Here is a 112951-nt window from a genome sequence, read left to right as displayed (position 1 = left end):
GGCCCAGTTCGTCCAGGCTGGCCTGCTTGTGCGCCACGCGGAGTTCGCCGGCGTACTTCAGGTGCTCCGGCACGTCGTCGCCAAGGATCTCCAGTGCCCGGTCGACCCGGGCGCCCGCGGCGACCGCGGCCTGGGCTGAGCGACGCAGGTTGGCGTCGTCAAAGTTGGCCAGCCGGTTGGCGGTGGCGCGGACTTCCTTGCGCATCCGGCGTTCCTCCCAGACCATGAGGGCGTCGTGGGCGCCCATGCGGGTGAGGAGGGCTGCGATGGTATCGCCGTCGCGGATGACCACACGGTCCACACCCCGGACCTCGCGGGCCTTCGCCTGGATGTCCAGGCGCCGGGCGGCGCCCACCAGTGCCAGCGCCGACTCCGGGCCCGGGCAGGTAACCTCCAGCGAGGAGGAGCGGCCGGGTTCGGTGAGTGAGCCATGGGCCAGGAAGGCACCCCGCCACACTGCTTCGGCGTCGGCTGCGGAACCGTTGACCACGGCGGACGGCAGCCCCCGCACGGGGCGGCCACGGCCGTCCAGGAGGCCCGTCTGCCGGGCCAGCGCCTCACCGTCGCGCACCACCCGGACCACGTAGCGGCTGGCGCGGCGCAGTCCCCCGGCGGAGACCACAATGATTTCGCTCTGGTGTCCGTAGACTTCGGCTATGGCCGCGCGGAGGCGGCGGGCCGTTGAGGCCAGGTCCACCTCGGCTTCGATGACGATCCGGCCGGAGATGATGTGGAGCCCGCCGGCGAAGCGCAGCATGGCTGAGACTTCCGCTTTCCGGACTGATGACTTCTTGATGTCCAGACGGGAAAGTTCTTCCTTGACTGATGCTGTCAGTGCCATGGCACCTTCCTAACTGTTCCCGAAAATGTCGTGGTACGCCGTGGCCAGACGCAGGGGGTCATGGACGGGTCGGCGGCCCGACGCCCCTACTTTACCCAAGACCACCTCGGCTCCGATCATCGCGGCGGCCTTCTGGAACTCAGGCAGGTCGGGAACCGATGCGGGGTCGGCGAGGACCACGTCTATGCTGAAGTCCGGCGCGTACCGCCGCAGGACATGGAGGTGGTCGGCAGCGCTCATGCCGCTGGTTTCCTTGGTGTCCGTGGCCAGGTTCATGGTCAGGAGGCGTTTGGCCGGGGTGTGGCACAGCGCCTGCTGCATCTCGGGGAGCAGCAGGTGCGGCAGCACGGAGGTGTACCAGGAGCCCGGTCCCAGGATCACCCAGTCCGCCAGTTCGATGGCGGAGAGGGCTTCCACGCAGGCGGGTGCGGCTTCGGGCAGGAGGCGCACCGACTCCAGGGAACCGGCCACGGCACACCGTGCCTGGCCGTGGATGGTCTCCAGCTGCGAGGTGCCGTCCGGGGCGGTGACCCGTACGTCGCCTTCGATGGTTAAGGGTTCGGTGGACATGGGCAGGACCTGGCCGCGGGCTCCGAGCAGCGCGCCCGCCCACCGGAGCCCGGCGACGGCGTCCCCGAGCAGCTCCCAAAGTGTGACGATCAGCAGGTTTCCCGTGGCGTGGTCGTCCAGGGAGCCGCCCGGGCCCTTTCCGGGGCGGAAGCGGTGCTGCATAACATCGCGCCAGGTCCGGCCCCAGTCCGTGTCATCGCACAGGGCGGACAGGGCCATCCGGAGGTCTCCCGGCGGGAGGACGCCGTACTCGTCGCGCAGACGCCCGGAAGACCCGCCGTCGTCCGCTACCGTGACGATGGCCGTCAGCTCCGTGGTGAGCAGGCGCAGGGCCGAAAGGGAAGCCGACAGGCCGTGGCCGCCGCCGAGTGCAACAACGTTCCGCCCTTTGACCGGCTGGTTCGGGGCCGTTCCGGCCGGTGGAACCAGCGGCAGGGCACCGGTGAAGAGCGACATTACTCCCGGCCCAGGTCCCGGTGCGTGGTGGTCACGGTGACGCGGGGAAACTGGGCCAGTTTCTTGGAAAGCTCGACGGCGACCGCCACCGAGCGGTGTTTGCCGCCGGTGCAGCCCACGGCAATGGTGGCGTAGTGCTTGTTCTCGCGGCGGTAGCCGTCCAGGACGGGTTCCAGCGCCATGACGTAGCGGTCCACGAAGTTCTTGACGCCTTCGGCTTCAAGGACGTAATCGCTGACGTCCTTGTCCAGGCCGGTGTGCGGGCGGAGCTGGGGCACCCAGTGCGGGTTGGGGATGAAGCGCACGTCCGCCACGTAGTTGGCGTCGACCGGCAGCCCGTACTTGAAGCCGAAGCTCATGATGTTCAACCGCAGGGCCACCGGGCCGGTCTCGCTGAAAAGCTCCGTGATGGCGGTGGCCAGGCCGTGGACGTTGTAACCCGAGGTGTCCAGCACGACGTCGGAGCTGTCGCGCAGTTCCTGCAGCAGCTCCCGTTCGGCGGCGATGCCGTCAAGGATGCGGCCGCCGCCCTGCAGGGGGTGCGGCCGGCGTCCCTGTTCAAACCTGCGGACCAGCACGTTGTCGCTGGCATCGAGGAAGAGGACGCGGAAGGTCACACCGCTGGCAGCCAGCGCGCCCAGCGCCGCGCGGATGTCCGCGAAGAGTCCCTTGCTGCGCACATCGATGACCACGGCCAGCCTGGGGATGGACTGCGGCGCGTGCGAGACGAGCTCGGCCAGGGTGCCCAGCATCTGCGGCGGCAGGTTTTCCACGACGTACCAGCCATGGTCCTCCAGCGCGTCAGCAGCTGTACTCCGCCCGGCTCCGGACATCCCAGTGACCACCAGCAGTTCCGCTTCGAGCGGCTTGACGGGCTGCATCCCGTCCTCCCCTGCTCCGGATTCCGCCGTTGTGTCTGCCATTAAGTCCGCCCCGTTTCTTCAGTTGCCTGGTGGGGCGGCCCGCGTTGGCCCGCACCCCTCCCCAACCCTAGCTAAGAATCGCTGAAGTCCGCTAAGTTTCAGCGGACGTGGCTGGATTTTGGTCAATCCGGTGAACTTTCTGCGTACTCCGGCGTGGTCCGGAACCCGTCAGGTTTCGATGACCTCGCCGGTGGTCATGTTGATCGCCGGCACCGGGGCCGCTTCGGGTCCGCTGCCCGAGAAGTGGTTCACGATGGCGCTGGCCAGGGCCGGGCCGATGCCCTTCGCTTCGGACAGTTCTGCCGCCGACGCTGCCTTGACCCCTTTGACCGATCCGAAGTGCGCCAGGAGGGCTTTCCGTTTGGAAGCTCCCAGCCCCGGTACCCCGTCCAGGGCGGAGGCGGTCATGGCCTTTCCACGCTTCTGCCGGTGGAACGAGATGGCGAACCGGTGCGCCTCGTCGCGGATCCGCTGCAGCAGGTACAGGCCCTGGGACGTGCGGGGCAGGATCACGGGGAAGTCGCTGTCCGGCAGCCAGACTTCCTCCAGCCGTTTGGCCAGGCCCACCACGTACACATCGTCGATGCCGAGGTCCGCGAGGGCACGGGCCGCTGCGTTGACCTGGGGCTTGCCGCCGTCCACCACCACCAGGTTGGGCGGGTAGGCGAACTTGGCCCGGGGTGCCGGCGTGGTGGTGTCGAGCAGGGCGGTGTCCTGCCGGACTGCTGTGTCAGCCGCTTCTGCCTGGCCGGGCCCTGCCTGGACCAGGTCCGCCTCCGCGGCGCCCGGGCCGCCTGCGTTGAGGACGGATTCGTCCACCTGCGCCGACTTGTCCTTCAGGTAATGCCGGAACCGCCGGGTGAGGACGTCGTGCATGGCCGCAGTGTCATCGGACGCCGCGTCGCCGGTGATGGAAAACTTCCGGTAATCGGACTTCTTGGGCAGCCCGTCCTCCACCACCACCATGGAGGCCACGACGTTCGTGCCCTGCACGTGCGAAACGTCAAAGCATTCGATGCGCAGCAGCGGCACGGGCAGGTCCAGGGCCTCCTGGAGTTCCTGCAGCGCCTGGGACCTGACGGTGAGGTCGCCCGCGCGGCGGGTCTTATGGAGCTTGAGGGCATGTTCGGCGTTTTCGCGGACCGTGGACATAAGCGCGGCTTTGTCCCCGCGCTGCGGCACCCGGATGTCCACCTTGGCACCACGCAATCCGCTGAGCCAGACCGTGAGTTCCGCCTCGTTGCTGGGTGCGACAGGCACCAGCACCTCGCGGGGCAGCCTGCCGTGGCTTTGCTCCTCATCCCCGTACACCTGCTGCAGGAGGTGCTCCACCAGGTCAGGAGTGGTGGAATCCTCCACCTTCTCCACCACCCAGCCGCGCTGGCCGCGGATCCGGCCGCCGCGGACATGGAATACCTGGACGGCGGCTTCCAACTCGTCCTCATGGAGGGCGAAGACGTCAGCATCGGTGTCTTCCGCAAGAACCACCGCGTTGCGTTCAAAGACTTTGCGAAGCGCGGTGATGTCATCGCGCAGGCGCGCCGCCCGCTCGTAGTTCAGCTCGGACACGGCTTCGGCCATCTGCTTCTCCAGCTTGCTGATGAAGCGTTTGGCTTCACCGCCCATAAAAGCGCAGAAATCCTCCGCGAGGGCCCGGTGGTCGTCCGGCGGGATCCGGCCCACGCAGGGCGCTGCGCACTTATCGATGTAGCCCAGCAGGCAGGGCCGGCCGCTGGCCTCGGCGCGCTTGAAGACGCCCGCACTGCAGCTGCGGACCGGGAAGACGCGGAGGAGGGTGTCCATGGTTTCCCGGATGGCACCGGCAGTGTAGGGGCCGAAGTAGCGGGTGCCCTTTTTCTTGTCTCCGCGCATCACCTGCACCCGCGGATATTTTTCGCCCATGGTGACAGCGAGGTAGGGGTAGGTTTTGTCGTCCCGGAAGACAACGTTGAAGCGGGGCTTGAATTCCTTGATCCAGGTGTATTCCAGCTGCAGCGATTCCAGCTCGCTGCCCACCACGGTCCATTCCACGCTGCTGGCTGCGTGGACCATGGCGTAGGTCTTGGGCAGCAGGCCTGCGGGGTTGGCGAAGTACGAGTTCAACCGGGAGCGGAGGCTTTTCGCCTTGCCCACATAGATGACGCGGCCGTTCGGGTCGCGGAACCGGTACACCCCCGGGTTGGTGGGAATTTCGCCCGTTTGGGGCCGGTAACTTGCTGGATTTGCCACCTATCCATTCTACTGAGGCACGCGGGGTGCCATAGCCGGCAAGGCAGCTACTCGATGACCTTGCTCTGGTTGTAGCTGGCGGAGCGTTCCTGGCCGCTGAGCTCGGCGATCGCGTCCATGATACGGTCCGTGACCTGCCTGCGGGCAGGGAGTGAGTGGTCCGGCCCGGTCTTGTCGAAGTACAGCGGCTCCCCCACCTTCATGGTGAAGTGTTGCGGCCTGACTCCCTTTTCACCGGCGCGCTGCAGGTTTTCGGTCCCGATCAGACCCACGGGGATCACCGGGGCACCGGTGGTCAGGGCCAGCCAGCCCACTCCGGTGCGGCCGCGGTAGAGGATGCCGTCGCGTGAACGGGTCCCTTCCGGGTAGATGCCGATTCCGCGGCCGGATTCGAGGATGTCCATGAGGGTCTTGAGCGCCTGGACGCTGGCGGCCTGTTCGCCGCGTTCCACCGGGATGGAACCCACCGATTCGAAGAAGGCTTTCATGACCTTGCCCTTGACGCCGCCGGTGGTGAAGTACTCCGCCTTGGCGAAGAAGGCGACCGGGCGGGGCATCAGCGCCTGGACAATGACGCTGTCAAAGAAGGACAGGTGGTTGGGTGCCACGATGAAGGGCCCGTCGGCGGGGACGTTTTCGATCCCGACGACGGAGGGCCGGCAGGTGCCGGCAATAAGGCTGCGCGTGGTCCAGCGGACGGCTTCAAACATTTCCATCGTTGGTCACCTCGCTCATTGCAGCCAAGTGGATGGTTTCAAGGCGGTCTATGGTGCCCGCAAGTTCGGCCGCGGTTGCCACCACGGCCACAGCTCCGGCAGTCTCCAGTTCGCCGTCGGGTGCGAACCCCCAGGCAACTCCGATGCAGTCCAGGCCGTTGGCGATGGCACCAGCGACGTCCTGCGCGCGGTCCCCCACCATCAGCGCGTGGTGCGTGCCCAGGTCCTTCAGGGCGGCAGCGATGATTTCCGTCTTTCCGACCGGGACCCCGGCCACGGCAGACTCGTCATCTGCCGAGCCGTGGATTCCCTGGAACAGCCCGTCGATCCCGTGATGTGCCAGGACGGTGTGGGCGAGCCCCTGGGGTTTCTGCGTCGCCACGGCAATCGGCCGGCCTGCAGCCGCGTAAGATTCCAGGACTTCGCGGATGCCCGGGTAGAGGCGGCTCTGGCCGATTCCGGTGGCCACGTAGTACTCCCGGTAGCGGCGGATAACCTCATCCAGCAGCCCGGCCGGAACCCCGGCCACGTTCAGCAGGGAATCGCTCAGCTTCGGGCCGATCATCGCTTCGAGCAGTTCCTGGCCGGGAACTGGAAGCCCCAGCCCCTGAAGGGCTGCGGCAATTCCATCTGTTATCCCACCGGCCGGATCGACAAGAGTGCCGTCCAGGTCAAAGATCACGGGCACTGTTGTTTGAGTCACCGGGTTAGTTTCTCACGACAGCACTCGTGCCTGAAACTCGCATTCCCGCCACGGAATATTCCTGCGTCGGCCGGGCGATCTACGGCAGGATTTCGGCCAGGAACGCAGCAGTGTGGCTGGTAGTGGACTTGGCGATCTGCTCAGGCGTGCCGGCAGCGACGATCTGGCCGCCTCCCGAGCCGCCGTCAGGACCCAGGTCCACGATCCAGTCGGCACTCTTGATGACGTCCAGGTTGTGTTCGATGGTGATCACCGTGTTGCCCTTGTCCACCAGTCCCTGCAGCACCATCAGCAGCTTGCGGATGTCCTCGAAGTGCAGGCCCGTGGTGGGCTCATCCAGGACGTAAACGCTGCGGCCGTTTGACCGCTTCTGCAGTTCCGCTGCCAGCTTCACGCGCTGGGCCTCGCCCCCGGACAGTGTGGTGGCAGGCTGCCCGAGCCGGACGTACCCCAGACCCACGTCCACGAGCGTGTTGAGGTGACGGGCGATCGGAGAAAACGCCGCAAAAAACTCGGCGCCCTCCTCGATGGGCATGTTCAGCACGTCCGCGATGGTTTTGCCCTTGTAGTGGACTTCCAGCGTTTCGCGGTTGTAGCGCGCACCATGGCACACTTCGCAGGGCACGTAGACATCCGGCAGGAAGTTCATCTCGATCTTCAGGGTGCCGTCACCGGAGCATGCTTCGCACCGCCCGCCCTTGACGTTGAAGGAGAAGCGCCCGGGAAGGTAACCGCGGACCTTCGCTTCGGTAGTTTCGGCGAAGAGCTTGCGGATGTTGTCGAAAACGCCGGTGTACGTGGCCGGGTTGGAGCGCGGTGTCCGGCCGATGGGGCTTTGGTCGACGTGCACCACCTTGTCCAGGTGTTCGAGGCCCTGGACCGTTTTGTGCCGGCCGGCTACCTGCTTGGCGCCGTTGAGCTTGTTGGCCAGCACCTTGTAGAGGATTTCGTTGACCAGGGTGGACTTGCCGGACCCGCTGACGCCGGTCACGGCGGTGAAGAGGCCCAGCGGGAAGGCGGCGTCGACGTTGACCAGGTTGTTTTCCCGGGCGCCGATCACCTTCAGTTCACGCTTTTTGTCGTACTTCCGGCGCTTCTTGGGGACCTCAATCTTCTTGCGCCCGGACAGGTAGTCGCCGGTCAGCGAAGCGGTGTTTTCCAGCAGCTCCTTGTAGGAGCCGGAGTGGACCACCTGGCCGCCGTGCTCGCCGGCGCCCGGTCCAATGTCCACCACCCAGTCGGCCACATGGATGGTGTCTTCGTCGTGCTCCACCACAATGAGCGTGTTGCCCATGTCGCGGAGCCTGGTGAGGGTATCGATGAGGCGCCGGTTATCGCGCTGGTGCAGTCCGATGGACGGTTCGTCGAGCACGTACAGGACCCCCACCAGGCCGGAACCGATCTGGGTGGCCAGCCGGATGCGCTGGGCTTCGCCGCCGGACAGCGTGGCGGACGGCCGTTCGAGGTTCAGGTATTCCAATCCGACGTCCAGCAGGAAGGTCAGGCGTGCCTGGATCTCCTTCAGCACCTGGTGTGCGATCTGCGCTTCACGGCCGGTCAGCACCAGGTTGTTCAGGAAGTCGGCGCAGTCCCGCATGGGAAGGGCGGCGACGTCGGCAATGGACTTCCCGTTGATGAGAACCGACAGGGACGCAGGATTGAGGCGCGCGCCGTTGCAGGCAGGGCAGGGAATCTGCCGCATGTACTCTTCATACCGGTCGCGGGCCCACTCGGAATCGGTCTCGCCGTGTTTCCGGTGGACGTACTGGATGGCACCTTCAAAGCCGGTGCTGTATTTCCGTTCCCGGCCGAACCGGTTGCGGTACTGCACCACCACTTTGTGGTCCTTGCCGTGCAGCACTGTTTGGCGGACGTCACTGCCGAGCTTTTCCCATGGAGTGTCCATGGAGAAACCGAGTTCCTTGGCGAGGCCCTCGAGGAGCCTGTTCCAGTATTCGGTGGTGGCAGTGCCCAGGGACCAGGGAGCGATGGCGCCCTCGGACAGCGAAAGTTCGGGGTTGGGGACGATGAGTTCCTCGTCCACTTCCAGCTTGGTGCCGATGCCGCTGCATGCCGCGCAGGCGCCGAACGGGTTGTTGAAGGAAAAGGACCTCGGCTCGATTTCGTCAATCGCCAGCGGGTGCTCGTTGGGGCAGGCCAGGTTTTCGGAGAAGGCCCGGAGCCGGTGGGGATCGTCAGCTTCGAGGTCCACGAACTCGGCGAGCACCCTGCCCTCGGCCAGGCCCAGCGCGGTTTCGATGGAGTCGGTGAGGCGCTGGCTGATGCCTTCCTTGACCACCAGGCGGTCCACTACTACTTCGATGGTGTGCTTGAACTGCTTTCCCAGCTTGGGCGGGTCATTGAGCTGGACCAGGTTTCCGTCCACGCGGGCGCGGGAGTAGCCCTTGGCGGTGAGCTCCTTGAAAAGGTCAACAAACTCCCCCTTCCGGCCGCGCACCACGGGAGCCAGGACCTGGAAGCGGGTGCCTTCGTCAAGCTCGAGCAGCTGGTCCACGATCTGCTGTGGTGTCTGCTTGGCCACTGGCTCGCCGCAGACAGGGCAGTGCGGCCGGCCCACGCGTGCCCAGAGCAGGCGCATGTAGTCGTAGATCTCGGTGATGGTTCCCACGGTGGAGCGGGGGTTTTTGCTGGTGGACTTCTGGTCGATGGAGACGGCCGGCGAGAGCCCCTCGATGAAGTCGACGTCGGGCTTGTCCACCTGGCCCAGGAACTGGCGGGCATACGCGGAGAGCGACTCGACGTAGCGGCGCTGGCCCTCGGCGAAGATGGTGTCGAAGGCGAGGGAGGATTTGCCGGAGCCGGACAACCCGGTGAAGACGATCATGGCGTCGCGCGGCAGGTCCAGGTCCACGTTGCGCAGGTTGTGCTCCCGCGCCCCCTTGACGACCAGGCGGGAGAGGTCCGGGCGCCTGGGCGCGGCGGACCGGGCCAGGGAAACTTCAACGGATTGGATGGCAGATTCTTCAGCTACGGCTTTAGGCACCCACTAATGCTAATCGAAAACTTCTTCGAACACCCACGCGGGGCGCTCAGCCGCCGTCGTAGGCCGCAGCCAGCAGCTGCACGGCCTCCGCGAACGATGCGCCCTGGGCCTTGGCGGCGGCCGCATAGTCTGCTGCCGCGGCGGACAGGCCGCCCAGGCGCTCGTCACGGGCGCAGACCACGGTGCCGTTCCTCCCCCGGGTGGCCACGACGCCGGCCGCCTCGAGTTCCTTGTACGCCCTGGCGACGGTGTGCGGTGCGACGTCCAGCCGTTCGGCCAGAGCCCTGACGGCGGGCAACCGGGTTCCCGGCGGCAGCTTTCCGCCGTCGGCCAGGTGGATTACCTGCAGCCGCAGCTGCTCGAACAGCGGCACGGAACTGGCTGCATTGGGCTTCCATGTCCCCGGGAAGTCGGCCGGCGCGTTCAAATGCCGGCCTCGAGCGCGCCGCTGCGACCCGCCTGCATGGTGAACTGTGCGTTGTAGAGGCGGGTGTAATAGCTGTTCGCAGCGAGGAGGTCCCGGTGGGTGCCCTGCTCGACGATGCGTCCGTGATCCATGACCAGAATTAGATCAGCGTCGCGGACTGTGGACAAACGGTGCGCAATAACGAAGCTGGTCCGGCCCCGGCGCAACCGGTGCATGGCCTGGCGGATCAGCAGTTCAGTCCTTGAGTCCACTGAACTTGTTGCCTCATCGAGGACCTGTACGGGACGGGCCGCCAGCTGTGCCCGGGCGATGGTGATCAGCTGCCGCTGCCCCTGGCTGAGGCCGTCACCGCCGTTCTCGAGGACGGTGTCGTACCCTTGCGGCAGCGACCTGACAAAGCGGTCCACGTGGCTGGCCTCGGCTGCGGCAAGGATGTCCGCCTCGGTGGCGCCGGGCCTGCCGTAGGCGATGTTTTCGCGGATGGTGCCCGCGAAGAGCCACGCGTCCTGGAGCACTACGCCGAAGCGGGCCCGCAGACTGTCGCGGGGAACCTCGGCAATATCCGTTCCGTCGACGGTGATCAAGCCGGCATCCGGTTCGCAGAAGCGCAGGAGGAGGTTGATCACCGTGCTCTTGCCTGCCCCGGTATGCCCGACAACCGCCACCGTCCGGCCCGGTTCCACGGTGAATGACAGGTTGCGCACCGCCGGCGCTGCTCCCGCATATCCGAACGTCACATTGTCGAAGACGATGCGGCCTTCCCGGCCTTGGGCATCTGGAGCAGCAGGCGCACCTAAAGCCGGGGACGGCGCGTCGGCGGGTTCCTCCTGCGTATCAAGCAGGGCGAAGACCCGGGCCGCCGAGGCCGCGCAGGATTGCATCAGGTTGAGCATGCCCCCGATCTGGCCAACGGGCGTGGTGAAGAGCCTGCTGAACTGGATGAAAGCCTGGATCCCGCCGATGGTCATGGACCCGGCGATGACCTGGAGGGCGCCCACCACCGCCACGGCGATGTAGCTGAGGTTGGACATCAGGACCATCAGGGGCTGCACCACCCCCGCCGAATACTGCGCCCTGGTGGCGGCCCTGGCCAGCCGCTCATTGCTCCGGGCCACAACGTCCGCTGCCTGTGCCTGCCGCCCGAAGGCTTTGATCACCTCGTGGCCGGTGATGAATTCCTCCATGTGGGCGTTCAGCTGTCCCGTTTCCATCCATTGCTTCTCGAACTGGGCCTGGGATTTCCGGGCCACCTGCACGGTGATCAGGGTGGACAGTGGCACCGTCGCAATCGCAATGGCGGCCAGCACGGGTGAGATCCACAGCATCATGGCCAGCGAGCCGCACAGCATCAGGACAGACATGATGAGTTGGGTGAGGAGCTGGTTCAGGGCCTGGGTGATGTTGTCGATGTCGTTGGTCGCCCGGCTCAGGACGTCGCCCCTGGACTGCCCGCCGAAGTAGGTGACCGGCAGCCGGTGCAGTTTGCCCTCCACCGCCTCCCGGAGTCCGTACATCAGGCCCTGCACCGCGCGGGCGGAGAGCGCACCCTGGATCCAGTTGAAGAGGGAGGCGCCAACGTACATGAGCGCTACCGCCCCCAGGATCAGACCCAGCATTTCCTGGTCGAGGTTCCCGCTGAGGACGCCGTCCACCACGACGTCGGTGGCGTCACCCAGGTACTTCGGGGCAGCCACGTTGAGCCCCGCGAAAGCGCAGGTGGCGGCAATGGCACCGAGCATCTGCAGCCGAAACGGACGGAGGAGCCCAAGGAGCCGCCGGGCCGTAGGCCAGAAGCGCACCCCCGCACCGGCGTCGGTTCCGGCGGTCACCGGCGGCCGTCCAGGGCGAGCTGCGACTCGGCTATTTCCCGGTAGGTGGCGGACACTTCCAGCAGCTCCTGGTGCGTTCCCTGCGCTACCAGCCGCCCGCCGTCGAGCACCAGGATCAGGCCCGCGCCTTCAACCGCGGAAATCCTTTCCGCCACCATAACCACCGTGGCCGCTGCCAGCTCTGCCTCGAGGGCCTGCCGCAGCCGGGTATCGGTGTCGTAGTCGAGGGCGGAAAAGCTGTCGTCAAAGAGGTACAGCGGAGCCCGGCGCAGCAATGCCCGGGCAATGCACAGCCGCTGGCGCTGGCCGCCCGACAGATTGGTGCCGCCCTGACCCAGCGGCGTGGCCAGCCCCAGCGGCAGGTCACGCATAAAGCGCATGGTCTGGGCAGTTTCCAGGACTTCCCAGAGTTCGGCGTCCGTGGCGTCAGGTTTCGCCATCCGCAGGTTGTCGCCGATAGTGCCAGTGAAAAGGTGGGACCGCTGCGGGACTATCGCCATGGATTCCCGCAGGCTGTCCAGCGACACCCTCTGGATGTCCACCCCGCCCAGGCTGATGCGGCCCGCCGTGGAATCAAGGAAGCGCGGAATGAGGTTGAGGAGGGTCGATTTTCCGCTGCCGGTTGAACCCACGATTGCGGTCATGGTGCCCGGGCTGGCGGTGAAGCTGATGTCGCTCAGGACTGGCGCCTCGGCTCCCGGGTAGGAGAAGCCTACGTGGCTGAACTCCAGCGTGGCCGGCAGGGGCTGCGGCGGCCGCGGGCCGTCGCCCGCGGCGGCGTGCTGCAGAAGAACCGGCTGCAGCGGAGCGGCCGTCACGGGAAGCGGCTGCAGGCGCTGCAGGGAAAGGGCCTCCGGGTTCTCCGGCTGGCGTACCGACGGCTCGGTATCCAGGACGGCGCTGATCCGTTCGGCGCTCACTGATGCGCGGGGCGCCGTCATGAGGACGTACATGGACATCATGATGGCAAGCAGGATTTGCAGGATGTAGGCGATGAAGGCCGTCAGGGCGCCGATGTTCATCTGGCCGGCCTGGATCCGGTGCCCTCCGAACCACACCACGGCCACCGAGGAGATGTTGACCACGAGCATGACCAGCGGGAGCATGCCGGCAACAAGCAGCGCCGATGAGAGGTTGTTGGCGGTGAGGCTCCTGTTGACCCGGGCAAACCGGCGGACCTCGTGGTTTTGGCGGACAAAGGAACGGATCACGCTGGCACCCATGATCTGTTCCCTGAAGATGCCGCCCGCCCGGTCCAGCAGTTCCTGGCCTTCGCGGTAGAGCGGAATCAGCCGCCGGACAATGAGGTACATGACCAGCAGGAGCAGGGGCACAATAAAGATCACCACCGACGACAACGCCACGTCCTGCTGTACGGCCAGGACCACCCCGCCCACGCCCATGGCCGGGCCGGCCACCAGCATGGTGAACACCAGCACAGCAAAGGCCTGGATCTGCTGCGTATCGTTGGTGGCCCGGGTAGTGAGGCTTTGGGTTCCGAAGACGGCAACATCCTGGGAGGACAGCGACTGGATCCTGGCGAAAATCTCCTCGCGGAGTTGCCGGCCCATCTCCATGGCCACCACAGCAGCAAGATATCCCGCTGCTATGGCGGCTGCCGCCTGCAGGACGGCGATCACCGCCATCACCACGCCCAGGCGGGAAATTACTGCCGTGTTCCCGGGCACGATGCCGTGGTCGACGATGGCCGCATTGACGGTGGGCAACAGCAGGTTGGCCGCGGCCTGCACCAGTTGCAGCAGGACGATGCCGGCAATCCGGGTTTTGTGCCCCTCCAGCAGCCGCCTCATCAAAGCGATCAGCACCGTACCTCCTGCGGTTGGGGACGCCGGCCTGGGCGGCTGGCGGCCGTCCCCCAATCGGCCAACCCGGCAATTGTAAGGCAGATCACTTTCTTCTGCTGTCATGCGGCGTGACCGGCGTGTGGAGAACAACAACCGAATGAACTTTGCCGGGTTATCCCTTGCGTCCCACGGCGAAGACCCTGCGGAAAGGGAATACCGTGCCGTGCGGAGTAGGCGGATACGCGTCCCGCAGCGCTGCGGCATATTCGCCCTCGAACTCTGCGCCGTCTTCCGGTGACAGGACCGCAAGGACCGGACGAAGAGCGGTGCCCCGCACCCACTCGAGGACCGGATCCGGGCCGGGCAGCACCTGCTGGTAGGTGGTCTCCCAGGCATCGGCGGTGAACCCGGCGTCGAGCAGGATCCGCAGGTACTCCGCGGGCCCGCCCACGGACTCGCCGCCCCGCAGCACTCCGCGCAGCTTCGGCTCCCAGGGGGACGAACCGGCCAGTTCGCGCATGAGCGCATGGGACGGGGCGTTGAAGTTTCCGGGGACCTGCATGCCAAACCAGGAGCCGGGGCGAAGCTCCACGAGCCACTTCCGCATCAGGTCCTGGTGGCCGGGCACCCACTGCAGGGCCGCGTTGCTCACCACCACCTCCGTGTCCGCGGACGGTGACCACTCGGCAATATCCATCCGTTCAAAGCGCAGGCCCGGTGTTCGGGCCGCGGCAGCCGCGGCTTTGGCGAGCATCTCGGCCGAAGAATCCAGGCCCACAACGTCGGCCCCTGGCCAGCGCCCGGCCAGGGTGGCGGTGAGGTTCCCCGGACCGCACCCCAGGTCTACTACCTGCACCGGCCGGTCGGCGTGGACCCTGCCGGTGAGGTCGAAGAATGGGCGGTCCCGGTAATCGCCGAACTGCACGTACTTTGCCGGATCCCAATTCATACGCTTCTCCACTTTCTGGTGCCGCAGGTACCGGGAAGCCTAACCCGCGCCCGGGCGGTTTTCCCGGCGCTTCCGGGCACTAAGCTGGAAAACAATGAAACTTGTTGACCAGCTGCCCGAAGCCTCCGTCCGGGGCCTGCCCGCGTCCGCCGCAGATCCTGATGCCCTGTACTCCCGGTTCCTCGACTGGACGGCGAGCCGGGGCCTGGACCTGTACCCCGCGCAGGACGAGGCGATCATGGAGCTGGCCACCGGCGCCAACGTGATCCTTGCCACCCCCACGGGCTCCGGGAAGTCCCTGGTAGCCATCGCCGCGCACTTCCAGGCCATGGCCCAGGGCCGGCGCAGCTACTACACCGCCCCCATCAAGGCGCTCGTCTCGGAAAAGTTCTTTGCGCTGTGCGAGATCTTCGGGGCCGAAAACGTGGGGATGATTACGGGCGATTCGGGGGTCAACCAGGACGCACCGATCATCTGCTGCACGGCCGAAATCCTGGCCAACACCGCGCTCCGGGAAGGGGCAGCCGCCGATCTGGGATCAGTGGTCATGGACGAGTTCCACTTCTACTCGGACCCCCAGCGCGGCTGGGCCTGGCAGGTACCCCTGCTGGAGCTCCCCCAGGCGCAGTTCCTCCTGATGTCCGCCACGCTCGGTGACGTCAGCAGGTTCGAGAAGGGCCTGACGGACCTGACCGGGCGTCCCACCACAACCGTGAGCTCTGCTGAACGGCCCATCCCGCTGCATTACTACTACCACGAGACTCCTGTCCACGAGACGCTCGAGGAGCTGCTGTCCACCCGGCAGGTGCCGGTCTACGTGGTGCACTTCAGCCAGATCGAAGCCATCGACCGCGCCCAGACACTGATGAGCATCAACGTGTGCACCCGCGAGGAGAAAGACAAAATCGCGGAGCTGATCGCCAACTTCCGCTTCGCCGCCGGCTTCGGCAAGACCCTCAACCGGCTTGTCCGTCACGGCATCGGGGTGCACCACGCCGGCATGCTCCCGAAGTACCGCCGCCTGGTGGAACAGCTGGCCCAGGCAGGGCTGCTCAAAGTCATCTGCGGCACGGACACGCTGGGGGTGGGCATCAACGTGCCCATCCGCACCGTGGTCCTGACCGCCCTGAGCAAGTACGACGGCGTCCGCACCCGGCTGCTGAACCCGCGTGAGTTCCACCAGATCGCCGGCCGCGCCGGGCGGGCCGGCTACGACACCGCGGGCACGGTGGTGGTGCAGGCTCCCGAGCATGTCATCGAGAACGTCAAGGCGATGGCCAAGGCCACCGCCAAGTTCGGCGACGACCAGCGGAAGCTGCGGCAGGTGGTGAAAAAGAAGCCGCCGGAAGGCTTTGTCTCCTGGGGCGAGCCCACCTTCAAGCGGCTGGTCGAGTCGGTGCCGGACCCGTTGACTTCCAGCTTCACGGTGACCCACGCCATGCTTATGAACCTGATGGAACGGCCCGGTGACCCGTTCGCCGCCGCCCGCCGGCTGCTGACGGAAAACCACGAGTCCCGGTCCTCCCAGCTGCAGCTGATGAAGAAGGCGCTGGGAATCTACCGTGAACTGCTGGCCGCCGAAGTGGTTGAGCGGATTCCCGCCGGGCAGCAGGGGCCGGACGGCCGCACCGTCCGCCTCACTGTCCATCTGCAACCCAACTTCGCCCTCAACCAGCCGCTGTCCCCCTTCGCGCTCGCGGCGCTGGAGCTCCTCGACCCGGAGTCGCCGTCGTACGCCCTGGACGTAGTGTCCGTGATCGAAGCGACACTCGAAAAGCCGCGCCAGATCCTGTCCGCGCAACAGAAGAAGGCGCGCGGCGAGGCCATCGCGGCCATGAAGGCCGACGGCATCGAATACGACCAGCGGATGGCCATGCTCGATGAGGTGACGTATCCGCAGCCGCTGGCTGAGATCCTGGGCGAAGCGTTCGAGGTGTACCGCAAGGCTGCCCCGTGGGTAGGCGACTTTGAACTGGCTCCCAAGTCGGTGGTGCGGGACATGTACGAACGCGCCATGAACTTTGGCGAGTTCGTCCAGTTCTACGGACTGGCCCGCTCGGAAGGCATCGTGCTGCGCTACCTCGCCGATGCCTTTAAGGCGCTGCGGCAGACGGTGCCGCAGGACATGCTCCGCGATGACCTCGAAGATCTCAATGCCTGGCTGGGCGAACTGGTCCGGCAGGTTGACTCGAGCCTGCTGGATGAGTGGGAGGAACTGACCTCGGGTGCGGCTCCCACTCCCCACGACGCGCCGCCGCCTCCCCCGCCGTCGCTCACGTCCAATATCCGCGCTTTCCGGGTGATGGTGCGCAACGAAATGTTCCGCCGGGTGGAGCTGTTCGCGGACGAGGACGCGGAAGCCCTGGGTGAACTGGACGGCGCCGCCGGCTGGGACGCCGGGCGCTGGGAGGACGCGCTGGACGAATACTTCGATGAACACAACGACATCGGCACCGGCCCGGATGCCCGTGGCCCCGGGCTGCTCATCATCACTGAGGAACCCGGGGTGTGGAAGGTCCGGCAGATCTTTGACGACCCCGCCCGGAACCACGACTGGGGCATTTCCGCGGAAGTGGACCTGGACGCGTCGAACGACACCGGAACAGCTGTCATCCGGGTAACGGACGTCAACCGGCTCTGACCGCTGGCCGCGGCACGCCGTGCTGCCCGCTTGCACCGGCTGACTGCACCGGCACAGGCGGCGGCGGTAAGCTCGAACAATGAGTGTAATCCGCCCTGCAACCCCGCACGACGTCCCCGCGATCCTCCGCATGATCCACGAACTGGCGCACTACGAGAAGGAACCGGACGCAGTCCGGAACACTCCGGAAATGCTGCAAGAGGTTCTCTTCGGCGACAACCCCAGGGTCTTCGCCGCGATGGCGGAAAATGACAACGGGGAGGTCCGCGGCTTCGCCCTGTGGTTCCTGAACTACTCCACCTGGGAGGGCGTGCACGGGATTTACCTGGAGGACCTTTACGTCAGCCCGGAAGCCCGCGGTGAGGGGCACGGCAAGGCCCTGCTGCAGCACCTGGCCGGCATCGCCGTCGACAATGGCTACGCGAGGGTGGAGTGGAGCGTCCTGGACTGGAACGAGCCGTCCATCAATTTCTACCGGCGGCTGGGCGCCCGGCCCATGGATGGCTGGTCCACGTTCCGGCTCACCGGCGAGGCGCTGGAGCAGTTCGGCAGTGCAGTCCCCGCCGCCGCCAATGGCTGACGCACATGACTGAGACACGCGTGGCCGCCGGCCGGCTCACCTCCGGAACTGCCGCCGTACGTCACGAGGTCAGGGCCCGGCACGAGTTCCGCGGCCTGCGGACCGTCGAGCACTACTTCACCGTGCCCCTGGACCATTTCGACGCTTCCGGCAGCCCCGAAACAATATCCGTCTTCGCACGGGAGTACGTCTCGGCGGCCCACAGCGCCGAGGAAGCAGCAAGGCTCCCGTGGCTGCTGTTCCTGCAGGGCGGCCCTGGCGGCCGCGGCAACAGGTTCGCTTCCCTGGGCGGCTGGAGCAAGGCCGCCGGCAAAGACTTCCGGATTCTCATGCTGGACCAGCGCGGCACCGGGTTGTCCACTCCCCTGGACCGGAACACGCTGCCCCTGCGCGGGTCGGCGTCCGAGCAGGCAGCCTACCTGGAGCATTTCCGGGCGGACTCAATCGTGGCCGACGCCGAGCTGATCCGCGCCGCCCTGGGATCACCGCCCTGGAGCATCTACGGGCAGAGCTACGGCGGCTTTTGCGCGCTCACTTACCTCTCCTTCGCCCCGGAGGGGCTGCGTGAGGCCTTGATCACCGGCGGGCTGGCGCCGCTCGCCAGCCCTGCGGACGACGTGTACCGGGCAACGTTCAAGCGGGTAGCGGCACGCAACGCCGAGTACTTCACCTGGTACCCCGAGGACCGGGCCACGGTTGGCAGGATTGCGCACCACTTGCGCACCACGCAGGAGTTCCTGCCCGACGGCGGCCCCCTCACCGTGGAGCGTTTCCAGATGGTGGGTGCCTTCCTGGGCGGCAATACAAGGGTGGACAGCCTCCACTACCTGCTTGAGGATGCGTTCACGGAGGCTGCCGGCGGCCCCCGGCTGACGGACTCGTTCCTGGAACAGGTGCAGGGCATCGTCTCGCGCCGCTCCAACCCGCTTTATGCCCTGATGCACGAGTCCATTTACGGTCAGGGCGAGGCCACGGACTGGTCGGCGTGGCGGGTACTGCGCGAGTTCCCGGAGTTCCGGCCGGACGCGGATCCGCTGCTGCTGACCGGTGAAATGGTATATCCGTGGTACTTCGACCAGGACCCGGCGCTGCGGCCGCTGCGCGACGTCGCCGGGCTTCTGGCAGCCAAGCCGGACTGGAAGCCGCTGTACGATGCTGGCCGGCTTGCCGCCAATACGGTCCCTGTCGCGGCCGCCGTCTACTCGGACGACATCTATGTGGAACGGGACCTTTCCCTCGAAACGGCCGCAGCGGTCCGCGGGCTGCAGGTCTGGGAAACACCGGACTTCCATCATGACGGGATTGCCGACGACGGTGAGGGGATCTTCAACCGCCTGCTGGGCATGGCGCGCGGGGTCCGGAACTGATCCGGGGCCGGGCCGGTGCGTGCCTTCAGGGCGACAGGGACTGCCGCCGCCGCGCCACCCGCGTCACGATGGCGGCGGCCAGGACCGCAGCTCCAATCACCGCACCCGCCAGGTTCAGCCCCAGGTAGCCGGCCTGGCTGAGGACGAGGCCTGATGCGGCACCGCCCACCGCACCGGCAATGCCCATCAGCATGTCCGACACACCCTGCACCACCACGCGGGACTCCTGGGCAACGCTTTCAGCCAGGAGCGTGGAGCCCGAGATGGTGGACGCGGACCAGCCGACACCGAGCAGCACCAGACCAATCGCCACCGCGGTGGTGGAGGCTTGGCCGAAGCCGGCAACGGCGACGGCGGTGATCATCGTCGCGAAGCCGATCATGATGGTCTCAGTCCTGCCGGCCTTGTCCGTCAGCCAGCCCATCACCGGTGACAGCGCGAACATCCCGGCGATGTGCAGGGAAATGGTGAAGCCGATGATCACCAGGACGTCCCCGGTGGCCGCATGGCCGGCGTGGCCCGGCCCGGCAACGAGCTCCTGCAGGTGAAGGGGCGTCATGGACATCACGCCCACCATCACCCCGTGCGCTCCCACCAGGGCGGCCACCGCCAGCAGGGCTGCCCGCGATGCGCGGATGGCCCGCATCCCCCGGAGCAGCGATCCGGGCGCCCGGGCCTGCAGGGCTGCCGGCTGGTTAACGGGGCGGCCTGCGGGCCGGCTGACATCCTGATTTCGTGCCGTCGCGGCGGCGAGTTCCCGGGCCAGCAGCAGCGGGTCCGGGCGAAGGCCAAAGAACAAAAGGACGACGGCGAGGAGCAGTCCAACAGCAGAGATAACAAAGGGACCCGCTACAGGAGGCAGGCCGAGGGCCTGGCCCACCACGGCCCCGGGCTGGATCAGGTTTGGTCCGGTGACGGCTCCGACTGTTACGGCCCACACGACGGCTGACAGTGCCCGGCCGCGGTGTTCGGCGTCCGCGAGGTCGACGGCGGCAAAGCGCGCCTGGAGGCTCGCGGCGGTGCCTATCCCGATGCCGGCTGCGCCCAGGATGAGCAGGACGAAGAGGCCCGTGACCACGGACAGGACCATCAGCAGGGCGCCGGCCATGGCGGCCGACAGTCCCGCGACCTGGCCCATGCGGCGGCCCCGCCGGTCAGCCAGGGCGGCCAGCGGCAGGGCAGCCAGTGCCGCGCCCAGGGTCATCACCGTGGCCACCGCGCCCGCCCAGGCGCTGGAGCCGGAGAGCTCGACGGCGAGGATGGAGCCGATAGACACGGTGGCGCCGGTCCCGATTCCGCCAAACACCTGGGCTGCACTCAACAGCACCACGGTGCGCCGCTGCACCCGGCGCACTCCGCTTTCGGTCATCAAAGTGCCGGCCATGATCCGAGCATAGACCCCGCCGCTTCCGTCCTGCAGTGCTTTTTAAACAAGTGATCCCGGCCGCGGGGGCGGCCGGGATCACTCGTCCCAGAGGAAGCGGGAAAAACTAGTCGACGTCGCTGTGGCTCTTCCGCACGTCGTCCTCGAGCCGGGGATCGAGATGGGCCTCCTTGGCCTTGGAGCTGAGGAGGCTGGCCACCACTGCGATCAGGATGGTGCCCACGATGACCGCAAGGGACACGAAGGTGGGGATCTCGGGAGCCCATTCGATGTGCTGGCCGCCGTTGATGAACGGCAGTTCGTTGACGTGCATGGCGTGCAGGACCAGTTTGACGCCGATGAACGCCAGGATGAAGGACAGTGCGTGCTTCAGGTAGATCAGGCGGTTCATCAGGCCACCCAGCAGGAAGTACAGCTGGCGCAGGCCCATCAGGGCGAAGAGGTTGGCCGTGAACACGATGAACGGGCTCTGGGTGAGTCCAAAGATGGCGGGGATGGAGTCGACGGCGAACAGCAGGTCGGTCATGCCGATGGTGATGAACACGATGACCATCGGGGTGAAGACCTTCTTGCCGTTCACCACGGTGCGGAGCTTGCCGCCGTCGTACTTCTCGGACATCGGGATGATCTTGCGGATCTTCGCGATGAGCGGGTTTTCCCGGTCCTCCTCGTCTTCGCCCTCATCCTGGGCCTGCTTCCAGGCAGTCCAGAGCAGGAAGGCGCCGAAGATGTAGAACACCCAGCTGAACTGTTCGATGACGATGGCGCCGATTAGGATGAAGATGCCGCGCAGGATCAGGGCGATGATGATGCCCACCATCAGCACTTCCTGCTGGTATTTCCGGGGCACGGAGAACCTGGCCATGATGATGATGAAGACAAACAGGTTGTCGATGCTGAGGCTGTATTCGGTCACCCAGCCGGCGACGAACTGGCCGCCGTATTCGGGTCCGGTGAACGCGAACATGGCGCCGGCGAAGACCAGGGCGAGGCTGACGTAGAACGCCACCCACAGGCCGGCTTCCTTCATGGAAGGTTCGTGGGGGCGGCGGACCACCAGGAGAAGGTCAATCAGGAGGATGAGGCCGAGGACGACAAAGGAGCCGACCTCAAACCAGACGGGCAAATCGAGCACAGGGTAGCCTTTCGCAGGGTACAGAGATGCGTTGTAAGTCTCTCCGGCCTGCCTGTGCACTTGGTGCTGATGCGGCGGCCCGCTACGCCCGGCGGGGCAACCTTGCCCTGCGTGTTGACGATCGTAGCGCTTGGGATACTCCCCTACGTGACGTTAACTGTACCCCAGGCGGCTGCCGGCCGCTCCCGCGTGCGTGTTTGCGTCAGGCGTGTCCGGCGGCCTGCATCTGGCGCAGTTCCTTCTTCAGCTCGCTGACCTCGTCCCTGATCCGCGCGGCAACCTCGAACTGGAGCTCGGCTGCCGCCCCGTGCATCTGCTCGGTCAGCTGCTCGATGAGGCCCACCAGGTCCTCGGCGGGAGCGGCGGCGAGGCCGTCCGAACGCACCTGTGCAGCACCCTTGGCCGCGGACTTCCGCTTGGCGCCCTTGGCGAGGCGGTTGTTGCTGAGCAGTTCCTGGGTATCGGCGTCTTCCTTGGCCAACTGATCAGTGATGTCGGCGATCTTTTTCCGAAGCGGCTGGGGGTCGATGCCCCTTTCGGTGTTGTAGGCGACCTGGATGGCGCGCCGACGGTTCGTTTCGTCGATGGCCTTCGCCATGGAATCGGTGATCCTGTCCGCGTACATGTGGACCTGGCCGGACACGTTGCGGGCCGCACGGCCGATGGTCTGGATCAGTGACGTCGAGGACCGCAGGAAGCCTTCCTTGTCAGCGTCCAGGATGCTGACGAGCGAGACTTCCGGCAGGTCAAGCCCTTCACGGAGCAGGTTGATGCCCACCAGGACGTCAAAGCTGCCCATACGCAGTTCACGCAGCAGCTCCACGCGCCGCAGGGTATCGACGTCGGAGTGCAGGTATTCCACCTTGATTCCATGTCCAAGGAGGTAGTCCGTGAGGTCCTCGGCCATGCGCTTGGTCAGCGTGGTGACCAGGACACGCTCGTCCTTCTCCACCCGGGTCCTGATCTCGCCGAGGAGGTCGTCAATCTGGCCCTTGGTGGGTTTAACGATGACCTCTGGATCAATCAGGCCCGTGGGGCGGATGATCTGCTGTACGTAGCCGTCGGCCTTGCCCAGCTCGTACTTGCCGGGGGTGGCGGAAAGGTAGACGGTCTGCCCGATGCGTTCCAGGAACTCGTCCCACTTCAGGGGCCGGTTATCCATGGCGGACGGAAGCCGGAAGCCGTGGTCCACCAGCGTGCGCTTGCGGGACATGTCCCCTTCATACATGGCCCCGATCTGCGGGATGGTCACGTGGGATTCGTCCACCACCAGCAGGAAATCGTCCGGGAAGTAGTCGATGAGGCAGTGCGGGGCGGTTCCGCCGGCGCGGCCGTCGATGTGCCGTGAGTAGTTCTCGATGCCATTGCAGAAGCCCATCTGCTGCATCATTTCGAGATCATAAGTGGTGCGCATCCGCAGGCGCTGCGCCTCCACGAGCTTGTTCTGCCCCTCCAGGACCGCCAGCCGGTTGGCCAGTTCGTCCTCGATGGACTTGATGGCGCGGGTCATCCGCTCAGGTCCGGCCACATAGTGCGAGGCCGGGAAGACGTACATCTCGGTCTCTTCCCGGATGACGTCGCCCGTGACGGGGTGGAGGGTGTAGATGTTCTCCACTTCGTCGCCGAAGAACTCGATCCGCAGGGCCAGTTCCTCGTACATGGGGATGATCTCGACGGTATCCCCGCGTGCCCGGAAGGTCCCGCGGTGGAAGTCCATGTCATTGCGGGAGTACTGCATGGAGACGAACTTGCGCAGCAGCGCGTCCCGGTTCATTTCCTGGCCCCTGCGCAGGGTGACCATTCCGGCGATGTACTCTTCCGGCGTGCCCAAGCCGTAGATGCAGGACACTGTGGCCACCACAATGACGTCCCGCCGGGTAAGCAGGGCGTTGGTGGCGGAGTGGCGCAGCCGTTCCACTTCCTCGTTGATGGAGGAGTCCTTCTCGATGAAGGTGTCCGTCTGCGGCACGTAGGCTTCGGGCTGGTAGTAGTCGTAGTAGGAGACGAAGTACTCCACTGCGTTGTTGGGCAGCAGCTCCCGGAACTCGTTGGCCAGCTGCGCGGCGAGGGTTTTGTTCTGCACCATCACCAGGGTGGGCCGCTGGACCTGCTCGATGAGCCAGGCCGTGGTGGCGCTCTTGCCGGTACCGGTGGCACCCAGCAGCACTACGTCTTTTTCACCGTTTTTGATGCGCTCCGTCAGCTCCGCAATGGCGGCGGGCTGGTCGCCCGCCGGCTTGAACTCGCTGATCACCTCGAAGGGTGCTACAACACGATTGATCTCCTGCGCAAGGCTCATGGATCTAATCTACAACCGGGCACCGACACTGTATGGGCCAGTCCGTTACGGGCGAACAAGCAAGGCAGTTCCGGGGCAAGGATTCGACGGCGGCGGGCCGGGACGGTGCCCCGCAGGTCAGGAGCCGGACGACGGCGGCTGCCAGCCGGAGGCTTCAGCCCAGCGTTCCAGGTCTTCTTCAGCGGCGGTGAACCAGTCTTCCTTCGCCTCCGCGTAACCTGCCGTGGACCGGTCACCGGAGTGGGCGGCCGCCAGCCGTCGCTTCACCGCCAGATATTCCGCGGCGGCTGCCGGGTCGGCGCGGAGCCAGTCCCGGAAGCAAAGGGCGAAACGCCAGCCGGCGGAGCCTTCGGCCCGGATGTGGAGGTTCACGTCCCGCCCGGGGTCGGCGTTGACGTGGAAGCGTTTTTGCCATTCTCCGCGGCTTGGATGGGTGGGTTTGGGGGTGTCAGCGGTGATGCCGGGAACCACGGGGAACCCGGCGGCGGCCAGCGCGGGAGCCAGGGCATCGGCGGCATGAATATCGGGTACGGTCAGCTGCAGGTCTATGACGTCCTTGGCCTCGAGGCCGGGAACCGACGTGGAACCGATATGGTCCAGCCGCGCCGCGTCCCGCTGCCCCGCGGGCAGGGCCCTGGCAATCCGGCTCATCAGCCGCTGGGCCTGCTGGGCCCACAGCGGATCGGCGGGGACCAGGACGGGGCCTCCGTGGCGTTCGGCGCGCGCTCCTGCCGCCAGGTTGCCGGCGAAGGACACTAGCCTCTGGTCCCAGAGCCGGTCCACCTGGTCCACCAGGTCCTGCAGGCTGCCGGAGTTATGCAGGACGACGTCGGCAGCGGCCAGCCGGTCCTCGCGGCTCGCCTGGGCCGCCATCCGTGAACGGGCAGCCTCCTCCGTCATCCCCCGGTGGTCCAGCATCCGCTGCAGCCTGATGTCCTCCGGCGCATCCACCACCACCACGAGGTGGAAGTCGCTGCCCTGCCCGGTCTCCACGAGGAGCGGAATATCCTGCACCACCACTGCGTCGTCATGCGCTGCCGCGACGATGGCCGCAGCGCGTGACCGGACCAGCGGATGGACGATCCCGTTCAGGACCTCGAGGCGTTCCGGATTTCCGAACACCAGGGCGCCCAGTTTCGGCCGGTCCAGGCGGCCATCCTGGTCAAGTATCCCGCCGCCGAACTCGGCGACGATCCGCTCAAGGCCTTCGGTGCCCGGCTCCACCACATCCCGGGCCAGTGCATCAGCATCCACCAGCACTGCGCCGCGTTCCTTGAGCCGCGCCGCAGCGACTGACTTCCCTGATGCGATTCCGCCCGTCAACCCGATTTTCAGCACTCCACCACCCTAATCCCCGCCGCTCCCCTGCCCTCGCTCCGTCCGCGCCAGGAACCTCGCGGCGTGGGTCCAACTAGACTTGGGCGGGTGGAAGAGAACGAGAGCCGGGCTGCCAGCTACACCACGCTGGCTCCCGGCCGGGATTTCCGCCACGAAATCGAGATCAAGCGATCCCGGTTCATCACTGTCCTGCGCCGGGCCGGCACGGAAGAAGCAGCCCGGGACCTGGTGGCAGGCCTGCGCCGCGAGTTCCACGATGCCCGGCACCACTGCTCAGCCTTCATCATCGGCCCGGACCGGGACATCCAACGCTCCAGTGACGACGGCGAACCGTCGGGAACAGCGGGGATTCCCATGCTTGAGGCGCTGGCCAAAAGGGAAACGGCACCCGGGGCGGCCGACCTCAGCGATGTCAGCGCCGTCGTCGTGCGCTACTTTGGCGGGGTCCTGCTGGGGGCGGGCGGCCTGGTCCGCGCGTACTCGGAGTCCGTGTCCTCAGCGCTGGCGCTGGTGCCCATGGTGCGCCGTAGCCGGTTACGCATCTGCGCAGCTGAAGTGCCACACACTGCTGCCGGCCGGCTGGAGAACGACCTCCGCGCCGCCGGGTTCGTCATGGCCGAAACGAGCTACACTGCCCGCCACACCGTCCTGCGCGTGGCTGTACCGGATGACACTGGGGCCATCGCCGGCGCCGCGGAACGCCTGCAGCTCCTGACTGCAGGCACCGCCATACTGACCCCCAAGGGAACGGAATGGGTGGATGTCCCGCTCCCCTGATGTGTCCCTGGTGGACGTGGATGAAACGGTCCTGGAGCAACTCCTGGAACTGGCCAAACGCGATGCCTCCCCGGACGAGGTGGCTCCCCCGCTGGGCGGGCCGGGCTGGAACCTGGAACGGACGGCATGGTTCATCAGCTACCACCGGGCCGCCTCAGCGGGCCTGGACGGGGAAGCCAGCGAGAAGACCTGGGCCATCTTCGCCGGGGGCAGCCCCGCGGGCTCCATCCGGCTTAAACGGGTCGATCCCGGGAACGGCCGGAAAACCGCGGAAACCGGGATCTGGCTCGGCAGGAGCTTCCGCTCCCGCGGCATCGGGAGCGCTGCCCTCCGCCTTGTCCTGGCCGAGGCGCGCCAGGCCGGACTCACCGAAGTGGCAGCCCGCACCCTGGCCGGAAACATCGGGGCCCAGCGCATCCTGGCTGCGGCGGGGGCAACACTGACTCCGGACGACGACGGAACGGTACGGGCCGTCGTCGTCCTCTAGGGGAAGGTGTGGGTTCCATATGCCGGCGAAGATGCTGGTTAAGACAACGGACCCCCCGCCCGAAGGCAGGGGGTCCGTTGTGTCAGCCCGGAAAGGGCCGGTGGCAATTAGTTGCCGGTCAGCTTCTCGCGGAGAGCAGCGAGTGCCTCGTCCGAAGCCAGGGTGCCGGCACCGGTATCGGCGGCAGCAGGCTCGGAGGAGTAGCTGGTGGTGCCGGAATCGCTGTCACCGGACGTTGCAGCTGCAGCGTCGTCGGCAGCGTGCTGGGCAACCTGCTTCTTGTGTGCTTCCCAGCGGGTCTGGGCGTCAGCGTACTGCTGCTCCCAGGCGGCGCGCTGGTTCTCGTAGCCCTCAAGCCACTCGTTGGACTCGGGATCGAAGCCCTCGGGGTACTTGTAGTTGCCCTCTTCGTCGTACTCTGCGGCCATGCCGTACAGAGCCGGATCGAATTCGGTGCTGTCGGCGTCGACGCCCTCGTTGGCCTGCTTGAGGGACAGCGAGATGCGGCGGCGCTCGAGGTCGATGTCGATGACCTTGACGAACAGTTCGTCGCCAACGGAGACAACCTGCTCTGCCAGCTCCACGTGGCGGACAGCCAGCTCGGAGATGTGGACCAGGCCTTCGATGCCGTCTTCGACGCGGACGAACGCACCGAACGGAACGAGCTTGGTGACCTTACCCGGAACAACCTGGCCTAGGGCGTGGGTGCGGGCGAAGGTCTGCCACGGGTCTTCCTGCGTAGCCTTGAGCGACAGGGAAACACGCTCGCGGTCCAGGTCCACCTCGAGAACCTCGACGGTGACTTCCTGGCCAACTTCGACAACCTCGGACGGGTGGTCGATGTGCTTCCAGGACAGCTCGGAAACGTGAACCAGGCCGTCTACGCCGCCCAGGTCCACGAAGGCACCGAAGTTGACGATGGAGGAAACGACGCCGGGACGGACCTGGCCCTTTTCCAGCTTGTTGAGGAACGTGGAGCGGACCTCGGACTGGGTCTGCTCGAGCCATGCACGGCGGGACAGGACCACGTTGTTGCGGTTCTTGTCCAGCTCGATGATCTTGGCTTCGATCTGCTGGCCGATGTACGGAGCCAAGTCGCGCACACGGCGCATCTCGACGAGGGATGCGGGCAGGAAGCCGCGCAGGCCGATGTCGAGGATAAGACCACCCTTGACGACCTCGATGACGGTACCGGTGACAACACCGTCTTCTTCCTTGACCTTCTCGATGTCGCCCCAGGCACGCTCGTACTGAGCGCGCTTCTTGGAGAGGATCAGGCGGCCTTCTTTATCTTCCTTGGTGAGCACCAGGGCTTCGACCTGATCGCCAACGGAGACAACGTCTCCGGGATCAACGTCGTGCTTGATGGAAAGCTCGCGGGAGGGGATGACACCTTCGGTCTTGTAACCGATGTCGAGCAGAACTTCGTCGCGGTCGACCTTGACGACGGTACCTTCGACGAGATCTCCGTCGTTGAAGTACTTGATGGTCGCGTCGACTGCTGCGAGGAAGTCCTCAGCGGTACCGATGTCGTTAATGGCGACTACGGGGGTACCGGGCTTCTCGGTGGAGGTGATGGTCATGTAGTAGGGGCTCCGTTGTGGATAGTTAGTCGGTCAGGTGACCACCACTTCCGGGTACTGACCTGGAGGCGGAGCGCGGCGGATTGCCGGGTCATCCTGATTGCGTGGCGTTCAAATGCGAACCATAGCGATGCACACGTAACACACGCCCGTTTATTCTAGTCGCTGCCCGTTACACGGGTCAAAGCGGCCGCTTCTGCTTCCAGGGGGCGGGGTCAGAAGTGGGTGAGGCAGTGCGTGGACCGCTCAACGGCGAACATCTGCCGGGCCTTCAGGGCTGAGCCCGGCGTGCTCTCCCCGATCCGGCCTGCCGCCGTCAGCGTGACCGGACAGACTGCGCCCAGATAGATGGAGGACAGGGCGGAGATGTCCAGGGACAGGTCCGCCAGGTTGCCTTCGGGGAGGCGTTCGACGGCGGCCTGGCCGCCCGCGACGTTGAGGACGAAGGTTCCTGCCGTGAGGCCGAGGGGGTCGCTGACTTCAAGGACCAGCCGGCCGTCCGCCGGATAGTGCCTGGCTTCCAGGGCCTTGCCGGCGTCGAGGATGCGGAGCCACAGCATGTCCCGGCTGTCCGAGGAAGCGATGCAGCGGGGATCGGTCAGCGCCCAGGCCAGCGGATCATCCAGCGGCGCCTCAGCCCAGGAGACGCGCTCCACGAGGTCAATGGCGGCGAGGAACTGCCACAGTTCCAGGTATGCGCTGTTTCCGGCCGCCACCAGGTCAACCACTTCCACGGTGTAGGGCTCGGTGTCCCACCCCAGGAATTTGTAGGAGACGTAGCCATCCACCGTTCCATCTTCTGAGTAGTGGAGGGCCACCTTGATGGCAGGGTCCTCCTTGCCGTCCCTGCCGAGGGACCCCGACGCCAACTGCCGGTACCAGTCCTGCCGTCCGATGGACCCCGGGGTGAGCCTGTGCACGCGGTCGAAGACCTCCGGGGCTACCTGCAGCAGCACCTTCGGGTCCGCGATCTCCACGCTGCCCACGGGCTGGTGCCGCAGGCTGAACCGCGCCGTGGTGTCCACCGTGACCTTGCGCTCGAAGCTGGCCACGCCATATCCGAACCGGCCGTAAATCGATCCTTCCGACGCGGTCAGGGCCGCCACCGCGATGCCGTCCTCCCGGGCGAGCCGCAGGTCCTCGCTCATCAGGCGGCGCAGGAGGCCGCGCCGCCGGTGCGGGGTACGGACCGTCACGGACGTGACAAGCTGGCTTTCCAGGATCCTGCCGAAGCCGATGTTGAGACTCTTCCGAAAGGTGGCAAAGGTGGCCACCGGAACCTCGGCCGGCAGCGACGACGGTGCCACCTCTCCGGTCTGGTACGCACCGGTCAGCACGCGGCCGTCGGCTTCGTAGGTGGCCAGGGCCTTTGCCACATGCTCGGGCGTCCGGGTGGACTCGTGGAAACCGAAGGACACGGCCCGGGACCAGGTGGCCGCCTCCGCATAGCCGTCCTTGCCTTCGGATACCGCAGGGAAACGCCGGATCTCATAGTTACCGCTCAGTTCAGCCACCCGACCGAGCCTAACCAAAGACTCCCCCGCTCCGCCAGCATCGACACAGGTCACCGGGTGTCAGCGCCGCCTCACGGGTTGGCGGAGGATGGTCCTGAGCTTTTCCGGGGGCGTCCTGCGGGCGTCATTGAGATAGATCCCGTGGTGCGGGACGGTGATCACGTCGAAACCGCAGGTGCGGGGCGCGTACAGTTCCTTGAACTGTTGACGGACGTAGTACTTGTCCATCCCGCCCCGCTCCTCCCGGCTGCCAGGATTTCCTAGTGTCCGGCGTCGTACCAGCTGGGACCAACACCGATCTGGACTTCCAGCGGAACGCTGAGGTCCGCGGCGGCGGCCATCTGGTCGGTGACCAGCTTCTCCACCGCTTCCCGCTCCCCTGCGGCCACCTCCAGGACCAGTTCGTCGTGGACCTGCAGCAGCATCCGTGACTTCAGGCCTTGCGACTGGAGCTCCCCGTGCACACCGAGCATGGCCCGCTTGATGATGTCCGCGGCCGAGCCCTGGATGGGGCTGTTCAGTGCGATCCGTTCGGCGTTTTCCCGGAGCTGCCGGTCCGTGCTGGTCAGGTCGGGCAGGTACCGGCGGCGTCCCTCGATGGTCGCCGTGTAGCCGTCCACGCGGGCCTGGTCCACCACGCCCCGCAGGTAGTCGCGGACCGCGCCGAACCGGTCGAAATAGTCCTTCATCAGCGTGCGGGCCTCGTCCACGGAAATCTCCAGCTGCTTGGACAGCCCGAACGAGGTCAGCCCGTAGGCCAGGCCGTAGGACATGGCCTTCACCTTGGAGCGCATGGCGCTGGTGACTTCCCCGGTGGGCACGTGGAAGATGTTCGAGCCCACGAACCGGTGCAGGTCCTCGCCGTCCTTGTACGCCTGGATCAGGCCGGCATCCCCGGAGAGGTGCGCCATGATGCGCATTTCGATCTGGGAGTAGTCCGCGGAAAGCAGGCACTCGTAGCCGTCGCTGACCACAAAGATCCCGCGGACGCGGCGGCCCTCCTCGCTGCGGATGGGGATGTTCTGCAGGTTGGGGTTGTTCGATGAGATCCGCCCCGTGGCCGCCACGTTCTGGGCGTAGGTGGTGTGGATCCGGCCGTCCTCGGCAACGGACTTCTTCAACGACTCCAGCATCTGCCGCAGCTTGGCCGCCTCGCGGTGGGCCATGAGCTGGACCAGGAACTCGTGCCCGGTTTTCTCCAGCAGATTCTTCAGGGAGGCGGCATCGGTGGTGTAGCCGGACTTGATCTTTTTGGTCTTGGGCAGCTGGAGTTCCTCGAACAGCACGGTCTGCAGCTGCTTGGGCGAGCCGAGGTTCACCTCGTGTCCGATCGCTGCGAACGCCTGCTCCTGGGCGTTGTCGATGACCCTGGCCAGGTCTGCGATCTGCTCGTCCATCCGGGCCATGTCGATCCCGATGCCCGCCAGCTCCATGTCGGCCAGGACACGGCTGACCGGGAGTTCCAGGGTGGAGAGCAGTTCCTCGGCGCGGCGCTCCTTCAGTTCCGCTTCAAAGTAGCGGCTCAGTTCAAGGACGACGGCGGCGGCCTGCACCAGCGCGCCCGCGGCGGCTTCGTCGTCGCCGTCGAAGGACAGTTCCAGCTGGCCGGCCTTGGCGGTGGCGGCCGGGATGCCGACGTTGAGGTGGTGCTGGGCGAGTTCGGCGAGCTCGTAGGTGCGCCGGTCCGGCTCGATGAGGTAGCCGGAGATGGAGGTGTCGTCCACCACCCCGTCGAGCTCGAGTCCCCGGGAGGTCAGGGCTTTCAATGCGGCCTTGAAGCCGTGCATCACTTTCGGCGCTTCGGGGTCGCGCAGCCAGGCCGCCAGGACGTTTTCGGCGTCGGCGTCCTGGCCGGCGAGGTCAATGTAGGCCGCGGCGCCCTCACGGACGATGGCCAGTCCGGCGGCGTCCTCGCCGATCCTGCCGGGAACCAGGTCCACGGCGAGGGCGGACCGCTGGCCGGCGCCCGCCGCCAGGAAGGCTTCCAGTTCCGCAGCGCCCGACGGCGTGATGAAGTCAGGCGTTTCAATGCTGGCGCGCTCGGGGGCGGGCGTGTCGTCGTCGCCATAGAGCGCGAAGAGCCGCCCGCGGATGGCTTTGAATTCGAGCTGGTCGAACAGGTCCTCAAGTGCTGCCTGGTCGGGGCGCGGCTCGTACAGGTCATCCAGGGTGACGGGAAGTTCCAGATCGGTGTGCAACCTGTTCAGGCGGCGGTTCCGCTTGACCGCTTCCACGTTCTCGCGCAGTGCATCGCCCACCTTGCCGCCGATGGAATCCAGGTTCTCCAGTACGCCTTCAAGGCCGCCGTAGAGGTTGATCCACTTGGCAGCCGTCTTGGGGCCCACGCCGGGCACGCCCGGAAGATTGTCTGCTGTCTCCCCCACCAGCGCTGCGAGGTCCGAGTACCGGGCCGGGCTGACGAAGTACTTTGCCTCGATGGCGGCGGCGTCCATCCTGGGGATGTCGCTGACGCCCTTTTTCGGGTAGAGCACAAACACGTTGTCAGTGATCAGCTGGAACGCGTCCCGGTCGCCGGTGACCAGCAGGACTTCGAAGCCTGCCTTGTCGCCCATGGCCGCCAGGGTCGCCAGGATGTCGTCCGCCTCGTAGCCGGGCATCTTGATGGTTTTGATGCCCCAGGCCTCCATGACCTGGCCGATGAGGTCAATCTGGTTGTTCATCTCCCGGGGCGTTTCGTTGCGGCCGCCCTTGTAGTCGCTGTAGTCGGCCTTGCGGTGGGTGGTCTCATCCGAGACGTCGAAGGCAACGGCAATGTGCGTGGGCTGCTGTTCCTTGATCAGGTTGATCAGCATGGACGTGAACCCGTGGATGGCGTTGGTGTGCTGCCCGTTGGCGGTGGAGAACTTGTCCGCGGGAAGGGCAAAAAAGGCGCGGAACGCCATGGAATGCCCATCAAGCACCAGCAGCCGCGGCTGGCCGGTGATGGGAACCACAGGGGCGGCAGTTGCTGATACCGATCCGCCGGCCTCTGCCGGGCCCTTGTCCTGATCTGCGATGTCCTGGAGGGCGGTTGAGCCCTGCGGGGCGTTGTGGTCCGGGAGGACGCTGGACGGGAAAGGGGCCGGTTTGGTTGTTTCACTCACAGGTGCCAGCCTAGTTGCCATGATGGACAATTTCACGCCCGGCCCCTACGCCGGGGAGCTCACTGCCGCCGGAGTCCCGGAGCACCTCCACCGCTGGCTTGGCCAATTCGGGATTGGCGCGCTGGTGGTGAAAATGGGCATTCATTTCCTGGAGATGAGCCCGGAGCGGACGGTGGCAACAATGCCTGTGGAGGGCAACACCCAGGTGGCCGGAATCCTCCACGGCGGCGCCCATGTGGTGCTCGCGGAGACGCTGGGTTCGTTCGCTGCCGGAATGCACGCAGGCCCGGGCCGCCACGCAGTGGGCATCGAGGTCAGCGCCACCCATCACCGGTCCATCTCGGCAGGCACGGTGACCGGAACCTGCACGGCCATCCACCTGGGCCGGACACTGGCAACCCACGAAATCGTGATGACGGATGAGCAGGGCCGCCGGCTCTCCACCGCCCGCATCACCAACATGCTCCGGGACAACGCCGCTCCTGCCCAGGTCTAAGGGGCGGGCCGGGTTTCGTCTGGCTCAGCCAGCGGTTACCCGGCGGCGCTGCCGTTCAGCACGTACCGCAGCTCGACGATGCCCCTCCCCATGGCGCGTGAGGCAGTCAACTCAAGTGGCGGCGTCGGGCCCGCCAGTGGCAACAGGCGCTTGCCGTTGCCCAGGACCACCGGGATGACGGAGAGGATGAGTTCATCCAGCAGACCGGCGTCGGCGAACTGGGCGGCGAGGTCGCCGCCGCCCACAACCCAGACGTTCCTGCCTGCGGCATCGGCTTGAAAGTCCGCGATGAATTCGCTCACGTTCCCGCGCACGAACGTGATATCCGCCCCCGGAGGCGCAGTCTGCTCGTGCCGGGTGAAGACATAACAAGGCGTCCCGGGATAGGGCCACTTGTCCGCCTCGTGCTCCATGAGCCAGGCGTAGGTGGCACCGCCCATCACGATGCAGCCAACGTCCGCCATAAACGCCTCGTAGCTTTCCATGCCGCCGTCGAAACCGTCGAACTGCAGGAGCCAGGCAAGGTCATCGGTGGGGGTGGCGATAAAACCGTCGAGGGACGCGGCGACAAAGTACTGGATCCGTGACATTGCTCCAGACTAGCCACTGGCCCGAGTCTGGCCAATGGGCATCCGCAGGCCCCTTCCCGGCTGGTACCGGGTTTCCCTTGGTCAGGCGGAGAAGTACGGAATGATCAGGTAAAGGCCGAAGAGCACGGCCAGCCCGCAGAGACCAAAGCAGGCGTAGGCGAGGGCCTTTTTAAGACCCGGTGACGTCTGCTGCGCGTCGCCGGCAATGGCGGTAAGCCGGACGCCAAGCGAGTAAAGCACCACCACGGTTACCGCCGCTGCCAGGGTGGCACCGGCCACGGTCAGCAGTTCCAACCACTTCATCGCTGGGCATCCTTCGTTGTGATGGCGTCGGCTTCCGCTTCGGCCGGGCTTTCCGTCTTGGCCGGGGTTTCCGGTGTGGCTTCGGGGTTGGCTTTCGCCTTTGCCTCGGAGGCGGCCTTGGCTTTTGCCTTGGCTTCCGCGCGGGCACGGGCCATCGCCTTCTTCTTGGCGAAGCGGACGGCCTGGCCGGCTTCCTCGACCTCGACGGCGTTGTGGTGGCCCACGGCGGATTTGCGTGAGTAGAAGAACATAAACAGGACGGCAGCGGTACCGGCGATAGCCGCGATCAGCACGCCCACCACCCCGGTCTTGACCAGCAGCGCGGTCAGTGCGCCCACGATCCCGGCGGCCGGAAGGGTGAAGAGCCAGCCGAGGGCTATCTTGCCTACCATGCTCCACCGCACCGTGGTTCCGCGGCGGCCCATGCCCGAACCGATGACCGAGCCGGACGCAACCTGCGTGGTGGAGAGGGCGAAGCCGAGGTGGGAGGACGCCAGGATGGCGGAGGCGGTGCTGGTTTCCGCGGCAAAGCCCTGCGCGGGCTTTACCTCGGTAAGGCCTGACCCCATGGTCCGGATGATGCGCCAGCCGCCGGCGTACGTGCCGATGGCAATGGCAAGGGCGCAGGCTGCGATGACCCAGAACTGGGGACCGGAGCCTGGCGTCTGCGTGCCGGCGGCAATCAGCACCAGGGTGATGATGCCCATGGTCTTCTGCGCGTCGTTGGTGCCGTGCGCCAGGGCCACCAGGCTGGAAGTGAAGATCTGGCCGGTCCGGAAGCCGCCGCGCTTCTGCGTCAGCTTGGTCCCGGTTTCGGGATCGTGGCGCGAGGTCAGCGCGTAGGCCAGGCGGGTACAGACGTAGGCAACGACTCCCGCGATCAGCGGCGCGAAGATCGCCGGCAGGATGACCTTCTGCAGCAGGGTCTCAAGGTTGATGGAGTTGAACCCGATGCCTGCTATGGCCGCGCCGATCAGGCCGCCGAACAGTGCATGCGAGGAACTTGACGGCAGGCCCTTCAGCCAGGTGATCATGTTCCACAGGATGGCCCCCATGAGGCCGGCAAAGATGATGTCCGGCGTGATCTGTACGCCGTCGGAGCCTTCACGGATGATGCCGCCAGAGACCGTTTTCGCCACTTCAGTGGACAGGAAGGCGCCCACGAGGTTCAGGATCGCTGCGAGCGTCACGGCGGTCTTCGGCTTGATGGCACCGGTTGCGATGGGCGTGGCCATGGCATTCGCAGTGTCATGGAAACCGTTCGTGAAGTCGAAAAATAGTGCCAGTGCGATGACCAGCGCCACCATTAAGGTGATATCCACCTGTTGCCCAATCTGCAGAGTCGACGTTCAGCAGTTTCTTCCCCCCGGCTGCCTTGCAAAGCATAATTCACCAGCTGTTCGCTTGGAATGACTTGCGGCGCTAATCAGCCGGCGTGAAACCTTATCGATCGTACGCGCCCCGGGCAGGAGGTCAAAACACCGGCTGTCCGAGGAAGGAACTGACTGCTGCCAGCTCCGACGGTGAGATTCCCTGCCGGGGATCCGGTGAAACTGTCAGCACCCGGCGGCCCATGATCCTGGCCCACGCCTGGGCATCGGCTTCGTACGCGAGCTGGTCGTCCACCCACACGACGGCGTCGGGCGCGGTCCGTTCCACATCGTCCTGGATGGCGTCGAGCTTCCACCAGCCGGGGCCGCTTCCGGCTCCTTCGGACCTCAGGTACGGCCACCGCGCGCCGTCCAGTCCGATCGCCGGGCAGAGGTACTGCGGCGCCAGCTCCTCCCAGCTGGTAAGCCAGACGCAACGCAGTTCCGCCGCTGCGAGGCTGTTGAGTCCAGCCACCAGTTCCGGCGCGAAGGCGACGGGCAGCAAGCCGGCATCTGCACGCCGCCACGGGGTCCCCCAGCCGTTGTGCCCGGCCGGGCCAAAGGGACAGACGACGCCGTCGACGTCGAGGTAGAGCGTGCGGAGGGGCACGGGATGTTCCGGATATCAGCCGTGCGGGGAATCCGAGGGGCGCACGCCCTGGCCGAGCATGGGCGCGATCCTGTCCTCCAGCGCTGCCACGGTGACGTCCGGCAGAACGATCAGGCCGTCCAGTTCACGGCGTGCCCGCTTGTATGCAGCCTGCCGTTCCGCCGGCGTCGCCGCATGGTTCTCCGCGATCTTCAGCAGCTGCCGCGCGGTGGCCAGCCGCTCGCGTTCCGGGCCGGTGAACTTGCTGTCCCGAAGGCGCCTGGCCTCGCGCTCCGCCACATCCAGTGCCACGGCGAAGCCGTCCACTGCTTTCCGGTAGGCCTCAACGCGGTAAGGAGCAGTCATGTCCGCAGCCGATTCGGGCCGCAGCCCGTCGGCTTCGCGCTTTGCACGCAGGAATGCCACGGTGAGGGGCTCTCGCACATCAGTCATAAGGGGAAAATCGATCAGCTTGCCCACATCGAGCTCGTACTCCAGCCAGCGCTTGTTAGTGGTGTCGTGGGCGGCCATCAGGGACTTCACGTCAGCGGTCGAGGCCTTTTCCGCCGCCTGCGCCTGATTTCGGAGCTTATACAACTCCATTTTCCGCTGGTGCCGCCGGTCCCCCGCCTTGCGCCACGTGTTTGCCCAGTGGCCAGCCAGGGCGCTCATCGGGAAAACAAGCCACCATTTGTCTGAGAGGAAATCGAAGAGGGACTCCACGCGTACATCGTCGCACTGCGTGGCGTCCCTCCTCAAGGAAGCCTGGCCGGGCCGTCCCCGGCAGCCAGGCTAGGCGGCTCCGGCTCCCTGCGGATTGTTGACGTTGACGAGCCACGCCACTCCATACTGGTCGGTGCACATCCCGAAGATGTCGCCCCAGGGAGCCTGTTCCATGGGCACCGTCACGCTGCCGCCGCCGCTGAGTTTGTCCCAGTAGCCGCGCAGTTCCGCTTCATCCTCGCCGCTGAGGGAAATGGAGATGGACGAACCCTCGCTGAACGGCATGCTGTTGGGGGTGTCCGCGCCCATCAGCACCAGGCCCTGCGTGGTGGTCAGCATGCCATGCATGATCTTTTCGGCTTCAGCCGGGTCCTCACTGGCCTGGAATTCCCCAAAAGTGCTGAGCGTCAGCTCGCCGCCGAAAACCGACTGGTAGAAGTTCATGGCCTCGCGGGCGTTGTCACGGAAGCTGAGGTAGGGGTTGAGGGTAGTGGGCATGCCTGGATCTCCTTGAGTTTGAACTGAAAGGAATGGAACCAGACAACATCCTGCCCCAAAGGGCAGCCCCCTGGGTAGGGGTCATCATCGTGCCCGTCTTCACGGTACGAAGCGGTACCCGATGCCCGGTTCGGTCAGCAGGTGGCGGGGGTTGCCGGGGTCAGCTTCAAGCTTCCTGCGGAGCTGCGCCATGTACACCCGCAGATAATTGGCTTCCTTCTGGTACGCGGGCCCCCAGGCATGCGCCAGCAGCTGCTGCTGCGTGATGAGGCTTTTTGGATTCCGCACCAGGATTTCAAGGATGTTCCATTCGGTGGGCGTGAGCCGCACGGCGTTTCCGTCGCGCAGCACCTGCCGGTGCACGAGGTCCACGGTAAAGCCGGAGGATGCCACCACCGGCGCCGATTCCGGACCGGGGATCCGCCGCAGCAGCGCCCGCAGCCGGGCCAGGAGCTCGTCCAGCCCGAAAGGCTTGGTGATGTAGTCGTCTGCGCCCGCGTCCAGTGCTCCCACTTTGTCCGATGAGCCGTGGCGCGCCGACAGGACCAGTACGGGGACAGAGCTCCACCGGCGGAGATTGCCAAGGACGTCCGCGCCGTCCATGTCCGGCAGCCCGAGGTCCAGGACCACCACGTCCGGCACGTTGCGGCCGGCGGCGAGCAGGGCGGCTGCGCCGTCCTGGGCCACGGCCACGTCATAGCCGTGCGCCGCGAGCGTGATGCGCAGCGCCTTCAGCAGGTGGGGGTCATCATCAACCACGAGGATTTTCGCGCCCGGGCGCGGCGGCGCCTCTTCTGCGGCCGGCTCCCGCCGTCCTGCCGTCTGCGGTCCGGTCACGTCAACACCGTGCCCGTCCCTGGAATGGTGTCCACCGCCGGGCCCATGCTGCCGGCTTCACCCGGGCTGCCGGTGGAGAGCGGCAGCCGGATGATCATCGTCAGGCCTCCCCCGGGAGTCCCTTCCGCTGTAAGGGTCCCCCGCATCGCCTGCACGAATCCCTGGGCGACGGCCAGCCCCAGGCCCAAGCCGCTGGCGTGGGGAAGGTCATCCGCCCGCTGGAATGGCCGAAACATGTCCAGCACGTTCCGCTCGGGGACTCCGGGGCCGTGGTCCACGATGCGCAGTTCGCCACAGGGGTGTCCTTCAGGGGTCACGCCACCGAGCCCGTCCGCCGTCGTGGTTACCGCCACTCCCGAACCCGGCGCGTGTTTTATCGCGTTCTCGAGGATGTTCGCAATGACCCGTTCCAACAGCCCACGGTCCGCCTCCACTGGCGGCAGGTTGGCCGGCAGCGCTACTGCCACGGCCCCCTCCGGAAGCCCGCGCAGTGCGGCATCAATGGCCTCGCTCCACCGGACCGGTCCCAGCAGCGGCTCCACCGACCGGGCAGTAATCCGGGACATGTCCAGCAGGTTCCCCACCAGCGCATCGAGCCGGTCCGTACACGCATCGATGGTCTCCAGCAGCTCCCGCTGCTCGGCCTGCGTGTAGGCGACACCGGCTTGCAGGAGCCCGCCGGCCGCCAGCTTGATCCCGGCCAGGGGCGTGCGCAGGTCATGGGACACCGCCTGCAGGATAGCGGTGCGCATGGTGTTTCCTTCGGCAAGCCGCAGGATCTCGTGCCGGCTGGCCTCCAGCTGCCGGCGCTCCAGCTGGGCCTTCACGTGCACCGCGAAGGCGCCGAGCAGCCGCCGCCCTGACGGTGGAACCTCCCGGCCGAACAGGACCAGCCACGTCACCGGGTCCACCTGGACCGTAGTGTTGCCCGGAACGCCGCGCAGGTCCTGCGTTCCGTCCTGCCAGCCGGAAATATCACCGGCTCCGGCCAGCAGGAGCGGCTTGCGCTCCGGTCCCTGACCCTCCGGATCCCTGTGCCCGGCTGCGGGAAGGTTGGTAACGACGGCGGCGCCGGCGGCACCGAAGGCGTCGAGGGCTTCCGCGAGCAGGCCATGGAGGGTGTCCTCGGACCGGGATGCGCCCAGGGCAAGGTCACCGAGGGTGGCAGCTTCAGCCTGTGCCCGGGATGCCTCCTTGGACCGCCGCGCAGATCCGTCCACCACGCCCGCCACCGCAACCGAGACGCCGACAAAAACCGCCAGCGACAAGAGGTCCTGGGGGTCATGGATGGCGAGGTCGCCCAGGGGCGGAGTGGAAAAGTAGTTCACCAGCAGGCTGCTCCACAACGCACCGGCAACGGCCGGCCATAATCCGCCCACCAGGGCTACGGCGACCGCGCCCGTGAGCTGGATCAGTACCGCGGTGGCAACACTGTGCTCGAACATGGCCAGGAGCAGCTGCAACAACGGCGGAAGGACTGCTGCGAGGGCAAACCCGAACCCGGTCCGCACGCCGCCCAGTTCCGTCCGCCTTCCGCGGCTGCCGGAGTTCCGGGCCAGGGGCACTACCTGGACGTCAATGTCGGCCGCGTCCCGCACCACCTTGGTGTCCACGCCCAGGCTGAACGGTGCTGTCATCCGGTGGCGGCGGGACTGCCCCACAATGATGTGGGACGCTTCTGCCGAGCGGGCGAACTCCACCAGCGCGCCGGCAGCTTCGGGCGCCGAGACGGTGTGGTAGCTTCCGCCCAGGTCCGCAACCAGCCTGCGCTGGGCTTCGAGCGCCTGGGGAGACTCGGCCCGTGTCCCGGCCGGGGTGCGGACGTGGACGGCGAGCAGCTCGCCGCCGTCGCCCCGGTGGAGGAGCCTCGCGGCGCGGCGCACCAGGAGTTCCCCGTCGTCGTCGCCCTGAAGGCCTACGACGATCCGTTCCATAGCCATGAGCCACATTCTGCCACCCCGCCGGCGCCCGGATGCGGCATCCTCTGCCACGTAAGACCCCCGGCACGGGGCGCAAGTGGTGCGGCGGCACGGCGAGGGAACGTAGGCTCGGGTGCATGGCCAGATACTTTGACGTTCATCCCCAGGATCCGCAGCCCCGCGCCATTGCCCAGGCGGTGCGTATGGTGCTCGACGGCGGCCTGATCGCCTACCCGACCGACTCCTGTTACGCGCTGGGGGCCCAGCTGGGCAACAAGGACGCCCTGGACCGGATCAGGAGCATCCGCAGGCTGGACGACAAGCACCATTTCACGCTGGTGTGCAAGGACTTCGCGCAGCTGGGGCAGTTCGTGAACATCGGCAATGATGTGTTCCGCAGCATCAAGTCCGTGACGCCGGGGAGCTACACCTTTATCCTGCCGGCCACGAAGGAGGTCCCGCGGCGGCTCCTGCACCCCAAGAAGAAGACCGTGGGTGTCAGGATTCCGGACAACAGGGTGGTCCAGGCGCTGCTGGCAGAACTCGGTGAGCCCCTGCTTTCAAGCACGCTGCTGCTCCCGGACGAGGAAGACCCCCTAACCCAGGGCTGGGAGATCAAGGAGCGGCTGGACCACCAGGTGGACGCCGTGATCGACGCCGGCGACTGCGGGTCGGAGCCCACCACGGTAGTGGACTTCTCGAGTGGTGTTGCCGAGGTAGTCCGGCGCGGAACCGGGGATCCGTCCCGCTTCGAATAGCCTGCTAATCCTGCTTCCGGGCGCGGCTGGGCTGCACCCGGGGCGGCTCGCCCGGCATCTTGGGGTAGTCGGGCGGGAACGGCATCTCCTGAAGCCCCGCCGTGACGTCGCGGTCCCACCATTCCAGCAGTGTGTCGATGGTGCCTGCTGTGCTGTGCATGTCCGCCCAGGGGTCACCCACGGTTTTGAGCCGCTCCGGGACCGTCAGGATGGTGAAGTCTTTGGGGTCCGCGGTTTCCAGCTCGTCCCAGGAGATGGGGCACGAGACCGAGGCGTGCGCCAGCGCCCGGGGGCTGTAGGCGCCGGCAATGGTGCGGTCCCGGTTGGCCTGGTTGAAGTCCAGGAAGATCCGTTTTCCCCGTTCTTCCTTCCACCAGGCGGTGGTGACCTTCTCCGGCATCCGGCGCTCCACCTCCCGCGCGGCGGCAATTACTGCGTGCCGCACGTCGAGGAATTCCCGCGTGGGCTCGATGGGCGCGTAGACGTGCAGCCCGCGGTTGCCGGAGGTCTTGATGAAGCAGGTGAGTCCTGCCTCGGCCAGCACCTCTTTCATCACCAGGGCGGCGGGGACGGCATCGCCGAAGTCGGTGCCCGGCTGCGGATCCAAGTCGATCCGCAGCTGGTCGGGGTTGTCAGTATTCGCGGTCCGGGAGGGCCAGGGGTGGAAAACCACCGTGTTCATCTGGACAGCCCACACTGCTGCGGCGGGCTCGTCCAGGATCAGCATGGGATGCGACCGGGCACTCGGAAAAACCACTTTCTGCGTCCGGATGAAGTCCGGCGTCCCCTTGGGCGGGTTCTTGGAGAAAAACATCTCGCCGTCGATGTTGTCCGAGTACCGTTGCAATGCCACCGGCCGGTCTCCGTTGGCTGCGATGAATGCCTCGCCGACGTCGCACATATAGCGTGCCAGGTCCAGTTTGGTGAGACCCAGGTCCGGCCAAAGGACCCGGCTGGGACTGGAAATGCGCATCTCGCGCTCCCCGTGGGGGCCCGGAACGGTAACGGTGGTCTGTTCGCTCGCCATGGGGACAACGTACACCCCGGCTGTAACAAGCGGGCAGATTTCGGCCTCCCGGTCCGGCATGATGGAGGAATGCCAGCCCCGGAAATGCCACTGACCGTTGAGGTGGGCGACGTCACCGTGACCGCCGCCTTTGCCCGCCCCGACAATCCATCCGCCACCATCGTGGTGGCCCATGGTGCCGGCGCCGGGATGGAGCACCCGTTCCTTACGGGGTTGACGGCGGCCCTGAACGGGCTTGGCCTTGCGACGTTGCGCTTCAACTTTCCCTACCGGGAAGCGGGCAGGAAGTTCCCGGACCGTCCGCCCGTGGCCATCGCTGCCTGGCGTGCTGCCATGGCCGCGGCGGCGGAGCAGGCAGCGAAGCATCAGGACACGGGCCCCCTCTGGGCGGCGGGCAAATCCTTTGGCGGGCGGATGGCGTCCATGGCCGTAGCGGACGGCATGGATGCGGCCGGGCTCATATACCTCGGTTATCCCCTGCATCCGCCGGGCAAACCGGAGAAGCTGCGGGACGAACACCTGTACGGGCTGGCCACGCCCATGCTGTTCCTGCAGGGCAGCCGCGACACCTTCGCTACTCCGGAGATCCTGGCGGACGTGGTGTCCCGCATCGGCCCCCATGCCGTCCTTCAGTGGGTGGACGGAGGCGACCACTCGTTCGCTGTAGCGGGCAGGAAACGTCCCGCAACCGAGGTGGGCGCTTCACTGGCCCGGCCCATGGACGCATTCATCCGGGACAATTCCCCGTCAATGCGGTCCTGATCCAGTCAGCACCGAACCGTCCTCAGGCCCGACCAAAAGGGCCTCATGCTGCAGCCTCCTCGTGCCACCAGCCTTCCCATGCTGCGGAGGTCAGGCGGCCCTCGGGAAACTCGCTGGTTCCGCTGGCGCCGTTCTGGGACCGGCCGTCCTCATTGCGGCGGCCGTCGAGCAAAAGGTTAAGGCTGTTCAAGAGAAACATCTTTACGTCCTTCCATGTCTGATGTGGACCACGCTGTCCAGGTAGGAACGAGCCTAACCGGGGCATGTTTCAGCCCATCGACGCGACGTTTCGAGTGTGTATCTTAGTTCTCACGGAGCCGGAACCAGCCGGCAAGACTGTCCCGGAACGCAGCTACTGGCGCGGTTTGACCCGTGCGGTGGCGGTGGCTGACCAGGGATCCTCCGGCCAGGGGTGCTTGGGATAGCGTCCCCGCATTTCCGCCCGGACCTGGGCATAGGGGCCGGACCAGAACGATGCGAGATCGTCGGTGACGGCCAGGGGGCGCCGGGCCGGTGACAACAGATGGAACAGCACCGGCACGCGTCCGCCAAGGAGCCGGGGCGTCTCTGCCCAGCCGAAACACTCCTGCAGTTTGACGGCCACCACCGGGCGGGCCGTGTCATCCGCAACATCCGGGTACACGACCCTGATCCGCGACCCGCTGGGTACCTCGAGCCATTCCGGTGCAAGGTCATCCAGTTTCGCCGCGGCCGGCCAGGGCAGCAGCCGGCGGAGCGGGTGGGCCAGGTCGATGGAACGTGCGGACGCTCCGCCCGCGAGGGCTTCCAGTTCCGGCCCCAGCCACTCCTCGAGCCGCAGCAGCAGGGACTGGTCCGAGACGTCCGGCCATGGCGCGCCGAGTCCCCGGTGCAGGAAGGCGAGCCGGCGGCGCAGCCCCTGGGCCGCCGTCGACCATTCCAGGACGCCGAGGCCTTCCTTCTTGAGCGCCTCAGCGACGGCGGCCCTGCCTTCAGCGGGCGATGGCCGGACCGGGGTGGATGCCAGGACGATCGCCCCGAGGCGCCGCACCCTGCGCGCGGAAACGCGCCCGCCGGCAAACTGTGCCGACACGGTCTCCCTCAGGAGATGCGCTGCGGCGGCTTCGGCGAGACCGGACGTCAGCGGCGCCGCGGAGCGGATTACGGCGCCGGTGCCTGCGGAGTCCCTGCCGTCGGCCCGCGATACTTCAGCGACGGCCAGCCATTCGTGGCCGGAGAGGGAACTTCCGGCCGGCAGCCCGGCACGGGTTCCGGAAGACAGCAGGTAGCGGTTCGGCGGGCCGGCATCCACCAGGCGCGCCACCCTGTCCGGGAAGGCGAGTGCGACGACGGCGCCCACCACTGCGCTACCGGTCACGGGCGCAGGCAGCGCGGGAGAAGCGGCGAGCGGGCCACGCTGCGCCAGGGCAGCTAGGCGGCGGGTGTCCTCCGCCCAGCGCCGGGCGGTTGCTCCCGGCTCGTTGCGCAGCTGGGACAGGAGGCGGCTGAGGTCGGCGCCGGGGGCCCGGTGGTCACCCGATACCAGGGCCACTGCCTCCGCTGCGGCCAGCGGACCGGCGGCGGCTGCCCCGTCGAGCAGTGCGCGGCCCAGGCGCGGGTCGGCTGGAATGGTGGCCAGCAGCCGACCCATTCCGGTGGCGTGGCCGTCGTCCGCCACGGCGCCAAGCTCGCGCAGCACTTCCATCGCGTCGTCCATGGCCTGCTGCGGCGGCTGGTCCGGAAGGGCGAGGCCGGCACCTCGGGGAGCACCCCAGGCCGAGAGCAGCAGCGCGGCTCCGGTGAGGTCCGCCACCTTGATTTCCGGCGTGACGTGGGCCGGGGCCGCGCCGTAGGCCTGCTGGTCATAGCACCGCACCACGCGGCCCGGACCCTGGCGGGCGGCACGGCCGGCGCGTTGGTCCGCCGAAGCGCGGGAGCAGGAAACCGTGATTAGGCCGCTCATTCCCCTGCCGGAATCACGGCGCGGTTCCCGGGTCAGGCCGGAATCGATGACCAGCCGGACACCCGGAACAGTAAGAGAGGACTCGGCCAGGTCGGTGGAGACAATCACCCTGGCCCTGCCGCCGGGCAGTCGCCCGGAAACCGCCCGGTCCTGTTCTGCAGCCGGCACCTGGCCGTGGAGTTCCAGGACGTCAACACGCGTGCCCAGCCGCCTCCGAAGGTCGGCGGCCACCAGGGAAACCTCCCGGGCGCCGGGGAGGAAAACGAGGGCGTCAGCCGAGCTGTCCGTGCTGAGCGCGCGAACGTGCTCCTCCTCGGCCGTCCACGCCACGTGGTCCAGGAATACGGGCGTCACGCCCCTGCTGTCCAGCCGTGGTCCTGGCGCGGGACGCCAGTCGGTTTGAAGGGGATGGAGCACCGAAGGGCAGTCCACCACGGCAGCCGGCCCGCCGCCGTCGTCCTCCCCGGCGGCGGTGGTGGCGAGCAGTGCCGCGAAGCGGGGTGCGTCCAGGGTCGCGGACATGGCGACGACGGTGAGGTCACCACGCAACTCCCTGACCTCGGCGAGCATGCCCACCAGCAGGTCCGTTTCCAGCCCGCGTTCGTGGACTTCGTCCAGCACCACTGCTGCCACACCCTCGAGGCCGGGATCGGACAGCAGGCGGCGCAACAGGATGCCGGGGGTGACGAATTCGACGACGGTTTCCGGGCCCGCCTGCCGCTCGCCGCGCACGGAGTAGCCGACGCGGCCACCCAAAGGGCTGCCATCCAGCACAGACAGGCGCCTGGCGGCGGCCCGGGCAGCAACACGGCGCGGCTGCGTGACCACGATCCGCCCGCCGCCGTGCGACAGGAGGTTGGCGAGCAGCGGGGGGACGAGGGTGGTCTTGCCGGTGCCCGGCGGCGCCTGCACTACAGCCGTCCGCCCGGCCACGCGGCCAAGGGCGCGGGTGAGGGCAGGCAGCGAGTCCGCGAACGCCAATCCGGCACCAACGGCCCCAAGGTCGAACGGTGTGGCGGCGAACGCCTGGTGCTGCCTGCCGGGAGAAGTCATCCGTCCATTCTGCCCGGAACTGCAGCTAGGGCTTCGCCTTGCCCTTGCCCTTTGCTTCCTTGGCAGCATCCGGCAGTACCGGCTGCTGCTGGACGGGAGCCGGGGCCGGGACCGGAATAATCGCCGGCTGCTGGGCTTCAACCTGGGGTGACTGTTGAGGCTGCACGGCCTCTTCTGATGGGGACGTGTCCGATGCGGTGGCCGCAGGGGCTTCGGCGGCGGTAGCAGCTGCTGCTGCCGCCAGTTGACCGGTGACGTCTGCCCGCACCGCCTCCACCGCGGCGTCGATCCCCCGGTACCGGGACAGTGAGATCAGGCCCTTGCCAGCGGCGTCGTTCAGGTCCTTCTCCAGTGCTTCCAGCGCGGCCAGTGCGCCGTCCATCCTGTTTTCCGCTGCGGCCTGGCTGATATTCAGCACCCTGATCTGCAGGCCCCGAAGGGTCGCCGCGTCGGAATCTGCGGGCCGCAGCAGCGGGGAAGCCGCATACAGCGCCCCAGCAACGCAGGCGGCACTTACCAGGGCTGCGGCCGCGCGCCAAAGCCGGAACCGCGTACGGGCCGGCACGCCGACCTCAGTGGCACCGGCCGGCGCCGGAGCCTCAGGCGGCATGCCGGCCACGGAGTGACCCGAGCGCCGCCGACGGCGCCGGCAGAACTGTCACCGGCGCAGTGGACGCCTGAGCCGCTTTTGCCGGAGCCCTTGTTGCCCGTGGAGCTGTTGCCTGTGCAGTTGCTGCCGGGGCCATGACGGCCGGACGGGCAGGCAGTTCCCGTTCGAGAACCGTCAGCCCGGGAGCCTCAGGGGCAGGGCGAACTGCCCGCCGTTCCAACAACCGCTTAACCGCGGTCCGCAGCAGAATCGCAATCGAGTGCCCGAGGCCCAGCCCCAGGAGCACGTGGCCGGCAAGATACTGGCCCCCGTGGCCGGCAGCACCAAAGGGAGCGCTGAGAGCGGCGGCGGCGCCGGCGGCGGCGATCACCAGTGCCGAGGCGGCGGCTAGAACTGTGCCCATGGCCTACTCCTGTCCTCAATTAATCAGCAGGCTTACTAGTATTGGTCAGCAAGCTTACTACCTGATCGCAGTGAAGCAAGAATGCAGCATCAAGGGGATTCCGACCGCCTGGCGGCATGTTTCCGCAGCCCTGGACACACGTGGCCAGCAGGCCTGGCTGCCGCCCGGAAGATGAAGGACCTTGACGCCAAAGTGGCCGGCGCAGGGCGGGGACGGTGGACCGTCACGACCGGGCAGGCAAACTCGTGGCCTTTATCTCACGCTGATTTCACTAAACACTGAATAGTCCACTTGGAAGGCAGGACGGGACAAAACGCAAAAAAACAGGTTGCTTCCCCGCCGTAGCGGGCGGCAACCTGTTTTTTGCAATGAAAGGAAGAGAGCAATATCCGGCCCAGGAAAAGCACCTTTGATAGCCTGCAGCCAGCCTCAGGTCATCCGGCGGCCTCCAGCACGCGCGCGGCCGGGGCCAATTCACCATACCGGCCTTTGAAAAACAGCAGCGGGGCAGCATCCTGCCGTGCATCAAGGTGGCGCACCGCGGCCACCACAATAGTGTGGTCGCCGCCGTCGTACTCCGCATGCAACTCGCAGTCGATCCAGGCCAGCGCGTCATCCAGGACCGGGTTGCCCAGCGGCGAGGGGCTGTGGCCCACGCCGGCGAACTTGTCGGCACCTGACCGGGCAAACTGGACGGCCAGGTGTTGGTGCCCGGCGGGAAGGATATTGACAGTGAAGGCGCCCGCCTCCCGCAGTACCGGCCAGGTGGTGGACGTCCGGGCAGGGCTGAACGTCACCAGAGCAGGTTCCAGGGAAAGCGATGCGAAGGACTGGCAGGTGAAACCGGCCGGCCCTTGCGCGGTGGAACTCGTGATCACCGTCAAACCGCTGGCGAAGGTGCCAAAAATATCGCGAAGCCGGCGCGGGGCAAGATCTGATGTGGCTGTCACGGATGGCCTCTCGTTGGATCGTTACCTCACCAAACCATCACACCACCAGGCGATTCAACCGCCTTTGAAATGCCCGGACTCGCACAGCAATGAAATGTCACCTGGCTTCTTCCTGCGTAACGGCAAAATATTAAGCGACGCAACATGTCGCTTTTTTACGAAGCAAGAATTCCGTTTACCCGGAATTGCGCTTTGTTGATTCACATGTCTGTCAACTGGCGGCACATTCGCCCGCCCGGCTAATTTCTCATCAAGAAGTTCTGCGGCAATACGCCCGAAATCCCAATTCCTGCATTTTTGGGACTTTCGTGCGCGCTGCACGTGCCAACCCGCGAAGAGAGATAACCGGTATGACGTCAGTAGAAACCGAAGCCCCGCCACGTACCGTTGAGACTTTCGTGCGGGAACTTCGCGACCGCCATCCGGACCTCGAAGTGCTCAGTCCCGGATCGGGGACCCACCGCTACCGCTATGACGCCGCCACCGCCAAGAACGCGGCAGCCGACGCCGGACGCCTGGGCCCCGCCGTGGTCCTGCCCGTAAATGCCGAACAGGTCCAGGCGGCCGTCCGGCTGGCTGCTGAACTGGGGGTGCCGGTGGTGCCGCGGGGTGCGGGCACCGGCCTTTCGGGCGGTGCCACCGCCGGCGGACACCAGGTGGTGGTCTCGACGGAAAGAATGACTGCCGTCGTCGAGATTTCCCCGCTGGACGAGGTGGCCGTGGTGGAGCCCGGCATCATTAATGCCGACCTGAACGCCCGGCTCAAGCCGTACGGCCTCTTCTACGCGCCCGACCCCGCCAGCTACGACATCTCCTCGATCGGCGGCAACATCGCCACCAACGCGGGGGGACTGCGCTGCGCCAAGTACGGGGTGACCCGCGAATCAATCCTGGCCCTCGACGTCGTCCTCGCGGACGGCAGCCTGGTCACCGTGGGACACCGCTCCATCAAGGGCGTGACGGGACTGGACCTGACCTCCCTCTTTGTTGGCTCCGAGGGAATCCTGGGCATCGTGGTTCGGGCGACTGTCCGGCTCCGGCCCATCCCCGTGGCCCGCAAAACGGTCACCGCCTTCTTCGACAGCACTGCCGAAGGCGCGGCGGGCCTTGCCGCCATCACGCTCTCCCCCGTCCGCCCTGCCGCGATCGAATTCTTCGATACGCCCAGCCTGGACAACATCGACCGGCATTCGGGCTCGGAACTCCGCGCCCGGGGCGCCGCACTGATCCTGATTGAGCTTGACGGTTACGGCATAGAGGAGCAGGCGGCGGACCTCGCGGCGGCGCTCACGGCCCGCGGCGGGCGCGTCACCGAGGAAACGGACGACGACGGGATCCGCCTGTGGGGGCTGCGGCGCAACGGGCGGGGCCTGCCGGAAGGCCAGTGGTACATCGGTGAGGACATCGCCGTGCCCAAATCACAGCTGCCCAAGGTCTACGAAGCGTTCCCTGCGCTGGAGGCACGCTTCGGTGTCAACATCTCCGCGGTTTCCCACGCCGGCGACGGCAACCTCCATCCGCTGATCACCAGGGACATCGGGCCCGGCGACGACCCGGCGAGCCCGCCAGCCGCCCTGGCGGACGCCGCCACGGAGCTCGTGCGGGTGGCACTGGCCCTGGGCGGCACCGTGACCGGCGAACACGGGGTGGGCACCGTCAAACAGGAATGGGCCGCCCTGGAACTGTCCGGCCGGATACGGCAGGCGCAGCACTCCATCAAGGCTGCCCTCGATCCCCAGGGCCTGCTCAATCCCGGCAAAGCCATCTAAGCCCACAACACCTTCTTCCCTTTCTCCAGGAGCATCTCCATGTACTCAGCACCCGTTGGACGCCGCGTTTTCCTCGCCGGGGTCAGCGCCGTCGCACTGTCCGCACTCACCGCCTGCGGGGCAGGCGTCCCGGCCACCAGTTCCTCCGACGCCGGCACACCCGTGGACGGCGGAAACATCACTTTCCTGATCCAGGGCTACGACACTGGCTGGGTGTCGAGCAAAACCTCCATTTCCAGCTACGAGGGAAACCTCTGGGGCCAGCTCACCGACAAGCTTGTCTACGTTGACGAGAAGGGCCAGCTGAGCCCCTGGGTGGCTGACAGCTGGGAGGAACTGAACGGAGCCAAGGACTTCGTCCTCCACCTCAAAAAGGGCGTGACCTTCTCCGACGGAACTCCCCTGGACGCGGCAGCCGTAGTGGCAAACCTGAATGCGTGGGCCAAGGGCGACCCGGCGCGCGGCATCAGCAAGGTGGGTCTGTTCCCGTCCAGCAACTTCGTCAGCGCCGAAGCAAGTGACGAGAGCACTGTCCGGGTGTCGTTCTCCTCCCCTGCCCTGGGATTCATTGCCACGCTGGCCTACCACGGCTGCATCCTGCTCTCCCCCAAGACCCTCGCACTCCCCGTGGATGCCCAGGCAGACCTGGCCCAGGAGGTCGGCAGCGGCCCGTTTGTGCTGAAGTCCTGGAAGCAGGGTGACAGCTACGTGCTGGAAAAGCGCAAGGACTACAACTGGGGCCCGGCGGCGCTCGGGCATACCGGTCCGGCACGCCTGGACACCATCACCTACAAGGTCATCAAAGACACCTCCGTCAGGACCTCCACCGTGGCCTCCGGCCAGGCAGAGGTGGCGTTCAACGTGGAGCCGCAGGAAATTGAATCCCTGAAGGCGCAAGGCTTCACCGTGGGAACGCCGAAGTACCTGGGCTTTGTGGACGGCTTCCAGGTCAACACCCAGGCCTTTCCCACGAACGAGCTCAACGTCCGCAAAGCGATCCAGCACGGCATCGACCGCGAGGAGATCCGCAACACCGTCTACACCTCCGACTGGGAGGCGGCCACCACCTTCATCCAGGGCAACGTCCCCGAAGCCGGGGAGTACAGCGGTTCCTTTGCGTATGACCCCGAGCTGGCCGTGAAGCTCCTTGACGAGGCTGGCTGGAAGCCCGGGGCGGACGGCTACCGGGTCAAGGACGGGAAGACCTTGGAGTTCCCGCTCACCCCCAACCCCTACGTCCCCTCCACGAAGGCCGAGGATGAACTGATCGCCCAGCAGCTGCAGCGCATCGGCATCAAGGTGAACCTGAAGGTGGTGGACGTTGCCGGCTACGCGGCCATCCAGGCAAGCCGTCCGCCGCTGTTCCAAACCTCCCGCAGCTTCGTGGACGTCGGCACGGTGGCCGGGGTGCTCACCAGCCAGAACAACGGTGAAAACTGGTTCAACCTGGGCACCAGCGACCAGAAACTGAACGACCTGTCCACCGCCATCGCCAGTGCCTCGGACCGCCCGGCCCGGGAAAAAGTGGCCGGCGAGCTGCAGCAGCACGTCCTCGAGCAGGGCTACTTCATTCCACTGAACCAGCTTGTCCAGCGCCTGTACCTGATCTCACCCAAAGTCAAGGACGTCCAGTACAACGGCCTGGCGTACGCCAACTTCTACACCGCCTGGATCGCCAAGTGACGCCCGCCGTCGAACGCGGCACCGCAGCCGGAACGGGGCAACCATGGCTGCCGTGACCAACGGATACCGCCGTTTTGCCCTGACCCGGGCAGCCCAGGCAGCCGCCGTCGTCCTGCTCGCGTACGTCCTGACCTTCCTGGTGATCAGCGTCCTCCCGGGCGACTCCATCACCAACACCCTGCGCGATCCGCAATCGGGACTGAGCGAGGAGGACATCCAACGGATCGTCGCCTACTACGGCCTGGACCAACCGGTGCTGGTCCAGCTCGCCCTGTCCCTGGGCAGGTTCCTGACCGGGCAACTGGGTTTCTCGCTGCAGTCCAACCTGCCGGTGGCCCAGCTGGTGGGTGATGCCCTGCCGTCAACGCTCACGCTGGCCTCGACGGCGCTGGTGATTTCCCTGGTTTTCGCGGTGGCCATCGCCTACGGCGCCCACTACGCTCCGCCGAAAGTGGCTGGCGTGCTGCGTTCCATCCCGTCGTTCTTCCTCTCGGTGCCAAACTTTGTGATCGGCCTGGTGCTGATCGAAGTGTTCGCGTTCCGCCTGCACTCCTTCACCACCACGGATCCCAACAGCGCAGCGGCCACCCTTTTTGCCGCCGTCACCCTGGCGATTCCGGTGTCCGCACCGCTGGCGGAGGTATTGATTGCCGGCCTGGACCATGAATCGCGGCAGGACTATGCACTGGTGGCCCGTTCCCGCGGCCTGACCGAAGCCACGCTCTTTGCCAGGCACCTGGTCAAGCCCTCGGCCCTCCCCGCCGTGGCCATGATCGCCCTGATCGTGGGAGAACTCCTGGGAGGCTCGGTGATCACCGAAACTATTTTCGGCCGTGACGGCATCGGGACCGTGGTCCAGAAGGCGGTCACGGGAGAGGACCAGCCGGTCCTTCAAGCCGTTGTGTCCCTGTCCGCAGTTGTTTTTGTGGCGGTCAACCTGGCCGCCGACCTGTTGACCCCCCTGCTGGATCCCCGGGTCCGCATCAGAGAGGCGGTGGACGCATGAGCGCCAGCCTGACCTTCGCCCGCCTCCGCAGCTCCGGGGCAGGGAAGATCCGCACCCGTACCGCAATCCCGCCCACCGTTGTACTGTCCTTGCTGGTGCTGGCCCTGGTGATGCTGTGGTCGCTGCTGCCGGGCATGTTCACAACGCAAAGCCCGGTTGTCGGGGATACCGCCAGCAAGCTTGCCGCCCCGTCCGCGGCCCACTGGTTCGGAACGGATTACCTGGGCCGCGACCAGTACGCGAGGGTGGTGTACGGGACAGCCTCGTCCGTTACCAGCGCGTTGGTCGCCGTCCTCATCGGCCTGCTGATGGGAAGCGCCATCGGGCTGGCCAGCGGCTTTCGCGGCGGCTGGCTGGACACCACGCTGGGCCGCTTCGTCGACGTCCTGCTCGCCATACCGGGGTTCCTCCTCGCGGTGGTCATCGTTAGCTCCTTGGGCTTCCAGACCATCAACGCGGCCATCGCCACCGGAGTGTCCGCCGTCGCGGTCTTTGCCCGCCTGATGCGGGCGGAGGTGATCCGCGTCCGCCGGGCCGCTTTTGTCGAGGCCTCCTACCTGTCCGGCGGGAACCGGATCCAGGCACTGCTGGGACACGTCCTTCCCAACGCCTACCGCTCAGTGCTGGTGTTGGCGGTACTGCAGTTCGGCACGTCCATCCTGGTGATCGCCTCCCTGGCCTTCCTCGGTTACGGTGATCCGCCGCCGGCATCGGACTGGGGACTCCTGGTGGCCTCCGGCAAGACCTACCCAACCGCGCCCTGGCTGGTCTATGCGCCGGCGCTGGTCATTGTGGCCACAGTGCTGTCCGTCAACCGGATCAGCCGCTGGCTGAGGAAGACAAAGTGAGTGCCGTGCACCTGACCGCAAAGGACAAACCAGTGCCCGCAAGAGAGAACACCCCGCTGCTCCAGGTGGAAGGCCTCACCGTTGCCTACGGCGCGGATGAGGTAGTCCGCGATGTGGGCTTTTCCATCAGCAAGGGCGGGAGCCTGGCCCTGATCGGCGAATCGGGCTCCGGGAAATCCACCATTGCCAAGGCCATCCTGCGGCTGCTGCCGCACGGCGACGTGCAGGTGGCCGGAAACGTTCGGCTGGACGGCACCGAAGTGCTCACCACCCCTGAACGGCACTTCCGGCCCCTGCGAGGCCGCGCCCTGGGGTTCATCCCGCAGGACCCCGGTTCGGCCCTCAACCCGGTGCGCACCATCGGCGCCCAGGCCCACGAGGCGGCGGCCCTGGCGGGCGGCACCGATCCGGAGGGCAGGTACCGCAGCATCCTGCAGGTGTTTGAACAGGTGGGCCTGCCGGAACCCCGCCGGGTCTACGACTCCTACCCGCATCAGCTCTCCGGCGGCATGCTGCAGCGCGTCCTGATCGCCCTCACAGTGCTGCCGCGGCCTTCCCTGATCGTGGCGGATGAGCCGACCTCGGCCCTGGACGTCACCGTGCAGAAGCTCATTCTGGACATGCTTGCTGACCTGCGCCGGGAGCTGGACATCAGTCTGCTGCTGATCACGCACGACCTGGCGATTGCCGCCGAACGCGCCGATTCCCTGGTGGTGCTCAAGAACGGCGCAGTGCAGGAACAGGGAACATCCCGCGAGGTGTTCGCCGCCCCGCGCACCGAGTATGCGCGCAGCCTCCAGGCAGACGTTCCCGCCCTGAATCCGGACCGGTACCGCAGCCAACGGGCGGCGCAGCCAGGTGACGCCGGCGGCAGGCAGCTTCAGGTCGCCGTCAGGGGCGTCACCAAACGGTTCCAGGCCGGGAACAAGGAGGTCCTCGCCGTCGACGATGTGTCCTTCTCGGTTGAGCGCGGCCGTACCCACGCCCTGGTGGGCGAGTCCGGCTCCGGGAAGACGACGGCGGTCCGGCTCCTCCTTGGCCTGGAGCAGGCTGACGCCGGGGTCATTGAAGTGGGCGGCCAGCCCACCGCCGGTCTCAGCCGGGCGGGCCTGCGGAATGTGCGCCGCCACCTGCAGCTGGTGTACCAGAACCCGTTCACGTCGCTGGACCCCACCTGGCGGGTGGGCAGGATCGTCCGGGAACCACTGGACCGGTTCGGAGTGGGAGCCAAAGCCGCCCGGGACGCCCGGGTACACGAAGCCCTGGAAGCAGTTGGCCTGCCTGCGGATGTTGCCGCGAGACGGCCGGTGCAGCTCTCGGGCGGGCAGCGGCAGCGGGTGGCAATTGCCCGCGCCCTCGTGGTGCGCCCCGACGTCGTGGTCCTGGATGAACCCACTTCCGCCCTGGATGTCAGCGTGCAGGCCGGCATCCTCGAACTTCTCGCCCGGCTCCAGCGCGACCTTGGCCTGACCTACCTGTTTGTCTCGCACGATCTCGCCCTGGTACGGCAGGTGGCGGACACGGTGTCCGTTCTGCGGCAAGGGCAGGTTGTGGAACAAGGCACCGTGAACCAGATCTTTACCCGCCCCCGGCACCCCTACACCCGGGCGCTCCTGGACGCGATTCCGGGAACCGGCACCTCCGCCGCCGGGGAGCGCGCATCCATCCAGACCTACGAGCCAGCAAAGGCGGCATCATGACCATCGCAACAGCCCCCACCGTGGTCCGCGCGCCGGCCCGCAAACCTGCCCTGATCACCGGGTTCACTGCCCCCAAGGGATTCGGCGACACCACCCTGCGGGACAGGCGGGAGGACGCCATCGAACTCCTCGGCGGGATCCCGGACCCGGGCGTCCTTCCCGCAGCTGAACTGGCAGCCGCCACCGCCCGCGTCCTGGCCCGGCCCGGAGTCCCTGCCCTCCAGTACTCCCGCACGGAAGGCATCTCGCCGCTGAGGGAATGGGTTGCAGCCCGGGAGGGTGTGCCGGTGGAGCGGATCATCATCACCAACGGCGGCTTCCATGGGCTGTCCCTGGCTATCCAGACGGTGGTGGAACGCGGCGACCTGGTGGCCGTGGACAACCCCATTTTCCCGTTGTTCCTGCGCGGCCTCCAGCTGTCCGCCGCGGACACGCTGCCGGTGACGGTGGGGCCGCGGGGCCTGGATGTCGAGGAACTGGCGGACCGCCTGCGGAACGGGGCCCGGCCCTCGGCGCTCTACACCGTCCCGGACTTCCATAATCCGTCGCAGGGAACGCTCCCGGAGCAGCAACGGGCGGAACTCGTGCGGCTCGCCGAGCAGTACGGGTTCGTGATCCTCGCCGACAACCCCTACCGGGAACTCTGGTACGAGGGCGGGCCGGAAAGCGTGGAGGCCTTCAATGTCTCGGACCACGTCATCCACATCAACACGTTCACCAAGACACTCGGGCCCGGACTCCGGCTGGGCTGGCTGGTGGTGCCGGAGCACCTGGCAGGCGACATCACCGCGCTCCGAAGCCGGCAGGACTCGCACAGCTCCACGCTGGTGCAGGCCGTGGTGGGCGAAGCGCTGACATCGGACCCCGGGCTCTTCGACGCCACGCTGGGACGTGCCCGGGAGCTGTACCGGACCCGCGCGGAAACCCTCGTGGCGGCACTGGAACGGGAAGCCCCGGGAGCATTCGAGACCACCCTTCCGGGCGGCGGCCTGTTCCTCTGGCCCAGGCTGCGCGACGACAGGATCGACCCGGACCAGCTCGCGGCTGATGCCAGCGCCGAAGGAGTGGAGTACCAGCGCGGTTCCTTCTTCCCCTCGGGCCCCGGCACGGATTCGGCACGGCACCTGCGCCTCGCCTACGGCGACGTTGACGTGGAGCGGCTGGAGGAAGCCGTGGCGCGGCTGGCGAGGGCGCTGAAAAGACAGCAGTAGCCAAGGATTTGTTTCATACCTTCCTGCAGGGCCTCTCTATCCGGGGCCCTGCAGGCGTTTTGGCCTAAGTACCGGAGTTGGCCGAGACCAATTCCAGGGAATTGTTCTGCTGAACGTTGGGATAGTTCGGGTACTGATACTGGTTATAGCCCTGTTGCGACATTGAGACCCCTTCCGTGAGGCGCTGGAACGCCACGCTTGTATGCGGGGCTCTGCCGCGACTGTTGGATATCCGCTGCCATTCATGTCCCCCTGCATGAACGTATCGGGTTCTCATCACGAGAACTTTGGTCCGGCGGCAATCTTGCGGAGATCTTTCGCCCGCTGTCATGAGACTCTCTGAGCGTGTGTTGGTGTAGCTGCAGTACAACCTGCCCTCGACGTGCCTGTAGCTCGCCCCTCAGCCTTACCGCCGCCCCGCCCGTCGAAGAACCTTCTCGAAGAATCTTTCATGCATCTGCATCCAAATGCCGGCCGCCGGCGGTAGTAGGTGTGTAAGCAAAAACCGCCCGCCCGGCGGGCCGAAGAAGGAGAAATCATGCGCACCAGCATTTTTGCATCAGGGGCAGTGGCAGTAGCGGCGGCACTGGCTTTCGCCGGCCCCGCCCAAGCTGCCGAAGGGGACGCCCAGCTCTCCGTCCTGCACGGGGTTCCCGGGCTGACGGTGGACGTGTGGGTCAACGGCGAACGGACGCTGGACGACTTCACGCCCGGCACCCTGGCCGGCCCCCTCGCGCTTCCGGCAGGAACCTACGCTCTTGCCATCACCACCGCGGATGCCGCCGACGCGTCCGCCGCGGTGATCGGCCCGGTCAACGTGACCCTTGCCGCCAACGGCAACTACACGGCGGTGGCCAATTTGGATGCCGCAGGGAAGCCGACGGCCAACCTGTTCACCAACGACGTCTCGGCGATTGCCGCCGGCAAGGGCAAGCTGACGGTGCGGCACACGGCCGCCGCCCCCGCCGTCGACGTCCTGGCTGCCGGATCCGCCGTCATTTCCAACCTGGCAAACCCGAACGAGCAGACGCTCACGCTTGACCCGGGCACCATCCCGGCTGCAGTGGCGGCGGCCGGAACCACCCAGCCTGTCATCGGCCCCGCCGACGTCACGGTGGCCGAGGGCACGCACACCATCGTGTACGCCTGGGGCAGCCTTGCGGACAAGAACCTGCAGCTTGCCGTGCAGACCATCGAGGGCCTGCACTCGGCTCCCGGAGCAGTTCCGGGCGGACGCTCGGGTGCGGCGGATGAAGGCATCACCGGACAGGCCATGGCAGTTGCCGGGTTCGGAGCAGCAGGCCTCGCGCTCGTCTTCGGCGCCGTGGTTGCTTCCCGCACCGCGGCCCTGCGCCAGGCCGGCCGCAAGTAGCTGACTGACATGGAAAGCACGACGACGGCGCCCCGGTTCCGGAGGTCCCCGCACCTTCCGGCCCCGGTGTCCACAGCGCAGGTTGGCCCGGCGAAGACTGTCGCAACAAGCCGTTCCATCCGTGCCCGGGCGGGCGCCGCCGTCGTCCTTGCCGCAGCCCTCCTCACTGGATGCGGCACATCAGCACCAACCCTGCCGGAGGCTGTCCCGTCCGGGACAGCCTCCCCAGCGGCGCAGGCCGGCGCGTCCCCCACCGCGCCGGCTCCGGTTCCCCCAATGTCTCGCCCAGCCGCCGCTGTTCCGGACGTTCCCCTCCGCCAGGCCACTGCCGCCCCCGCTGCTCCCCGGGACCCGGCACCCCGTTTCCTGACAGTGGAAGGCACCAGCATCAGCATGGAGATCGTGGACGTGGGCACCTCCCCCGACGGGGCGATGGAGATTCCGGAAGCCTTCAACCAGGCAGGCTGGTACCGGTACGGGCCCGCACCGGGGGCGGCGGCGGGGGCAGCCGTGATCGCCGCCCACGTGGACACCACGTCGGACCGGGCGCCGTTTTCGCAGTTAAGGGGCCTGCCGGCCGGAACCCTCGTCACCGTTGAGCGCTACGGCGCCCCTGCGCTGAACTACCGGGTGCGTTCAGTTGAACTGATGGCCAAGGACAAGTTCGACGGCGGTTCCCTGTTCCGCCGTGACGGGCCGCACCAGCTTCGGCTGGTGACGTGCGGCGGCCGGTGGCTGGACGAGAAACAGGACTACAGTGACAATGTCATTGTCACTGCGGAACTTGAATGAGCCGCGAGTCAGCCCTGACACTCATTGCCGAGGAGGGGAAGGAGGCCGGTTTGGCATCTTCTGCCCAGCCGTCTTCCGGCGACGAGCAGCACCATGGCGGATCAGCGCAGCCCTCCGCCGGCGGCACCTGGAATCCGCAACTCGACCACTCGTTTTCCGCCGGCGATGAAAAGGCCCTGGCTGAGGCCTACCGCCAGTTTTCGCCACTTGTGTACACCCTGGCCCTCCGGGCGCTGCGGAACCGCAGCGCCGCGGATGACGTGACGCAGGAAGTCTTTATCCGGGTATGGAAATCCCGGACCACGTTCGATCCGCGGAAGGCCGCACTGCCGGCCTGGATTGTAGGTATCACCCGGAACGCCATCACGGATGCGCTCGCCGCCGCCGCCCGGGAATCCCGCAAAGAGCTGGCCGCAGTGGAACTGCAGCCCGAGGCTGAGGACGCAGCGGCGTCCGCGTCCGCCGAAATCCTGGCGGACCGGCTGCTCCTGGACGGCGAGCTGGCCCGGCTGGGCGAACCCCAGGGCTCCATCATGCGCCTGGCTTTTTACGATGACCTGACCCACGACCAGATTTCACGCGAACTCAACCTTCCCCTTGGTACGGTCAAGAGTCATATCCGCCGCAGCCTTAGCCACCTGAGACACCGATTGGAGGTGGACCATGCAGCACCTTGACCCTGAAGCCCTGAGCCTGTTCGCCCTAAACGAGCCAATGGACGCCCGGAGCGCTGACCACCTCCGCTCCTGCCCCGAGTGCAGCACTGAGGTTGCGGCGCTGCGGCGCGCCGTAAACGCGGTGCGGACCGTCCCGGACTCCGGCGGACTGAAAGCCCCGGGTGCGAATGTCTGGGAAGGGATCCACCGGCAGCTTGGACTCACGGACGCGGTGGCGGCTGATCCGCTGGGTCCCGCCCGCGGCCGGGATGCCACCACGGGGAAAACTGGACCGGAAGAACCGCGTCCCGGAGCACATCAAGAAGAAAAACCCCGCAGCAATGTGACCTGGCTGCGGCGGCCGGCGACGTGGCTGGCTGCCGCCGCTGCGGCCGTCCTGATCACCACCGGGGTTGTGCTGGCCGTCAACCGGACGGCCGCTCCGGTGACCCTCGCCTCGGCCCAGCTTGAACCGCTGGACCGCTACACTGCCACGGGTTCGGCCACGGTGACCGAGGCCAGCGACGGTTCGCGGACCATCGAGGTACGGCTCAACAAAACCGAAGCCAGCGGTTACCAGGAAGTCTGGCTGATCGCCCCGGACCTGTCCCGGCTGGTCAGCCTGGGGATCATGAACTCACCGTCCGGCCGCTTCGAGGTTCCATCCGGCCTGGACCTGTCCGGCTACCCCATCGTTGATGTGTCCGATGAACCGCTCGACGGCAATCCGGCACATTCCAGCGTCAGCATCGTCCGGGGCACGCTCAGCTCCTGAAAACTGATCGGTGGGCACCGTCGCCAGGACGGTCAGCGGCCTGCGGCGGCCAGGTTCCCCGGCACCGGATCGTGCCGGAGGTAGCGGCGGCTGAACGTGCCGGTGCCCGCGGTGAGGGCGCGCAGCTCCACCGCGTATTTGAGGAGTTCCTGGTCCGGGACCTCCGCTGTGATTTCGGTCCGGTCCCCGCCGGAGGAGGAGGTCCCGGTGAGCCGGCCCCGGCGCCCGGAAAGATCGCTCATCACCGTTCCCACATGCTCGTCCGGAACACTGAGCACCACCGATGAGACCGGCTCGAGCAGCTGGATGCTGCCAGCGGCGGCAGCCTCCCTCAACGCCAGGGCGCCTGCCGCTTGAAAGGCTGCGTCGGAGGAATCAACGCTGTGTGCCTTGCCGCCCACCAGGGTCACGCGCAGGTCCACCACGGGGAAGCCGGAGGCCACGCCGCGTTGCATCTGCGCGCGGACGCCCTTTTCCACCGAGGAAATAAAGGTTCCCGGGATCACCCCGCCCACGGTTTTGTCCACAAATTCGAACCCGGCCCCCCTGGCCAGCGGTTCCACTTCGATGTCGCACACCGCGTACTGGCCGTGGCCGCCGGACTGTTTGACGTGCCGTCCGTGCCCGGCGGCCCGCGTTGCGAAGGTTTCCCGCAGCGGCGTCACCACCTCCACGGTGTGCAGCTTCACGCCCTGGTCGCGGAGCCGGTCCAGCACCACTTCGGCGTGCGCCTCCCCCATGCACCAGAGGATCAGCTGGTGGGTTTCGGCGTTCCGCTCCACCCTCAGCGTCGGGTCCCCGGCGGCGACCTTCCCCAGGCTCCGGGCGAGGGCGTCCTCATCGCTGTGGGAATCGGCTTCGATGGCCACAGGCATCAGCGGCTCCGGCATCTCCCAGGTGGCCAGCAGCAGCGGCTGGTCCTTCGCGGAGATTGTGTCCCCGGTCTCGGCGGTGCCCAGTTTTGCCACGGCAGCGATGTCCCCTGCGACACAAAAAGGGACGGGCCGGAGGGTCGCTCCCAGGGGCGAGTAGAGGTGCGTGAGACGTTCGTCGGTGTCGTGGTCCTGGTGTCCGCGGTCCGCCAGTCCGTGCCCGCTGACGTGGATGGGGGTGTCCCCGCTCAGGGTTCCGGAGAAGACCCGCACCAGGCAGACCCGGCCCAGGAAAGCGTCCACCGTGGTGCGGACGACCTCCGCAGCGAGCGGCCCGCCGGGGTCGCAGGCCAAGGGACGGAGCGGGGATCCGGACAGGTCCGTAGCCCGCGGCAGGCTGCGCTCGGGCGGAGACGGGAAAGCCTTGGCCAGGAGCTCCAGCAGTTCGGCCGTTCCCAGCCCGGTCAGCGCCGAGGAAGGCACCGCCGGGAAGAAGGATCCGCGCGCGACGGCGGTTTCCAGGTCCGGGATGAGGACGCCGGCATCGATGTCCTCGCCGCCGAGGTAGCGGTCCATCAGCGTCTCATCTTCGCTCTCGGCGATGATGCCCTCGATCAGCTCCGCGCGGGAAGGCTCCGCTGCCGCCAGTTCCCCCGGTTCCGCCGCACGGGCGGCCGGGCCGGAACCCTCTGCCGGGTACTCGAAGACCGTTCCGGACAGCAGGCCCAGCAGCCCGGTGACATTCCCGCCGGCCCGGACCGGCACATACAACGGAAGCACCGTCTCGCCGAACGCATCACGGCAGGCGGCCAGGACGCCGTCGTAATCAGCCCGGGGATGGTCCAGCCGGGTGATGACCACGGCGCGGGGCATTCCCAGGTACTGGCATTCGTGCCAGATCGCGGTGGTGCCCGCATCCACCCCGTCCACGGCGGACACGGCGAAAAGAACGGCGTCCGCGGCGCGCAGGCCGGCGCGGAGTTCGCCGATGAAGTCCGGATAGCCGGGCGTATCGAGGAGGTTGATCTTCATGCCGGCCACCGGGAGCGGAACCACTGACAACGCCACTGACCGCTGCTGGTGGATGGCGGCGGGATCGGAATCGCTCACGGTGGTTCCGTCAACCACTGAGCCCTTCCGCGTGATCATCCCGTTGGCTTCCAGCAGCGCCTCGATGAGGGTGGTTTTGCCGGCACCGGAACGGCCCACCAGTGCCACGTTCCGGACCAGGGCAGGGTCCCTGGGCGTGATGCCGGCGGAGCCATTGCCCTGGCGTCCTTCCGGCCCGCCCCGTCCTGCAGCGTCCTTGGTGCTTTTCACCGACATCGGAACCTCCTGGCGTCTTTGCCTGGTTGTTGTACTGGCCGCTGCGTTTACTTGCCGCGGGCCTTGCGGGTTGCAGCGTCGTTCGCCTTTTGCAGGGCTTTGACGAGTTCGTCCTTGTCCATGGAGGAGCGGCCGCTGATGTCCAGCTCCCTGGCCCGCTCCAGCAGGTGTTTCTTGGTGGCGTTGGCGTCCACGCCGCCGGCGGTGGGCTCATCCGAGCCAAGGCCCTTTTCCGCCCGCTCGTCCGACGGCCCGCGCTTTTCCTTGGGCTCCCAGTGGTCTCCCACCTTTTCGTAGCTGTGCTTCAGGGAAGCGTAGGCGGCGCGCGCCGCGCGGCTTTCGTCGTTGTCGTAGGACTCCATCGCGGAGTCGTAGGTTTTGGCGAAGGTGTCCTGCGCCTTCTGGTCCGAGCGTTGCAAGGTTGAGGGAAGCTCGTCCTTGCGGGCGTGATCGTTCTTTCCCGTCTTCGGCATGGCACTCACCGCACTTTCGTCAGCAGCACTGATCATGGCAGAACACACCCAGCTTAGCCACGGCCCGCTTGGCTTGTCTGCTGCCCGCCATGTGCCCTCTTCCCGAAGCCTTCATCCCGCGCCCGGCATCAGTTCGGTTCCGGCCATTGGTCCGGGTCGTAGCCGTAAAGACGGGGAGGCCGGGGCGCCTCTTCCGGGTCCAGTGCGTCCTCCGGCCCGGGTTCTTCCTGCTGCACGTCCTCGGCGTCGGCCGGTCCACGTTTCTTCCGGCTTTCGTCCTTACCAGTGCCGCGCCTGTCCGGGCTGTCAGCCATGACCCACTCCAATCCCCCGATGAAGAGGTCCAGCTGCTTGAACCAATGAAGCCCACCCTAGCCGCAGGGATGCCCGCCGAAGATGTCACTTTTGCTCAAGAAATGGACAGTTTCGGCGCACTCCACCAGGCAGCCCCTTGTGGGCAGGCGATGTTAGGCAGGACCGGTCCGGTCCAGTGCGTCGAGGAGGCGCCGGACCGAGCCGCCCAGGTTCCAGTCCACGGCGAGGCGTTCCAGCTCGGCGCGGGCTTCCCCAGCGACGGGGTGCAGCCGGGCGCCGGCCTCCTCCAGGGAAGGCAGCTTGAGGTCCCGGACAAGGCGGACGACGGCGGGCGCCGCCCTGAGGTAGTCCGCGGCGGCTTCCAGCTTCGCGCGGACCGGTGACGAAAGTCCGCTGCCGGCATCCGCTGCTGCCTCGAGCAGGTCTTCCAGGGTGCCGTACTTCAGCAGCAGTGACGCCGCCGTTTTTTCACCGATTCCCGCCACACCCGGCAGCCCGTCCGAGGCATCGCCGCGGAGGGTGGCATAGTCCGCATACTGCTGGGGCAGCACGCGGTACTTTCCCACCACCACTTCTTCGGTCATTACATCCAGGTTCCGCATGCCGCGCGCCGTGTAGATGACCCGCACCTGGCGGGAGTCGTCGCAGACCTGGAAGAGATCACGGTCCCCGGTCACCACGTCCACCGGCATGCCGGCATGGCTGGCGTAGGTGCCCACAACGTCGTCGGCTTCATGCTCGGCCGCACCCACGATCGCAATTCCGGCCAGGCCCAGTGCCGTCCGGATCATGGGCAGCTGCGCTTCGAGCGCATCCGGCACCACCTCCACATCCGGAGCACCGGTGTTCGCTTCTGCCACCCGGTGGGCCTTGTAGGTGGGGAGCAGGTCCACCCGCCATTGCGGCCGCCAGTCGTCATCCCAGCACGCGACGAGGTGGGTGGCCCCGTAATCGGTAGTGAGCCTGGCGATCATGTCCAGCAGGCCCCGGACCGCGTTGACGGGCGTCCCGTCCTCGCGGCGAATGGAATCGGGCAGGCCGTAGAAGGCGCGGAAGTACAGAGAGGCGGTGTCCAGCAGCATCAGGCGGTCAGGCATACCCTGATCCTGACACGGAACACTGCCTGCCGGGGCAGCACGGGCAGCCCGCCACGCCGCCAGCCCGGGTGCACGCCCGCGAACCGGCTCTGGCACACCGGCCCGATCAGGGCGAGAATGGCCTCGTGATCCCCGCTCTGCGCGGCGCGGACAGCGAACCCATGAACGCTGCCGCCCGAAGGGTCCAGCGCATCTACCTGACGTTGACGCTGGGCAATACCCTTGCGGCTTCCTTCATCTGGGGCGTGAACACGCTGTTCCTGCTGGACGCAGGCCTCAGCAATTTCGAGGCCTTCGCCGCGAACGCGTTCTTTACGGTGGGCATGGTGATTTTCGAAATTCCCACCGGGGTGGTGGCTGACGGCTGGGGCCGCCGGGTGTCGTTCCTTCTGGGCACCGTGACCCTGGCCGGCTCCACTTTCCTTTACTACCTTTTGTGGCAGTTTTCCGCGCCGTTCCCGCTGTGGGCGGTGGTGTCGGTGCTGCTGGGCCTGGGTTTCACGTTCTTCTCCGGTGCTGTTGAAGCCTGGCTTGTGGATGCTCTGCGCTACTCAGGCTATGAAGGCGGGCTGGAGGCAGTGTTCGGCCGTGCCCAGATGGTCTCCGGCGTGGCAATGCTGGCCGGTTCCGTGGCGGGCGGCGTGATCGCCCAGGCCACCAACCTCGGTGTACCGTTCCTGGTGCGGGTGGGTGTACTGCTGGCGATGTTTGTGGTGGCCTTCAGCCTGATGCACGACGTCGGATTCACCCCGGAGCGCTCCAGGCACCCGCTCCAGGCGACCCGCACTGTCCTGACTGCATCGATCGACAACGGCCTGAAAATCCCGCCCGTGCGGTACGTGATGCTCGCCGCCCCATTCAGCGCCGGCGTCGGGATTTACGTCTTCTATGCCCTGCAGCCGTTCCTGCTGGAACTCTTCGGCGACCCCCGCGCCTACTCGATCGCGGGCCTCGCGGCGGCCATTGTGGCCGGCGCCGAGGTGGTGGGCGGCTGGCTCGCGCCCTACGCCAGGCGGCTGTTCCACAAACGCACCTCCGTGCTGATCGTCAGCGGCAGCATCAGCGCGGCGCTTTTGCTGGTGCTCGGCTTGACCCGGGTGTTCTGGGTGGCCCTGGTCCTGCTGACGCTCTGGGCGGTGATTGACTCCGCCGCCACCCCGGTGCGGCAGGCCTACATCAACGACATGATCCCGTCGAAGCAGCGGGCCACCGTGCTCAGCTTCGATTCGCTGATGGGTTCCAGCGGCGGTGTGGTGGTGCAGCCTGTACTGGGAAGGAGTGCCGACCTGTTCGGTTACCCGGCGTCACTGGCGCTGGCCGGTGTTTTCCAAAGCCTGGCAGTTCCGTTCCTGTTGGCCAGCCGGCGGCAGGGTGCCCCGGCCGATCGGGCCAGCACATCCGCTGACTCCCCGGACCAGGGGCCTGCCGGAGATTCCCGCGACTGAACCGGCGGCCCGGTGCTGGGTATAGTTGTTGGTCTCCCCAAGGAAGGCGCCGCATGATCGAGATCCTGAGCCCCACCGAAATCAGCCGGGCAAGGGAAACAGGAGCCCTGGTCGCAGATATTCTTCAGGCCTTGAAGGGGCGTGCGGCCGTGGGAACCAACCTCCTGGACATCAACCGGTGGGCCGGGGAGATGATCATCGAAGCCGGCGCCACGTCCTGTTACATCGACTATGAGCCGTCCTTCGGGCGCGGGCCGTTCGGGCACTACATCTGCACCGCCGTCAACGACGCCGTGCTGCACGGGATGCCCTACGACTACGCACTGGCCGACGGCGACCTCCTCACCCTTGATCTCGCCGTCATCAAGGGCGGCGTGGCGGCGGACTCCGCCATCAGTTTCGTTGTGGGCGGCTCCAAGCCCCTGGAAAGCATCAACATGATTGATGCGACAGAACGCGCGTTGTACGCGGGGATTGCAGTTGCCGGGCCCGGAGCGCGGATCGGCGACATCTCCCATGCCATCGGGTCGGTCCTCAGCGAAGCAGGCTACCCCATCAACACCCAGTTCGGCGGCCACGGCATCGGATCAACCATGCACCAGGACCCGCATGTCCCCAACACCGGGCGGCAGGGCCGGGGGTACACGCTGCGTCCGGGCCTGCTGCTGGCGCTGGAACCGTGGGTCATGGCGGACACCGCTGAACTCGTTACCGATCCTGACGGGTGGACCCTCCGCAGCGCCACAGGCTGCCTGACGGCGCACAGCGAGCACACCATCGCCATTACCGAGGACGGCGCGGAAATCCTCACCCTTCCCACCCGGGCCGTGCAGTAAGGCGTGCAGTAAGGCAGTCAGCGGTCCCAGGACGTCCAGTCGGCGTCGTCGAACGCCTGCCCGCGGAAATGCGCGCGCAGGTACTCACCCACCACGGCAGCTCCCAGGCCGCCGACATCGGGTGCCACCACCCTGGCCCCCACCCGGCGGGCCATGCGCTGCACGAACCGCTCCAGGCTGGGATCGTTCCCCAGGCGGAAGAAGGTGGTCTGGGTGCCGCCGCGCCCCAGGCGGTCGAGTTCGGCCACGGTGACCCGGATGGTTTCCGGGTCCGAGGGCCAGCAGAACCACGGCTCGCCGTCCGGCAGCAGGTGGGCGGTGGGCTCACCGTCGGTCACCAGCAGGAGGACGTGCTGCATTGACGGATGCCGGCGGAAGAAGCGGCCGGCCAGCAGCAGGCCGTGGTGCAGGTTGGTGCCCTGTTCCCGCCGCGACGGCAGGGCGGTCAGCTCGCCGATGTCCATGGACCGGGCGTAGCGGCCGAACGTGATCAGTTCCAGCCGGTCGCCGCGGAAGCGGGTGGAGATCAGGTGGTGCAGGGCCAGGGCGGTGCGCTTCATCGGCACCCAGCGCCCCTCTGCAGCCATCGAGAAGGAGACGTCCACAAGCAGGACGACGGCGGCCTGGGTCCGTGCCTCGGTCTCGCTGACTTCGATATCGGCAGCGGTGAGGCGGAGCCCCCGGGCAGGGTTGCCGCCGTCGGCCACCGTGCGGTGGATTGCGTTGGTCATGGTGCGGGTGACGTCCCAGGGCTCGGCGTCCCCGAACTCCCAGGGGCGGCTGGAACCGGTCTGCTCGCCGGCGGCGCCGGCGACGCGCGTGTCCCGCCGCCCCTGCCGGCCGGACAGTTGCTTCGCGGTGTCCCGCAACAGGGATCTGCCGAGCTGCCGCATGGCCTGCGGGGAGAGCCGCAGGTCGCCGTCGCTGCCCTTGCGCAGGTAGCCGCCGTCCTGCATAGCCCGTTCGATCCCGGCCAAAGTGCGGGCGGTGACGGCGGCGTTCTGGCCGAGCTGGCGGGCCAGGGCATCGAGGTCCAGGTCGTCCAGGTTGGACCCGTTGTAGGACTGGGACAGCTGGTCGGCGAGTCCGTCCAGTTCGGCGATGTCCTGCAGCACCCCGGTGCCGTCACCCAGCCCCAGGCCTTCCTGGCCCTCGAACCGCTCCGAACCGGACCAGTCCTCGCCGGGCCGCAAGGCCCGCAGGCTGTCATCGAGCTGGTCGAGCTGCGCCATCAGTTCCGGCGAGCCGAACGCCTGGGCGGAGAGCCGCATCAGCTCCTCCCGCTGCTCGGGGGACATCGACTGCAGCAGGCGCTGGGCTGCCGCGGCGCGCTTGGCGAGGGCATCGATGAGCTCCTCAACGGACTGGGGATTCTCCGGGAAGAAGTCCCCGTGCTTGGCCATGAACTCCTGGAAGTCCTGGTCCGTGTCCTCGCCGCGCCGGTGTTTGTCCAGCAGCCCGTTGAGGTCCCGCAGCATCCCGGCCACGGCTGCCTTGTCCTCCTCCGTGGCGTTCTCGAGCGCCTGCTTCATGCCGGAGAACCGCTGGTCCAGGACTTCACGGCCCAGCAGGTCCTTGATCCGCTCGTAGGCCTCCCGGGCTGTACCCGACTGCCAGTCATAGGAGGCCAGTTCGTTGACCGCCGCTGCCGTTGACTGCGGCAGGTTCTGCAGCTGCATCTCCCGGAAGGCGCGGTCGGTGTTGTCCATCATGGCGTCGCGGGCGAGCTGCTTGCGTTCCTCCAGCACCGCGGTCTCAAGCAGCTTCCGGACTTCGTCGAGGGTTCCGTCCAGCCGGTGCCGGCCCAGCAGTTCGCTGCGGCGCTGCTGTACCCGCCGGGCGAGGTCATCCAGGCCTTCCCTGTTCCGGCCGCCGCGGCGCAGGAACTCCTGCAGCGCATGCCGGGGCGAGTAGCCGGCCATGACGTCCTCGGCGACGGCGTCCAGTGCCTCAGCAAGGTCAACCGGCGGCGCGAGCGGATCCGGTCCGCCCGCATACCTGCCGTACCTGGCCGAGTGGTTATGGCTGGCCATGACGCCTCCTGTTCCGGCCGCCCGCTCCTGGCTGTAACTCTTCCAGCGCTGCGGCTAGCCGTAGATGGTTTCCTCGTCGTCGGACTCCTTGGAGATCCGGCGGGCGAGGTACAAGCCCTCCAGGGCAAGTTCGATGGCCGCAGCGCGCTGCCCCTGGTTGGTGGCGCCCAGCCGCCCGCTGATCTCGTCGTAGAGTCCCGACCCGTTGAGTCCGGGAAGGTTCTCGAGGAATTCCTGCGCCGTGATGTGTTCACCGGTGGTTACGGTCCGGTGGCCGTCAAGCGCAGCGACTAGCGGGCCCATATCGATACCGTGATAGTGGGCGCGCACAGCATCCGCGGTGGCCGTCCGCAGGAGGTGGTCGAGGACCGCCTGTTCCCTGCCCTCCTCGCCGGACTCGAATTCGATCTTGCCGGTGAGGACGTCCACCGCGGTGCCGAGGTCCACGATCCGGGCCACGGCTTCGCCTTCCCCGCGCACGCTGGCCCGGCGCAGTGCGGCCGCCGCGACCGTCTCGGCGCCGGCGATCGCGAACCGGGCTGAAACACCCGAGGTCTGGTTGATCGCCGGGGACTGCCGGAGCGCCCTGGTGTAGCGGGCCAGGATTTCGAGGATGACCGGCGGCACGTCGGCCACCAGTTGCCCCTCCTGCCGGATCACCGAGACCTCGTCATCCAGCTCGATGGGGTAGTGAGTCCGGATCTCCGCGCCGAAGCGGTCCTTCAGCGGCGTGATGATCCGGCCGCGGTTGGTGTAGTCCTCAGGGTTGGCAGAGGCGACGACGAGCACGTCCAGCGGCAGCCGCAGCACGTAGCCGCGGATCTGGATGTCCCGCTCCTCCATCACGTTGAGCATCGACACCTGGATCCGCTCGGCGAGGTCCGGCAGTTCATTGATGGCGATGATGCCCCGGTTGGAGCGCGGGACCAGCCCGTAGTGGATGGTCTCCGGATCGCCCAGGCGCCGGCCTTCGGCGACACGCATCGGGTCGACGTCTCCGATGAGGTCCGCGACGGAGGTGTCAGGGGTGGCGAGCTTCTCCACATACCGTTCGGAGCGGTGCCGCCACGCCACCCGCATCCGGTCCCCTTCAGTCAGGGCACGGGCCCGCGACTGCTCGGTGATCGGCTCGTACGGGTGCTCGTTCAGCTCGGAGTCCTCGATCACCGGAGACCATTCGTCCAGCAGCCCGGCAAGCGTGCGCAGGAGCCGCGTCTTGCCCTGCCCCCGCTCGCCGAGCAGGACCACATCGTGGCCGGCGATCAGGGCACGCTCCAGCTGGGGCAGGACGGTGCGGCTGAAGCCGTACAGCCCGGGCCACGGATCACGGCCTTCGGCGAGCGCGGCCAGCAGGTTGTCGCGGATTTCGTGGCGCAGGTCTTTCTGGACATGCCCGGCTGCACGCAATTCGCCAACAGTGAAGACTTCGGGTCGATCAGTCACCACTCCACGGTAGCCCTACCCCTGCCGGGAATCGAGGAAATCCCGGGAATCGATCCACGCAGACCTGCTGGTCCACTTACGCTTGGGGGTGATGACTGCCCAGAGCACTCTGCGAGGTGCTTCGCGCAGCACACCCGGGCGCCGTCGTCGTATGCTTCTCCCACGCAGACCCCCGTCAAGGCAGCTATGGCGCACGCCGTGGGCACGCACCTGGACCTCTTTCAGCGGATCATGATCAGCCCGTGCTCGGTGTCCGCCATCGAGTATGCGAGCCGGGTGGACCTGATCGCCCGCATCCCCCCGGGTTGCGCCCGATATCCTTGAGCAGTGCATCAGAAAGCCACTGACTGGCAGCCCTCTGACCATATGTCCGAGCCGGCACCGGGTGTCCATCTCGTCCGGGGCCCGGCGTCGAACTGGGTGGTGGTCCGCGACCAGACGGGCTTTCTGCTCATCGACACCGGTTATCCCTCGGACCGGGAACTGGTCCTGGCGTCCATCCGCCACCTGGGACTCCAGCCCGCCGATGCCAGGGCCGTGCTCATCACGCACGGCCACGTGGACCACACCGGATCCGCGGCCTACTTCGCCGGCACCTACGGGACACCGGTCCTCTGCGCGCCGGAAGAGCTGGCCCACGTCCAGGGCAAGGAAAAGCACCAGGTGACGTTCGGCCAGGTCATGGTCCGTGCCTGGCGCCCGCGCGTTTTCCGTTGGCTGCTCCACGTCATCAACGCCGGAGCCCTGACGGCACAGCCGGCAACGCAGGCCCGTGCCTGGGACGCAGAGACGCTCCGCAACCTGCCGGGCCGTCCCGAAGCCATCGCACTGCCGGGACACACCCCCGGTAACGCCGCCATCCTCCTCCCGGATGCGGGCGCCATCGCCGTCGGGGATTCCTTTGTGACCGGCCATCCGCTGAGCCGGACCAGCGGACCCCAGATGCTCCACCCCATGTACCACTCGGACCCGGCCGCGGCCCTCGAGGCAACGCGCCGCCTGGCCGGGGTGGCCGCATCCGTGATCCTTCCCGGCCACGGTCCGGCGCTTTTCATGCCGCTGCCGGACGCCGTCGCGGCCCTTCGCGGCTAGCCCCGCCTACTGCCCCGGAGGCATCACCGGCGGGACAAACTCGAACGTCATCCCGAGGAGCCAGACCAGCAGGAGCACCACCGGCAGGTGGAAGACAAACTGCAGGAACGTGAAGCCCACCAGGTCGCGGGCCCGCAGCCTGAGCACGGCCAGCAGCGGCAGCATAAAGAACGGGTTGATGAGGTTCGGCAGCGCCTCGGCGATGTTGTAGATCTGCACGGTCCAGCCGAGGTTCATCTGCACGTCGGTGGCGGACTGCATCACGTACGGCGCCTCCACCAGCCATTTTCCGCCGCCGGACGGCACCAGCAGTCCCAGGACGGCGGTGTAGAGGGCAATGACGACGGCGAACGCGCCGTTGCCGCCGATGTCCGAGAAGAACTCCGCCAGGTGGGAGGAGATGGTCATGCCGCCGTGGCCCGTGGCCTTGGTCAGGATCGCGGCCATTGCCGCGTACAGCGGAAACTGGACCAGGATCCCCGCAGTGGCCGGGACGGCCTTGGTGACGGCCTGCAGGAAGTTCCGCGGCGTCCCGTGCAGCACGAGGCCCAGGATCAGGAACACCAGCAGGTAGCCGTTCAGGCTGCTCACCACGGTGAGGAACGGCTTGGTCAGGAACTGGGAGACCAGCCAGCCGAGGGTCAGGATGCCGGCAAGGATGGGCAGGATCCGCCTGTATTCGAGCCATTCGCCCGGGCGGGACCGCGGGGCAGGTTCGCTCGGTTCATCGTCGAGGTCGACGCCGAGATCCTCAGCCGTGCGGATGGCGCCGCCGCGGGGTGCCGAGAAATGGGCGATCACCGTGGTCAGTGCCATCAGGATGACGAGCGTGAGCAGGGACTGCCAGGTGAAGATGGTTGTGCCGAAATCGAGGATTCCGGTGATCTTCAACAGGGCCGGAGGCAGCGAGGCGGCGGTGGCCTGCAGTTGCGCAGCGGAAGAGGACAGGCCGAGGGCCCAGACCGCGCCAAGGCCCATAAAAGCGGCCGCGCCGAGTGCCCGGTAGTCCACGGTGAGGTCCTTGCGCCGGGCAATCGCCCTGGCCAGCAGACCGCCGAAGATCAGGCTCAGGCCCCAGTTCAGGAAGGACACGGACATGGACATCAGGGCCACGAAGCTCACCGCCGTGCGGGCCGTGGCCGGAATCAGTGCCAGCCGGCTGATGAGCCTGGCCACCGGAGGCGAGGTTGCCACCACGTAGCCGGTGAGGACCACCATGGCCATCTGCAGGGTGAAGGCCGTCAGGTCCCAGAAACCGTTGCCGAAGGAATCGGCGATGGACTGCGGTGAGGCGCCGATGGCCAAGGCAGCGACGGCGATGATCACCACGCCGGCGAGGGCGAAGATGTAGGCGTCCGGGAACCATTTTTCGGTCCAGGCGGCCATCCGCTGGGCCACCCGGGCGAGGCCCCGCTCATCGGTTGCGCTTTCCGTCAACACTGTGTTTCCCACAGGAACTACCTCTCCATCGAGTGCCGCGTTGTTTACCCGAGGGAGCTTAGTGCGGATCGGCGCGAGAACCGGTTAATCAGCGCTAACCCAGCGTGCCGCAGGCTCGCTAGCTAACGTCCTGAACAGCATCAGTGTCAGTGGGCGCGGCGCGGTGGTCCACGCTGGCGGTCAGTTCGTCGATACGTTCGACTGCCGAGTTGAGCTGCTGGACCGCGGCCCAGAGGACGGGCTGCTCGTCGCGGATCTGTTCGAGGGTGGCGCCTGCGGATCGAAGGGTTGCGAGGTCGAAACTGACGTTGGTGCGCGCCCCTGTCACGGCTGCCCGCAGGGCGCCGAACGCGACGACGACATCGGCAATGAGTGCAGGGTTCCCGTTGGCGGCGAGCCAGCCGAGGTCTTCAATGGCTTCGGTGGCGCGTTCGCCCAGCACGGCCGATGCTTTGGCGGCGTTCACCGATGCCCGGTGGATGGCCTCGTCGCGTTCCGGGCCTGGTTCGAGGCGGAAGGCGGCGCCGAAGGCTTCGGAGGCGGCAGCATCGTCGTCGGCAAGCCGCAGGGCGGTCCGGCGCAGCGCGCGGGCCCGGGCGTGGACATCCGCCAGTTCCTTCCGCTCCCCGTCGCCGGGTTGGGTATAGCCGGCCACCATGGATGCCAGAGACGCGGCGATGGCGAGCATCACCCCTGTCCCGGCCCCGCCTCCCGGGGAGCCCTTCGACTCCGCCAGGGCCTGGGTCCATGCTTCAACCGTCGAATCCTGGGTTGTCACCGCTTCAGAATCAGCCATGGCACCCATTGTGCCTACTTCCCTGTCGGATCTTGAGCAGATTTTGGGCATACACATGCCGTTTCCTGATGATGATGCAGCAGGATCAAGGCAGGTTGGGTATCCGCTGAGACCCCGCACCGGGCGTAGCGCGGCACCTTTCAGCCCTTCCGTTCTGCCCTGTACGCCCGGGGACTGACGCCATGCAGCCGCCGGAACTGCCGGGAGAAGTAGAACTGGTCAGCCAGGCCTACCTCGCGCCCCACCTCGGCCACTGTCAGGTCGGTGGTGTCCAGCAGGAGCCGCGCCCGCGCCATCTTCAGCGCTGTGTGGTGGGCCAGCACTCCCCCGCCCGTCGCCTCCCGGAACAGTTTGCTCAGCTGGGACGACGATACGCCCACCAGGGATGCCAGGTCAGGCAGCCGGATGGCCCCGTCCACCCGGTCCTCCAGGAAGTTCATCGCCCGCTGCAGCGCAGTGCCCTGGGCGGGGACGCGGCGGTCCACGGCCAGGGTGGCCAGCAGCTTCCACGCCATCCCGGCCGTGGCCACCAGGCGGGCCGGCGACTGGTCCTGTTCCAAGGCGGTGATGATTTCGTCCAGCATGGCCGTCAGGCGGTCCACGGCCACCAGCGGAATGATCGGCCGGTCCGGGCGGACGCCTGATTCTTCGACGAGTTCGGCTGCATCCGAGCCGCGGACGTGGCACCACCAGATGGTCCAGGGGTCCTCTCTGGACGCACCGTACGCGTGCGCCTCTCCCGTGCCGCCGGGAAGGACGACGGCGGTGCCCTTGCCGACGTCGAACCGGGAACCGCGTGTTTCCACCCACCCGGACCCCGCGACGCAGAGGATCACGATGGTTTCCTGCGCGCCCTGGGGGCGGTGCCGGCCGTGCGCTTCCGCGACCGGAAAGACCCCTGCGTCCGTTACCACCAGCCGCCGGGTGACAGGGCGGGCCAGCGCTTCCCGGACCAGGGGGCGGGGAACCACCACCAGCCGCTGGTTCTGGAATCCCGTTGCCCGCTCCACGCCCGTCCCCTCCGTCACCAAACGTCCATACTAGCCGTCCAGGTTGAGTCAGGCCGAAGCCTCACGCCAGGCAGTCCAGTGGAGCAGCTCCACGGTGTCCAGGGCGGCAAGGTCGCCGTCAGCATCATTCCGCCTTTGTTGGGCCGCCCCCGGCACACCCACTTTGGCTTCCTTGGGGAGCGGCAGGATTTGCAGCAGGATCGCGGCTCCGGGACGGATGCCGGCGTCGTGCGTTTCGATCACCCAGGGGGAACCGTCCCAGAAGCGGTCGGCCACCACGGTGCCGTCAACGAGCAGCCGGGCGACGTCCCCGGCCCAGCTGATCTCCAGCTCCGTATGCCCCTCCCCGGCCGGAAAGGCCGTCACCGGATCAATCCTGTAGATCTCTGCACGTTCGTCCATGTCCCTGTCTGTGGGCGCTGCCGCCCTGCCTGCCAGCGACCCGAAGGAAGCCGGGACGGGCGCGGCGGCCCGGATGCGTTCGGCGGCAAGGGTCCGCCGCGCTGGTTCCGGGTCCGGGCCGGCTACCTGGACCTCCTCGAACCGGCCGGACGTTGTGGAGTACCGCCGAACGGCGGGTGATCCCGGCGACCTCCCGGCCAGGAGTCCGTCAGACCCCGCCCAGAGCGGGTCAGCGCACAGGACAAGCTCCCGTCCGCGCCGGGTGTCCAGGACCCATGCCTGATCCGCCAGATCCGCAGGCAGGATAAGGATGTTCAGTGCAGCTTCGGAGGACCGCGCTGTCAGGGTGGCCGGCGTGGTGGGGTCGGCGGCGTAGGCGTTGCCGCCCAGGGCAACAGCCGGCCCGTCAAGGGCTGTTCCCTGAGCGAAGCAGAGCTGCGGTTCGATTCCTGCCCCGGCTGCCAGGACCAGTGTTGGTGCGGCCTCTGGACCCAGGAGGGTCAACGGGGATGCCGTGGCCCAGCTCAGGCGGACTCCGGCGAGGTCGAGGTTAACGGGCCAGACGGCGATCGTCCCGGCGGGAATGGCGACAGGCTGCCCGGGAAAAGTGACCCTTTCCTCCCCCAGTGACAGGCTGAACTGAGCGCGGGCGTAAGCCGGCAGGGGCACATGGGGCTGGTGCCAGGTGATGAAGACGAAGCCTGACTCGCCGTCCGAACGCAGCGCCCAGCGAAGCGTCTCCGAATCCATCACCCCGGCGGGCACCTGGTCCGGCAGTGTGGACGGCATCGGGGCGAGCCGGCCGCCGAACGCCGCGAGGAACGCGTGCTGCCTGCGCAGCAGTGCGAAGCTGGGAGCCAACCTGCCGGCAGCGCCGATCGGGGCGTGGAAGTCGTAATCGAACACGGGAAGGTCGTTGGGGTAGCCGGTGGCCTGGGATTCCTGCAGCCCGACGGACGGGTTGGTCCCGCCGGTGAACATGTAATAGCCCTGCCAGCCCGAACCGCTGCCGATTTTGTTGTTGGCCACGGCGGCCACGTCCTTCCCCGCGGGCCACGGCCGGCGCTGGTAGGCGGTGGCCATGCCCCCGGTCAGTTCGCAGGTGGCGGGCGGGTAGAGGGCCGACGGCGACCGGGGCGGCTCTGCCTCACTGCCGGCGAAATGCCCACGGAGGTCGGCGCCGATGCCGGGGTCATCCCACTGGTGGCTGAAGAAGTAGTGCTGCCGGAAGGTGGGGTCCCAGGGCGCGTCGGCGTCCACCCAGAAGCCGTCGCCGTAGCCGCCAAAGACCGGGAGGACCTCCTCCTCGGGGATGTCCGCCCCGCCCCAGGCTGTGGCGGTCCAGATGGGGGCACACAGACCTGCTGCGCGGGCAAGGTTCTTCAGCCCGGTGATGTGTCCGGGCTGGTCATAGAGTTCGTTCTCCAACTGGATGCCGATGACGTTGCTGGACGGCCCGGTCAGCCCTGCAAGCTCCGTGCCGAGGCGGTTGAACCAGCGCTCCACAAGGGCCAGGTAGGCAGGATCGTTCGTGCGGTGTTCGACGGCGGCCGTTTGGACCCAGTCCGGGAACCCGCCGTTGCGAACCTCGCCGTGGCACCAGGGCCCGATCCGCAGGACAACGTCCAGCTCCAGGGCGGCGCACAGGCGGACAAAGGCGGCAACGTCAAGGTTCCCGTCGAAGCGGACCTCGCCCTCGGCCTGTTCGTGGTGGACCCAGAAAACGTAACAGGCCACCACAGTGATGCCGCCGGCCTTCATCAGCCGCAGCCGGTCTTCCCAGCGGGACCGGGGAAGCCGGCTGAAGTGGATTTCGCCCGATACCGGCACCGTGGCGCGGCCATCCACTTCGATGTAATGGCTGGTGACCCGCCATCTGTTGTGCTCGTCCTGGATGTTGCTCATGGGCGGCAGCTGCAGGGCGCGTTCGTGGGGCCGGTAGGTGGCGGTCAGGATTTCGAGGGTGGTTTGTTCAGGAGGCATGGGGCTCTTTCAGCTCACGGGGGCGGTCTGGATGACGTTGTTCATGCGGCGCTGCCACCCGTCGTCGGCCCACAGGGGGTGGTGCGGGGCAGCGTTTGAGCACAGGACCATGCCCCAGATTCCGTGCTGCAGTGCCGTGCGGATGCCGCGTTCGGCCAGTTCCTTGCCGATAGGGCCTTCCTCGAAGGTGCCGTGGAGCGGGGTGTAGCCGATCCAGCCTTCGCCCACCACGGCCGGCACGTTCTTCCACCGGGCCCAGGCTGCGATGGCGATGACCCGCGACTCGACTTCCCGCCGCATCACCTCGCGGTGGGGCCCGTACTCGTTGTAGAGCCAGGTGTCCCACGCCTCCGGATCAATCCAGTCGTAACCGTAGAACATCTGGCCGGTCACGACAGTGGCGCGGTATTTCCAGTCGGCCAGGCGTCCGTACTCTTCGATCGACGGTGCATCGGGGCGCAGCAGGGCGCGCAGGGCCGGGTTGGGAAAGCCGGAGGTGCCCTCGGACCGGATGTCGATCTGCTGCTGCAGCGCATCCAGCACCCCGTAGCTGTAGACATGGAATTGCGCCGCGCCAAGGCCGTCGGGGACTGTGTGCATGGCCAGGTGCGGCGGCTTGCCGTAGCTGGCGCTGACGAGGAGGTCCGGATGCAGTGACCGCAGCCGGCGCAGCTGCTCGCTGCCGCCGTCGGCCAGCGCCGGCAGGATGGAAAAGTCCACCTCGTTATGCAGTTCCACCATGGCGATGCGGTCCCGGTGCCCGGCCGCGGTGAGCGTGTTGATGAGCCCGTCCCAGGCATCCGCCAGCACGCGGTACCTGTCAGCGAGGGGAACGGAATTAATAGCCTCGAACCACTCCGGGGACCGGGCGAACACCGTGGACTGCTGGTACTCCCAGCTGGCCAGGATCACCACGAGTCCGTACCGGGCTGCGGCCTCGAAAAGTTCCAGCAGGCGCTCCCGGAGGTTCACGCGGTAGCCGCCCGGCGCGTCGTACCAGCGTGTTCCCCTCCCGTAGATGCCAGCGTCCGGAGCCTTCCCCAGGCCCTCAACCTCAAGGTCACCGGCCACGGGCTCCAGCCCCAGTCCGCCGAAAAGCAGCAGCGGTGCGGCACAGATCCGGAGTGTGTTGTACCCGAGCGCCGCCGCCTTCGCGCAGGCCGCGTCCAGGTCCGCGTACGGGCCGCCGTGCTCGGCCCGCGTGTACCAGGAGAAGTCCCAGAGGGTGATGGTCAAACGCGCTGGAAGATGCGACGGCGGCGCTCCGGTCAGGCCGGCCGCGTCGCCTTCGAGCGTTCCGGACCCGAGGTACCGCGGTGCGTCCGTCACAGGTTCGCCCCTTCCTTCCCGTGGGCCCGTCCCAGAGCGGCGAGCTCCCGGAGTGAGTTCGCCATGTCGAGTCGGGATGAAGCCGTGCCGGTATCGAACAACAGCAGTTCGGGCAGGGAGGTCGCGAAGTAGTCCGGAGCAGCGGGGGCGGCCGCCAGTTCATCAGCCCGGTCTTCGAGGCACTGCCAGGCCGCCTCCGCTTCCGTCTTTCGGCCCAGCCGGATGAGGGCGATGCCCCGCCAGTAGTCCGCGGGACCGGCAGGCCTGGGGTCCACGGCCAACAGGCTGTTGTCCCGGCACGCCTCATCCCAGGCGGCTGCCGAAGCCTCGGTATACCCTGCGAGTTCGAGAGCGTCCCCCAACGCCAGCAGCCGTTCGCCCACGCTGTCCGCCGGGTGCCGTCCCTCGCCCAGGTTCGCCGGGGCCTCGATACCGGCGCGCAGCAAGGTGATGGCCGCCGTCGGGTCCTGCTCCATCTGCGCCCTGGCCTGCTGGACCGCCGCCCGGTCGTAGGCCGCGAGCGCCTTGCCTTCACCGCCTTCAAAGGGCTGGAAGCTGCGGGTGGCCATGATCTCCAGGGCCTCTTCTGCCCGCCCGGCATCCAGGAGGAGATTGACGTAAAGCAGCACCAGGTCGTCGCGGTTCAGGACCGAACGGGAGTGCCGTTCGATGGCGGCGATCCGCTCGTTGGTCGGCGCGCCGCGGAGGCCGGCCAGCACGGACCGTTCGAAGACGAGCCGTGCATCATCCGGGCTCAGTTCCAGTGCATACTCCAGGTACTGGTCGGCGGCGTCGGGATCACCGCCGGTATTGACAGTGGCAATGGCCGCGTTCCGCCACACCACCGGATCCGTTGAGCCGAGCATCATGGACTTCTCCAGGTGGGCCAGCGCATCTTCGGTGCGTCCGGCATCCAGCAGCCAGCAGCCCAGGAGCCCGTGTGCCACCCTGTCCCGGGGGTCGGCCTCGAGGGCCCGGTGCAGGGCGTCGTATTCGTCCAGCCCATAGGGAAAGGCATAGGCCAGACCGCTGCTCCTTGCCGCCCTGCGTTCTGCCGACGCCGCATCCGGGTCCCGCAGTTCCTCGAACCAGCCGGCACGGAGGTAGTGGCGGAGGGGGTCCGGGTTGCCAAAGAGTTGGTTGGCATCCCTCGGCAGCCCCTGTTCGGTCAGGTCCAGCGCACGCTGCCACTCCCCTGCGCGTGCCAGCCAGCAGGCCACGGCCAGCGGGGTTTTCGGGTCCGCCGTTGCCAGGGAGCCGTCCAGTGCCAGCGCCACGGGGTCCAGCGGATCCGCCACGAGGATGTCCTGCAGCAACCGGGCGTTTTCGTCCGGGCGTCCGGAGTTGGCCATGGCCAGGAACAGCAGGTGCTTTGCCTCCGGGCTGGCCGGGTCCAGGCGCAGCGCGGTGCCGGCGTGCCGGTGTGCTTCAGCGGGCTGTTCCTGTCTCAGGGCCAGGCGGGCCAGCGCCAGGTGCGCCGGGTGGGCCCAGGCCTTGTCCCAGGCCGCCTTCCCGAACCGCTCCCGGGCCTCATCCAACTGGCCGGTGCGCTCAAGGATGAGGCCGAGGCGGTAGCTGGCCTCCCCGCTCGGCGGATTCAGGTTGCGGCGGGTCAGCCGCGCCAGCGCGTTCTCCAGCAGCTTCCTGGCCTGCCCGTAGTGTCCGGTCCGGTACTTCGCTGCCGCCAGCGCGATCGAGGCGCGGGAATCCTGCGGGTCCCGGCCGAGCATCTCCTCCAGGTACGGCAGCGGCGAGCGCGTGGGGTGCCGGTTCTGCGCCAGGTGGGTTGCCGTCACAAAGAGCTCGTCCTGGCTGTCCATGTCCGACGGCGGCACGGGTTCAGTTGCTGCCCGGGGCTCCTCCGGCTTTTCCGGTGGTTTCCTCGGCGTCCACGTGATCAGCTCCCGGTCCCCGTCCATGACCTGCAGCGTGAGGCCGGTTTCCGTTGCTCCGGCGGGCAGCTCCACGGTCACGGTGAAGGGGTGGGCCGGTGAAATACGGCCGGTCCATTCCCGTATGGTTGCCTCCAAGTGTTTGAGCACCATGGTGGCGGTCTCCCGGTCGGCCGTGCTGGAGACACCTACCGTGACGTTGCGGCCCGTCCCGTCCAGCTGCAGCGACACGGCAACGTCGAGGTTCGCCTGGTGCGCCGGGCCGATCTGCCGGATGGGGTACCAGAACTCGCTGAAGCTGCGGGTCTCCCCCGGTGCCAGGTAGCTGAAGTCAGGCTGGTTGTCCGTAAAGACGCCGGACATCAGCTCCACGTAAGGGCCGTCGTCGTCCGTTAAGTGCTGATCCCATGCCTTGCCCACGGGACCATTTCCCCAGGTCCACTGCTTTTTGCCCGGTGAGATGCTGCGGTCGGCCCAGTGGACGAAGCCGGCACGGGCGTCGTGGTCGTAGCCGCCGAAGAAGCTGTCCCTCGTGTCCGTGATCATGTAGGAGGTGGGGACCGGGATATTGCTGTAGAAGTCGATCCGGTCTGCATCCGCCTGGCCGTCCTGTCTGGCCAGGGCAGGGTAGTCCACGCCGTAGTAGGGCCGGTCGGCGCGCGGGAAGGCGGTCACCGCCCGCCGGGCATGGTCCGCGACGTACCGGACATCGGTGGGAAAGAATGACTGGTAGTTCCCGTGCACCCGGGCCGCGGCGTTCGCCCACCACAGGAAGGTCTGGGGCTCATCCGTGCGGTTGTACAGCCTGGCCTCAACCTCCACCAGGGAACTGCCCGGACGAAGGCGCACTCCGTGCGTCCCCCGCATCCGCTGTAAGGGATCGAGATCGCTGTGCCACACAGTCACCTGGCCGTCGTCGCAGCGCTCCACCGATGTTTCCACCGGGAGGAACGTTCCCGGGCGGTGGTGCTGCGGCCAGTTGAACTCCACCCCGCCCGAAATCCATGGCCCTGCCAGCCCCACCAGGCCGGGCTTGATCACGTTGTTCCGGTAAAAGAAGTCGTAGGCGGCGGTCTTGTCGAAGCCGATATGGATCCGGCCGCCGATCTCCGGCAGCAGCATCAGGCGCACATAGTCGTTTTCCAAGTGGATGGCCTGCCAAAGCCGGGGTTCCTTCGATGCCGCGATGCTGTCGATAAAGGGCAGCGGGTAGACCTTGCCGCTGGAGCCCTGGTACACGCGCCGGTCCAGGAACAGGGGGTACCGGTCCGGCTTCCCCGGAGCGTACGTATCAATAACCACCGGCTCGGACCAGCAGGCAACACCGCCAGCTTCCAGGACCGCCTGCTGGTCCGGCGGTGCGTCGGGCAAAACGATTCGGCTTCTGTTCTGATGCTTCACGGATCAAAGCCTATGGAGTTGTTGTGGCCGTTCCCATGGCAGATCCGCGCGAGTATATGGACGATTGTGTACGGCTAGGCGTCAGCGACGTCAATGAGCACCTTGCCGACGATGTTGCCTTCCACGGCGGCATGTGCCGCGGCAGTTTCGGCCAGAGCAAAACGGTGGAGCGGAAGCCCGGCCTGCTCTCCCACAGGCAGTGCGCCATCGGCGAGGGCCGCATTGATGTCTTCGGCGGCGGCGCGCACAGCCTCCATGCCAACGGTGTAGAGCAGCACAAACTGGTACCGGACATTCAGGCTGAAGTGCTTGCGCACGTCCAGGTTCACCAAGTCGCCGCCGTTGTTGGCGTACACAGCCACCGTGCCGCGGTTGCGGATGACCGCGAGGTCGAGTTCGGCGTTCTGCGCAGGTGCCACCTCAACTATGAGATCAACGCCGTGCGGAGCAATCCGGCGGATGCCCGCCGCTGGATCGCCGTCCTTGTAATTGATGATGTGGTGGGCCCCGGCGCTGCGGACCAGCGCTTCCTTCGCGGGACTGCTGATGGTGGTGATCACTTCGGCGCCGGCCCACCTGGCGAGCTGGATCGCGGCATGGCCCACAGCCCCGGCACCTCCCGCGACGAGCACCACCTTGCCTTGGAGGGCTCCGGGGTGGAGCCGGCGCGGGCCGTCCTCGGCAACTGTCAGGGCCCGGTGGGCAGTTATGGCCGGAACGCCAAGGCTTGCACCGACGTCGAACCCCGCGTTGCCGGGCAGCGCAAAGACACGCTCAACCGGGAGCAGCGTGTACTCCTGGGCGGTTCCGCCGTCAGCACGTTGATAGGCGGCGAGGGCCAGCCATACCCGGTCCCCGATCTGGAACCCGCTGGTTCCCGGGCCCACCGCGTCCACCGTGCCTGCGCCGTCCTGGTTCGGCACGACGTCCGGAAAGGGCAGCGGTGCACCAGGCTTGGCGCCGCGACGGGACTTCCAGTCTGTGGGGTTCACTGCGGAGACCACCACGCGTACGCGCACTTCCCCGGGCCCCGGATCACGGATCTCCCGTTCAACAAGCTCGAGAACGGACGGATCACCGGTGGCGCGGTACGCGATGGCTTTCATATTCACCTAACCTACGCACACACAGGGCAGCGGGGCTACCGTCAGGCGGCCCCGCTGCACATCATGATGGGTGTTGGCGTACGTCGACCCGCCGCACGCCATTACCCGGGGCGTCAGTGGCGGCCGTATCCCTTGTGCTCGGAGTCGACGACCTGGACAGCGGTGGCCAGGGTTCCATCAGCCAGGCTTCCCCAGGCATACACGATGGTGTTTTTACCGCCCTCCACGGTGATGTCCGCCGGGCCGATCACGGGGGTGGTGGTGCCGGCCGCAGCCACGGAGGCCGAGATGGTTCCGGCCCTGAGCTTCAGCGTGGCTTCGTCAGGGTTGCTGAGCCCCTCGATCACTGCCGTTCCGCCGGCCAGGACGTCGACGGCGGGGGCTGCGGCTACGTGCCGCACGGTCAGTTTGCCCTTGTTGTCGTTACGCGGAGCCTTGGTGTCATTGGTGAAGAGGGTGGCAGTGGGTGCGCCGTCAGCGGTGAGGTGCGCCACCGCCGTGTAGTTTCCGCCGTCCTCAAGTTCAACGGACACCGGCCCGATCACCGGATTGGCTGCGCTGGTGGCGGTCGAAGCGGTGATGGCAATGTCGTAGTCTCCGCCCGCGAGTTCCAGCGGACCGGCCAGGGTTCCCGGCTTGAAGTCATTGAGGGTGAGGTTGCCGTTCACCCAGACGTCCACGGTCAGCCCGGGTACGCCGTGAAGAACCGAGAGCTTGGCGGGGTCATCGCCGTGGTGGTGCCAGCCGCCTGCCTGGGCCGGAGCGGCGAAAGCCAGTGCGGCCGCGAGTGACAGTGCACCGGCGGCGTAGGTTGATGTGCGCATTTCAAACTCCTCAGGGGGACGCCCGCGGGGACGGGCTGTGCTTGTGCTTACACCTCTACTACCGGCGGATCCGCCCCTGTGGATGCAAAGTAATGAATCTTTTTTGCGCCTGTTTCAAACCTCACGGGATGCGGGGGCCGGGCGGTCCACTGAGGACGGTGGGGACGTATTCGAGCAGCTGCAGCCGGCCGTCGAACGTCCGGCTGTCCACCATGTCCAGTGCGACGTCCGGATACCCGTCATAGATCCGCTCACTGCCCGTGCGGCCTGTGATGACCGGGAAGACCACCAGCCGGAATCTGTCAACGAGGCCGGCAGTGAGCAGGGAGCGGCAGAGGCTGAGGCTGCCCAGCGTGCTGAGGGGCGCCGTCCCGCTGCGTTTCATCTCCGCCACCGCCTCCACCGCGTCACCAGCCACCAGCTGCGAGTTCGGCCAGGTTAAGGGGGCCTTCAGGGTGGAGGAAAATACGATCTTGGGCACGGCAGCCAGTCCGGTGAGGCTGGCCCCCTCGTTGTCCGAAAAGCCCGAGTCTCCGGCCGCGGCCTCCTGGGACATGCCGGACATCAGCCGGTACGTGTTGGCCCCGAGCAGGAAGGTGTAGTTCTTCTTTCCTTCCTCCTCAAGCCAGGCCAGGTACTCCGGCCCTTCCAGTCCCCACCAGCCGGGCCATCCTTCGGCAGAGGCATAACCGTCCAGTGAAATGATCAGGTCCACCATCAGTGACGATGCTGGTGTTTCTCCCGCTGCCTGGCTCATGGCCGTCTCCTCGTTGAATCGGCGGATCCCGGAGCGGCAGCAAGGTGCGTGCCGCAGGCTCCGGTGCCGGCCATGCTATCGCCGGCCTGCTGCCGGGTCTACCCGTCCGGAGACTCGCGTGAGAGCATACGGGCATGTCACCCATCAGGCGCATCCGTCCCGAAGGGCTCGTTGCAAGCCCTGCCTTCAGCCATGTTGCTGTGGTGCCGCCGGGCGCAACCACTATTTATGTCGGCGGCCAGAACGCCGTAGACGCCGAGGGATCACTCGTCGGCGAGGACGACGTCGCCGTCCAGTCCGCCCGGGCCTTCGGGAACGTTAAGACCGCGCTCGCGGCTGCGGGCGCGACCATCAGTGATGTTGTGCAATGGACGGTGTTGTTCGTGGCCGGCGCCGACATTGCCGCAGGGTACGGGGCCATCGCACGTGAACTGGCGTCCGACGAGCCCGCTTTGGTCACTGCAGCCCTTGTGTCCGGGCTGGGCGTGCCGGGCGCGCTCGTGGAGATCAGTGCCGTCGCCGCCGTGCTTCCGGAAGCCGCGCCGTAGCACCGCCGGGCGCGGTGGGCTACTCGAAGCGCACCGGATCCCACTCGAGGATCCGTGGAATCGCGAGGCCTTCCACCACAAACGGATCATCAGCGATAAACCGTTCCGCATCTTCGCGCGAGGTAAAAAGCCCCATGGACGAACCGGCCGGGTCAGGGGTCAGGAACGGGCCCAGAGCCAGCAGCCCGCCACCCTTGGCGCGGAAGGCTTCGAAGTAAGCCTGGTGGCGGGGGTATGTCTCGAGGACGCGTGCCCGGTCGGTGCCATCACTGAGGCTGTAAATAACGATGGATTCCATGCCGCCGATCCTATCTCCCGCCCCCTCAAGGGTCGCCTGGAGGCACCCCTTCCAGCCGCCGTCGGGCCCTACTAGCATGGCCCTAATTCCCGGACACGCCGCCGACGAAAAAGGAAGCCATGACCATCGTTACGTGTGATCTGACCGTATCCCTCGATGGCTTCCTCGCGGGCCCCCACCAGACGATGGACAATCCTTTGGGTGTGGGCGGCGAGGAACTGCACCGGTGGCAGTTCGAGGAACCCGTTGCCAATGCCGCAGAGCTTGAGGGAATTCTTTCCGCCGGCGCCTACATCATGGGACGCAACATGTTCGCCGGCCCCGGCCCTGGCCCATGGGGGGGAGGACTGGCGCGGCTGGTGGGGCGAAGAACCGCCCTATCACGCCCCGGTCTTTGTGCTCACGCATCATCCGCGGCCGCCCCTGGTGATGGACGGCGGCACAACGTTCTACTTTGTGGAGGACGGGATCGAGCCGGCACTGGCGCGGGCACGGGAGGCCGCGGCCGGCAAGGACGTGGCCGTAGCCGGTGGCGCGGAAAGCGCCCGCCAATATCTTTCGGCGGGGCTCATCGACGAGTTGCGCCTCCATATCTCTCCGCTTCTCCTCGGAGCGGGCGAACAGCTCCTGGACGGCGTCCGGAACGTGACGCTGGAGCCGGTGGAGGTAAGCGGCACCAGCCTGGTAACGCACATCCGCTACCGGGTGGCGGGTCCGCGTGTTGGGGGTAGCTGACGAACCCGTGCGCTCCTGACCGCTATGGTGCACGGGCGCATTCCGAGGGTCCTGGCGCTGGCCTTCGCTGGGTCCGGACGGAGCACCGTTTACCTCATTGATCGCTTGAGAGCTGCTATGGCGTCACCGCTGAAGGTGGCTGTAGCTTTGGACTACTTTCCTTCGAACCAGCCGAGGTGCCGGAGGTACCTCCGATGCAGCCCTTGTCCACGTCATTGGTTCTGATCGCGTTGCTGGCTGTCGCCGCGCCCCTTGCTGCCCGTTTCCTGGACCGGGTGCTCAGGGTGCCCGTCGTAGTGTTCGAAATTATCCTCGGAATGGTGCTCGGTCCCAGCCTGCTTGGATGGATACAATCCACGCAGTTCACTGACTCCCTGGCGGATTTCGGGTTGGCGATGCTGTTCTTCGTGGCCGGCAACGAGATCGATTTCGCCGCCATCCGGGGCCGGCCCGCCAAACGTGCTGCGGCAGGCTGGGTGATCTCCCTCGCGGCAGGCATTGGTGCCGGGCTGGTCCTGGCACCAGGGCCGGAGGCTGCCGTGATCATCGGCGTGGCGTTGTGTTCCACTGCCCTCGGCACGCTCTTGCCGATCCTGCGCGACGCCGGCGAGTCAAAATCCCCGATTGGCATCACGGTGGCAGCGCTGGGCGCAGTCGGGGAATTCGGGCCCCTGGTCGCCGTCTCACTGTTCTTCAGCGGAAGGGAACTGGGACCAGCCACGGCGGTGCTTCTCGGGTTTGTCCTGCTGACCGGCCTGGCGATTTTCCTGGCCTCCCGTGCGCGGCATACACTGCTCCATTCCCAGGTCACCAGGACCTTGCACACCAGCGGCCAGTTCGCGGTCCGGTCCATCATGTTCATCCTGAGCGTTCTCGTTGTCCTCAGCATGGTGCTGGGGCTGGACATGCTGCTGGGCGCATTCGCCGCGGGGGTCCTGTGGAAAGTTGCCATCGCCCGCGCTCCCGAACGCGACCGGCACGTCATCGAGATGAAGATCGACGCCATTGCCTTCGGTTTCCTGGTGCCGATCTTCTTCATCGATACCGGAATCGACTTCGAGCTGAACGCGCTCACCAGCAGTCCGGCAACCCTTGCGCTGGTCCCCCTGTTCCTTGTACTCCTGCTCGTCATCCGCGGGCTGCCGTCGTTGCTGGCCGCTCCCCCGAAATCCAGTCCTGGCGACAAACGGGCCATTGTCCTGTTCGCGGCAACGGGGCTGCCGATTATTGTCGCCGTGACCGGCATCGGCCGGGACGAAGGGCTGATCACCAGCGGCATCGCTTCGGCGCTTGTGGGAGCAGGAATGCTCTCGGTGCTCCTGTTTCCGCTGCTCGCACTCCGGCAGCATCAGCGCAGCGCAGCAGGAACCAAGCGGCCGGCAGTGCCGAGCCGTTAGGTCAATTCCGCCTCCTTTTCGCCGCGCTTTACTGGCCGATTTGAGGAATGACGAGAACCGAACTGGCACATCCCCGTGCCCTTAGCCCGCCCTTGACAGATCTTACTGAGTGCACTCATAATTGAGGAAGATCAGATATAAAAGGGTGCTCAGTTATGAAAGCGTTTGTTGTTACCAAGTACGGGGAGCCGCTGCGGGAAGCGGACGTCGCCGAGCCAACCATGGGGGAAGGGGACGTACTGGTTCAGGTGCAGGCAGCAGGCCTGAACCAGCTGGACGAAAAGATCCGGCGGGGCGAGTTCAAGCAGATCCTCCCCTACAAGCTCCAGTTGATCCTCGGCAACGACGTCGCCGGAACGGTCATCCGCGTCGGGGCCAAGGTGCGCCGGTTCAAGCCCGGCGATGAGGTTTACGGCCGCCCCGCCAAGGACCGCATCGGCACGTTCGCTGAGCGCATCGCGGTCGCCGAGGAGGATCTTGCGCTCAAGCCCGCATCGGCAAGCATGGCGGAGGCCGGCTCGCTGCCGCTCGTGGCGCTCACGGCATGGCAGGCGCTCGTCGAACAGGGCAACGTGCATCCAGGCCAGAAGGTCCTCATACACGCGGGTGCCGGAGGGGTTGGTTCCATCGCCATCCAGCTCGCCAAGCACCTCGGCGCGACCGTTGCCACCACGGCGAGCGGCTCGAACGCGGCCTTCGTCCGGGAGCTCGGGGCCGACGTGGTAATCGACTACCGCAACGAGGACTTTGAGCAGCACCTCAGCGGGTACGACCTGGTTCTGGACAGCCTCGGCGGGGCGAACCTCGAGAAGTCGCTGCGCGTCCTCCAACCAGGCGGGAAGGCGATCGGGATTTCCGGTCCGCCGGATCCGGAATTCGCCCGCAAGGAAGGCTTGAATCCTGTCCTGCGGCTGGCGGTCACCCTGCTCAGCAGCAGGATCCGGCGGCAGGCCAGGAAGCTCGGGGTCAGCTATGAGTTCCTCTTTATGCGCGCCAGCGGCGACCAGCTGCGCCGGATCGCCGCACTGGTGGACGACGGCGTGCTGCGCCCGGTAGTAGGAAAGGTTTTCGATTTCGCCCAGACTCCACAGGCGCTGCAGTCCCTGGCCGACGGCGGCATCCGCGGCAAGGCAGTGCTCACCGTCTCGCGCTGACCCACACTCACGCAGCAGCCCCCACAGCCCCATCAGGAGAAGACCATCATGAGCACCAGCGATCCCGCCTCGTACGCCGAAGCAGCTACCCGCACCGTCACTGCCGGGGACGTCACGTACGCGTACCGCGAGCTGGGGCCCAAAGGCGGCATCCCCGTCGTCTTCTTCGTGCACCTCGCCGCAACACTGGACAACTGGGACCCCCGCATCATCGATCACATCGCGAAGGACCGGCACGTCATCACTTTCAACCAGCGGGGCGTGGGCGCCTCCACCGGAGAGGTTCCGGGCACCATCGAGGAAATGGCCGATGACGCTTACACCTTCGTCACGGCGCTGGGATTCGACAGGATCGACGCCTTCTCCTTCTCCATGGGCGGCATGATCGCCCAGGACCTCGCCCTCAAGCACCCCGGTTTGGTCCGCAAGCTCGTGCTGACCGGAACCGGACCGCGGGGCGGCAAGGGCATGGACAAGGTGGTGGCCATTACCTACTGGGACATTCTCCGCGCCGCCGTGACGCGGTCCGACCCCAAGGAGTTCCTGTTCTTTAACCGAAACGCCACGGGCAAGCCGGCAGCAAAAGCATTCATCAGGCGCCTCCAGGAGCGCACCAAAGACCGCGATCAGGCCATCAGCACCAAAGCCTTCCAGACGCAGCTGAAGGCGATCCAGCGGTTTGGCCGGGCTGTTCCCTCGGACCTGTCGAAGCTCACCGTCCCCACCCTCATCGCTAATGGCGACCATGACCGCATGGTGCCGTCAGTCCTCTCGGAGGATCTGCACCGGCGGATCAAAGGATCCGAACTGGTGATCTACCCCGACTCCGGCCACGGCGGCATCTTTCAGTACCATGCCCAGTTCGGACCCGTGGCAGCTGCCTTTCTTGGGACAGCAGATACGCCGCTCGACTGAGTCCGGAGCAATAGGGGACGCTATACTCATAACTGAGTACGGTCAGTTAATCCCGGAGGAACCACTATGTCTGTTGCGTCCCAGCCGCTCGGACGGCGCGAGCGGAACAAGCAGCAAAAACTTGACCGCATCACGGCCGCCGCCAGCGAGTTGTTCGCCGAACATGGGGTAGAGGACGTCACAACGCAGCAGATCGCCGACAAAGCCGACATTGGCACCGGGACGTTGTTCCTCTACGCCAAAACCAAGGGCGAGCTTCTCCTGCTCGTGCAGAACGCCCATTACGCCGAGGCCCTTGAGCGCGGCAGGGCCGATGCTGAATCCACCCCGGAGGCACTGGACGCAGTAATGGCCATCGTGCGGCCGATCGTGGAATGCAACCGCGTCCAGGTGGGCAACGGGCGGATCTACCTCCGCGAGATGGTGTTCGGCAACCCCTCCGAGCCGCACCACGGCCAGGCTCTGTCCATCGTGGCCCAAACCGAGGAAGCCATCGCCGCCGTCCTGACCAAGCACCATGTGGTCAGTGACGGCGACGCCGCAAAACTGGCGCATATCGTCAGCGCGGTCATGTTCCTCGGCATGGCGGCCAGCGTAAACGCTGGTCTGAGCGTAGCCGAGATTGTCCAGGACATCCGCGGCCACGTCAGCCTGCTGATTCGGCGCTAAGTGCGGGCCGCTGCCTGTTGTCTGCTGGAGCAGGAGGCCGTGAACTACGCCCGGCTGGACCGGATGCTCGGAGAAATGCCGGAGCCAGTCCTTCTTTCCGAGGTGGGCCCATGGACGGCCCGCTCAGGGGATTTGGCAATACCGGGAAGGTGCCGGCGGCCGGCCGGTACACCGTCACCGCGGCCTCTGTTGGGGCTTCCGGAGCGAAGGTGTCTGTGGGGCAGGAGCACCCCGGCGCCCCCTTCCGTCCGGTGGAGCTTGCGCTGGATTGCGCCGGCGCCACGTCGCAGGTCATTGCACTTGAGCAGGGGTACGTGTTCGCGCACCTGTCCCTGCCTGGCCCGGGCGACACGCCGTGGACAGGTGCGGTTGGCGGTGTCCGTGTAGGCGCTGCCCCTATCGAGTGACAGTCAGGGGTTCGGTCCTGGCAGCGCAGGAGGCCCGCTGCATGCCTGACGGGTGCGCCACCCGGTTGTTCCTGCCCGTATCGTCGCACCAGTCCAGGTCATAGGGAACAGCTTCAACCGACGCCTCCCCCGAAGTCGCCTGCTGCGGGAGGACAAACCGGAAAGTGAATCCGCCGGCATCGTTCATCGGGGCAGTTTCCTTGATGACATCACGGCCGGCTGCATCGGTGACCCTGACCTGAATAAGGGCGCCCTGGCCGTAGCGGGGATTGCAGGGCGCGTCCTCGGCGTGAACTGTGACCATGTCGCCGGGTCTCGCAGATGAAGGGCTCACGGCATAGTCGGGCGGGAAGCATGGCGGTGCGTCCTGCCAGGAGGGTCGACAAGCCGAGGAAGCCACAACGAGAAGAACGCCAATCACCGCGACCAGGAACGCCCTTTGGCAAACCTGGGCAATCCCCTCGGCACGAAGTCCCATGGGCCAATTATCGCCAGCTTTGGTGGCAAGTAGTCCTGTCGGCTGGCAGTACTTCTTCGTCAGGCTTTTTTGCTGGAATATATTATGAGTGTGATCAGTTATGAGTAGAATCAGTGACAATCCTTCGCACCGATCAGCGGCGCACCGTCCAACAAGAAAGAACTGTGAAATGCCTTCACTCACTGGAGCAGTCGTCCTCGTCACCGGAGCAAATGGCGGTATCGGAACCAATTTCGTCCACCACGCGCTCGCCCGCGGCGCCAGCAAGGTCTACGCCACCGCCCGCAACCCACGGACTTGGGATGACGAGCGCGTTGTGCCCCTCACCCTGGATGTCACAGATCCCGCCTCCATCCAGGCAGCAACCGAGGCCGCTCAGGACGTCACTGTGTTGATCAACAACGCCGGGGCCTCTGTTGCCAGCGCGGGTATCCTCACCCATACCGCCGAGGAAATCCGGACCAACGTGGAGACAAACTTCCTCGGCCCGCTGTTCCTCGCCCGCGCATTCGCACCGATCTTGTCAGCGAAGGACGAGTCGGTCATTATCGACATCCACTCTGCCATGAGCTGGTACGCCGTAGGTGGCATCTACAGTGCCACCAAAGCCGCATTCTGGTCGGCCACCAACTCCTTGCGCCTGGAACTCGCCCCCGCGGGGGTCCACGTGGTGGGCGTCCACGTCGGATATGTCGACACTGCCATGGCTGCTAATGCCACCGGCCCCAAGATGGAACCGTCCGACCTCGTCCGCATGGTTCTGGATGCAGTCGAAGCCGGTGACTACGAGGTACTCGCCGACGAGACATCCGTCCAGCTCAAGGCCGGGCTCAGCGCGCCGATTGAGGCCATGTACCCACAGCTGGCTGCCAAGAACGTGTAGGGATGACTGGCCGCCGTAGCGGCGTCTCTTCCTGGCCGGCGGGCGCGCGGTCACATGCTAGGCTGCCCGGAACCCCACGCGGCTGCATGAAGGCCGCAATCAACCAGGAGGTTCGCGGTGCCGGATACTACCTGCCACATGTCAATCTCGCTGGACGGCTTTGTGGCCGGGCCGGACCAGAGCCGGGAAAACCCGCTGGGCAGGCGGGGGCTGGAGCTGCACGGCTGGCACATTGGGGACCCGCGGGCCAACGATGCCGACAAGGTCGCGAACGGGTGGCTGATGCGTCCGCGGGGAGCGTATGTGATGGGCCGGAATATGTTCGGCCCGATCCGCGGGGACTGGGACGAGGAATGGAGCGGCTGGTGGGGAGCCGAACCGCCGTACCACGCGCCGGTGTTCGTACTGACCCATCACGCGCATGATCCCATTCAGATGAACGGCGGGACGACCTTCCACTTCGTGACCGAGGGGTTCGATGCCGCCTATGCAGCAGCGTGCGAGGCTGCCGGGGACAACGGCGTAGATATCGCGGGTGGAGCCTCGACCGTCCGGCAGGCACTCATCGCCGGTGTGGTGGACGAGCTCATCCTCGACATCGCCCCGGTCCTGCTCGGGGCGGGCGAACGCATCTTCGATGGGCTGGAATCCTTCGACTTCGCACCCGCCGAGGCGCTTCACTCACCCCTGGCCACCCACATCCGCTACCGCCGGGTCAGCTGACCGTTCCGCCGGATCGGGCCCGGGGTTGCGCTGCGGAAGTGACGACTGCCATTCTGCTGTCAGCATCCCCTGAACTTTTGGGAAGGATCGGATATGACGCGGGAGATCGTTAGGTCGGCCGAGGCACCGGGTTCGCCGTTCTTTAGCCAGGGTGTGAAAGCGGGGCCGTTCGTTTTTGTTTCGGGGATGGTCGGCACCGATCCGGGCAACGGCCAGCTCGCGGGCTACAGCATTCAGGACCAGACACGCCAGGCACTTGCGAACTGTGAGGCGATCCTGGAAGCAGCGGGGGCAGACATGGGGGACGTTGTCGAGGTCGGGGTGCTCCAGCCCGCTACGTGGCCAAGCTTGGCGTCGACCTGCCGGGAGTACTCGTTTCGATCCGCATGACAGCCTTCATCAACTAGGTCCGCGGCACAGTCCATTCTGCATGCGGATAGGCAAACCCACCCTGCCGTCGGATGATTCTCGCGGCAGCAGCCTGATTCCCAATGTACGAGCCGGTTCCGTTGCCGCAGGCAAATATCACCCCTGCTCTGGACTCTTTGGCCGGGCCCAACCAGACTGTCTACAACAGCTGGCCCGGGGAGCCGGAATTGACGCATTTTGACCTCCAACGTTGGACGGCTGGGTTTATCGGAGCCTTACGCGATGCCTGTTCCACTCGTTGAAAGGATTTGGTCATGCCGGACTTCTCAGCCTTCTTTCCGCTTCTTGCCACGATTCTGGGGGTGCTGTTCGCCATCGCCGTTATTTGGGTGGCGACAAAGCTGATGTGGAAGGTGGCTGAACCCAACGAAGCGCTGATCATTTCCGGGCTGACCCGCGGAACCCTTGAAACCCGGGCGGGGATGGATTTCAAGATTGTCACGGGGAAGGGGGCGCTCGTCCTTCCGGGCCTGCAGACGGTGCGGGCCTTGTCGCTCACACTTAATGAAACTGAGCTAAAGGTTTCCTGTGTTACCTCCCAGGGCATCCAGGTGATCGTAGAGGGCGTGGTCATCTACAAGATCGGCGACGCTCCACCGTTTATCGCCAATGCGGCACGGCGGTTCCTTGGCCAGCAGCCCAAGATGGAAAGCCAGGTGTACAACGTGTTTGAGGGCCACCTGCGCTCCATCATCGGCAGCATGACCATGGAGGAGATCATCCGCGAACGGGACAAGCTCGGTTCCCAGGTCCGGAGCGCCAGCGGTGTCGAGATGGAAAAACTTGGGCTTGTGGTGGATTCGCTGCAGATCAAGGACCTGCAGGATCCCACGGGATACATCGAGAACATCGCAAAGCCGCATATCGCCCAGGTGAAGATGGAGGCACGCATCGCCGAAGCCACCCGCAACCGTGAGGCGGCAGAGAAGGAAGCAGAGGCGGCGGCCCTGATCGCGGACGCGCAAAGTGTTTCAGCCATCAGACAGTCGGTAGCGCAGGCGAACGCCGAGCGTGCCAAGGCGAATGCCGCCCAGGCCGGGCCGCTGGCCGATGCCACCGCGAGGCAACAGGTGGTGGTCCAGGAAACCGAAGTGGCCAAGCTCGAAGCGGACCGGGAAGAGCAGAAGCTCCAGACGATCGTCAGGAAACCTGCCGATGCAAGAGCCTATGCCACACGAACCGAAGCGGAGGGCAAGAAGGCGGCGGACATCAGCGCCGCGGAGGCACTGGCACGCCGTACCGAGCTTGAAGCCCAGGCCAACGCCCGCCGGACGGAACTTTTGGCCCAGGCAAACGCCACCGCAGCGGCTGCCACCGCCGGGGCCACAAAGGTCACCGGTGAAGCGGAAGCCGCGGCAACCAAGGCCAAAGGTGATGCTGCGGCTTCCGCCATCAAGGCAAAGGCACTGGCCGAGGCGGACGGCATCAAAGCGCGGGCTGAGGCCCTGGGGACCAACCAGGACGCCGTGATTTCGCAGCAGCTCGCCGAGAACATGCCGGCTATCATCGCCGCAGCGGCCGAGCCGTTCTCCCACGTGGGCCAGATGACCGTCCTGAACGGCGGCGACGGTGTCAACAAGATGCTCGGCGGGATCCTGGCACAGGCGGGCGACTACCTTCCCGCCCTTGCCTCCGCCCTCAAGAACGGCAAGGACCCCAAGCGGACGCCCCCGGCTCCCGGCGCCTAGGGACACCGGATGCACCGCGAGGTTGACCGGAGCCTGACCGGAAAGGTCGGGCGGGTAACCGGGCGCATCGGGCCCGGCACCATTGGCGAAGTAATGCTGCCGTACCTCGGCGGCACCATGGCTTTCCATGCCCACCCCTTCGACAAGACGAGCCTCTTCGCCGTGGGTGATGAGGTGCTGGTGATCTATTTCGAGCCCCCGCAGACCGTGTACGTGGATGAACTGCCTGACGTGCTAAGGCACTGGGAATGAGTGCCAGCAGGTTCCGCGAACGGAGCAAGTTGGCGTGATATCAGGCGGACCTGTTCAGGGTCGGCGCCTGATCGTTCTCGCGGTCTTCCAAGGCTCCCGTCGCTGCAGCTGTGAGGCTGTTGGCGATGTGAACCCTGGCAAGTTCTGCTGCGCCCGCCCCATCCTGGGCAACGATGAGTTCAAGGATCTGGTGGTGCTGGTTCAGGTCAATCGTTCGGGGCTCATCACCCGAAGGCAGTTCGAGTCCGATACGCCGGTAGCGGTCGGATTTGTCCCACAGGTCATCAAGAAGCTTGATCATCGTGGTGTTGTGGGACGCGCTGTAGACGGCGCGGTGGAAGTCGCGGTGGGCCGTGATGGCGTCCTCGCCCCAGACCCGGGTGACCGGCAGCAGCTTTTCCGCCGCTATCCGGATGGCTTCAATGTCAGCGCCGGTCCGGCGGTACGCGGCCAGTTCGGTCGCTGACGGTTCCAGCGACAGGCGGACCTCCAGCAGTTCCCGGGCCTCGGCAGCGCTCATGTCAGCCACGCGGGAGTCGCGGTGTGTGTCCATGATGATCAGGCCCTCACTGGAGAGCCGGCGGATCGCTTCACGCAGGGGGGTGATGCTCATCTGCATATTGTCAGCGAGTTCGTACTGGGAGATGCGTGACCCCGGGGCCAGGCTCCCGGACAGGATCAGTTGGCGAAGTTCGCTGTACGCCAGACTGCCTTTACTCGAAAAGACGTTCGTGGTGTCCATAGCTGCTCCGCTTCTCTCTTGGGGAAGTGGCACCCCAGCTTCCTCGTCTGAACATCTTATAAGAAATCCACCGCAATAGCTTGTGCTGCCCGTCACTGATCCCCTACGCTTGAGCCCAAGGTCTTATAAGATATTCGCTCAAGCGCCACACCTCCCCCTTTCAAAGGAGCAGCGTTTAGCGCCAGTCTTATAAGAAATAAGATCCTAGTGAAGAGAGATTCAAAGATGAAAATCGTTTCCGCCCACGTAGGCACCATTCCCATCAGTTCGTCGATCCGCAACGCCTTTATCGATTTCACCAAGATGGACTGCACGATCATCGCGCTGGTCAGCGATGTTTTTGTCGACGGCAAGCCCTTGGTCGGCTACGGCTTCAACTCCAACGGCCGCTACAACGCGACTGCCATCCTGGAAGAGCGCATTCTCCCCCGCCTGCTCGACGCACCGTCGGAGGACCTTCTCGATGACGACGGCGGCCTCTCGCCGGAGAAGGCGTGGGACCTGATGATGTCCAACGAAAAGCCCGGCGGCCACGGCGAACGTTCCGTCGCCGTCGGCGTTGCCGACATGGCACTGCACGACCTGGCTGCGAAGATCGCCGGCGTCCCGCTGTACCGCTGGATCTCGGATCACTACGGTGACGGCAACCCGGACAAGGACGTCTTCGTCTACGCTGCCGGCGGCTACTACGCACCGGGCAAGAGCCTCGAGGACCTGCAGAACGAAATGCGCGGCTTCCTGGCCAAGGGCTACAACGTGGTCAAGATGAAGATCGGCGGCGCCGACCTGGCCGAAGACCTCCGCCGCATCGAAGCCGTGATCGAGGTCCTCGACGGCGATGCCTCCCGCCTGATGGTGGACGTCAACGGCAAGTTCGACCTCGAAACAGCCCTTGAATACGGCAAGGCCATCGACCAGTACGGGCTGTTCTGGTACGAGGAAGTCGGCGACCCGCTGGACTACGCCCTGAACGCCACCCTCTCCGAGCACTACAGGAACCCGATCGCCACCGGAGAGAACCTGTTCTCCCTCCAGGACGCCCGGAACCTGATCCGTTACGGCGGGATGCGCCCGGACCGCGACTTCATCCAGGTCGACCCAGCCCTCAGCTACGGGCTGACCGAATACCGCCGGATCCAGGACATGCTCGCCCAGCACGGCTGGTCTTCCCGCCGCTGCATCCCGCACGGCGGACATCAGTTCTCCCTGCACATCGCCGCCGCCCTCAAACTCGGAGGCAACGAATCCTACCCTGGCGAGTTCCAGCCCACCGGCGGCTTCACCGACGACGCTGTCATCGTCAACAGCCGTGTAGCCCCCGGTGACCTTCCGGGTATCGGTCTGGAAGGTAAGGCCGAGTTCTACAAGGTCCTTCGCGGGCTGCACGAGTAAGAGCTGCTGTTCGTGCCCGGTCCCGGGCAGCACCACTGCCCGGGACCGCCCCCTTCTTCCCACCCCAAGTCTGACGTGCAAAGGAGCACCCTAGATGTCGTCCCACACTGTTAAGAACCCGCAGCATTCCTCCCCGGCGCGGCAGCGCTCCAGGTTCGGGCGCCTGCTGCGCGAACTCTGGTTCCAAGTTGTCCTGGGCGCCGTCCTGGGCATCGCCGTCGGCTTCCTCCTGCCCTCCGTCGGCAAGCAGCTCACACCCCTCAGTGACTGGTTCATCGCCCTGGTGAAAATGATCGTCATCCCCGTGGTGTTCTGCGTCGTTTCCCTGGGAATCGCATCCATGGACAGCCTGCGCAAAGCCGGCCGCATCGGAGTGAAGGCGCTGGCCTACTTCATCGTCCTGTCACTGGTATCCATGCTCATCGGGCTTGTCGTCGCCAACGTCTTCAAACCGGGCGCGGGCATGAACATCGACCCGGACAAGCTGGACGCCAGCAAGGTCCCCGCTGCCGCCGGCAAGGGTTTTGACGGCCTCGAATTCGTCAACGCCATCATCCCCGAATCGCTGTTCGGTGCGCTGACCGGCCACACCATCATCGCCGCCCTCATGGTCTCCATCCTGTTTGGCGCCGCGATGAACGTCTCCGGAGAATCCGGCAAATTCCTCACCAAAGGCATCCAGGCCCTCTCCGTGGTGATCTTCAAGATCGTCGGCTGGGTCATGCGCCTCGCCCCGATCGGCACCTTCGGCGCCCTGGCCGCCGTCGTGGCAAACTACGGCACCCAAAGCCTGCAGCAACTGGGCATCCTCGTCCTGCTGTTCACCGCCACCTGCATCGTCTACGTCCTTGTCATCCTCGGCACGATCGCCCGCGCCTGCGGAATGAACATTTTCACCGTCATGCGCTACTTCAAGGCCGAGCTCCTGATCGCCCTGAGCACCTGCTCCAGCGAGGCCGTCCTGCCGCAGCTGATCAAGAAACTCGAAAACATGGGCGTCGGCAAGTCCACCGTCGGCATCGTCATCCCCTCGGGGTTCTCCTTCAACCTCGACGGATCCGCCGTCTACCTCACCATGGCCTCAGTGTTCCTGGCCCAGGCCGTCGGCATGGACCTCTCCTGGGAACAGCAACTGGTCATGGTCGGCGTGATGATGCTCACCAGCAAGGGCACCGCCGGTATCGCCGGCGGCGCGTTCATCGTCCTGGCCAGCACCCTCAGCTCCGTCGGCGGCATCCCGCTCGCAGCCCTCGCCCTCATCGTCGGCATCGACCGCCTCCTGAACGAAGGCCGGGTGTTCATCAACGTCCTCGGAAACGCAATGGCCGCCGTCGTCATCGGTAAATGGGAGAAAGACTTCGACCCCGAGCAGGCCCGAAAGGCCCTGCACGCCTCCGGACAGAAGAAGAACCAGCTCCAGGCGAAAACGCCTGAGCCCGTCGAAGCCGATACTGTCGACGCCCACTAAACGATGTCAGGGCCGCCGTGCGCCCGCGGCGGCCCTGACCCGTGCTCACCTCATACGGCAGCCTCCCCCGCCACACCATCGACGAGGAACACCATGGCCCTTCGCATACTGATCACCACCGATTACCTCCATCCTGGGGATGCCGTCGACCAACTGCTGCGCGATCATGGTTTGGAACCCGTCTACTCGCCATTTCAAGGCCCACGGCCCTATGAGGAACGCCGCGCACTGTTCGACGGCGTCTCCGGCGCCATCCTCGCCAGCGAGCCGGTCACCACCGAAATGCTCTCGCAGGCCGCGTCGCTCAAAGTCATCGCCCGCAGCGGGGTCGGGTACGACTCCATCGACATCCAGGCCGCGGCCGCACAAGGAATCAGGGTCTGCAACGCTCCCGGGACCAACCACCACTCAGTCGCCGAACTCACCATCGGGCTGATCATCATGGCGGCGCGCCGCCTATCCGAGGTCACCACCGCCGTCCGCCAGGGAGACTGGCCCCGCGAAGCCGGCCATGAACTGCGCGGCTCCACCCTCGGCATCATCGGCTACGGCCCGAGCGGGCGCGCTACCGCAAACCTGGGTGTCGCACTGGGCATGAATGTCCTGGCCAGCACCCGCCACCCCGACCCCGACAACACCGCAATACAGTTCACCGGTCTCGACACCGTCATCCGCAAAGCTGACTACCTCTCCCTGCACACGCGGGCAGGCCAGCACACCGGCCCTCTCATCGACGCGCCCCGGCTGGAAGCGATGAAGCCCACCGCCGTCCTCGTTAACACGGCCCGCGGCTCACTCGTGGATGAAGACGCCTTGGCTAAAGCACTCCACGACGGCACCATCGGCGGGGCTGCGCTGGACGTGCTCGAGAGGGAACCCTTACCCGGCGACAGCCCCCTTCGAGGCCTGGACAACGTGCTCATCACCTCCCACCTCGCCGGGCAAACGATCGAGGCACGGACCCGTGCCGGCCTGGCAGCGGCCCAGGCCGTCATCGACGTCCTCGAAAACCGCGAACCGGCACACCCGGTCGACCGCTGACCAGAAAACCGCGAACAGATAAAGAAGGATCCCTGATGTCGAAAGCCCACCGCATCGCAGTCATTCCCGGCGACGGAATCGGCACCGAAGTGGTGCCCGAAGGACTGCGCGTCCTGGACGCCGCAGCCTCAGCCTTTGGCCTCAACCTCGAATACGAGCACTTCGACTACGCCTCCGCGGACTACTACACCCGGCACGGCAAAATGCTCCCCGACGGATGGTTCGACCAGTTAAACCAGTTCGACTCCATCTTCTTCGGCGCCGTCGGGTGGCCTGATGTAGTCCCCGTCCACATCTCGCTGTGGGGAAGCCTCCTGCAATTCCGCCGTCACTTTGACCAGTACGTCAGCCTCCGCCCCGTCAAACTCCTCCCCGGCGTGCCCAGCCCCCTGGCCGGCCGCGTCCCGGGCGACGTCGACTTCTACGTCGTGCGCGAAAACACCGAAGGCGAATACTCCAGCATCGGCGGGAAAATCTTCGAAGGCACCGACCGGGAAACCGTGGTCCAGGAAACCGTCATGACCCGCACCGGCGTGGACCGCATCCTCAAATACGCCTTCGACCTGGCGCAAAGCCGTCCCAAGAAGCACCTGACCTCAGCCACCAAGAGCAACGGCATCTCCATCACCATGCCCTACTGGGACGAACGCGTGCAGGCCATGTCCGCTGCCTACCCCGAGGTCGATGTGGACAAGTACCACATCGATATCCTCGCGGCGAACTTCGTTATGCACCCGGACTGGTTCGACGTCGTCGTGGCCAGCAACCTCTTCGGTGACATCCTCTCCGACCTCGGACCGGCATGCACCGGAACCATCGGCATCGCCCCCAGCGGCAACATCAACCCCGAACGAAAATTCCCCAGCCTTTTCGAACCGGTCCACGGCTCCGCCCCCGACATCGCCGGCAAAGGCATCGCCAACCCCGTCGGGCAAATCTGGTGCGCGGCGATGTTGCTGGATCACCTGGGCGAAGCCGAAGCAGCCGGCGCCATCACCACCGCGATGGAAAACGTGCTCGCCCGCGGACCCGAAACCCTAACACCCGACATGGGCGGCAACGCCACCACCGAAGAACTGGGCAAAGCAGTGGCCTCGGCGCTTACCGCACCGTGAGCGTGCCTGTCACCGCAGCGTACTCCGTGGCCTGGTCACGAACTTGTTGAATGTAGGCCTCGGATTGGTTGTAGGCATAGATGGCGGCGGTCCACCCTTCCGCGGTTGTGAGATCACGGCCGCGGGCACACAGATAGGTCGCCGCGCTGAGGGCCGCATCGTCAATATTGAAAGGATCCGCCGCTCCATCCCCGTTCCCATCCCGCCCTACGAGCTGCCAGGTGGAAGGAATGAACTGCATCGGCCCCACGGCTCGGTCCCAGCGCTCATCCCCGTCCAGGGCTCCCCCGTCCGTGTCTGCGATCGCGGCGAATCCGGCACCGTCAAGGACCGGACCCAGTACGGGACGGCTCACCTGCCCCGAATCGGTCAGGCTGCCGCCGCCGTGCGACCCATGTGCTGTCTCAACGAAACCAACGGCCGCCAGAGTGTTCCAACCGATCCCGCACGTCGGAGCAGCAGCATCTACTGTCTCCGCCGCGGCAACGTACGCGCGCAGCGCACGTTCAGGGACCCCGGTCTGCCCTGCCGCCCGAACAGCCCAATCGGCATCCGGGTTTCTTGTGACGTTCACGGCCGTGGTCATGCCAGAGGAAAGCATCTCGAGCTCAACGCCGGCCCGCGGTGGTGGAGAAATGACATGACGGGTGTCCGCGCCACGCTGCCCAAGCACCCAGAACAACGCGGAGATAGCAACACAAACCGCAAACAGGACAAGGGCCACGAGGCGTCTGAGACCAAGCACCGACTAATCAAACCATCCCGGGCTGCCCGTCGTTGACACGAGGTTCAGCCGCACCTCGTTTCACGCCTACACCGTGACTGTCGACATTGACTCCTTGCGGCCTGGCAAATCATTTCGAGCAGAAGTCACGCTGCCTGATGTATAGACTCCGACAACCCGGATGCACCGCTGCTTGTCATTCTGATAGGCCTCCGGATCGCCGAGCGTCCGAAAACCGTAGACAACTGACGCTATTGCCTCCTACCGTCAAAGGGCCTGCAGGCGTAGCGTCTTTTGCATTGGAGTAAGGCAGCGATCGACGGCGGGCCAGAGTCGGACAGCCTCGCCACCTTTCCTGCGCGGCTAAAGGAGACCGGGATGGCTGGATGGAATGCTGACACGGCTGCCGGGCCGGTGGGGGCCGGGACGGTCACTTTGGTGGAGGGGCCTTCCTTCTGCATTTCGTCGGCAAATGGAGACATCCACCCGGAACATCCGCACGGCGTTTTCCATGAGGACACCCGCATCCTGTCGCGCTGGAACCTGGCGGTCAACGGGCAGGTCCTGGAGCCGTTGACTGCCTCAACGCAGGAACCCTACCGGGCCTTGTTCATTAGCCGTGTTCCCCGTTCCGACGGGTACGCGGACAGCCCCATGATTGTGGAAAGACTGAGGGAGGTCGGCGCCGGCATCCGTGAGGAGATCACCATCCGGAACTACTCCTCGGAGGCCGCTGACTGCAGAGTCTCGCTCACCGTTGAATCGGACTTCGCGGATCTTTTTGAAGTGAAAGAGGCGCGCGTCGAACGGCACTGGACACAATCCCGCCGCCCGGAGGGCGAGTCCCTGACCATCAGGGGCGCGTGGCAGGACGTCCGGAAGGCCGTCGTCGTCGACGCCGCCGGGGCCGATGTCACCACCGAGGGTGTGACGTACCGGGCGGTCATCCCACCGCACGGACAGTGGACCGCCCTTTTGACAGTGGTGCCCACCACGAACGGCGCGCGACCGGCGTCGTTCGTCCGTCCGCTGAGCGGTGAGCTATCCCCGAGCGACCGCCGCCGCCAGGAATGGGTGGCAAAGATTCCGAAGCTGCATATCGGAAACCGCTCCATCGAGCGGACCCTCCGGCGCAGTTACGATGACCTGGGCGCGCTCCGCATCGAGGATCCCGCCCATCCGGAGCGGATTGTCGTGGCCGCCGGAGCGCCGTGGTTCATGACCCTTTTCGGCCGGGACTCGCTGTGGGCATCCGAAATGGCGCTGCCCGTGGACCCTTCCCTGGCACTTGGCACGCTGCAGACGCTGGCCGACCGCCAAGGCACCGTGGTGGATCCCATGAGCGAGGAGGAACCCGGGAAGATCCTGCACGAAGTCAGGCTCGGCGTGTCCGGCGGGCTGGCATTGGGTGGAAAATCCGCCTACTACGGCAGCGTCGACGCCACTCCACAATTCGTGATGGCCGTAGCCTCGGTCAGCCGTTGGGGCTTTGCCAAGGACACCATCGCCGCGCTGCTTCCCCACGCCGACCGCGCGCTCGAGTGGATCAGGACATATGGCGACAAGGACGGCGACGGGTTCGTCGAATACAAGCGCCTCAACGATTCCGGCCTCATCAACCAAGGCTGGAAGGACTCCTGGGACGGCATCAACTTCGCGGACGGCCGGCTCGCCGAACCCCCTATCGCCCTCTGCGAAGCCCAGGCACTGGCCTACAGCGCATTTTTGTCCCGGGCGTGGATGGCGTTCGACGCCGGGGACGAGGCCTTGGCAGCCCAGCTCACGGGTGAAGCAGCCGAGTTGAAGAAGAGGTTCAACGAAGAGTTCTGGATGCCTGAGCGCGGCTACTTCGCCGTCGCGCTCGACGGCGAAAAGCGGCAGGTCGACGCGTGCGCGTCGAACATGGGGCAGTGCCTGTGGCACGGCATCGTGGACGAGGACAAGGTACCGCAGGTAGCGGAACGGCTGATGTCCCCCGAGATGTTCAGCGGCTGGGGCGTTCGAACCCTCGCCAGCGACATGGGCGCCTACAATCCCGCCAGCTACCATAACGGCTCGGTCTGGCCGCACGACAACGCCATCATTGCCGCCGGACTCATGCGCTACGGCTTCGTGGATGAGGCGCAGCGGATCGCCACCGCCCTGTTCGAGGCGGCGGACTACACCGATGGCCGCCTCCCCGAACTCTTCTGCGGGTTCAGCCGTGACCAGGTCGCCGAGCCCGTGCCCTATCCCACGGCATGCTCGCCACAGGCCTGGGCAGCCACCACCCCGATCATGCTGGTGACGAGCCTGATGCGGTACGACGCCCATATCTCCCGTGGCGGCCTCTGGATGGATCCGGCACTTCCCGAATCGTACGGCGACGTCCACATCACCAACGCGCCTATGGCCGGAAGTCGGATCACCATTGATATCAAGGGCTCCGAACCCTCCGTGCAGGGGCTGCCCGAAGGCGTATCATTCCATCGTGACCACCGCCCCTGGCTGACGGAGCTCATCAAACAGGCCGGGCTGTAAAGGTCACAAGCCGCCTTTGGACGCTGCAGGCGCCCGGCCAAGTAACGACGACGGCGGCCCAGCCGTGGTGCCGACGTCACCAAACGCGCGCGCACGTAGGAAGCCCAGCTATGGCGCCGCTGTCCCCTGTCCGACGGCGGGACCTCCGGTTCCGACTCCACGTAGACTCGCCTTCAGGACTGGGAACTTGGGGGATCAATGATTGACAGCAGGCACACGTGTGCGATGTGCGGGCGGGCTACGTCTGCGCATGACAGGGACGTCCGCTTCCGGCTTCCGGACCCGGTCCTGAATAGCCCCGACCAACACCGCGCCGAGGACAGCTGGCTGAGCGAGCCGGACCCCAACAAGGCCACACTTATGCAGATTCCATACATCAGCCCGTTTGTCCGAGCCCTGCTCCCCGTCAAGCTCGAGGGCGGGCACGAGCTGCGCTTCGGTGTCTGGATCGCGATTCACCCCGATGACCTCCAGCATGCTTGCAGGGTGTGGAATGCGCCCGAGTACACCGACTTGAAGCTGACCGGCTACCTTGCGAACAAGATCCAGCCCTGGGGCCTCTACAAGGTCCCCGTGGACCTCGCCGTTCTAAACCCGGACCACACCCCCTACTGCATCTCCAGCCCGGATCAGGAGCTTAACGACGTGCTCACCAAAGAGTGGCCGCACGACATCCTCGCTTCCCTGCCATGAGACCTTGAAGCTAGGTGGTTCGAGTCCACGCCATGGATTCACGCAGGCGGGGCCGCACGGTGGGGCTGATGATCACGTTTTGGGCCTGGGGCACCGCCGCTGATCTGACCTGCTGAGTCTCGACCACGCGGGGGTCTTCCAGGTGGCAGCCTTTGCCAAGGCACTCGGGAGCTTGCCAGTTCGATCGTAAGCGTGCTTATGATGGGGGCAGTCGGATGGGGATGCGGCTGCGAGGGGAATCGAAAAGGGTGCGCTCAGCGAACGGGGCGCACCTTTTTCGTGCCCTCAGGCATTTCCACGAACATTGGTTTCTGCTGGTGCAGCAAATTCCGGCTCTAATGATGCGGAGTTGCGTCCGGGAATCGAAGTGGCACCGTCCTAGACTTTCCGCATGCACCCCTTAGTCGCAATCGGCCTGGTGTTCCTCGCCGCGATTGCCTGGACGGTCACCATCCTGACCATGCTGATTGTTCTGGTCAAAGCCCGACGCCGGCCGCCAGTCGAAGTCAGCGGCACAGTCCAGGGTGTGGAGATCAAGAGCTCCGATGAGAGGGCTGCTTAGTCATTACTGGTGCCTGGTCGGCGCAGTACGCGGCCCTGAGAGCAACGTGGCCGGGCGGGCGTGTCCTGGACTAGGACCAAAGGGGAGTTGGTACTGGTAGGCCAACCCCACATCGGGGAATCGAGTACTACAGTGGATGCATGGCTCCCAGCCGCAATCCGCTTGACGACCTGCGCGAAACCATCGGCCATCTGGCCGATCAGCTCAAGCTGCCCACATCGGAGCGCGTCGACGACCTGGTCGGCGATCTCATTGGGGCGAGGCCCGGACCTGCCCGCCCCCTGTCCGAAGTGCAGGCCGAGCTCGACGGTCTGGTGGGACTGGAGACCGTGAAAGAACAGGTGCGGGCCCTCGTCGCACTGCTCCAGGTCCAGGCCCGCCGCAAGGCGCACGGCCTGCCGGAGGTGGCCACCTCCCAGCATCTGGTGTTCCTCGGAAACCCGGGCACGGGCAAGACCACTGTGGCGCGGCTCCTGGCGGAGATGTACCGCGCGGTCGGTCTGCTGCAGAAAGGCCACTTGGTCGAGGTCGACCGTTCGGGCCTGGTGGGCCAGTACGTCGGTGCGACCGCCATTAAGACGGACCGGGTGATCCGGCGTGCGCTGGACGGCGTCCTGTTCATCGACGAGGCCTACGCGCTGGCCCCGGAGGACGGCCGGATGGACTTCGGTCCCGAGGCGATCGAGGTCCTGCTTAAGCGGATGGAGGACCACCGCCACCGCCTGGTGGTGATCGTGGCCGGGTACCCGCGGCTGATGGAGGCCTTCTTGCTCTCGAACCCCGGGCTGCGCTCCCGGTTCGCCCGTGAAATCACCTTCCCGGACTACTCCGTCGACGCACTCGACACGATCTTCCACCAGATGCTGGCCCAGCACGAATACATACTGGAGCCGGGCGCTGACCAGGTGCTGCGCCGCATCTTCGCCGGACTCCACGCGGGCGAGGAGTCCGGCAACGCACGGTTCGCCCGTACGCTGTTCGAGCAGGCGCTTAACCGCCAGGCGCTGCGCCTGTCGCTCGACGAGGAACAGAGTCTTGACGCGCTCGATCGCGAGGCCGTCATGACGCTCACGGCGGACGACATCGTCGAGGCCGCGCTGGCTTTGGGCGAGGAGCCGGAACCGGAACCGACGCCGGAAGCGGAGCAGCCACGCTGGTGGCGCTGGCTGGTCTGACGGATCCGCGGCGCTGTCACGCGAATGGTGGCGGAGTATCTCGTCCCACCCCGCCTAGGTCAGCGGATGGGGTTGGACCTCTGGACGATCTTGGGCATCAATGAAGACCTGGACCGCGACAACATGCGCCTCCGTCAGCCCTTCGTCCGGGCTCGGTTTCTCCAGGAGGACTGGCCTGGCGTAGTTGTGGGCCCATTCGTGCACGTCCGGCCCGAGGACGTCGTCGATCCACACCACCGCGTCCCAGTCCGCCTCCCCCGCAGCGTCCATCCGGTCCAGCCAGCGTGCGACGGACCGGAGCTTTGGGGTCGGTGTATCAACGTCGCTGTCCTTCATCGCCAAGGTCACGCGCAGCGGCTCCACTTCGAGCTGCAGTTGCCTCTCCAGTCCGGCCACCACATCAGCGGGTGAGGTCGACACCCAGGCGAGCCGGCCCTTGGTAGCGAGCCGCCGCACGAGCGCCACTTTCCCGTCCGACAGTTGCGGGTCCGGGTTGTCGCCGTCACCGCGGCGGACCTTGGGGTTGAGCACTCCATCGATGTCGAGAAGGATGATCGGCTTCATACGAGCAAGCTACATGGTCCGCACGGCGCTGACTACGCACACCCGTGCGGGGTCACCGCCCTGCCGCTACAGTGTCAGCGTGACCAAAGCTGCACTCTTCTTGGCCGGCACTGCCACCGCAGTCACCGTTTCTGCTGCAGCGGGCGCTTCGCTCCATATCGCACGCGCCCTCATCACCCCTGCGGGTGAACGGCCCGAGCGGATCCGCATCCTGGCAGCAGACGACGCCACAGTGACGCTGCACGCAGATGAGGACACCCTCTCCCCCGGCGTGTTCAGCCTCTACTGGGGCAACCGGGCGGGCCATGCCAGGATCGGCCGCATCCTCTCCCACCAACCGGCAGCAGGCACGGTCACCCGTGCTGTGGAGAAGGTCTATGCCGGAGTCCTGGAGGCAGGCACCTCAGGCTACTGGTCCGGGTACACCTACCCGACACCTGCGGAGGCGGGATTGCCGAGCAGCGACCTCTGGCTGCCAGGGCCGGCGCCCGCATGGCTTGTCCCCGGCGATAACTCCGGGCGATGGGTCATCCACATCCACGGCCTGGGCGGCCGCCGAGCCACTGGCGTCCGGACCGCCCCGCTCTTCCACCGCCTCGGATACACGCAACTGCTGATCTCCTTTGCCGGTGACGGTGATGCTCCGGCCACGACCGACGGCAAACACCACCTCGGCCACACCGAGATCGACGACGTCCATGCAGCCATCGACTACGCTGCCAGCCACGGAGCGGACTCCATCATCCTCTCCGGCTGGTCAATGGGAGCCGGCATGGCCCTGGCTGCCGCGCACACGTCACCGCAGAAGGATCGCATCGACGGACTTATTCTCACCGCTCCCGTCCTGGACTGGGACAGCACTCTGTCCTTCAATACGGCGGCGGCACGGCTCCCCGTATTTCTGTCCAGGACAGCACTGTGGATCCTCCGTGGCCCCCTGTACCGGCTGGCCGGGCTCGACCAACCCCTGAAACTCAAAGACTCGGACTTCATCTCCATGAAGCCCGAAGTCCCGGTTCTCGTCCTGCACAGCAACGCCGACGCGAGCACGCCGATCAGCGTCAGCGCCAAGTACGCCGCACTCCACCCGGACAAGGTGACACTTGTCCGGTTCCCTGCCGGCCGGCATACCCAGGAATGGAACACCGACCCCGGGCTGTGGGAGAGCTCCGTGGAGGACTGGCTGCAACCGTGAGACCGACCCGTGCGTTTTGAACGGGTTCAGGCTGCTGGGAGACCCGGCAGCGATCAACCGCAGCCCTGAAGTGTCCTCGCGATGGCGTCGTGCTCGGCTTGAGTGACCCAGAGACTGTATTTTGCTTTTACGGCGGTTTGGCGGGCTACGTATTCGCATCGGAATGCTTTGTTCGGCGGTAGCCACGTTGCTGCATCCTTGTCACCTTTGGCACCGTTGGTGGGGCCGTCGGCGGCCATGAGATTCAGCGGGTCATTGGCGAGTTCCTTGCGCTGGTCCGCGTTGAGCTGCTGAGCTCCCTTTTGCCAGGCATCGCTAAGGGGAACGATATGGTCGATCTGAACATCGGAGCTGGTGTCCTGGCCGCGCGTGAAGGAAAGCGTGGTGCCGGTGTACTTATCGGCCAAGGTTCCTGTTATGACCACGCAGTTGTTGGTGCCGGGCTTGAACGTTTCGTCGGTCAGGTCGCGGGCGAGGATGTCGTTGCGGGTGTCGCAGCCGTTGCGGTCCGTGTCCGCCCAGGCCGGTCCAAACTCATCGCGGGTATAGCCGGTCTTTGGCGCGCGGCCCTTCACCGGAATGCTGTTGAGCTGGCCTAGGGCGTTGGCGGCGGCTGCCGGATCTACCGTGCTCGAGGCACCGATGCCTGGAGCACGGTCGATATTCTCAAGGGCGTTGGCTGCGGCGTCGCAACCTGCCAATGACGCAGCCAGCATCATCGCGGTAACAGCGGTCAGGACTTTGGCGGGAGAACAGGTGGTCTTCATGGTCCTTCTGGTGTAGGGCGTTGTTCCACGCTAGCTTCGACCACCACCTGCCGCGGGTAACCCAGTCCGTGGTGCCGGCCACACCGTCCGCGCCCTTAGAACTTTCTGTAGGTACATTTCGGGTCCCCTGGTTGCCGCGTGTACAAACCCTGGCCCCACAGGAGCCGTCACGCTTACTAAGAGCGACGCACCGCCTCGTCCTCGGCTTTTACGGCTGGCAACAAACGGGGCCTGTGCGCGGCTGGGGTGTCCCGAAAGCCGACCTTGGGTATGACTTGCTGGAATGCACACAGTGGCTGGCGGCCTCATCACAATCTGTTGGCCGGGCGCACGGAAGGCTCCTACGTCACCGCCCCGCTCACCTGAGAGGGCTTCGAAAGAGCATGCTTAGATGGCGCGTTTTCTGTGCCCCCGCGCCTCAGGTTGGTGGCATTTTCCTGCCCTTGCTGCACTGTCTTTGCGGGGGGACAATTGGGTCATTGGGTTATGCAGTCGGCCGAAACGGTAGCCGTGGAAAGCGACGATGCCATGCCCACCCCCCACCTCCATCCCGCAGCCCCCGGCCTTCGATCGACGAGTGCGGCCCTGCGAGGATGCCCGTCATGAGCACGGTCCAGGCGGTGACCCTGATCTTCGTTGTCGCGTTCGCATGGATCGGCTTGGCCCTGGTCGTCCTTCTGGAGATGCGCCGCCGCAGGAGGGGGTCTTCAAGGGTGGCTTCGGCTCAGCCTCCAGACCCCATCAGTTATCGGGCCCACAGACCCTGGAAGCGGACCCGCCCTGGAACCGCCCTGCCCCCCGCCCGAAAGCGCATCAGGTTGAGGATCAAAAGGGTCCGCCACTGACGACACCACTTCCGACGTCCCGGAGTAGATAGCGCAGTGAAAGGGAAGGGCGGAGGGGCCGCCGCCCTTTCCCCCTGGAGCTACTGGACGAGCTGATGTCCTTCGGCGTCGAGGTAATCCCGCCAGGACCGCTTCGGCGTCCAGCCCAGCATCCGTTGGGCTTTAGCGCTCGAGATCCCCGAAGCATCGGTACGCCGAAGTTCACGCAGTTCGATTGCGTCGCCGTAGTACTTGTTCAGGACCTCAGCAAAGTCGTGGCCGCCTACATTGTCAGGGGAAGCGATGTAGAAGACCTCATGTCCGGGTAGGTGTGACTCGGTGGCCAGGACGATAGCGTCAGCGAGGTCGTAGGCGTCGACGTAGCTCCACAGGTTGGGGCTTAGGACCGACGCATCACGGATCTGGGGTCCGAGGTTAGTCTCGTAGTTGCCTTCGAACTGGACCCAGCTGGGCCGGATGGAGATGCACTGAATGTCGGACCGGGCGATTGCGGCGTCCATCAGCTGCTCGCCGAAGTGCTTGGACAGCGCGTAGGGGTCCTGCGGGTGGATTGGGTGCTCCTCGTCTACGGGTGCGTAGTCAGGGAGGAATCCGCGCTCGGGAAAGAAGAAGCCGGGGACTGTCTCACTCGAGATGTAAACGAAGCGTTTCACGCCAAATCGTATGGCCGCCTCAAGGACATTGAAGGTCGCCATGAGATTGGTCTGGAATACGACGTGGGGCGGATTACCAGTCGGCTCGGGGATTGCAGCGATGTGTACCACGGCATCCGCTCCGCTGACGACGGCGTAGGCTTCCCCTGCATCGGTGAGGTCCGCCATCGTGTATTCGGGTGCGCCTTCGGGCTTGCGCTCAAAGCCGGGGCGAGTCAGATCGGTAGTGAGTACTTCGTGTCCGGCGTCGATCATCGCCTGGGTAGCGGCACGACCGACCTTTCCATGAGCGCCAGTGATAAGGACCTTCATAATGTCTCCTAGATCGGGTACAGGGTTGGCACAGGGAGGAGTATGTCTCCGGCGCCCCCGGCTGGATGGTCGTCGCTGGATGATTGGTCGGGGACGGCTTGCGAGCTATAAGTCTCGTTCCCGCCACACACCAATAGTGCGCTGGACCAGTGAGGCTGCCCGCCGGTGAAAACCTGCAGCCCTGACAAGGTATAGTTTATAGCCTAAACTATATTGGGTAGGCGCGTCGGGGTCAACGTTGGCGGCAAGGCCCCCAGTGCTTGCGTTGCTTTCTCGACGTTCCCGCTGCCTTAACTCGGGTGCGGGCAGATGCAGCTTGACAGTGTCCGGTTGGAACCCGCTCGCATGATAGGGATCCTCGTAAAAGTGGACGCGAATAGACCGAGGGTCCGTCGCGGCGGCAAAGAGACATGCAGTGTTAAGAATCGGAATGGCTGCGCAAATGCTGGAAGCTGCGCAATCGACAGGTTACCGCCTCATCGAAGCCTTCCGTGACCGGTACCACCCCCTAAGCACTGAACTCGATGCCGTTAAGGCCTCCTGCAGGCTCGGGGAAATTTTGACACTGAGCGCAGACTTTTCCAGCACGAATCCGTTCGATCCGGCGTCGCTGCGGCACGACCCGCGACTGGGAGGCGGATAGCTGATGGACCTGGGCTGCTACCCGGTTCACTGGGTGCGGGCATTCATGGGCGAAGAACCAACGGTGGTCAGAGCCAGCGGGTCGCTCAATCCCCTTGGTGCCGACCTCAGCGTAGCGGCCGACCTCCAGTTTCCTTCAGGGGCAAAAGCGATCATCACTCCAGCAATACTGGAAGAGCCCGGGCACCTGAACTCGTCCCTCGAAGTGGTCGGCACCGAAGGAAAACTCGTCGTCAAGAACATGGTCTTCCCTTCCAAGGGGCACTCCATCACCCTGAACCGCAATGGGCTGGACCGCGCCTGGACTGTACGGGGCCTTGAGACCTACGACCATCAACTGGAGGCCATAGTCCAGGGTCTGCAGTCAGGCCAGGAGCTGCTCACTGAGGGCTCCCGACAGTCTTGCCAACATGAAGATCATCGACGGAATCTACGCCGCCGCAGGTTTCGGCCCTGTGAAGTAAAGGTGCAGCCAAAGGAGGCAGTTCCTGCCCTGTGAGGTCTGGAGTCGCACTGACCCTCCAAGGGAATTGCCCGTACTCAGCGAGTTAAATCATGAATGATTCGAACATGTCCGCGTACAATCGGGGGCAGTGAACCGGCCGGTTCCTTGTGAACGCAAAGGAAGCCGTAGGTCCTGAGCTATTCCGTGATGTTGAGATTCGCCCCTGACCCAGTCGGCGCATCGGACCCCTTCACGGTCAATCGAGGCTGGAGGGCAACTTCGTCAATGTCACACCTAGATCGCAAGGCTCTAATCTCGGCCATTGTCGGCCTCGTTATCGCAGTCGTTCCGGCGTTGCTCGGAGCTCCTGAACTCGCGCCCTTGCTCGGATGGTCTGTCGCCGGCTGCATCTTTCTGGTCTTGGCGTGGACTAAGGCTTGGCCCGCTGGTCCGGAGGCCACGGGTGAACTCGCCCTCCAGGAAGGCCGGTCTCGACGGCTGGTTGACTCCCTCATCATAAGCGCAACATTCGTCAGTCTCGTGGCGGTCGCCTTCGCCTTGATCCGCAGCCAGCAGAAAGACCCCATTGGCGTGGCCGCGGCGATCCTGGCGGCTTTGGGCGTGGTCCTCGCGTGGGCTCTCGTCAACACTGTCTACGCGTTCAAGTACGCTCGGATGTACTACCACGACGACCGCCATCACTTCCGCTTCAACCAGGACGAGGACCCGTCGTACAGCGACTTCGCCTACGCAGCATTCTCTGTCGGCATGTCATACAACGCGAGCAATGTGAACGAGTCATCCACTCCCTCCCGCAGGGTCGCCCTGGGGCACGCTTTGCTCTCCTACTTCTTCGGCACCTTTGTGATCGCAGTGGCGATCAACCTCGTCGTCAGCCTCGGCCAGTCCAGTTGACCACGACGCGGGCTGGTGACGTGATGCGACGCCGGGCCGTTCGACAGCCCTTGGAAGTTCGAATCAGTGCACTACGGATTGTGGTCCCAACGGGCAGCGAAACCCACGAGGCCTTGTCGAGCGGTCAAGTTGGTGAGACCTCAGCCGGACCTTTTCCTCAGCGCGACCTGAGAATGTCGAGCACCTCTGGGAACCTTGTGACGCCGTCTGTGGCCATAAAGTGTCCGGCTTCGGGGTGGACCTGCAACTGTGCGTCAAGGCGTCGGGCGAGGTCGTCAGATACCTCTGGCGGGACGTAAGGGTCCGTCTCGGAGCGAATCACTATTCGATTGCGGATGCTTTTTGCGAGACGTTCGACGTCAACGCCGGTTGCGATGTAGCGATCCAGTTCCGGCAATGCGTCCAGCGGTTCAACGAAACCGGCTACCAAGACAAGGATGCCCAGATCCCAAGGCTCCGGTAGAGCTGCGAGAACCCGTAGTGCGGTGATTGCACCCAGAGAATGCGCCACAATCGCCGCTCCCCTGTCCGGCCTATCAAGCGCTTCTCTGACAGCGTTCTCCCATGCCGTCGTTTTCGGATCGTCAGGGGCCGGGAGGGGAACGACCGTGACGGCTATGCTTTCGGCTTGAAGTTCGCCTTGAAGCCAGGGGAACCAATTCGCGTTCGGCGAGGCTTCGTATCCGTGGACGATGATAACGCGCTGAATCGTCGAACGAGCCGGGCGATTGCCTGTTTCATTACTCATAGGCATTGACCTTATGTGCGGACAACTGCCAAACAAAGAGCCCCCCAACCAGCACTGCACTGCACTGTCCAGCCGGACCAATTCAGGCCTTTTGACCGAGTCCCCAACCAATCACCCACTCGTGATTGGCCCAAAAATCCGCCGCACAGACGGCCAGCCGCAGTTGCCGACCTGCCCCTGTCTGAGCCCGATACCCCACGTCCAGACACCGACGAAATAACGCGAATCACATAGGGCGGCCCGACCCGCTCCGCGCCTGCCCGGACTCCCGCGGCGTGGAGTGGGTCTCCAGTTCAAACGACGGTCACGGGAAGGCAGCAGTTGGAAAGCCACGGACGCACCCACCGCGCTTGCCTGGGAGGATCCTGCGATCAGCACGACGTCGAGGTACGCCCCGACCTGACACAGGCGGCTCCTGCCCTCGTCAAGGTTGTCAGCGTACGCCAACTTCTCAGGCGAGGACTGATGGCCAGGGCGGCCGTCCCGCACATGTTGCGCCAGCGCTGGGACCGCATCATCAATATCACGATGAACCACGACACCATGCGCCGGGCCGGATTTTCGCCGTACGGCCCATCCAAGGCCGCGCTCGAGTCCGAAACCGTGATCTGGGCACAGGACCTGGCGGGATCCGGCGTCACTGTCAACGGTCTGCTGCCCGGCGGCGCCACCGATACCGGCA

The 112951-nt window shown here is 66.1% G+C and carries 100 protein-coding genes and 2 pseudogenes (2 of these 102 cut by a window edge); 46 read left to right on the top strand and 56 right to left on the bottom strand.

All coding sequences use genetic code 11. From position 1 onward, the window contains the following. The 11 genes from whiA to AC3A4Z_RS01965 form a co-directional block, all read right to left on the bottom strand. Window positions 1-841, bottom strand: the 5' portion of a protein-coding gene (whiA, locus tag AC3A4Z_RS02015; RefSeq protein ID WP_050055346.1) for a DNA-binding protein WhiA. The gene continues 140 nt to the left of window position 1, outside the view; 841 of the gene's 981 nt are visible here — the first part of the coding sequence; the start codon lies at window positions 839-841; its stop codon lies beyond the left edge, outside the window. Between the two features lie 9 nt (window positions 842-850). Then, the gene (locus tag AC3A4Z_RS02010; RefSeq protein ID WP_498709707.1) at window positions 851-1867 is read right to left on the bottom strand and encodes a gluconeogenesis factor YvcK family protein; all 1017 of its coding nucleotides are present in this window, start codon (window positions 1865-1867) and stop codon (window positions 851-853) included. Then, window positions 1867-2790 (bottom strand): RNase adapter RapZ, encoded by a 924-nt coding sequence (gene rapZ, locus AC3A4Z_RS02005; protein ID WP_050055348.1) that lies wholly within the window; start codon window positions 2788-2790, stop codon window positions 1867-1869. Before rapZ ends, AC3A4Z_RS02010 begins: the two co-directional genes overlap by 1 nt. Window positions 2791-2958: 168 nt before the next feature. After that, window positions 2959-5019 (bottom strand): excinuclease ABC subunit UvrC, encoded by a 2061-nt coding sequence (gene uvrC, locus AC3A4Z_RS02000; protein ID WP_498709705.1) that lies wholly within the window; start codon window positions 5017-5019, stop codon window positions 2959-2961. A 47-nt stretch (window positions 5020-5066) separates the two neighbouring features. Beyond that, entirely contained in the window at window positions 5067-5735 is a 669-nt protein-coding gene (locus AC3A4Z_RS01995; RefSeq protein WP_493969131.1) for a 1-acyl-sn-glycerol-3-phosphate acyltransferase, read from the bottom strand. Next, window positions 5722-6438: an HAD hydrolase-like protein gene (locus tag AC3A4Z_RS01990; protein ID WP_498709704.1), complete on the bottom strand. Its 717-nt coding sequence runs from the start codon at window positions 6436-6438 to the stop codon at window positions 5722-5724. The genes AC3A4Z_RS01995 and AC3A4Z_RS01990 overlap by 14 nt, the downstream gene beginning before the upstream one ends. A 79-nt stretch (window positions 6439-6517) precedes the next feature. After that, window positions 6518-9442, bottom strand: coding sequence for an excinuclease ABC subunit UvrA (gene uvrA / locus AC3A4Z_RS01985; RefSeq protein WP_498709703.1), 2925 nt, complete (start codon window positions 9440-9442; stop codon window positions 6518-6520). A gap of 46 nt (window positions 9443-9488) precedes the next feature. Beyond that, window positions 9489-9869, bottom strand: a complete 381-nt coding sequence (locus tag AC3A4Z_RS01980) for a GntR family transcriptional regulator (RefSeq protein WP_493969134.1) — start codon at window positions 9867-9869, stop codon at window positions 9489-9491. Further along, window positions 9866-11608, bottom strand: coding sequence for an ABC transporter ATP-binding protein (locus tag AC3A4Z_RS01975; protein WP_498710059.1), 1743 nt, complete (start codon window positions 11606-11608; stop codon window positions 9866-9868). The genes AC3A4Z_RS01980 and AC3A4Z_RS01975 overlap by 4 nt, the downstream gene beginning before the upstream one ends. An 86-nt stretch (window positions 11609-11694) precedes the next feature. Then, window positions 11695-13509, bottom strand: a complete 1815-nt coding sequence (locus AC3A4Z_RS01970) for an ABC transporter ATP-binding protein (protein ID WP_498710057.1) — start codon at window positions 13507-13509, stop codon at window positions 11695-11697. Window positions 13510-13675: 166 nt separating this feature from the next. Then, window positions 13676-14452 (bottom strand): trans-aconitate 2-methyltransferase, encoded by a 777-nt coding sequence (locus AC3A4Z_RS01965; RefSeq protein WP_498709702.1) that lies wholly within the window; start codon window positions 14450-14452, stop codon window positions 13676-13678. 94 nt (window positions 14453-14546) lie between these two features. Between AC3A4Z_RS01965 and AC3A4Z_RS01960 the strand changes: the two genes are divergently transcribed. The 3 genes from AC3A4Z_RS01960 (at window position 14547) to AC3A4Z_RS01950 (ending at window position 19040) form a co-directional block, all read left to right on the top strand. Further along, on the top strand, window positions 14547-17093 hold the full coding sequence (locus AC3A4Z_RS01960; RefSeq protein ID WP_498709700.1) for a DEAD/DEAH box helicase: 2547 nt from the start codon (window positions 14547-14549) through the stop codon (window positions 17091-17093). Between the two features lie 79 nt (window positions 17094-17172). After that, window positions 17173-17673 carry a GNAT family N-acetyltransferase gene (locus AC3A4Z_RS01955; protein WP_498709698.1) on the top strand — a complete coding sequence of 167 codons (501 nt, stop codon included), beginning with the start codon at window positions 17173-17175 and terminating at the stop codon, window positions 17671-17673. Between the two features lie 5 nt (window positions 17674-17678). Then, a complete protein-coding gene (locus tag AC3A4Z_RS01950; RefSeq protein ID WP_498709697.1) occupies window positions 17679-19040 on the top strand; it encodes an alpha/beta fold hydrolase in 1362 nt (453 codons plus the stop codon). A gap of 25 nt (window positions 19041-19065) precedes the next feature. Here the strand turns inward: AC3A4Z_RS01950 and AC3A4Z_RS01945 are convergent, their stop codons facing one another. The 4 genes from AC3A4Z_RS01945 to coaE form a co-directional block, all read right to left on the bottom strand. After that, complete coding sequence (locus AC3A4Z_RS01945) at window positions 19066-20424, bottom strand: MFS transporter (protein ID WP_498709696.1); 1359 nt, start codon at window positions 20422-20424, stop codon at window positions 19066-19068. A 106-nt stretch (window positions 20425-20530) separates the two neighbouring features. Beyond that, entirely contained in the window at window positions 20531-21559 is a 1029-nt protein-coding gene (locus tag AC3A4Z_RS01940; RefSeq protein ID WP_498709695.1) for a TerC family protein, read from the bottom strand. A 202-nt stretch (window positions 21560-21761) separates the two neighbouring features. Then, window positions 21762-23858: an excinuclease ABC subunit UvrB gene (gene uvrB, locus AC3A4Z_RS01935; RefSeq protein ID WP_498709693.1), complete on the bottom strand. Its 2097-nt coding sequence runs from the start codon at window positions 23856-23858 to the stop codon at window positions 21762-21764. 117 nt (window positions 23859-23975) lie between these two features. Further along, entirely contained in the window at window positions 23976-25196 is a 1221-nt protein-coding gene (coaE, locus tag AC3A4Z_RS01930; protein ID WP_498709691.1) for a dephospho-CoA kinase, read from the bottom strand. 87 nt (window positions 25197-25283) lie between these two features. Here coaE and AC3A4Z_RS01925 point away from each other — a divergent pair, with 87 nt between their 5' ends. Beyond that, window positions 25284-25973, top strand: a complete 690-nt coding sequence (locus tag AC3A4Z_RS01925; protein ID WP_498709689.1) for an IMPACT family protein — start codon at window positions 25284-25286, stop codon at window positions 25971-25973. Further along, window positions 25957-26460: a GNAT family N-acetyltransferase gene (locus AC3A4Z_RS01920; protein WP_498709687.1), complete on the top strand. Its 504-nt coding sequence runs from the start codon at window positions 25957-25959 to the stop codon at window positions 26458-26460. Before AC3A4Z_RS01925 ends, AC3A4Z_RS01920 begins: the two co-directional genes overlap by 17 nt. A 107-nt stretch (window positions 26461-26567) precedes the next feature. On the opposite strand, the gene rpsA is transcribed toward AC3A4Z_RS01920, so the two are convergent. From rpsA to polA, 4 genes are all read right to left on the bottom strand, one after another. Beyond that, window positions 26568-28043: a 30S ribosomal protein S1 gene (rpsA, locus tag AC3A4Z_RS01915; protein WP_307610124.1), complete on the bottom strand. Its 1476-nt coding sequence runs from the start codon at window positions 28041-28043 to the stop codon at window positions 26568-26570. Window positions 28044-28258: 215 nt separating this feature from the next. Continuing rightward, entirely contained in the window at window positions 28259-29548 is a 1290-nt protein-coding gene (locus AC3A4Z_RS01910; protein ID WP_498710055.1) for a GNAT family N-acetyltransferase, read from the bottom strand. 69 nt (window positions 29549-29617) lie between these two features. Continuing rightward, a complete protein-coding gene (locus AC3A4Z_RS01905; protein ID WP_498709685.1) occupies window positions 29618-29785 on the bottom strand; it encodes a hypothetical protein in 168 nt (55 codons plus the stop codon). Window positions 29786-29817: 32 nt separating this feature from the next. Then, entirely contained in the window at window positions 29818-32661 is a 2844-nt protein-coding gene (gene polA / locus AC3A4Z_RS01900) for a DNA polymerase I (protein ID WP_498709682.1), read from the bottom strand. Between the two features lie 19 nt (window positions 32662-32680). Here polA and AC3A4Z_RS01895 point away from each other — a divergent pair, with 19 nt between their 5' ends. Next, complete coding sequence (locus AC3A4Z_RS01895) at window positions 32681-33157, top strand: hotdog fold thioesterase (RefSeq protein WP_498709680.1); 477 nt, start codon at window positions 32681-32683, stop codon at window positions 33155-33157. Between the two features lie 35 nt (window positions 33158-33192). Here AC3A4Z_RS01895 and AC3A4Z_RS01890 read toward each other — a convergent pair whose 3' ends face one another. The 8 genes from AC3A4Z_RS01890 to AC3A4Z_RS01855 all read right to left on the bottom strand — a co-directional run bounded on the left by AC3A4Z_RS01890 (window position 33193) and on the right by AC3A4Z_RS01855 (window position 40007). Continuing rightward, on the bottom strand, window positions 33193-33747 hold the full coding sequence (locus AC3A4Z_RS01890) for a dihydrofolate reductase family protein (protein ID WP_498709678.1): 555 nt from the start codon (window positions 33745-33747) through the stop codon (window positions 33193-33195). 81 nt (window positions 33748-33828) lie between these two features. Then, the gene (locus AC3A4Z_RS01885) at window positions 33829-34050 is read right to left on the bottom strand and encodes a hypothetical protein (RefSeq protein ID WP_493969149.1); all 222 of its coding nucleotides are present in this window, start codon (window positions 34048-34050) and stop codon (window positions 33829-33831) included. After that, a complete protein-coding gene (locus AC3A4Z_RS01880) occupies window positions 34047-35372 on the bottom strand; it encodes an inorganic phosphate transporter (RefSeq protein ID WP_498709676.1) in 1326 nt (441 codons plus the stop codon). Before AC3A4Z_RS01880 ends, AC3A4Z_RS01885 begins: the two co-directional genes overlap by 4 nt. Before the next feature lie 151 nt (window positions 35373-35523). Further along, on the bottom strand, window positions 35524-36030 hold the full coding sequence (locus AC3A4Z_RS01875) for an HAD domain-containing protein (RefSeq protein ID WP_498709674.1): 507 nt from the start codon (window positions 36028-36030) through the stop codon (window positions 35524-35526). Between the two features lie 15 nt (window positions 36031-36045). Further along, window positions 36046-36732: a hypothetical protein gene (locus tag AC3A4Z_RS01870; RefSeq protein WP_498709673.1), complete on the bottom strand. Its 687-nt coding sequence runs from the start codon at window positions 36730-36732 to the stop codon at window positions 36046-36048. Window positions 36733-36801: 69 nt separating this feature from the next. After that, the gene (locus AC3A4Z_RS01865; RefSeq protein WP_493969153.1) at window positions 36802-37230 is read right to left on the bottom strand and encodes a VOC family protein; all 429 of its coding nucleotides are present in this window, start codon (window positions 37228-37230) and stop codon (window positions 36802-36804) included. A gap of 99 nt (window positions 37231-37329) precedes the next feature. Continuing rightward, window positions 37330-37995 carry a response regulator gene (locus AC3A4Z_RS01860; RefSeq protein WP_493969298.1) on the bottom strand — a complete coding sequence of 222 codons (666 nt, stop codon included), beginning with the start codon at window positions 37993-37995 and terminating at the stop codon, window positions 37330-37332. A 68-nt stretch (window positions 37996-38063) separates the two neighbouring features. Next, window positions 38064-40007, bottom strand: coding sequence for a DUF4118 domain-containing protein (locus tag AC3A4Z_RS01855; protein WP_498709672.1), 1944 nt, complete (start codon window positions 40005-40007; stop codon window positions 38064-38066). Window positions 40008-40123: 116 nt separating this feature from the next. Here AC3A4Z_RS01855 and AC3A4Z_RS01850 point away from each other — a divergent pair, with 116 nt between their 5' ends. After that, window positions 40124-40744, top strand: a complete 621-nt coding sequence (locus AC3A4Z_RS01850; protein ID WP_498709671.1) for an L-threonylcarbamoyladenylate synthase — start codon at window positions 40124-40126, stop codon at window positions 40742-40744. Between the two features lie 4 nt (window positions 40745-40748). Here the strand turns inward: AC3A4Z_RS01850 and ligD are convergent, their stop codons facing one another. After that, complete coding sequence (gene ligD / locus AC3A4Z_RS01845; protein WP_498709670.1) at window positions 40749-41771, bottom strand: non-homologous end-joining DNA ligase; 1023 nt, start codon at window positions 41769-41771, stop codon at window positions 40749-40751. A gap of 69 nt (window positions 41772-41840) precedes the next feature. Between ligD and AC3A4Z_RS01840 the strand changes: the two genes are divergently transcribed. Continuing rightward, window positions 41841-42533 (top strand): alpha/beta hydrolase family protein, encoded by a 693-nt coding sequence (locus AC3A4Z_RS01840; RefSeq protein WP_498709669.1) that lies wholly within the window; start codon window positions 41841-41843, stop codon window positions 42531-42533. A 43-nt stretch (window positions 42534-42576) separates the two neighbouring features. Here AC3A4Z_RS01840 and AC3A4Z_RS01835 read toward each other — a convergent pair whose 3' ends face one another. The 5 genes from AC3A4Z_RS01835 to AC3A4Z_RS01815 all read right to left on the bottom strand — a co-directional run bounded on the left by AC3A4Z_RS01835 (window position 42577) and on the right by AC3A4Z_RS01815 (window position 47491). After that, window positions 42577-42732, bottom strand: a complete 156-nt coding sequence (locus AC3A4Z_RS01835; protein WP_498709668.1) for a hypothetical protein — start codon at window positions 42730-42732, stop codon at window positions 42577-42579. A gap of 153 nt (window positions 42733-42885) precedes the next feature. Further along, entirely contained in the window at window positions 42886-45528 is a 2643-nt protein-coding gene (gene hrpB / locus AC3A4Z_RS01830; RefSeq protein ID WP_498709667.1) for an ATP-dependent helicase HrpB, read from the bottom strand. A 25-nt stretch (window positions 45529-45553) separates the two neighbouring features. Beyond that, window positions 45554-46138, bottom strand: a complete 585-nt coding sequence (locus AC3A4Z_RS01825) for a hypothetical protein (RefSeq protein WP_498710053.1) — start codon at window positions 46136-46138, stop codon at window positions 45554-45556. After that, window positions 46128-46541, bottom strand: a complete 414-nt coding sequence (locus AC3A4Z_RS01820) for a hypothetical protein (RefSeq protein WP_498709666.1) — start codon at window positions 46539-46541, stop codon at window positions 46128-46130. The genes AC3A4Z_RS01825 and AC3A4Z_RS01820 overlap by 11 nt, the downstream gene beginning before the upstream one ends. Before the next feature lie 434 nt (window positions 46542-46975). Further along, window positions 46976-47491, bottom strand: a complete 516-nt coding sequence (locus AC3A4Z_RS01815) for a flavin reductase family protein (RefSeq protein WP_498709665.1) — start codon at window positions 47489-47491, stop codon at window positions 46976-46978. 350 nt (window positions 47492-47841) lie between these two features. Between AC3A4Z_RS01815 and AC3A4Z_RS01810 the strand changes: the two genes are divergently transcribed. The 10 genes from AC3A4Z_RS01810 (at window position 47842) to AC3A4Z_RS01765 (ending at window position 59303) form a co-directional block, all read left to right on the top strand. Further along, entirely contained in the window at window positions 47842-49260 is a 1419-nt protein-coding gene (locus AC3A4Z_RS01810; RefSeq protein ID WP_498709663.1) for an FAD-binding oxidoreductase, read from the top strand. Between the two features lie 39 nt (window positions 49261-49299). Continuing rightward, window positions 49300-50943, top strand: a complete 1644-nt coding sequence (locus tag AC3A4Z_RS01805) for an ABC transporter substrate-binding protein (protein ID WP_498709661.1) — start codon at window positions 49300-49302, stop codon at window positions 50941-50943. Window positions 50944-50986: 43 nt separating this feature from the next. Continuing rightward, window positions 50987-51949, top strand: a complete 963-nt coding sequence (locus AC3A4Z_RS01800; RefSeq protein WP_498709660.1) for an ABC transporter permease — start codon at window positions 50987-50989, stop codon at window positions 51947-51949. Beyond that, window positions 51946-52797 (top strand): ABC transporter permease, encoded by an 852-nt coding sequence (locus AC3A4Z_RS01795; RefSeq protein WP_498709659.1) that lies wholly within the window; start codon window positions 51946-51948, stop codon window positions 52795-52797. Before AC3A4Z_RS01800 ends, AC3A4Z_RS01795 begins: the two co-directional genes overlap by 4 nt. Next, window positions 52794-54497, top strand: a complete 1704-nt coding sequence (locus AC3A4Z_RS01790; RefSeq protein ID WP_498709657.1) for a dipeptide ABC transporter ATP-binding protein — start codon at window positions 52794-52796, stop codon at window positions 54495-54497. The genes AC3A4Z_RS01795 and AC3A4Z_RS01790 overlap by 4 nt, the downstream gene beginning before the upstream one ends. Then, window positions 54494-55708, top strand: coding sequence for an aminotransferase-like domain-containing protein (locus AC3A4Z_RS01785; RefSeq protein ID WP_498709655.1), 1215 nt, complete (start codon window positions 54494-54496; stop codon window positions 55706-55708). Before AC3A4Z_RS01790 ends, AC3A4Z_RS01785 begins: the two co-directional genes overlap by 4 nt. A 538-nt stretch (window positions 55709-56246) precedes the next feature. Further along, entirely contained in the window at window positions 56247-57080 is an 834-nt protein-coding gene (locus AC3A4Z_RS01780) for a DUF4397 domain-containing protein (RefSeq protein WP_498709653.1), read from the top strand. A gap of 9 nt (window positions 57081-57089) precedes the next feature. Continuing rightward, window positions 57090-57872, top strand: a complete 783-nt coding sequence (locus AC3A4Z_RS01775) for a class F sortase (RefSeq protein WP_498709652.1) — start codon at window positions 57090-57092, stop codon at window positions 57870-57872. Beyond that, window positions 57869-58549 (top strand): RNA polymerase sigma factor, encoded by a 681-nt coding sequence (locus AC3A4Z_RS01770; RefSeq protein ID WP_498709651.1) that lies wholly within the window; start codon window positions 57869-57871, stop codon window positions 58547-58549. The genes AC3A4Z_RS01775 and AC3A4Z_RS01770 overlap by 4 nt, the downstream gene beginning before the upstream one ends. After that, window positions 58536-59303 carry an anti-sigma factor domain-containing protein gene (locus tag AC3A4Z_RS01765; protein ID WP_498709650.1) on the top strand — a complete coding sequence of 256 codons (768 nt, stop codon included), beginning with the start codon at window positions 58536-58538 and terminating at the stop codon, window positions 59301-59303. The genes AC3A4Z_RS01770 and AC3A4Z_RS01765 overlap by 14 nt, the downstream gene beginning before the upstream one ends. Before the next feature lie 32 nt (window positions 59304-59335). Here AC3A4Z_RS01765 and AC3A4Z_RS01760 read toward each other — a convergent pair whose 3' ends face one another. From AC3A4Z_RS01760 to AC3A4Z_RS01745, 4 genes are all read right to left on the bottom strand, one after another. Then, entirely contained in the window at window positions 59336-61501 is a 2166-nt protein-coding gene (locus AC3A4Z_RS01760; protein ID WP_498709648.1) for an elongation factor G-like protein EF-G2, read from the bottom strand. A 47-nt stretch (window positions 61502-61548) separates the two neighbouring features. Further along, window positions 61549-61974, bottom strand: a complete 426-nt coding sequence (locus AC3A4Z_RS01755) for a ChaB family protein (RefSeq protein WP_498709647.1) — start codon at window positions 61972-61974, stop codon at window positions 61549-61551. Window positions 61975-62102: 128 nt separating this feature from the next. After that, the gene (locus AC3A4Z_RS01750; RefSeq protein ID WP_493969167.1) at window positions 62103-62288 is read right to left on the bottom strand and encodes a hypothetical protein; all 186 of its coding nucleotides are present in this window, start codon (window positions 62286-62288) and stop codon (window positions 62103-62105) included. Window positions 62289-62441: 153 nt separating this feature from the next. After that, a complete protein-coding gene (locus tag AC3A4Z_RS01745) occupies window positions 62442-63386 on the bottom strand; it encodes a 5'-3' exonuclease H3TH domain-containing protein (protein WP_493969168.1) in 945 nt (314 codons plus the stop codon). Window positions 63387-63547: 161 nt separating this feature from the next. Here AC3A4Z_RS01745 and AC3A4Z_RS01740 point away from each other — a divergent pair, with 161 nt between their 5' ends. Together AC3A4Z_RS01740 and map are read left to right on the top strand one after the other, a co-directional pair. After that, window positions 63548-64831: an MFS transporter gene (locus AC3A4Z_RS01740; protein WP_498710051.1), complete on the top strand. Its 1284-nt coding sequence runs from the start codon at window positions 63548-63550 to the stop codon at window positions 64829-64831. Between the two features lie 53 nt (window positions 64832-64884). Beyond that, window positions 64885-65667: a type I methionyl aminopeptidase gene (map, locus tag AC3A4Z_RS01735; RefSeq protein WP_498709646.1), complete on the top strand. Its 783-nt coding sequence runs from the start codon at window positions 64885-64887 to the stop codon at window positions 65665-65667. A 17-nt stretch (window positions 65668-65684) separates the two neighbouring features. On the opposite strand, the gene AC3A4Z_RS01730 is transcribed toward map, so the two are convergent. Both AC3A4Z_RS01730 and AC3A4Z_RS01725 read right to left on the bottom strand, forming a co-directional pair. Beyond that, window positions 65685-67700 carry a vWA domain-containing protein gene (locus tag AC3A4Z_RS01730; protein WP_498709644.1) on the bottom strand — a complete coding sequence of 672 codons (2016 nt, stop codon included), beginning with the start codon at window positions 67698-67700 and terminating at the stop codon, window positions 65685-65687. Between the two features lie 54 nt (window positions 67701-67754). Continuing rightward, a complete protein-coding gene (locus AC3A4Z_RS01725) occupies window positions 67755-69143 on the bottom strand; it encodes a sigma 54-interacting transcriptional regulator (RefSeq protein WP_498709643.1) in 1389 nt (462 codons plus the stop codon). 113 nt (window positions 69144-69256) lie between these two features. Between AC3A4Z_RS01725 and AC3A4Z_RS01720 the strand changes: the two are divergent. Both AC3A4Z_RS01720 and AC3A4Z_RS01715 read left to right on the top strand, forming a co-directional pair. Further along, window positions 69257-69467 (top strand): annotated as a pseudogene (locus tag AC3A4Z_RS01720) (histidine phosphatase family protein); the annotation flags it as partial. Window positions 69468-69509: 42 nt separating this feature from the next. Next, the gene (locus AC3A4Z_RS01715) at window positions 69510-70235 is read left to right on the top strand and encodes an MBL fold metallo-hydrolase (RefSeq protein ID WP_498710050.1); all 726 of its coding nucleotides are present in this window, start codon (window positions 69510-69512) and stop codon (window positions 70233-70235) included. Between the two features lie 6 nt (window positions 70236-70241). On the opposite strand, the gene AC3A4Z_RS01710 is transcribed toward AC3A4Z_RS01715, so the two are convergent. The 9 genes from AC3A4Z_RS01710 to AC3A4Z_RS01670 all read right to left on the bottom strand — a co-directional run bounded on the left by AC3A4Z_RS01710 (window position 70242) and on the right by AC3A4Z_RS01670 (window position 83175). Next, on the bottom strand, window positions 70242-71687 hold the full coding sequence (locus tag AC3A4Z_RS01710; protein WP_498709641.1) for a short-chain fatty acid transporter: 1446 nt from the start codon (window positions 71685-71687) through the stop codon (window positions 70242-70244). Window positions 71688-71793: 106 nt separating this feature from the next. Next, a complete protein-coding gene (locus AC3A4Z_RS01705) occupies window positions 71794-72471 on the bottom strand; it encodes a cyclodeaminase/cyclohydrolase family protein (RefSeq protein ID WP_498709640.1) in 678 nt (225 codons plus the stop codon). Window positions 72472-72611: 140 nt separating this feature from the next. Then, window positions 72612-73499, bottom strand: coding sequence for a helix-turn-helix domain-containing protein (locus AC3A4Z_RS01700; RefSeq protein WP_498709638.1), 888 nt, complete (start codon window positions 73497-73499; stop codon window positions 72612-72614). 30 nt (window positions 73500-73529) lie between these two features. Continuing rightward, window positions 73530-75866, bottom strand: coding sequence for a beta-galactosidase (locus AC3A4Z_RS01695; protein ID WP_498709636.1), 2337 nt, complete (start codon window positions 75864-75866; stop codon window positions 73530-73532). A 9-nt stretch (window positions 75867-75875) separates the two neighbouring features. Beyond that, entirely contained in the window at window positions 75876-77195 is a 1320-nt protein-coding gene (locus AC3A4Z_RS01690; RefSeq protein WP_498709635.1) for a cellulase-like family protein, read from the bottom strand. Further along, window positions 77192-80488 (bottom strand): DUF5107 domain-containing protein, encoded by a 3297-nt coding sequence (locus AC3A4Z_RS01685; protein ID WP_498709633.1) that lies wholly within the window; start codon window positions 80486-80488, stop codon window positions 77192-77194. Before AC3A4Z_RS01685 ends, AC3A4Z_RS01690 begins: the two co-directional genes overlap by 4 nt. Before the next feature lie 74 nt (window positions 80489-80562). Then, complete coding sequence (locus AC3A4Z_RS01680; protein ID WP_498709631.1) at window positions 80563-81594, bottom strand: NADPH:quinone reductase; 1032 nt, start codon at window positions 81592-81594, stop codon at window positions 80563-80565. A gap of 113 nt (window positions 81595-81707) precedes the next feature. Next, window positions 81708-82418 carry a DUF4397 domain-containing protein gene (locus AC3A4Z_RS01675; protein ID WP_498709630.1) on the bottom strand — a complete coding sequence of 237 codons (711 nt, stop codon included), beginning with the start codon at window positions 82416-82418 and terminating at the stop codon, window positions 81708-81710. 121 nt (window positions 82419-82539) lie between these two features. Then, entirely contained in the window at window positions 82540-83175 is a 636-nt protein-coding gene (locus tag AC3A4Z_RS01670; protein ID WP_498709628.1) for a dihydrofolate reductase family protein, read from the bottom strand. A 134-nt stretch (window positions 83176-83309) separates the two neighbouring features. On the opposite strand from AC3A4Z_RS01670, the gene AC3A4Z_RS01665 reads away from it, so the two are divergent. Next, a complete protein-coding gene (locus tag AC3A4Z_RS01665) occupies window positions 83310-83723 on the top strand; it encodes a Rid family hydrolase (RefSeq protein WP_493969181.1) in 414 nt (137 codons plus the stop codon). Between the two features lie 19 nt (window positions 83724-83742). On the opposite strand, the gene AC3A4Z_RS01660 is transcribed toward AC3A4Z_RS01665, so the two are convergent. Beyond that, window positions 83743-84021, bottom strand: coding sequence for a YciI family protein (locus tag AC3A4Z_RS01660; protein ID WP_493969182.1), 279 nt, complete (start codon window positions 84019-84021; stop codon window positions 83743-83745). 119 nt (window positions 84022-84140) lie between these two features. Here AC3A4Z_RS01660 and AC3A4Z_RS01655 point away from each other — a divergent pair. The 6 genes and pseudogenes from AC3A4Z_RS01655 (at window position 84141) to AC3A4Z_RS01630 (ending at window position 89298) form a co-directional block, all read left to right on the top strand. Next, a pseudogene (locus tag AC3A4Z_RS01655) lies at window positions 84141-84756 on the top strand (dihydrofolate reductase family protein). 194 nt (window positions 84757-84950) lie between these two features. Further along, window positions 84951-86153, top strand: coding sequence for a cation:proton antiporter (locus tag AC3A4Z_RS01650; RefSeq protein ID WP_498709627.1), 1203 nt, complete (start codon window positions 84951-84953; stop codon window positions 86151-86153). A 155-nt stretch (window positions 86154-86308) separates the two neighbouring features. Continuing rightward, window positions 86309-87307 carry an NADP-dependent oxidoreductase gene (locus AC3A4Z_RS01645; RefSeq protein WP_498709626.1) on the top strand — a complete coding sequence of 333 codons (999 nt, stop codon included), beginning with the start codon at window positions 86309-86311 and terminating at the stop codon, window positions 87305-87307. Between the two features lie 48 nt (window positions 87308-87355). Next, window positions 87356-88222, top strand: a complete 867-nt coding sequence (locus AC3A4Z_RS01640; RefSeq protein ID WP_498709625.1) for an alpha/beta fold hydrolase — start codon at window positions 87356-87358, stop codon at window positions 88220-88222. Between the two features lie 66 nt (window positions 88223-88288). Then, entirely contained in the window at window positions 88289-88891 is a 603-nt protein-coding gene (locus AC3A4Z_RS01635) for a TetR/AcrR family transcriptional regulator (RefSeq protein WP_498709623.1), read from the top strand. A 110-nt stretch (window positions 88892-89001) separates the two neighbouring features. Next, window positions 89002-89298 carry a hypothetical protein gene (locus tag AC3A4Z_RS01630; protein ID WP_498709622.1) on the top strand — a complete coding sequence of 99 codons (297 nt, stop codon included), beginning with the start codon at window positions 89002-89004 and terminating at the stop codon, window positions 89296-89298. Here AC3A4Z_RS01630 and AC3A4Z_RS01625 read toward each other — a convergent pair. Further along, entirely contained in the window at window positions 89288-89602 is a 315-nt protein-coding gene (locus AC3A4Z_RS01625; protein WP_498709620.1) for a hypothetical protein, read from the bottom strand. The genes AC3A4Z_RS01630 and AC3A4Z_RS01625 overlap by 11 nt on opposite strands. Before the next feature lie 343 nt (window positions 89603-89945). Here AC3A4Z_RS01625 and AC3A4Z_RS01620 point away from each other — a divergent pair, with 343 nt between their 5' ends. From AC3A4Z_RS01620 to AC3A4Z_RS01600, 5 genes are all read left to right on the top strand, one after another. Continuing rightward, window positions 89946-90659, top strand: coding sequence for an SDR family oxidoreductase (locus AC3A4Z_RS01620; RefSeq protein WP_498709618.1), 714 nt, complete (start codon window positions 89946-89948; stop codon window positions 90657-90659). 138 nt (window positions 90660-90797) lie between these two features. After that, window positions 90798-91382: a dihydrofolate reductase family protein gene (locus AC3A4Z_RS01615; RefSeq protein WP_498709616.1), complete on the top strand. Its 585-nt coding sequence runs from the start codon at window positions 90798-90800 to the stop codon at window positions 91380-91382. A 93-nt stretch (window positions 91383-91475) separates the two neighbouring features. Beyond that, complete coding sequence (locus AC3A4Z_RS01610; RefSeq protein WP_498709615.1) at window positions 91476-91772, top strand: RidA family protein; 297 nt, start codon at window positions 91476-91478, stop codon at window positions 91770-91772. Between the two features lie 293 nt (window positions 91773-92065). Next, window positions 92066-93499: a flotillin family protein gene (locus AC3A4Z_RS01605; RefSeq protein ID WP_498709614.1), complete on the top strand. Its 1434-nt coding sequence runs from the start codon at window positions 92066-92068 to the stop codon at window positions 93497-93499. 9 nt (window positions 93500-93508) lie between these two features. Continuing rightward, window positions 93509-93751: an NfeD C-terminal domain-containing protein gene (locus AC3A4Z_RS01600; RefSeq protein ID WP_498709612.1), complete on the top strand. Its 243-nt coding sequence runs from the start codon at window positions 93509-93511 to the stop codon at window positions 93749-93751. A gap of 40 nt (window positions 93752-93791) precedes the next feature. Here the strand turns inward: AC3A4Z_RS01600 and AC3A4Z_RS01595 are convergent, their stop codons facing one another. Then, window positions 93792-94493: a GntR family transcriptional regulator gene (locus AC3A4Z_RS01595; protein ID WP_498709611.1), complete on the bottom strand. Its 702-nt coding sequence runs from the start codon at window positions 94491-94493 to the stop codon at window positions 93792-93794. A 225-nt stretch (window positions 94494-94718) separates the two neighbouring features. On the opposite strand from AC3A4Z_RS01595, the gene AC3A4Z_RS01590 reads away from it, so the two are divergent. From AC3A4Z_RS01590 to AC3A4Z_RS01575, 4 genes are all read left to right on the top strand, one after another. Next, the gene (locus tag AC3A4Z_RS01590) at window positions 94719-95885 is read left to right on the top strand and encodes a mandelate racemase/muconate lactonizing enzyme family protein (RefSeq protein ID WP_498709610.1); all 1167 of its coding nucleotides are present in this window, start codon (window positions 94719-94721) and stop codon (window positions 95883-95885) included. A gap of 94 nt (window positions 95886-95979) precedes the next feature. Then, on the top strand, window positions 95980-97353 hold the full coding sequence (locus AC3A4Z_RS01585) for a cation:dicarboxylate symporter family transporter (protein ID WP_498709609.1): 1374 nt from the start codon (window positions 95980-95982) through the stop codon (window positions 97351-97353). Window positions 97354-97446: 93 nt separating this feature from the next. Then, the gene (locus AC3A4Z_RS01580) at window positions 97447-98394 is read left to right on the top strand and encodes a phosphoglycerate dehydrogenase (protein WP_498709608.1); all 948 of its coding nucleotides are present in this window, start codon (window positions 97447-97449) and stop codon (window positions 98392-98394) included. A gap of 35 nt (window positions 98395-98429) precedes the next feature. Beyond that, complete coding sequence (locus AC3A4Z_RS01575) at window positions 98430-99509, top strand: tartrate dehydrogenase (protein WP_498709607.1); 1080 nt, start codon at window positions 98430-98432, stop codon at window positions 99507-99509. On the opposite strand, the gene AC3A4Z_RS01570 is transcribed toward AC3A4Z_RS01575, so the two are convergent. Then, the gene (locus tag AC3A4Z_RS01570; protein ID WP_498709605.1) at window positions 99496-100083 is read right to left on the bottom strand and encodes a lytic transglycosylase domain-containing protein; all 588 of its coding nucleotides are present in this window, start codon (window positions 100081-100083) and stop codon (window positions 99496-99498) included. The two genes, AC3A4Z_RS01575 and AC3A4Z_RS01570, sit on opposite strands and share 14 nt — an antisense overlap. Window positions 100084-100611: 528 nt before the next feature. Here AC3A4Z_RS01570 and AC3A4Z_RS01565 point away from each other — a divergent pair. From AC3A4Z_RS01565 to AC3A4Z_RS01550, 4 genes are all read left to right on the top strand, one after another. Then, a complete protein-coding gene (locus AC3A4Z_RS01565) occupies window positions 100612-102753 on the top strand; it encodes an amylo-alpha-1,6-glucosidase (protein ID WP_498709604.1) in 2142 nt (713 codons plus the stop codon). A gap of 198 nt (window positions 102754-102951) precedes the next feature. After that, window positions 102952-103446, top strand: coding sequence for a DUF2199 domain-containing protein (locus tag AC3A4Z_RS01560; protein ID WP_498709603.1), 495 nt, complete (start codon window positions 102952-102954; stop codon window positions 103444-103446). 391 nt (window positions 103447-103837) lie between these two features. After that, window positions 103838-104008, top strand: coding sequence for a hypothetical protein (locus tag AC3A4Z_RS01555; protein ID WP_498709602.1), 171 nt, complete (start codon window positions 103838-103840; stop codon window positions 104006-104008). A 140-nt stretch (window positions 104009-104148) separates the two neighbouring features. Further along, complete coding sequence (locus AC3A4Z_RS01550) at window positions 104149-105183, top strand: AAA family ATPase (RefSeq protein WP_498709600.1); 1035 nt, start codon at window positions 104149-104151, stop codon at window positions 105181-105183. Between the two features lie 54 nt (window positions 105184-105237). Here AC3A4Z_RS01550 and AC3A4Z_RS01545 read toward each other — a convergent pair whose 3' ends face one another. Beyond that, window positions 105238-105747: an HAD domain-containing protein gene (locus tag AC3A4Z_RS01545; protein WP_498709599.1), complete on the bottom strand. Its 510-nt coding sequence runs from the start codon at window positions 105745-105747 to the stop codon at window positions 105238-105240. Between the two features lie 79 nt (window positions 105748-105826). On the opposite strand from AC3A4Z_RS01545, the gene AC3A4Z_RS01540 reads away from it, so the two are divergent. Beyond that, a complete protein-coding gene (locus AC3A4Z_RS01540) occupies window positions 105827-106942 on the top strand; it encodes an alpha/beta hydrolase family protein (RefSeq protein ID WP_498709598.1) in 1116 nt (371 codons plus the stop codon). A 53-nt stretch (window positions 106943-106995) separates the two neighbouring features. Here AC3A4Z_RS01540 and AC3A4Z_RS01535 read toward each other — a convergent pair whose 3' ends face one another. Both AC3A4Z_RS01535 and AC3A4Z_RS01530 read right to left on the bottom strand, forming a co-directional pair. Further along, complete coding sequence (locus AC3A4Z_RS01535; RefSeq protein WP_498709596.1) at window positions 106996-107709, bottom strand: HNH endonuclease family protein; 714 nt, start codon at window positions 107707-107709, stop codon at window positions 106996-106998. Window positions 107710-108634: 925 nt separating this feature from the next. Continuing rightward, the gene (locus AC3A4Z_RS01530; RefSeq protein WP_498709594.1) at window positions 108635-109519 is read right to left on the bottom strand and encodes an NAD-dependent epimerase/dehydratase family protein; all 885 of its coding nucleotides are present in this window, start codon (window positions 109517-109519) and stop codon (window positions 108635-108637) included. Window positions 109520-110207: 688 nt separating this feature from the next. On the opposite strand from AC3A4Z_RS01530, the gene AC3A4Z_RS01525 reads away from it, so the two are divergent. Continuing rightward, the gene (locus tag AC3A4Z_RS01525; RefSeq protein WP_498709591.1) at window positions 110208-110660 is read left to right on the top strand and encodes a hypothetical protein; all 453 of its coding nucleotides are present in this window, start codon (window positions 110208-110210) and stop codon (window positions 110658-110660) included. Between the two features lie 153 nt (window positions 110661-110813). Beyond that, a complete protein-coding gene (locus tag AC3A4Z_RS01520; protein WP_498710048.1) occupies window positions 110814-111521 on the top strand; it encodes a DUF1345 domain-containing protein in 708 nt (235 codons plus the stop codon). A 157-nt stretch (window positions 111522-111678) separates the two neighbouring features. Here AC3A4Z_RS01520 and AC3A4Z_RS01515 read toward each other — a convergent pair whose 3' ends face one another. Then, the gene (locus AC3A4Z_RS01515) at window positions 111679-112269 is read right to left on the bottom strand and encodes an RBBP9/YdeN family alpha/beta hydrolase (protein WP_498709589.1); all 591 of its coding nucleotides are present in this window, start codon (window positions 112267-112269) and stop codon (window positions 111679-111681) included. A gap of 465 nt (window positions 112270-112734) precedes the next feature. Here AC3A4Z_RS01515 and AC3A4Z_RS01510 point away from each other — a divergent pair, with 465 nt between their 5' ends. Then, a protein-coding gene (locus tag AC3A4Z_RS01510) for an SDR family oxidoreductase (protein WP_498709587.1) crosses the window boundary here: on the top strand, window positions 112735-112951 show its beginning. 347 nt of this gene lie beyond the right edge of the window; 217 of the gene's 564 nt are visible here — the first part of the coding sequence; the start codon lies at window positions 112735-112737; its stop codon lies beyond the right edge, outside the window.

The organism is Arthrobacter sp. Soil_C_49 (genome assembly GCF_057656635.1).
This window is presented reverse-complemented; position numbering and strand designations above follow the sequence as displayed.

Excerpts from the sequence above, each read along its gene's own strand:
- AC3A4Z_RS01750 (WP_493969167.1), bottom strand. The coding sequence starts at position 62,288 with ATGGCTGACAGCCCGGACAGGCGCGGCACTGGTAAGGACGAAAGCCGG.
- AC3A4Z_RS01895 (WP_498709680.1), top strand. The coding sequence starts at position 32,681 with ATGATGGACAATTTCACGCCCGGCCCCTACGCCGGGGAGCTCACTGCC.
- AC3A4Z_RS01705 (WP_498709640.1), bottom strand. The coding sequence starts at position 72,471 with ATGGCTGATTCTGAAGCGGTGACAACCCAGGATTCGACGGTTGAAGCA.
- AC3A4Z_RS01550 (WP_498709600.1), top strand. The coding sequence starts at position 104,149 with ATGGCTCCCAGCCGCAATCCGCTTGACGACCTGCGCGAAACCATCGGC.
- AC3A4Z_RS01600 (WP_498709612.1), top strand. The coding sequence starts at position 93,509 with ATGCACCGCGAGGTTGACCGGAGCCTGACCGGAAAGGTCGGGCGGGTA.
- AC3A4Z_RS01950 (WP_498709697.1), top strand. The coding sequence starts at position 17,679 with ATGACTGAGACACGCGTGGCCGCCGGCCGGCTCACCTCCGGAACTGCC.
- uvrB (WP_498709693.1), bottom strand. The coding sequence starts at position 23,858 with ATGAGCCTTGCGCAGGAGATCAATCGTGTTGTAGCACCCTTCGAGGTG.
- AC3A4Z_RS01905 (WP_498709685.1), bottom strand. The coding sequence starts at position 29,785 with ATGGACAAGTACTACGTCCGTCAACAGTTCAAGGAACTGTACGCGCCC.
- hrpB (WP_498709667.1), bottom strand. The coding sequence starts at position 45,528 with ATGACTTCTCCCGGCAGGCAGCACCAGGCGTTCGCCGCCACACCGTTC.
- AC3A4Z_RS01695 (WP_498709636.1), bottom strand. The coding sequence starts at position 75,866 with ATGCCTCCTGAACAAACCACCCTCGAAATCCTGACCGCCACCTACCGG.
- AC3A4Z_RS01520 (WP_498710048.1), top strand. The coding sequence starts at position 110,814 with ATGTTGAGATTCGCCCCTGACCCAGTCGGCGCATCGGACCCCTTCACG.
- AC3A4Z_RS01740 (WP_498710051.1), top strand. The coding sequence starts at position 63,548 with ATGAACGCTGCCGCCCGAAGGGTCCAGCGCATCTACCTGACGTTGACG.
- AC3A4Z_RS02010 (WP_498709707.1), bottom strand. The coding sequence starts at position 1,867 with ATGTCGCTCTTCACCGGTGCCCTGCCGCTGGTTCCACCGGCCGGAACG.
- AC3A4Z_RS01765 (WP_498709650.1), top strand. The coding sequence starts at position 58,536 with ATGCAGCACCTTGACCCTGAAGCCCTGAGCCTGTTCGCCCTAAACGAG.
- AC3A4Z_RS01970 (WP_498710057.1), bottom strand. The coding sequence starts at position 13,509 with ATGAGGCGGCTGCTGGAGGGGCACAAAACCCGGATTGCCGGCATCGTC.
- AC3A4Z_RS01615 (WP_498709616.1), top strand. The coding sequence starts at position 90,798 with ATGTCAATCTCGCTGGACGGCTTTGTGGCCGGGCCGGACCAGAGCCGG.
- rapZ (WP_050055348.1), bottom strand. The coding sequence starts at position 2,790 with ATGGCAGACACAACGGCGGAATCCGGAGCAGGGGAGGACGGGATGCAG.
- AC3A4Z_RS01865 (WP_493969153.1), bottom strand. The coding sequence starts at position 37,230 with ATGCCCACTACCCTCAACCCCTACCTCAGCTTCCGTGACAACGCCCGC.
- AC3A4Z_RS01525 (WP_498709591.1), top strand. The coding sequence starts at position 110,208 with ATGGGCGAAGAACCAACGGTGGTCAGAGCCAGCGGGTCGCTCAATCCC.
- AC3A4Z_RS01820 (WP_498709666.1), bottom strand. The coding sequence starts at position 46,541 with ATGGGCACAGTTCTAGCCGCCGCCTCGGCACTGGTGATCGCCGCCGCC.
- AC3A4Z_RS01960 (WP_498709700.1), top strand. The coding sequence starts at position 14,547 with ATGAAACTTGTTGACCAGCTGCCCGAAGCCTCCGTCCGGGGCCTGCCC.
- AC3A4Z_RS01555 (WP_498709602.1), top strand. The coding sequence starts at position 103,838 with ATGCACCCCTTAGTCGCAATCGGCCTGGTGTTCCTCGCCGCGATTGCC.
- AC3A4Z_RS01530 (WP_498709594.1), bottom strand. The coding sequence starts at position 109,519 with ATGAAGGTCCTTATCACTGGCGCTCATGGAAAGGTCGGTCGTGCCGCT.
- AC3A4Z_RS01610 (WP_498709615.1), top strand. The coding sequence starts at position 91,476 with ATGACGCGGGAGATCGTTAGGTCGGCCGAGGCACCGGGTTCGCCGTTC.
- AC3A4Z_RS01975 (WP_498710059.1), bottom strand. The coding sequence starts at position 11,608 with ATGCTCGGTGCCATTGCCGCCACCTGCGCTTTCGCGGGGCTCAACGTG.
- AC3A4Z_RS01715 (WP_498710050.1), top strand. The coding sequence starts at position 69,510 with ATGTCCGAGCCGGCACCGGGTGTCCATCTCGTCCGGGGCCCGGCGTCG.
- AC3A4Z_RS01650 (WP_498709627.1), top strand. The coding sequence starts at position 84,951 with ATGCAGCCCTTGTCCACGTCATTGGTTCTGATCGCGTTGCTGGCTGTC.
- AC3A4Z_RS01635 (WP_498709623.1), top strand. The coding sequence starts at position 88,289 with ATGTCTGTTGCGTCCCAGCCGCTCGGACGGCGCGAGCGGAACAAGCAG.
- AC3A4Z_RS01645 (WP_498709626.1), top strand. The coding sequence starts at position 86,309 with ATGAAAGCGTTTGTTGTTACCAAGTACGGGGAGCCGCTGCGGGAAGCG.
- AC3A4Z_RS01745 (WP_493969168.1), bottom strand. The coding sequence starts at position 63,386 with ATGCCTGACCGCCTGATGCTGCTGGACACCGCCTCTCTGTACTTCCGC.
- AC3A4Z_RS01665 (WP_493969181.1), top strand. The coding sequence starts at position 83,310 with ATGTCACCCATCAGGCGCATCCGTCCCGAAGGGCTCGTTGCAAGCCCT.
- AC3A4Z_RS01535 (WP_498709596.1), bottom strand. The coding sequence starts at position 107,709 with ATGAAGACCACCTGTTCTCCCGCCAAAGTCCTGACCGCTGTTACCGCG.
- AC3A4Z_RS01630 (WP_498709622.1), top strand. The coding sequence starts at position 89,002 with ATGGACGGCCCGCTCAGGGGATTTGGCAATACCGGGAAGGTGCCGGCG.
- AC3A4Z_RS01965 (WP_498709702.1), bottom strand. The coding sequence starts at position 14,452 with ATGAATTGGGATCCGGCAAAGTACGTGCAGTTCGGCGATTACCGGGAC.
- AC3A4Z_RS01675 (WP_498709630.1), bottom strand. The coding sequence starts at position 82,418 with ATGCGCACATCAACCTACGCCGCCGGTGCACTGTCACTCGCGGCCGCA.
- AC3A4Z_RS01760 (WP_498709648.1), bottom strand. The coding sequence starts at position 61,501 with ATGTCGGTGAAAAGCACCAAGGACGCTGCAGGACGGGGCGGGCCGGAA.
- AC3A4Z_RS01730 (WP_498709644.1), bottom strand. The coding sequence starts at position 67,700 with ATGGCCAGCCATAACCACTCGGCCAGGTACGGCAGGTATGCGGGCGGA.
- ligD (WP_498709670.1), bottom strand. The coding sequence starts at position 41,771 with ATGGCGAGCGAACAGACCACCGTTACCGTTCCGGGCCCCCACGGGGAG.
- AC3A4Z_RS01800 (WP_498709660.1), top strand. The coding sequence starts at position 50,987 with ATGGCTGCCGTGACCAACGGATACCGCCGTTTTGCCCTGACCCGGGCA.
- AC3A4Z_RS01605 (WP_498709614.1), top strand. The coding sequence starts at position 92,066 with ATGCCGGACTTCTCAGCCTTCTTTCCGCTTCTTGCCACGATTCTGGGG.
- AC3A4Z_RS01995 (WP_493969131.1), bottom strand. The coding sequence starts at position 5,735 with ATGGAAATGTTTGAAGCCGTCCGCTGGACCACGCGCAGCCTTATTGCC.
- AC3A4Z_RS01775 (WP_498709652.1), top strand. The coding sequence starts at position 57,090 with ATGGAAAGCACGACGACGGCGCCCCGGTTCCGGAGGTCCCCGCACCTT.
- AC3A4Z_RS01945 (WP_498709696.1), bottom strand. The coding sequence starts at position 20,424 with ATGGCCGGCACTTTGATGACCGAAAGCGGAGTGCGCCGGGTGCAGCGG.
- rpsA (WP_307610124.1), bottom strand. The coding sequence starts at position 28,043 with ATGACCATCACCTCCACCGAGAAGCCCGGTACCCCCGTAGTCGCCATT.
- AC3A4Z_RS01855 (WP_498709672.1), bottom strand. The coding sequence starts at position 40,007 with ATGGCTATGGAACGGATCGTCGTAGGCCTTCAGGGCGACGACGACGGG.
- AC3A4Z_RS01850 (WP_498709671.1), top strand. The coding sequence starts at position 40,124 with ATGGCCAGATACTTTGACGTTCATCCCCAGGATCCGCAGCCCCGCGCC.
- AC3A4Z_RS01810 (WP_498709663.1), top strand. The coding sequence starts at position 47,842 with ATGACGTCAGTAGAAACCGAAGCCCCGCCACGTACCGTTGAGACTTTC.
- AC3A4Z_RS01680 (WP_498709631.1), bottom strand. The coding sequence starts at position 81,594 with ATGAAAGCCATCGCGTACCGCGCCACCGGTGATCCGTCCGTTCTCGAG.
- AC3A4Z_RS01565 (WP_498709604.1), top strand. The coding sequence starts at position 100,612 with ATGGCTGGATGGAATGCTGACACGGCTGCCGGGCCGGTGGGGGCCGGG.
- AC3A4Z_RS01795 (WP_498709659.1), top strand. The coding sequence starts at position 51,946 with ATGAGCGCCAGCCTGACCTTCGCCCGCCTCCGCAGCTCCGGGGCAGGG.
- AC3A4Z_RS01955 (WP_498709698.1), top strand. The coding sequence starts at position 17,173 with ATGAGTGTAATCCGCCCTGCAACCCCGCACGACGTCCCCGCGATCCTC.
- AC3A4Z_RS01825 (WP_498710053.1), bottom strand. The coding sequence starts at position 46,138 with ATGCCGCCTGAGGCTCCGGCGCCGGCCGGTGCCACTGAGGTCGGCGTG.
- AC3A4Z_RS01595 (WP_498709611.1), bottom strand. The coding sequence starts at position 94,493 with ATGGACACCACGAACGTCTTTTCGAGTAAAGGCAGTCTGGCGTACAGC.
- AC3A4Z_RS01885 (WP_493969149.1), bottom strand. The coding sequence starts at position 34,050 with ATGAAGTGGTTGGAACTGCTGACCGTGGCCGGTGCCACCCTGGCAGCG.
- AC3A4Z_RS01755 (WP_498709647.1), bottom strand. The coding sequence starts at position 61,974 with ATGCCGAAGACGGGAAAGAACGATCACGCCCGCAAGGACGAGCTTCCC.
- AC3A4Z_RS01835 (WP_498709668.1), bottom strand. The coding sequence starts at position 42,732 with ATGTTTCTCTTGAACAGCCTTAACCTTTTGCTCGACGGCCGCCGCAAT.
- AC3A4Z_RS01890 (WP_498709678.1), bottom strand. The coding sequence starts at position 33,747 with ATGTCACGGATCCAGTACTTTGTCGCCGCGTCCCTCGACGGTTTTATC.
- map (WP_498709646.1), top strand. The coding sequence starts at position 64,885 with ATGATCGAGATCCTGAGCCCCACCGAAATCAGCCGGGCAAGGGAAACA.
- AC3A4Z_RS01625 (WP_498709620.1), bottom strand. The coding sequence starts at position 89,602 with ATGGTCACAGTTCACGCCGAGGACGCGCCCTGCAATCCCCGCTACGGC.
- AC3A4Z_RS01670 (WP_498709628.1), bottom strand. The coding sequence starts at position 83,175 with ATGAGCCAGGCAGCGGGAGAAACACCAGCATCGTCACTGATGGTGGAC.
- AC3A4Z_RS01660 (WP_493969182.1), bottom strand. The coding sequence starts at position 84,021 with ATGGAATCCATCGTTATTTACAGCCTCAGTGATGGCACCGACCGGGCA.
- AC3A4Z_RS01575 (WP_498709607.1), top strand. The coding sequence starts at position 98,430 with ATGTCGAAAGCCCACCGCATCGCAGTCATTCCCGGCGACGGAATCGGC.
- AC3A4Z_RS01515 (WP_498709589.1), bottom strand. The coding sequence starts at position 112,269 with ATGAGTAATGAAACAGGCAATCGCCCGGCTCGTTCGACGATTCAGCGC.
- AC3A4Z_RS01545 (WP_498709599.1), bottom strand. The coding sequence starts at position 105,747 with ATGAAGCCGATCATCCTTCTCGACATCGATGGAGTGCTCAACCCCAAG.
- AC3A4Z_RS01785 (WP_498709655.1), top strand. The coding sequence starts at position 54,494 with ATGACCATCGCAACAGCCCCCACCGTGGTCCGCGCGCCGGCCCGCAAA.
- AC3A4Z_RS01780 (WP_498709653.1), top strand. The coding sequence starts at position 56,247 with ATGCGCACCAGCATTTTTGCATCAGGGGCAGTGGCAGTAGCGGCGGCA.
- AC3A4Z_RS01920 (WP_498709687.1), top strand. The coding sequence starts at position 25,957 with ATGTCCCGCTCCCCTGATGTGTCCCTGGTGGACGTGGATGAAACGGTC.
- AC3A4Z_RS01640 (WP_498709625.1), top strand. The coding sequence starts at position 87,356 with ATGAGCACCAGCGATCCCGCCTCGTACGCCGAAGCAGCTACCCGCACC.
- AC3A4Z_RS01770 (WP_498709651.1), top strand. The coding sequence starts at position 57,869 with ATGAGCCGCGAGTCAGCCCTGACACTCATTGCCGAGGAGGGGAAGGAG.
- AC3A4Z_RS01840 (WP_498709669.1), top strand. The coding sequence starts at position 41,841 with ATGCCAGCCCCGGAAATGCCACTGACCGTTGAGGTGGGCGACGTCACC.
- AC3A4Z_RS01560 (WP_498709603.1), top strand. The coding sequence starts at position 102,952 with ATGATTGACAGCAGGCACACGTGTGCGATGTGCGGGCGGGCTACGTCT.
- AC3A4Z_RS01585 (WP_498709609.1), top strand. The coding sequence starts at position 95,980 with ATGTCGTCCCACACTGTTAAGAACCCGCAGCATTCCTCCCCGGCGCGG.
- AC3A4Z_RS01805 (WP_498709661.1), top strand. The coding sequence starts at position 49,300 with ATGTACTCAGCACCCGTTGGACGCCGCGTTTTCCTCGCCGGGGTCAGC.
- AC3A4Z_RS01580 (WP_498709608.1), top strand. The coding sequence starts at position 97,447 with ATGGCCCTTCGCATACTGATCACCACCGATTACCTCCATCCTGGGGAT.
- AC3A4Z_RS01590 (WP_498709610.1), top strand. The coding sequence starts at position 94,719 with ATGAAAATCGTTTCCGCCCACGTAGGCACCATTCCCATCAGTTCGTCG.
- AC3A4Z_RS01620 (WP_498709618.1), top strand. The coding sequence starts at position 89,946 with ATGCCTTCACTCACTGGAGCAGTCGTCCTCGTCACCGGAGCAAATGGC.